The 112,241-nt window shown below is 63.3% G+C and carries 108 protein-coding genes and 1 pseudogene (2 of these 109 cut by a window edge); 52 read left to right on the plus strand and 57 right to left on the minus strand.

The window, feature by feature from the left end:
• The 4 genes from ppx to ASD01_RS29205 all read right to left on the minus strand — a co-directional run.
• Positions 1-1,293, minus strand: the 5' portion of a protein-coding gene (gene ppx / locus ASD01_RS29190; protein ID WP_034803818.1) for an exopolyphosphatase. 231 nt of this gene lie to the left of the window's left edge; 1,293 of the gene's 1,524 nt are visible here — the first part of the coding sequence; its start codon is at positions 1,291-1,293; its stop codon lies beyond the left edge, outside the window.
• Between the two features lie 11 nt (positions 1,294-1,304).
• Positions 1,305-3,491, minus strand: coding sequence for an RNA degradosome polyphosphate kinase (locus tag ASD01_RS29195; RefSeq protein ID WP_060644856.1), 2,187 nt, complete (start codon positions 3,489-3,491; stop codon positions 1,305-1,307).
• Positions 3,492-3,555: 64 nt separating this feature from the next.
• Complete coding sequence (gene hdaA, locus ASD01_RS29200; RefSeq protein ID WP_034803824.1) at positions 3,556-4,245, minus strand: DnaA regulatory inactivator HdaA; 690 nt, start codon at positions 4,243-4,245, stop codon at positions 3,556-3,558.
• A gap of 26 nt (positions 4,246-4,271) precedes the next feature.
• Positions 4,272-5,393, minus strand: coding sequence for an AI-2E family transporter (locus tag ASD01_RS29205; protein WP_034803826.1), 1,122 nt, complete (start codon positions 5,391-5,393; stop codon positions 4,272-4,274).
• Between the two features lie 259 nt (positions 5,394-5,652).
• Between ASD01_RS29205 and purM the strand changes: the two genes are divergently transcribed.
• Complete coding sequence (gene purM, locus ASD01_RS29210) at positions 5,653-6,723, plus strand: phosphoribosylformylglycinamidine cyclo-ligase (protein ID WP_034803829.1); 1,071 nt, start codon at positions 5,653-5,655, stop codon at positions 6,721-6,723.
• The gene (gene purN, locus ASD01_RS29215; RefSeq protein ID WP_034803831.1) at positions 6,720-7,388 is read left to right on the plus strand and encodes a phosphoribosylglycinamide formyltransferase; all 669 of its coding nucleotides are present in this window, start codon (positions 6,720-6,722) and stop codon (positions 7,386-7,388) included. Before purM ends, purN begins: the two co-directional genes overlap by 4 nt.
• A 311-nt stretch (positions 7,389-7,699) precedes the next feature.
• Here purN and ASD01_RS29220 read toward each other — a convergent pair whose 3' ends face one another.
• From ASD01_RS29220 to ASD01_RS29240, 5 genes are all read right to left on the minus strand, one after another.
• Positions 7,700-9,022, minus strand: a complete 1,323-nt coding sequence (locus ASD01_RS29220) for a virulence factor family protein (RefSeq protein ID WP_234798751.1) — start codon at positions 9,020-9,022, stop codon at positions 7,700-7,702.
• Between the two features lie 59 nt (positions 9,023-9,081).
• Complete coding sequence (mprF, locus tag ASD01_RS29225; RefSeq protein ID WP_034803834.1) at positions 9,082-11,691, minus strand: bifunctional lysylphosphatidylglycerol flippase/synthetase MprF; 2,610 nt, start codon at positions 11,689-11,691, stop codon at positions 9,082-9,084.
• 103 nt (positions 11,692-11,794) lie between these two features.
• Positions 11,795-12,391 (minus strand): NUDIX domain-containing protein, encoded by a 597-nt coding sequence (locus tag ASD01_RS29230; RefSeq protein ID WP_034803837.1) that lies wholly within the window; start codon positions 12,389-12,391, stop codon positions 11,795-11,797.
• 43 nt (positions 12,392-12,434) lie between these two features.
• Positions 12,435-13,328, minus strand: a complete 894-nt coding sequence (locus ASD01_RS29235) for a cation diffusion facilitator family transporter (protein WP_034803839.1) — start codon at positions 13,326-13,328, stop codon at positions 12,435-12,437.
• Positions 13,329-13,360: 32 nt separating this feature from the next.
• Entirely contained in the window at positions 13,361-15,496 is a 2,136-nt protein-coding gene (locus tag ASD01_RS29240; RefSeq protein ID WP_060644857.1) for a molybdopterin-containing oxidoreductase family protein, read from the minus strand.
• Positions 15,497-15,565: 69 nt separating this feature from the next.
• Between ASD01_RS29240 and ASD01_RS29245 the strand changes: the two genes are divergently transcribed.
• The 4 genes from ASD01_RS29245 (at position 15,566) to ASD01_RS29260 (ending at position 18,298) form a co-directional block, all read left to right on the plus strand.
• Positions 15,566-16,435, plus strand: a complete 870-nt coding sequence (locus ASD01_RS29245; RefSeq protein WP_034803845.1) for a 23S rRNA (adenine(2030)-N(6))-methyltransferase RlmJ — start codon at positions 15,566-15,568, stop codon at positions 16,433-16,435.
• A gap of 51 nt (positions 16,436-16,486) precedes the next feature.
• The gene (locus tag ASD01_RS29250) at positions 16,487-16,927 is read left to right on the plus strand and encodes a hypothetical protein (protein WP_034803848.1); all 441 of its coding nucleotides are present in this window, start codon (positions 16,487-16,489) and stop codon (positions 16,925-16,927) included.
• Positions 16,928-16,929: 2 nt separating this feature from the next.
• The gene (locus ASD01_RS29255; RefSeq protein WP_082572950.1) at positions 16,930-17,646 is read left to right on the plus strand and encodes a ribonuclease T2 family protein; all 717 of its coding nucleotides are present in this window, start codon (positions 16,930-16,932) and stop codon (positions 17,644-17,646) included.
• A 61-nt stretch (positions 17,647-17,707) separates the two neighbouring features.
• Positions 17,708-18,298 carry a glutathione S-transferase gene (locus ASD01_RS29260; protein ID WP_034803852.1) on the plus strand — a complete coding sequence of 197 codons (591 nt, stop codon included), beginning with the start codon at positions 17,708-17,710 and terminating at the stop codon, positions 18,296-18,298.
• Between the two features lie 60 nt (positions 18,299-18,358).
• Here ASD01_RS29260 and ASD01_RS29265 read toward each other — a convergent pair whose 3' ends face one another.
• Positions 18,359-18,997, minus strand: a complete 639-nt coding sequence (locus ASD01_RS29265) for an outer membrane protein (RefSeq protein ID WP_034803854.1) — start codon at positions 18,995-18,997, stop codon at positions 18,359-18,361.
• 368 nt (positions 18,998-19,365) lie between these two features.
• On the opposite strand from ASD01_RS29265, the gene ASD01_RS29270 reads away from it, so the two are divergent.
• From ASD01_RS29270 to ASD01_RS29290, 5 genes are all read left to right on the plus strand, one after another.
• Entirely contained in the window at positions 19,366-20,130 is a 765-nt protein-coding gene (locus tag ASD01_RS29270) for an SDR family oxidoreductase (RefSeq protein WP_034803857.1), read from the plus strand.
• Entirely contained in the window at positions 20,127-22,151 is a 2,025-nt protein-coding gene (gene uvrC, locus ASD01_RS29275) for an excinuclease ABC subunit UvrC (RefSeq protein WP_034803860.1), read from the plus strand. Before ASD01_RS29270 ends, uvrC begins: the two co-directional genes overlap by 4 nt.
• 129 nt (positions 22,152-22,280) lie before the next feature.
• Complete coding sequence (gene pgsA, locus ASD01_RS29280) at positions 22,281-22,868, plus strand: CDP-diacylglycerol--glycerol-3-phosphate 3-phosphatidyltransferase (RefSeq protein ID WP_034803862.1); 588 nt, start codon at positions 22,281-22,283, stop codon at positions 22,866-22,868.
• On the plus strand, positions 22,865-23,125 hold the full coding sequence (moaD, locus tag ASD01_RS29285) for a molybdopterin converting factor subunit 1 (protein WP_034803865.1): 261 nt from the start codon (positions 22,865-22,867) through the stop codon (positions 23,123-23,125). The genes pgsA and moaD overlap by 4 nt, the downstream gene beginning before the upstream one ends.
• 4 nt (positions 23,126-23,129) lie before the next feature.
• The gene (locus tag ASD01_RS29290; protein ID WP_034804281.1) at positions 23,130-23,594 is read left to right on the plus strand and encodes a molybdenum cofactor biosynthesis protein MoaE; all 465 of its coding nucleotides are present in this window, start codon (positions 23,130-23,132) and stop codon (positions 23,592-23,594) included.
• Between the two features lie 16 nt (positions 23,595-23,610).
• On the opposite strand, the gene ASD01_RS29295 is transcribed toward ASD01_RS29290, so the two are convergent.
• Complete coding sequence (locus ASD01_RS29295) at positions 23,611-24,507, minus strand: branched-chain amino acid ABC transporter permease (protein WP_034803868.1); 897 nt, start codon at positions 24,505-24,507, stop codon at positions 23,611-23,613.
• A gap of 67 nt (positions 24,508-24,574) precedes the next feature.
• On the opposite strand from ASD01_RS29295, the gene ASD01_RS29300 reads away from it, so the two are divergent.
• Both ASD01_RS29300 and ASD01_RS29305 read left to right on the plus strand, forming a co-directional pair.
• On the plus strand, positions 24,575-25,135 hold the full coding sequence (locus tag ASD01_RS29300) for a CGNR zinc finger domain-containing protein (protein WP_034803871.1): 561 nt from the start codon (positions 24,575-24,577) through the stop codon (positions 25,133-25,135).
• Positions 25,132-25,641: a hypothetical protein gene (locus tag ASD01_RS29305; RefSeq protein ID WP_034803874.1), complete on the plus strand. Its 510-nt coding sequence runs from the start codon at positions 25,132-25,134 to the stop codon at positions 25,639-25,641. The genes ASD01_RS29300 and ASD01_RS29305 overlap by 4 nt, the downstream gene beginning before the upstream one ends.
• A 91-nt stretch (positions 25,642-25,732) precedes the next feature.
• Here the strand turns inward: ASD01_RS29305 and ndk are convergent, their stop codons facing one another.
• Together ndk and ASD01_RS29315 are read right to left on the minus strand one after the other, a co-directional pair.
• The gene (gene ndk / locus ASD01_RS29310) at positions 25,733-26,155 is read right to left on the minus strand and encodes a nucleoside-diphosphate kinase (RefSeq protein ID WP_034803877.1); all 423 of its coding nucleotides are present in this window, start codon (positions 26,153-26,155) and stop codon (positions 25,733-25,735) included.
• A gap of 102 nt (positions 26,156-26,257) precedes the next feature.
• Complete coding sequence (locus ASD01_RS29315) at positions 26,258-26,947, minus strand: glutathione S-transferase family protein (RefSeq protein WP_060529817.1); 690 nt, start codon at positions 26,945-26,947, stop codon at positions 26,258-26,260.
• Positions 26,948-27,095: 148 nt separating this feature from the next.
• On the opposite strand from ASD01_RS29315, the pseudogene ASD01_RS29320 reads away from it, so the two are divergent.
• Positions 27,096-27,592, plus strand: a pseudogene (locus ASD01_RS29320) (DinB family protein).
• Here ASD01_RS29320 and ASD01_RS29325 read toward each other — a convergent pair.
• The gene (locus ASD01_RS29325) at positions 27,578-30,178 is read right to left on the minus strand and encodes an AMP-binding protein (protein WP_060644836.1); all 2,601 of its coding nucleotides are present in this window, start codon (positions 30,176-30,178) and stop codon (positions 27,578-27,580) included. The pseudogene ASD01_RS29320 and the gene ASD01_RS29325 sit on opposite strands and share 15 nt — an antisense overlap.
• A gap of 277 nt (positions 30,179-30,455) precedes the next feature.
• Between ASD01_RS29325 and ASD01_RS29330 the strand changes: the two genes are divergently transcribed.
• Positions 30,456-31,529 (plus strand): GGDEF domain-containing protein, encoded by a 1,074-nt coding sequence (locus ASD01_RS29330; RefSeq protein ID WP_034803886.1) that lies wholly within the window; start codon positions 30,456-30,458, stop codon positions 31,527-31,529.
• A gap of 10 nt (positions 31,530-31,539) precedes the next feature.
• Here the strand turns inward: ASD01_RS29330 and ASD01_RS29335 are convergent, their stop codons facing one another.
• The 3 genes from ASD01_RS29335 to ASD01_RS29345 form a co-directional block, all read right to left on the minus strand.
• The gene (locus tag ASD01_RS29335; protein WP_034803889.1) at positions 31,540-31,992 is read right to left on the minus strand and encodes a MarR family winged helix-turn-helix transcriptional regulator; all 453 of its coding nucleotides are present in this window, start codon (positions 31,990-31,992) and stop codon (positions 31,540-31,542) included.
• A gap of 90 nt (positions 31,993-32,082) precedes the next feature.
• A complete protein-coding gene (locus tag ASD01_RS29340) occupies positions 32,083-32,358 on the minus strand; it encodes a hypothetical protein (RefSeq protein ID WP_060522129.1) in 276 nt (91 codons plus the stop codon).
• A gap of 144 nt (positions 32,359-32,502) precedes the next feature.
• Complete coding sequence (locus tag ASD01_RS29345; RefSeq protein WP_034803904.1) at positions 32,503-32,790, minus strand: hypothetical protein; 288 nt, start codon at positions 32,788-32,790, stop codon at positions 32,503-32,505.
• Between the two features lie 312 nt (positions 32,791-33,102).
• On the opposite strand from ASD01_RS29345, the gene ASD01_RS29350 reads away from it, so the two are divergent.
• A complete protein-coding gene (locus ASD01_RS29350; protein ID WP_034803907.1) occupies positions 33,103-34,992 on the plus strand; it encodes an ABC-F family ATP-binding cassette domain-containing protein in 1,890 nt (629 codons plus the stop codon).
• A gap of 32 nt (positions 34,993-35,024) precedes the next feature.
• On the opposite strand, the gene ASD01_RS29355 is transcribed toward ASD01_RS29350, so the two are convergent.
• Positions 35,025-35,867, minus strand: a complete 843-nt coding sequence (locus ASD01_RS29355; protein WP_060529818.1) for a GNAT family N-acetyltransferase — start codon at positions 35,865-35,867, stop codon at positions 35,025-35,027.
• Between the two features lie 224 nt (positions 35,868-36,091).
• Between ASD01_RS29355 and ASD01_RS29360 the strand changes: the two genes are divergently transcribed.
• The gene (locus tag ASD01_RS29360) at positions 36,092-37,018 is read left to right on the plus strand and encodes a Gfo/Idh/MocA family protein (protein ID WP_034803912.1); all 927 of its coding nucleotides are present in this window, start codon (positions 36,092-36,094) and stop codon (positions 37,016-37,018) included.
• A 73-nt stretch (positions 37,019-37,091) separates the two neighbouring features.
• Here ASD01_RS29360 and ASD01_RS29365 read toward each other — a convergent pair whose 3' ends face one another.
• On the minus strand, positions 37,092-37,541 hold the full coding sequence (locus ASD01_RS29365; protein WP_034803915.1) for a DNA polymerase III subunit chi: 450 nt from the start codon (positions 37,539-37,541) through the stop codon (positions 37,092-37,094).
• 41 nt (positions 37,542-37,582) lie between these two features.
• Complete coding sequence (locus ASD01_RS29370) at positions 37,583-39,076, minus strand: leucyl aminopeptidase (protein WP_034803917.1); 1,494 nt, start codon at positions 39,074-39,076, stop codon at positions 37,583-37,585.
• 421 nt (positions 39,077-39,497) lie between these two features.
• On the opposite strand from ASD01_RS29370, the gene lptF reads away from it, so the two are divergent.
• The 6 genes from lptF to rsmA all read left to right on the plus strand — a co-directional run bounded on the left by lptF (position 39,498) and on the right by rsmA (position 47,086).
• Positions 39,498-40,667 carry an LPS export ABC transporter permease LptF gene (gene lptF / locus ASD01_RS29375; protein WP_034803922.1) on the plus strand — a complete coding sequence of 390 codons (1,170 nt, stop codon included), beginning with the start codon at positions 39,498-39,500 and terminating at the stop codon, positions 40,665-40,667.
• Positions 40,664-41,743, plus strand: a complete 1,080-nt coding sequence (gene lptG, locus ASD01_RS29380; protein ID WP_034803924.1) for an LPS export ABC transporter permease LptG — start codon at positions 40,664-40,666, stop codon at positions 41,741-41,743. The genes lptF and lptG overlap by 4 nt, the downstream gene beginning before the upstream one ends.
• Entirely contained in the window at positions 41,743-44,091 is a 2,349-nt protein-coding gene (locus ASD01_RS29385; RefSeq protein ID WP_034803926.1) for an LPS-assembly protein LptD, read from the plus strand. Before lptG ends, ASD01_RS29385 begins: the two co-directional genes overlap by 1 nt.
• A 184-nt stretch (positions 44,092-44,275) precedes the next feature.
• The gene (locus ASD01_RS29390; RefSeq protein WP_034803927.1) at positions 44,276-45,217 is read left to right on the plus strand and encodes a SurA N-terminal domain-containing protein; all 942 of its coding nucleotides are present in this window, start codon (positions 44,276-44,278) and stop codon (positions 45,215-45,217) included.
• A 13-nt stretch (positions 45,218-45,230) separates the two neighbouring features.
• Complete coding sequence (gene pdxA / locus ASD01_RS29395) at positions 45,231-46,259, plus strand: 4-hydroxythreonine-4-phosphate dehydrogenase PdxA (protein ID WP_034803929.1); 1,029 nt, start codon at positions 45,231-45,233, stop codon at positions 46,257-46,259.
• Positions 46,259-47,086, plus strand: coding sequence for a 16S rRNA (adenine(1518)-N(6)/adenine(1519)-N(6))-dimethyltransferase RsmA (gene rsmA / locus ASD01_RS29400; protein ID WP_060529819.1), 828 nt, complete (start codon positions 46,259-46,261; stop codon positions 47,084-47,086). The genes pdxA and rsmA overlap by 1 nt, the downstream gene beginning before the upstream one ends.
• Positions 47,087-47,168: 82 nt before the next feature.
• Here the strand turns inward: rsmA and gmk are convergent, their stop codons facing one another.
• From gmk to fabD, 7 genes are all read right to left on the minus strand, one after another.
• On the minus strand, positions 47,169-47,828 hold the full coding sequence (gmk, locus tag ASD01_RS29405; protein ID WP_034803935.1) for a guanylate kinase: 660 nt from the start codon (positions 47,826-47,828) through the stop codon (positions 47,169-47,171).
• 3 nt (positions 47,829-47,831) lie between these two features.
• Positions 47,832-48,719: a YicC/YloC family endoribonuclease gene (locus ASD01_RS29410; RefSeq protein ID WP_034804285.1), complete on the minus strand. Its 888-nt coding sequence runs from the start codon at positions 48,717-48,719 to the stop codon at positions 47,832-47,834.
• Between the two features lie 133 nt (positions 48,720-48,852).
• Complete coding sequence (gene mltG, locus ASD01_RS29415; RefSeq protein WP_034803938.1) at positions 48,853-50,052, minus strand: endolytic transglycosylase MltG; 1,200 nt, start codon at positions 50,050-50,052, stop codon at positions 48,853-48,855.
• Positions 50,053-50,515: 463 nt separating this feature from the next.
• Positions 50,516-51,781 (minus strand): beta-ketoacyl-ACP synthase II, encoded by a 1,266-nt coding sequence (gene fabF, locus ASD01_RS29420; protein WP_034803942.1) that lies wholly within the window; start codon positions 51,779-51,781, stop codon positions 50,516-50,518.
• A 221-nt stretch (positions 51,782-52,002) separates the two neighbouring features.
• Positions 52,003-52,239 (minus strand): acyl carrier protein, encoded by a 237-nt coding sequence (locus ASD01_RS29425; protein ID WP_003531676.1) that lies wholly within the window; start codon positions 52,237-52,239, stop codon positions 52,003-52,005.
• A 333-nt stretch (positions 52,240-52,572) separates the two neighbouring features.
• Positions 52,573-53,310: a 3-oxoacyl-[acyl-carrier-protein] reductase gene (fabG, locus tag ASD01_RS29430; RefSeq protein ID WP_034803959.1), complete on the minus strand. Its 738-nt coding sequence runs from the start codon at positions 53,308-53,310 to the stop codon at positions 52,573-52,575.
• 39 nt (positions 53,311-53,349) lie between these two features.
• The gene (gene fabD / locus ASD01_RS29435) at positions 53,350-54,294 is read right to left on the minus strand and encodes an ACP S-malonyltransferase (protein ID WP_034803962.1); all 945 of its coding nucleotides are present in this window, start codon (positions 54,292-54,294) and stop codon (positions 53,350-53,352) included.
• Positions 54,295-54,633: 339 nt separating this feature from the next.
• On the opposite strand from fabD, the gene ASD01_RS29440 reads away from it, so the two are divergent.
• The 6 genes from ASD01_RS29440 (at position 54,634) to rplI (ending at position 58,959) form a co-directional block, all read left to right on the plus strand.
• Positions 54,634-55,677, plus strand: coding sequence for an aldo/keto reductase (locus ASD01_RS29440; protein ID WP_034803965.1), 1,044 nt, complete (start codon positions 54,634-54,636; stop codon positions 55,675-55,677).
• A gap of 19 nt (positions 55,678-55,696) precedes the next feature.
• Positions 55,697-56,209 carry a ClbS/DfsB family four-helix bundle protein gene (locus ASD01_RS29445; RefSeq protein ID WP_034803970.1) on the plus strand — a complete coding sequence of 171 codons (513 nt, stop codon included), beginning with the start codon at positions 55,697-55,699 and terminating at the stop codon, positions 56,207-56,209.
• Positions 56,210-56,483: 274 nt separating this feature from the next.
• Positions 56,484-56,930, plus strand: coding sequence for a 30S ribosomal protein S6 (rpsF, locus tag ASD01_RS29450; RefSeq protein WP_034803973.1), 447 nt, complete (start codon positions 56,484-56,486; stop codon positions 56,928-56,930).
• A gap of 26 nt (positions 56,931-56,956) precedes the next feature.
• Positions 56,957-57,205 (plus strand): 30S ribosomal protein S18, encoded by a 249-nt coding sequence (gene rpsR, locus ASD01_RS29455; protein ID WP_025426448.1) that lies wholly within the window; start codon positions 56,957-56,959, stop codon positions 57,203-57,205.
• Positions 57,206-57,397: 192 nt separating this feature from the next.
• Entirely contained in the window at positions 57,398-58,351 is a 954-nt protein-coding gene (locus tag ASD01_RS29460; RefSeq protein ID WP_034803975.1) for a membrane protein, read from the plus strand.
• 32 nt (positions 58,352-58,383) lie between these two features.
• Positions 58,384-58,959 (plus strand): 50S ribosomal protein L9, encoded by a 576-nt coding sequence (gene rplI, locus ASD01_RS29465; protein WP_034803982.1) that lies wholly within the window; start codon positions 58,384-58,386, stop codon positions 58,957-58,959.
• Between the two features lie 103 nt (positions 58,960-59,062).
• On the opposite strand, the gene ASD01_RS29470 is transcribed toward rplI, so the two are convergent.
• The 3 genes from ASD01_RS29470 to ASD01_RS29480 are packed head-to-tail and all read right to left on the minus strand — an operon-like array spanning position 59,063 to position 62,340.
• Complete coding sequence (locus ASD01_RS29470; RefSeq protein ID WP_051659664.1) at positions 59,063-60,160, minus strand: HlyD family secretion protein; 1,098 nt, start codon at positions 60,158-60,160, stop codon at positions 59,063-59,065.
• Positions 60,161-60,178: 18 nt separating this feature from the next.
• Complete coding sequence (locus ASD01_RS29475) at positions 60,179-61,891, minus strand: MFS transporter (protein WP_082572951.1); 1,713 nt, start codon at positions 61,889-61,891, stop codon at positions 60,179-60,181.
• Positions 61,892-61,896: 5 nt separating this feature from the next.
• A complete protein-coding gene (locus ASD01_RS29480; protein ID WP_034803983.1) occupies positions 61,897-62,340 on the minus strand; it encodes a MarR family winged helix-turn-helix transcriptional regulator in 444 nt (147 codons plus the stop codon).
• A gap of 332 nt (positions 62,341-62,672) precedes the next feature.
• On the opposite strand from ASD01_RS29480, the gene ASD01_RS29485 reads away from it, so the two are divergent.
• Positions 62,673-64,175, plus strand: a complete 1,503-nt coding sequence (locus ASD01_RS29485) for a replicative DNA helicase (protein WP_043611355.1) — start codon at positions 62,673-62,675, stop codon at positions 64,173-64,175.
• Between the two features lie 117 nt (positions 64,176-64,292).
• Here ASD01_RS29485 and ASD01_RS29490 read toward each other — a convergent pair whose 3' ends face one another.
• The 3 genes from ASD01_RS29490 to ASD01_RS29500 all read right to left on the minus strand — a co-directional run bounded on the left by ASD01_RS29490 (position 64,293) and on the right by ASD01_RS29500 (position 66,256).
• Positions 64,293-64,592 carry an AzlD family protein gene (locus tag ASD01_RS29490; protein ID WP_034803985.1) on the minus strand — a complete coding sequence of 100 codons (300 nt, stop codon included), beginning with the start codon at positions 64,590-64,592 and terminating at the stop codon, positions 64,293-64,295.
• The gene (locus ASD01_RS29495; RefSeq protein ID WP_051659671.1) at positions 64,589-65,242 is read right to left on the minus strand and encodes an AzlC family ABC transporter permease; all 654 of its coding nucleotides are present in this window, start codon (positions 65,240-65,242) and stop codon (positions 64,589-64,591) included. The genes ASD01_RS29490 and ASD01_RS29495 overlap by 4 nt, the downstream gene beginning before the upstream one ends.
• A 156-nt stretch (positions 65,243-65,398) precedes the next feature.
• Positions 65,399-66,256, minus strand: coding sequence for an AraC family transcriptional regulator (locus ASD01_RS29500; RefSeq protein WP_034804294.1), 858 nt, complete (start codon positions 66,254-66,256; stop codon positions 65,399-65,401).
• A gap of 150 nt (positions 66,257-66,406) precedes the next feature.
• Between ASD01_RS29500 and alr the strand changes: the two genes are divergently transcribed.
• From alr to ASD01_RS29525, 5 genes are all read left to right on the plus strand, one after another.
• Complete coding sequence (alr, locus tag ASD01_RS29505) at positions 66,407-67,546, plus strand: alanine racemase (RefSeq protein WP_034803986.1); 1,140 nt, start codon at positions 66,407-66,409, stop codon at positions 67,544-67,546.
• Positions 67,547-67,695: 149 nt separating this feature from the next.
• Positions 67,696-69,099, plus strand: a complete 1,404-nt coding sequence (gene radA / locus ASD01_RS29510) for a DNA repair protein RadA (protein WP_034804296.1) — start codon at positions 67,696-67,698, stop codon at positions 69,097-69,099.
• A gap of 124 nt (positions 69,100-69,223) precedes the next feature.
• Positions 69,224-69,847 carry a CvpA family protein gene (locus ASD01_RS29515; protein WP_034803987.1) on the plus strand — a complete coding sequence of 208 codons (624 nt, stop codon included), beginning with the start codon at positions 69,224-69,226 and terminating at the stop codon, positions 69,845-69,847.
• A 145-nt stretch (positions 69,848-69,992) separates the two neighbouring features.
• Positions 69,993-71,480 carry an amidophosphoribosyltransferase gene (gene purF / locus ASD01_RS29520; RefSeq protein WP_034803990.1) on the plus strand — a complete coding sequence of 496 codons (1,488 nt, stop codon included), beginning with the start codon at positions 69,993-69,995 and terminating at the stop codon, positions 71,478-71,480.
• A gap of 12 nt (positions 71,481-71,492) precedes the next feature.
• On the plus strand, positions 71,493-72,233 hold the full coding sequence (locus tag ASD01_RS29525) for an SDR family NAD(P)-dependent oxidoreductase (protein WP_034803992.1): 741 nt from the start codon (positions 71,493-71,495) through the stop codon (positions 72,231-72,233).
• A 107-nt stretch (positions 72,234-72,340) separates the two neighbouring features.
• On the opposite strand, the gene pssA is transcribed toward ASD01_RS29525, so the two are convergent.
• The 4 genes from pssA to ASD01_RS29545 form a co-directional block, all read right to left on the minus strand.
• A complete protein-coding gene (pssA, locus tag ASD01_RS29530) occupies positions 72,341-73,216 on the minus strand; it encodes a CDP-diacylglycerol--serine O-phosphatidyltransferase (RefSeq protein WP_051659665.1) in 876 nt (291 codons plus the stop codon).
• 9 nt (positions 73,217-73,225) lie between these two features.
• Positions 73,226-73,924 (minus strand): phosphatidylserine decarboxylase, encoded by a 699-nt coding sequence (locus ASD01_RS29535; protein WP_034803995.1) that lies wholly within the window; start codon positions 73,922-73,924, stop codon positions 73,226-73,228.
• 179 nt (positions 73,925-74,103) lie between these two features.
• Positions 74,104-75,990 carry an ABCB family ABC transporter ATP-binding protein/permease gene (locus tag ASD01_RS29540; RefSeq protein WP_034804301.1) on the minus strand — a complete coding sequence of 629 codons (1,887 nt, stop codon included), beginning with the start codon at positions 75,988-75,990 and terminating at the stop codon, positions 74,104-74,106.
• 205 nt (positions 75,991-76,195) lie between these two features.
• Positions 76,196-77,959 carry a LysM peptidoglycan-binding domain-containing protein gene (locus ASD01_RS29545; protein ID WP_034804004.1) on the minus strand — a complete coding sequence of 588 codons (1,764 nt, stop codon included), beginning with the start codon at positions 77,957-77,959 and terminating at the stop codon, positions 76,196-76,198.
• 244 nt (positions 77,960-78,203) lie between these two features.
• Between ASD01_RS29545 and ASD01_RS29550 the strand changes: the two genes are divergently transcribed.
• Positions 78,204-78,824, plus strand: a complete 621-nt coding sequence (locus tag ASD01_RS29550; protein ID WP_034804006.1) for an LOG family protein — start codon at positions 78,204-78,206, stop codon at positions 78,822-78,824.
• Between the two features lie 68 nt (positions 78,825-78,892).
• On the opposite strand, the gene rarD is transcribed toward ASD01_RS29550, so the two are convergent.
• The 8 genes from rarD to cysS all read right to left on the minus strand — a co-directional run bounded on the left by rarD (position 78,893) and on the right by cysS (position 86,001).
• Positions 78,893-79,825 (minus strand): EamA family transporter RarD, encoded by a 933-nt coding sequence (gene rarD, locus ASD01_RS29555; protein WP_034804008.1) that lies wholly within the window; start codon positions 79,823-79,825, stop codon positions 78,893-78,895.
• Between the two features lie 215 nt (positions 79,826-80,040).
• Positions 80,041-81,657, minus strand: coding sequence for a citramalate synthase (cimA, locus tag ASD01_RS29560; protein WP_060644837.1), 1,617 nt, complete (start codon positions 81,655-81,657; stop codon positions 80,041-80,043).
• A gap of 24 nt (positions 81,658-81,681) precedes the next feature.
• Complete coding sequence (gene pip, locus ASD01_RS29565; protein WP_034804012.1) at positions 81,682-82,650, minus strand: prolyl aminopeptidase; 969 nt, start codon at positions 82,648-82,650, stop codon at positions 81,682-81,684.
• A 2-nt stretch (positions 82,651-82,652) separates the two neighbouring features.
• Complete coding sequence (locus ASD01_RS29570) at positions 82,653-83,174, minus strand: GFA family protein (RefSeq protein WP_034804013.1); 522 nt, start codon at positions 83,172-83,174, stop codon at positions 82,653-82,655.
• On the minus strand, positions 83,147-83,623 hold the full coding sequence (locus ASD01_RS29575) for a GFA family protein (protein WP_034804014.1): 477 nt from the start codon (positions 83,621-83,623) through the stop codon (positions 83,147-83,149). Before ASD01_RS29575 ends, ASD01_RS29570 begins: the two co-directional genes overlap by 28 nt.
• Positions 83,620-84,111 carry a GFA family protein gene (locus ASD01_RS29580; protein ID WP_034804016.1) on the minus strand — a complete coding sequence of 164 codons (492 nt, stop codon included), beginning with the start codon at positions 84,109-84,111 and terminating at the stop codon, positions 83,620-83,622. Before ASD01_RS29580 ends, ASD01_RS29575 begins: the two co-directional genes overlap by 4 nt.
• Positions 84,112-84,123: 12 nt before the next feature.
• Positions 84,124-84,507 (minus strand): VOC family protein, encoded by a 384-nt coding sequence (locus tag ASD01_RS29585; RefSeq protein WP_034804024.1) that lies wholly within the window; start codon positions 84,505-84,507, stop codon positions 84,124-84,126.
• Positions 84,508-84,609: 102 nt separating this feature from the next.
• The gene (gene cysS / locus ASD01_RS29590) at positions 84,610-86,001 is read right to left on the minus strand and encodes a cysteine--tRNA ligase (RefSeq protein ID WP_034804027.1); all 1,392 of its coding nucleotides are present in this window, start codon (positions 85,999-86,001) and stop codon (positions 84,610-84,612) included.
• A 414-nt stretch (positions 86,002-86,415) separates the two neighbouring features.
• Here cysS and ASD01_RS36290 point away from each other — a divergent pair, with 414 nt between their 5' ends.
• Complete coding sequence (locus ASD01_RS36290) at positions 86,416-86,559, plus strand: hypothetical protein (protein WP_164475065.1); 144 nt, start codon at positions 86,416-86,418, stop codon at positions 86,557-86,559.
• A 20-nt stretch (positions 86,560-86,579) separates the two neighbouring features.
• On the opposite strand, the gene ASD01_RS29595 is transcribed toward ASD01_RS36290, so the two are convergent.
• Positions 86,580-87,359: an SOS response-associated peptidase gene (locus tag ASD01_RS29595; protein WP_034804304.1), complete on the minus strand. Its 780-nt coding sequence runs from the start codon at positions 87,357-87,359 to the stop codon at positions 86,580-86,582.
• A 58-nt stretch (positions 87,360-87,417) separates the two neighbouring features.
• Here ASD01_RS29595 and ASD01_RS29600 point away from each other — a divergent pair, with 58 nt between their 5' ends.
• The 9 genes from ASD01_RS29600 to ASD01_RS29640 all read left to right on the plus strand — a co-directional run bounded on the left by ASD01_RS29600 (position 87,418) and on the right by ASD01_RS29640 (position 93,099).
• A complete protein-coding gene (locus ASD01_RS29600; RefSeq protein ID WP_051659666.1) occupies positions 87,418-87,891 on the plus strand; it encodes an NUDIX hydrolase in 474 nt (157 codons plus the stop codon).
• Entirely contained in the window at positions 87,888-88,340 is a 453-nt protein-coding gene (locus ASD01_RS29605; protein ID WP_034804029.1) for a TIGR02301 family protein, read from the plus strand. Before ASD01_RS29600 ends, ASD01_RS29605 begins: the two co-directional genes overlap by 4 nt.
• A 158-nt stretch (positions 88,341-88,498) precedes the next feature.
• The gene (locus tag ASD01_RS29610; protein WP_089043914.1) at positions 88,499-88,768 is read left to right on the plus strand and encodes a hypothetical protein; all 270 of its coding nucleotides are present in this window, start codon (positions 88,499-88,501) and stop codon (positions 88,766-88,768) included.
• 15 nt (positions 88,769-88,783) lie between these two features.
• Positions 88,784-89,578 carry a hypothetical protein gene (locus ASD01_RS29615; protein ID WP_034804030.1) on the plus strand — a complete coding sequence of 265 codons (795 nt, stop codon included), beginning with the start codon at positions 88,784-88,786 and terminating at the stop codon, positions 89,576-89,578.
• A gap of 155 nt (positions 89,579-89,733) precedes the next feature.
• On the plus strand, positions 89,734-90,582 hold the full coding sequence (gene ygfZ / locus ASD01_RS29620; RefSeq protein WP_034804031.1) for a CAF17-like 4Fe-4S cluster assembly/insertion protein YgfZ: 849 nt from the start codon (positions 89,734-89,736) through the stop codon (positions 90,580-90,582).
• Complete coding sequence (locus ASD01_RS29625) at positions 90,579-91,187, plus strand: YfbR-like 5'-deoxynucleotidase (RefSeq protein WP_034804032.1); 609 nt, start codon at positions 90,579-90,581, stop codon at positions 91,185-91,187. Before ygfZ ends, ASD01_RS29625 begins: the two co-directional genes overlap by 4 nt.
• Before the next feature lies 1 nt (position 91,188).
• Positions 91,189-91,728, plus strand: a complete 540-nt coding sequence (locus ASD01_RS29630) for a tyrosine phosphatase family protein (protein WP_034804033.1) — start codon at positions 91,189-91,191, stop codon at positions 91,726-91,728.
• The gene (locus ASD01_RS29635; protein WP_034804035.1) at positions 91,676-92,698 is read left to right on the plus strand and encodes an NUDIX hydrolase; all 1,023 of its coding nucleotides are present in this window, start codon (positions 91,676-91,678) and stop codon (positions 92,696-92,698) included. The genes ASD01_RS29630 and ASD01_RS29635 overlap by 53 nt, the downstream gene beginning before the upstream one ends.
• A 155-nt stretch (positions 92,699-92,853) precedes the next feature.
• Complete coding sequence (locus ASD01_RS29640) at positions 92,854-93,099, plus strand: hypothetical protein (protein ID WP_077961811.1); 246 nt, start codon at positions 92,854-92,856, stop codon at positions 93,097-93,099.
• Positions 93,100-93,175: 76 nt separating this feature from the next.
• On the opposite strand, the gene nadC is transcribed toward ASD01_RS29640, so the two are convergent.
• The 5 genes from nadC to ASD01_RS29665 all read right to left on the minus strand — a co-directional run bounded on the left by nadC (position 93,176) and on the right by ASD01_RS29665 (position 99,244).
• Positions 93,176-94,084, minus strand: a complete 909-nt coding sequence (gene nadC / locus ASD01_RS29645) for a carboxylating nicotinate-nucleotide diphosphorylase (RefSeq protein WP_034804039.1) — start codon at positions 94,082-94,084, stop codon at positions 93,176-93,178.
• A 49-nt stretch (positions 94,085-94,133) separates the two neighbouring features.
• A complete protein-coding gene (locus ASD01_RS29650) occupies positions 94,134-95,732 on the minus strand; it encodes an L-aspartate oxidase (protein WP_034804041.1) in 1,599 nt (532 codons plus the stop codon).
• A 55-nt stretch (positions 95,733-95,787) separates the two neighbouring features.
• Complete coding sequence (gene nadA / locus ASD01_RS29655; protein WP_034804309.1) at positions 95,788-96,867, minus strand: quinolinate synthase NadA; 1,080 nt, start codon at positions 96,865-96,867, stop codon at positions 95,788-95,790.
• Between the two features lie 173 nt (positions 96,868-97,040).
• Positions 97,041-98,279 carry an MFS transporter gene (locus ASD01_RS29660; protein ID WP_034804045.1) on the minus strand — a complete coding sequence of 413 codons (1,239 nt, stop codon included), beginning with the start codon at positions 98,277-98,279 and terminating at the stop codon, positions 97,041-97,043.
• Positions 98,280-98,377: 98 nt separating this feature from the next.
• Positions 98,378-99,244: a helix-turn-helix domain-containing protein gene (locus tag ASD01_RS29665; RefSeq protein WP_034804048.1), complete on the minus strand. Its 867-nt coding sequence runs from the start codon at positions 99,242-99,244 to the stop codon at positions 98,378-98,380.
• A gap of 127 nt (positions 99,245-99,371) precedes the next feature.
• On the opposite strand from ASD01_RS29665, the gene ASD01_RS29670 reads away from it, so the two are divergent.
• Positions 99,372-100,304 carry a phytanoyl-CoA dioxygenase family protein gene (locus tag ASD01_RS29670; protein WP_034804051.1) on the plus strand — a complete coding sequence of 311 codons (933 nt, stop codon included), beginning with the start codon at positions 99,372-99,374 and terminating at the stop codon, positions 100,302-100,304.
• 46 nt (positions 100,305-100,350) lie between these two features.
• Here ASD01_RS29670 and ASD01_RS29675 read toward each other — a convergent pair whose 3' ends face one another.
• From ASD01_RS29675 to ASD01_RS29685, 3 genes are all read right to left on the minus strand, one after another.
• Positions 100,351-101,202 (minus strand): MOSC domain-containing protein, encoded by an 852-nt coding sequence (locus ASD01_RS29675; RefSeq protein ID WP_034804054.1) that lies wholly within the window; start codon positions 101,200-101,202, stop codon positions 100,351-100,353.
• 180 nt (positions 101,203-101,382) lie between these two features.
• A complete protein-coding gene (locus ASD01_RS29680; RefSeq protein WP_034804057.1) occupies positions 101,383-102,039 on the minus strand; it encodes an HD domain-containing protein in 657 nt (218 codons plus the stop codon).
• A 6-nt stretch (positions 102,040-102,045) separates the two neighbouring features.
• Complete coding sequence (locus ASD01_RS29685; protein ID WP_051659667.1) at positions 102,046-104,925, minus strand: DUF2339 domain-containing protein; 2,880 nt, start codon at positions 104,923-104,925, stop codon at positions 102,046-102,048.
• 195 nt (positions 104,926-105,120) lie between these two features.
• Between ASD01_RS29685 and ASD01_RS29690 the strand changes: the two genes are divergently transcribed.
• Positions 105,121-107,133: a PhoX family protein gene (locus tag ASD01_RS29690; protein ID WP_034804061.1), complete on the plus strand. Its 2,013-nt coding sequence runs from the start codon at positions 105,121-105,123 to the stop codon at positions 107,131-107,133.
• A 180-nt stretch (positions 107,134-107,313) separates the two neighbouring features.
• Here the strand turns inward: ASD01_RS29690 and ASD01_RS29695 are convergent, their stop codons facing one another.
• Positions 107,314-107,823, minus strand: a complete 510-nt coding sequence (locus tag ASD01_RS29695; RefSeq protein WP_034804064.1) for a PaaI family thioesterase — start codon at positions 107,821-107,823, stop codon at positions 107,314-107,316.
• A 16-nt stretch (positions 107,824-107,839) separates the two neighbouring features.
• On the minus strand, positions 107,840-108,586 hold the full coding sequence (gene recO, locus ASD01_RS29700; RefSeq protein WP_034804316.1) for a DNA repair protein RecO: 747 nt from the start codon (positions 108,584-108,586) through the stop codon (positions 107,840-107,842).
• Positions 108,587-108,800: 214 nt separating this feature from the next.
• On the opposite strand from recO, the gene ASD01_RS29705 reads away from it, so the two are divergent.
• Positions 108,801-109,544 (plus strand): L,D-transpeptidase, encoded by a 744-nt coding sequence (locus ASD01_RS29705; protein WP_034804083.1) that lies wholly within the window; start codon positions 108,801-108,803, stop codon positions 109,542-109,544.
• A gap of 103 nt (positions 109,545-109,647) precedes the next feature.
• Here ASD01_RS29705 and ASD01_RS29710 read toward each other — a convergent pair whose 3' ends face one another.
• Positions 109,648-110,130, minus strand: a complete 483-nt coding sequence (locus ASD01_RS29710) for an SRPBCC domain-containing protein (RefSeq protein WP_034804086.1) — start codon at positions 110,128-110,130, stop codon at positions 109,648-109,650.
• 50 nt (positions 110,131-110,180) lie between these two features.
• Between ASD01_RS29710 and ASD01_RS29715 the strand changes: the two genes are divergently transcribed.
• From ASD01_RS29715 to rkpK, 3 genes are all read left to right on the plus strand, one after another.
• Entirely contained in the window at positions 110,181-110,504 is a 324-nt protein-coding gene (locus ASD01_RS29715) for an ArsR/SmtB family transcription factor (protein WP_034804089.1), read from the plus strand.
• 77 nt (positions 110,505-110,581) lie between these two features.
• The gene (locus ASD01_RS29720) at positions 110,582-111,598 is read left to right on the plus strand and encodes an NAD-dependent epimerase (protein ID WP_034804092.1); all 1,017 of its coding nucleotides are present in this window, start codon (positions 110,582-110,584) and stop codon (positions 111,596-111,598) included.
• A gap of 169 nt (positions 111,599-111,767) precedes the next feature.
• A protein-coding gene (rkpK, locus tag ASD01_RS29725) for a UDP-glucose 6-dehydrogenase (protein ID WP_034804094.1) crosses the window boundary here: on the plus strand, positions 111,768-112,241 show its 5' end (the start). It continues 840 nt past the right edge of the window; 474 of the gene's 1,314 nt are visible here — the first part of the coding sequence; it begins with the start codon at positions 111,768-111,770; its stop codon lies beyond the right edge, outside the window.

Genomic DNA, 112,241 nt, shown 5'->3' on the forward strand with positions numbered 1-112,241 from the left:
CAGCAGGCGCGGCGTGGTGATGCCGGCAAGTGCGTTCGTGGCGCCGTCGTCGTTGAGCCCCTCGAAGCGGTAATAATTGGAAAGCGCAATATAGGCGCGGCCGGCATGGGTAATGCCGGAGAAGGTCGAGTGGGCGATGATGTTGAGCGCCTGGAGACCGCGATAGTCGGGGTGCGCCCGCCAGCTGATATCCGCAAGCAGGCAGGCCGCCTGGCGATACCGGCCTTCCTCTTCCGTCTCCTCGATCCCGAAGAACGGCACCATGCGACCGGTCCAGTCAGCCAGTTCGCGGGCGTGCTCGGGCGAGCGGGCACGCAGGATGGCGATCTCGTTGGCCGCCGTCAGCAGCGGATCCTGAGCACGTTCCTCGTCCCTCAAGAGCGAGAAAAGATAACCTTCGCGAACGCCGAGCGCCGAGAAGGAAATCCGCTCCGGCTTCATGATCTCCAGCGCTTCCTGCATGGCGATCGCGCCGAAGGGCAGAAGGCTGCGGCGGCTCTTCGAGATCGTCGAATAGGCGGACGGCTTGATGTTCTTCGGCTCGATCACTTCCGGCAAAAGCGCCATCGCCTCGTCAAAGGAAATCTCGTAGCCCTGCATCATGTGCAGCGGATAGTCGCGGATCTCCATGTGCAGCTTGGCGATCGAACGCCAAGTGCCGCCGACCGCATAGAACGTCCGTCCCGTGCCGGTCTTCAGCACCGCCGAGTTCTTCATGAACTTGCGCACCCAGGTGCGCGCCTTGGTGAGTGAGCCGTTGCTGTGCTCGAACAAACGAATACCGCCGAGCGGGAGGGTGATGCCCTTGCCGATCTTCGTGCCGGAGACCTCGACGAGTTCCAGCGAGCCACCGCCAAGGTCGCCGACGACACCGTCGGGATCGTGATAGCCGCTGACGATGCCCATCGCGGAATAATAGGCCTCTTCCTCGCCAGTAAGGATGCGGACCTTGTGACCGAGGATCGCCTCCGCCTTCTCGATGAAGGCGGGGCCGTTGCTCGCTTCGCGTGCGGCGGCCGTCGCCAGCACATACATCGAGGTCGCACGCGCCTGCTTGGAGAGCGCGTGAAAGCGGTGCAGCGCTTTCAGCGCGCGCTCGACGCTGTCTTCATCCATGCGTCCGGTCGCATCGATGCCCTTGCCGAGACCGCACATCACCTTTTCGTTGAACAGCATGGCCGGTGAGCGGCTCAGGCCTTCATAGACGACAAGGCGGATGGAGTTCGAACCGATATCGATAACGGAAACCGGGCGGATGCCGGGCAGACGCCCCTGCGCTTCAGATTCGACCATGCAATTCCAGTTTATTTGTGCCAGCCGCTCTTCCAGCCGGCTATGAGCTTCGGTGCGCTGGACTTCAGGGCCTCGCCCCGGCCGGAGAGGCTGGGATTGGTCATGAAATAGTGCTGTGCGTTGAAAGGCTCGGCATCCTTGCCGACTTCCATCCGGCGAGAGGTGCCATCGGGAAGAATTTCGTAGCTCTGCTGGTTGTCGATGAGATTACCCAGCATGATCTGCGACAGAACCTGTTCGTGCACAGTCCGGTTGATGAGAGGCACGAGCGTCTCGACCCGCCGATCCAGATTGCGCGGCATCATATCCGCCGAGCCGATATAGACAAGGGCATTCTCCGATGGAAGCCCGTGACCGTTGCCGAAGCAGAATATGCGGGAATGTTCGAGGAATCGGCCGACGATGGACTTGACACGGATATTGTCCGAGAGCCCCGGGACCTGCGGGCGCAGGCAGCAGATGCCGCGCACCACCAGGTCGATTTCGACGCCGGCACGGCTCGCCTTATAGAGCGCGTCGATGATCTCCGGATCGACGAGCGAGTTCATCTTCATCCAGATCGCCGCCGGGCGCCCGGCCTTGGCATGCTCGATTTCTTCGTCGACGTGCCTGAGAATGCGCGGGCGCAGCGTGTGCGGCGAGACGGCCAGCTTCATGCCCGCCTCCGGCTCGCCGTAGCCGGTAATGAAGTTGAAGATGTTCGCCATGTCGTGGGCGATGACCGGGTTGCAGGTGAAGAACGACAGGTCGGTGTAGATCTTCGCGGTGACCGGGTGATAGTTGCCGGTGCCGAGATGGCAATAGGTCCGAAGCTTGCCCTCTTCGCGCCGCACCACCATCGACATTTTGGCGTGGGTCTTCAGTTCGATGAAGCCGAAGACGACCTGGACGCCGGCGCGTTCGAGGTCGCGCGCCCAGCGGATATTGGCCTCCTCGTCGAAGCGGGCCTTGAGCTCGACCAGCGCCGTCACCGACTTGCCGGCGTCGGCGGCGTCGATCAGGGCGCGCACGATCGGGCTGTCGTTCGACGTGCGGTAAAGCGTCTGCTTGATGGCGACGACTTCAGGATCGCGCGCTGCCTGCAACAGGAACTGCACGACCACGTCAAAGGACTCGTAGGGGTGATGCACCACCATGTCCTTCTCGCGGATCGCCGCCAGGCAGTCGCCGGCATGCTCGCGCACGCGCTCGGGGAAACGCGGATTGTACGGCTCGAAGCGCAGATCGTCGCGTGGAGCCTTGGTGATTTCGGACAAAGTGTTGAGTGCCAGCAGTCCCGGCAGGACGGCGATCCGGTTTTCCGGGACGCCCAGTTCCTGCACGACGAACTGGCGCAGCGACGCCGGCATTTCCGAATCGGTCTCGATGCGGATCACCGAACCGCGGCGACGGCGCTTCAGCGCGGTCTCGAAAAAGCGAACGAGGTCTTCCGCCTCTTCTTCCACCTCGATATCGCTGTCGCGAATGATGCGGAAGGTACCGGAGCCTTTGACCTCATAGCCCGGAAACAGTCGGTCGATGAACTGGCTGACCATGTCTTCGAGGGTGATGTAGCGGATGACGTTCTTGACGTCGGGCAGCCGGATGAAGCGGTCGAGTGCCACCGGCAGACGCAGGAGCGCCGTCATTGGCTCGCGGCCGGTCTTGCTGACGAGCTGCAGGCCCATCGAAAAGCCGAGGTTCGGAATGAAGGGGAACGGATGCGCCGGGTCGATGGAGAGCGGTGTCAGCACTGGGAAGATCGACTGATCGAACTCGTTGGCAAGCCAGCTCCTGTCCTGCACCGAAAGCGAGGCCGGGCGAACGATCAGGATGTCTTCCTTGGCGAGATACTGCTGAAGCACGGCGAGCGAGGCCTGCTGCTCCATCTGCAGATTGTCGATTTCCTTCAGGATGTCTTCGAGCTGCTCGACCGGGGTCTTGCCGTCGGGCGAACGCATCGAGAGGCCCTGGCGCACCTGGCCTTCGAGGCCGGCGACGCGCACCATGAAGAACTCGTCGAGGTTGGCGGCCGAGATCGACAGAAAGCGAACACGCTCCAGCAGAGGATGCGCCGTGTTCAGCGTTTCCTCGAGCACGCGGCGATTGAACTGCAGCCAGGAAAATTCGCGGTTGATGAAGCGCTGCGGGCTCGTCAGCAGGTCGACGTCCTCCGCCGATGCCTGGTTTTCGTTCACCGCAGATAGCGCGTTATCCATGCTTTTCAGATCCCATTGCTCCGGCTGCACCGGCTATCTCAGTTTGACGACGGTTCTGTGACAGTCAATCGGACCGACGCTGATTTCCCAGTTCTTCGAGAACTTCGGAAGCGAGCGCGCGTGAAAGCTTCGTGCCGCGGGCCAGCGCCAGATGGTCGATGCGCTCGACGATCGTCTGCGCTGCCTCCAGCGAGCGCTCCATGCGCTGGACGATGTAGCCCACCAGCCGCTCGTCGACGAAAAGCTGGCGATCGGCAAAGAGCTTGATCAGCACCTGCGTCAGCAATTCGTCGTCCGGCTCACCGATCTCGACCACGGTCGCCGCCTTCAGGCGCGAGCGCAGATCCGGCAGCGTCACCGGCCAGGACATCGGCCAGAGCCGCGTCGTCATCAGCAGGCTGGTGCCGTGCTGGCGCACATTGTTGATGACGTGGAAAAGCGTCGTGTCGTCGAAGCCGCTGCGGTCGGCATCCTCGAAGAGAACAGGTCTTTCGGCCGCGATCAACGCGGCATCGGAGCCGGCGAGCGGGTGGATCACTTCCGCTCCTGCCCGCTCCTTCCAGATGCTGGCGAGATGCGATTTTCCCGAGCCGACCGGGCCGGCGATGATGACCACGGGCGCCGGCCAGTCCGGCCAGTGGTCGACGATGGCGATGGCCGCGCTCAGCCTGTCGGAGACGAGCAGGTCCTCACGACCCGTCGCCGGGTCGTGGCCGAAAGCCAGGGGGATTTGTTCGAATGGGCGTTTTGTCATGCTGTACTCGGGACAATCGTCGGAAATCAGGCGGCCTTGTCGCTCTTCGCCTTCTTTTCCACGGCCTTGCCGTGCCCGTGATAGAGGTCGCTATCAAGGTAGCGCTGGATGCCGAAGCGGACAAGCACGCCGATGGCGGCTGCTGCGGGCACCGCGACCAGAAGACCGACGAAACCGAACAGTGCACCGAAGGCAAGCAGCGCAAACATCAGCCAGACCGGATGCAGGCCGACGCTTTTGCCCACCAGCTTCGGCTGGAGGATATTGCCCTCCATGAACTGCCCGCTGAAGAAGACGGCAAGCACGAGGCCGATCCACAGATAGTCCGGCCAGAACTGGACCAGCGCGACGCCAACGGCGAGCACCAGGCCGACCATGGATCCGACATAGGGAATGAAACTGATCATGCCGGCGAAGAGACCGATCAGCAGACCGAAATTGAGACCGACCAGCGACAGGCCGATCCCGTAATAAAGACCAAGAATGAGGCAGAGCGAGCCCTGCCCGCGCACAAATCCGGCGATCGTCGCGTTCATGTCGCGGGCGATCTGGCGCACATCCGAGACGTAGTCGCGCGGAACCCAGCTATCGACCTTCTCGACCATCCGGTCCCAGTCGAGCAGGATATAGAAGGCGACGACAGGGGTGACGACCAGCAGCGAGATGACGTCGAGCAACGCCACGCCGGAGTTCCAGATCTGCTGGAAGAGCGTGCCGAGGAAGGCAGCACCCTGTTCGAGCAGTTTGCCGGAGCTTTGCTTCAGCGACGGCATCTGGCTCGCGAGCCAATCGGGAATCAGCCGCGTCTGCGCTTCGTTGACGAGCACCTGCAGCTTGGCGGCATAGCCGGGGATGTTCGCAATGAAATCGGCCGCCTGGCTGACGACGACAGGAATGATGACCATGAGGGCCAGCACGAAGACGACGACGAAGCCGATCAGGATCACGACCGTCGCCATCAACCGGCTCAAGCCGAACCGCTCCAGGCGGTCGGCGACCGGGTCGAGGAAATAGGCAAGCGCCATGCCGGCCAGGAACGGCAGCAGGATCGAGCTGAAAACCATGAGGAAGGCAATGAAGGCGGCAAGCACCAGTAGCCAGAAAATGACCTGGCGCTGCAATCCGGAACCGCTGACCTTGATATCCATGACACTCCTCGTGAGGCGCCGCTCGCCACTGTTGCGTATCACAACCCTGTCAAGGAGATAGGGGGCGGTGCGCGTAACGGTCAAGTCCGACCGGTGCAGTCATCCAGTTTATAGCCAAGCTGACTGGCTTGCGCCGTGGGATATGGGCAAAATGGTGAAAAAACGCCGCCAAGGCGTGCTCTCGGCTTGCACTCCCTTGCCTGCCGTGCCAATCGCATCCGCAAAATACCTGTCGCACGACGAGCCTTGGAGAACGAGCATGAGCCAGTCGGGAAAGAACGGTCTCACCTATAGCGACGCGGGCGTTGATATCGACGCCGGGAACCTGATGGTCGAGAAGATCAAGCCGCATGTGCGCTCGACCCGGCGGCCCGGCGCCGACGGCGAAATCGGCGGCTTCGGCGGTCTCTTCGATCTCAAGGCCGCGGGCTTCACCGACCCGGTTCTGGTGGCCGCCAACGACGGCGTCGGCACCAAGCTGAAGATCGCCATCGACGCCAACAAGCACGACACCGTCGGCATCGACCTCGTCGCCATGTGCGTCAACGACCTCGTCGTCCAGGGCGCCGAACCGCTCTTCTTCCTCGACTATTTCGCGACCGGAAAGCTTGACCCGGACCAGGGTGCCGCGATCGTCGCCGGCATCGCTGCAGGCTGCCGCGAATCCGGTTGCGCGCTGATCGGCGGCGAGACCGCCGAAATGCCCGGCATGTATTCGGGCGGCGACTACGATCTCGCGGGCTTTGCCGTCGGCGCTGCCGAACGCGGTCAGTTGCTGCCGGCCGGTGACATCTCCGAAGGCGACGTCATCCTCGGCCTCGCCTCCTCCGGCGTGCATTCCAACGGCTATTCGCTGGTGCGCAAGATCGTCACGCTCTCGGGCCTTGCCTGGGATGCTCCTGCTCCGTTCGGCGAAGGTACGCTTGCCGATCTCCTGATGACGCCGACGCGCATCTATGTGAAGCCGCTCCTGAAGGCGATCCGCGAGACCGGTTCGATCAAGGCGCTCGCCCACATCACCGGCGGCGGTTTCCCTGAGAACATTCCGCGCGTGCTGCCAAAGCACCTCGCTGCCGAGATCGACCTCGACGCGATCAAGGCGCCGAAGGTGTTCTCGTGGCTCGCCCAGACCGGCGGCGTTGCCGCCAATGAAATGTTGCGCACCTTCAACTGCGGCGTCGGCATGATCGCCGTCGTTCCGGCCGACAAGGCCGCAGAGGTTTCCGCCGTGCTCACCGGCGAAGGCGAAACCGTCTTTACGCTGGGCCGCATGGTCGCCCGCGACGAAGGTGCAGCCGGCACGATCTACAAGGGCAACCTGGCCCTATGACGACGGAAGTCTCGACGGGCAAGAAGCGGGTCGTCGTCTTCATCTCTGGTGGCGGCTCCAACATGCTGGCGCTCGCAAAGGCAACGGCCGAGCCGGATTTCCCGGCCGAGATCGTCGCCGTCATCGCCGACAAGGCGGATGCCGGCGGCCTCGCCAAAGCCGAGGCGCTTGGCATCCCCACGCGCGCTTTCCTGCGCAAGGACTACGACAGCAAGGACGCCCACGAAGCGGCAATCCTTGCCGAGCTCGACCGGCTGTCGCCGGACATCATCTGCCTCGCCGGCTATATGCGTCTGCTGTCGGCGACGTTCATCCAGCGCCACGAGGGACGTATCCTCAACATCCATCCGTCCTTGCTGCCGCTTTTCCCCGGCCTGCACACCCATCAGCGGGCTATCGACGCCGGCATGAAGGTCGCCGGTTGCACCGTGCACTTCGTCACCGAAGGCATGGACGAAGGCCCGATCCTGGCGCAGGCGGTGGTTCCAGTCGTGCCCGGCGACACGTCCGACAGCCTTGCTGCCCGAGTGCTGACCGTCGAGCACCGCACCTATCCGATGGCGCTTCGGCTGATGGCCGAGGGCAAGATACGCATGGAAGGCGGTCGCGCTGTGAGCAAGAGCCTTGGCGAGGCGACGGGTACGCTGATTTCGCCGGCTGCGTAATCACGCCGGGTTGCTTTGTCCCGACCACAGCGCATCACACGCGGTTAACGCCAGAATACCCCCTCTGCCCTGCCCGGCATCTCCCCCGCAAGGGGGGAGATCAGCAGATGGCGACCGCTCGGCGGTCATTGCCCGTTCGCCGGTGGCAACTCTATCTGGCGCAGAAGGATACCCCCATCGTCAACATCGAGCCGGCGGGCAATCTCGTTCAGTTGTAGCGGGTGGGCGCGTCTAGCCGATCTCCCCTTTGTGGGGGGAGATCCCCGGCGGGGCAGAGGGGGGTAAGCCTCACGCCCCCACACACCGACCGTTCACTTCGCCGAAGCCAGCCGGCGATCGAGGGCGTCGAGCACGCGCCGTGTCAGCGCCGGATAATCCTCGTCGAAGTGGTGGCCGCCGTCGATGCCGATGACGTCGACGCCGGTGCCCTTCAGTTGCGGGCAGGCATCATCCTCTTCGTCGGTGCCGTAGATGCATTGCACCAACGCCGGGTCGATGCGCTTGATATCGTCGAGCGGATCACCACCCTTGCCGTCGCCAGAAGCCCCTAGCCAACCCAGCACAGAGACCTTGTAATCGACCATGTGCGAGAGGGCCATCAAGGTCACCTGGCGAACATGGGCCTTTTCGCCGGCCGGCAGCAGGTTGAAGGTTCGCGGCAGGACGTCTGCACCGAAGGAATAGCCGATGAGGAGCACATTTCGCACGTTCCAGTGCTTGCGGTAGTAGCTCATCACCTTGGCAAGGTCGTCCGCCGTCACCTGCGGATCGCGCTCGGACCAGAAGTAGTGCAGGGAATCGAAGCCGACGACCGGTACGCCCTGCTGCTGCAGCACGTCGCCGACTTCCTTGTCGATGTCGCGCCAGCCACCGTCGCCTGAATAGATCACCGCCATCGTGTCACGGGTCGGCTTTGCGTCAAGGATGGTCAGGGGCAAGCCGAACGGATTGCCGGCGTCGCGCTCGCTGTCGATGATATCGGTGAGGTGATCGGACAGCGTCGTATAGGCGTCGTCGTCACTGTCCTCTTGCTCGACGTCCGGATGCTTGGCGATCAATGCCGCCACATGGGAGCGCCCGTCGGCCGATGCCGCGGGTGAAAAGACGACGGAAACCGGATCCGGCAATGCCCCGTCGGTCAGGCCATAGACCATGCGGTCGCCCTTCTTCACCTTTTCGGCCGGGGTGCAGAGTTGCTTTTCAAGCGCGATCCCCTCTTCCGGATCAATCGCAAGTGTTTGGCCGATGGTGGCAGGCGGTGTCTGGGCAGCGATGGCGAGTGCCAGCGCACCACCGGCACCGACGCCTGCGACGACGGGCAATTGGTAAGCGTCGGTGCCGACGGCACGCTGCACCTGCTGGCTCAGCGATTCGATGTCGGAGACCATGTAGATGCAGTCGCCATCATCCTTGGCGAGCGAAGCGAGATAGGCCTTGAGGTCGATGCCGACAACGACTGTCTTGTCATCGGTGAGCGTGTCGGCGATCGCCTGCTCCTTGTCCGTCCAGCCGGCGGCGTCCGACAGCAGCACAACAAGTGCGGCCGCCTTTTCCTTCGGCAGCATGATGCGCGGCGACGGGATCATCCCGGTATCGTAGCTCTTCGGCGCGTCTTCCGCGAGAGCGGGGAACATCGATGCGGAGAGCAGCAGCGCCGCCAAAGTCAGGCATTTCCAGGCGTTCGCGACAGGGATCATTTCTTTACCACTCCCTTGAGACCGCCGCCGATCAGGAATGTCGCATCCATCAGGGCGAGGATCGGATTGATGCCGCCACTGGCGACAAGATAGCGCGGTTGCCACTGCGGATGAAACTTCGACTTGAAGGCGCGCAAGCCCTTGAAGTTGTAGAAACGTTCGCCGTGTTCGAAGAAGGTGCGCCCGGCCCGGTCCCAGACCGGCGCGATCTGGCGCGTGGACATGCCCGACAGGGGCGCCATGCCAAGGTTGAAGGTACGGTACCCCTCGGCCTTCAGATACTCCATCACCTGGGCGAAGAGAAAATCCATCGCGCCCTTCGGCGCATCCGGCGAAAAGCGCATGAGGTCAACGGTCCCCTCCTCCTTGGTCGCCGTCACCAGAATATTGGCAAATGCGACCGTACGCCCACCACAGGTGAGGATCGCCACCGGCTGCTCGCGAAGATACTCGGGATCGAAGGCACCGAGCGAGAAGCCTTTCTCCTTGGCATTGTGATGCGCGAGCCAGGCATCGGAGACCGCGGTCAGGTCAGGCATGACGTCCGGAACGTTTTCGGGCGCTACGACACGGAACTCGAGCCCGTCGCGCTGGGCGCGGCTCACCTGCTGGCGCAGGTTCGCCCATTTGCCCCCCTTCAGCTCGAAGCGGGCGAGGTCGACGCGCGCGAGTTCGCCGAGCCGGAAGGCGCGCAGCCCGGCATCGGCATAGTATGCAAGCCCCAGGGGCGAGACCTGGTAGAAAACCGCCCGGCAGCCGGCCGCGCGCGCCTTTTCGATGAAGTGCCAGATCAGCTCCGGCCAGGCATCGATCGGGCCGACGGGATCGAAAAGCGCGATCCAGGAACGAGCACGCTGGCCATACATGATGAAGGCTCGGCCGTCGGCGGAAAACAACAGGCTCTTGTCGCCCATGCGCACCAGATTGGCATCGGACATGTCCTGCGCCTCGACGATCGAGAGCGCCCGCTCCATCGCGTCGTCGGAGGCAGGCTCGGCGGCTCCGGTTGCCGGGCGCATCAGGCTCCAGATCGCAAGCATGCTCGCGCCGATCGTTACGCCGAGAAGCGCGCGCAGGCCGCGGGGGGCTTCGGCGGAGAATTCGAACTGCCACCAGAGCTCATGGCTGTATTCGACATCGCGATAGACGAAGAGCAGCACGACCAGCGCGCCCAGGCAGATGACCCCGAGCGCCGTCAGCCACGGCACCGTCAGCGCCTGCCCGAACAGCGAGGCCGGCCGCACGAACAGGCGGCGGCTGACGATGAGCCCCACCAGGAAGAAGGCCAGCATGCCCGCTTCCACCACGGCGATCGCCTTGATCAGCGACAGCAGCAGCGCGGCGATCCCGATCACGATCGAGGCCCACCAGGCGCCGTCAAGCCTCAGCGCCAGTCCGCGCGAGACGACCACGAGGGCAAGGCCGAGCAGGCTGGCGAGGAAGTGTGCGCCCTCAACGATCGGCAAGGGCAGCAGTCCTTCGAGGAATGCCAGGTTCTCGTCGGGCGTCGGGGTCACGCTGGAAAGAACCAGCATGATCGCCAGCACGATGCCGAGCGTTGCCAAAAGCAGCGGCGTCATGCGGCCGCCGATGCGCCGCACGCTGGAGGCAACCGGATGACCGGACAGCTGGCGGAGTTCGATGCCGATGACGACGGCGATCGCGATCACGAGCGGCAGAACGTGATAGATCACGCGGTAGAGCACCAGCGCGCCAAGAATGGTGTCGACATCGGCATTGTGGCCGAGCGTCGCGATGATGATCGTCTCGAAGACGCCAAGACCGGCCGGCACATGGCTCAAGACGCCAACGCCGACGGCCAGCGAATAGACCGCAAGGAAGGCCGGCCAGCCGATCGTGCCGGCGGGTAGAAGAACATAGAGAACGGTCGCCGAGGCGGCGAGATCGAGCGCCGTCACCAGGAACTGGCGCGAAACGGTGCGCGAATCCGGGAGCCGAAGCGTCAGACGCCCGATGCTGACCTCGCGCCCGTCACGGGCAAGAAAGAACACTGTGAACAGACCGCCGAGGATCACGGCCGCGATTACGCGCAATACCAGAGGATCCATCCCGGTCATCGGCGCCACATACTCGCCGACGGCAAGCAGGCTGAGGCAAGTCACCGCCAGCAGCCCGAGCCCGAAGGCGAGCGTCACGAAGGCGATGATGCGGGCGATGTTCTCAGGCTCGATGCCGAGGCGCGAATAGGAGCGGTAGCGGATGGCGCCGCCACTGAGCGCCCCGAACCCCGCAGTATTGCCGACCGCGTAGGCCGAGGCCGCCGTCAGCGCCACGTCGGCATAGGGCAGCTTTCGCTTGACGTAATCAAGAGCGCTGACGTCATAGAAGGTGAGCGCGAGGAAACTCAATGCGGTGAAGAACACCGCCGCCGCGACGGAGATCCAACTGGTATCCGCCAATGCCTGGACGACCTCGTCGTACTGGACTTCGGACGTCAGGTGAAAGATCGCAAAGCCGAAAAGTGCGATTACGAAGAGCGTACCGGCAGCCGATAGATAACGGCGATTGCGACGCAGGAAGGAGAACCAGCCTCCCTCCGCCTGCTGCTCGTCGTCGGTTGCACGTTCCGGTAGGGAGGATGTCATGAAGCGCCCATGTCGATAATGAGGACATCAGCGCTTTAGCTTACCCGATACGGATCAAAAAGTGAAATATCGGTAATAAATTATACTCTTATAAAACAATCCCTTAGGCAAACAGTTGCTGCCGGTTGAGTTGGGCCCACTGCAGCAGCATGATCGTCTTGGCATCGCAGATCTCTCCGGTCGCGATCATTGCGACGGCTTCGTCGAAGGGGATTTCCAGCACTTCGATGTCCTCGCCCTCATGCGCAAGCCCGCCGCCGTCGCCGCGTTTTTCGGTGGCGTCGATGTGGCCGACAAAGAAGCTCGTGCGCTCGGTCAGCGCCCCCGGGCTCATATAGACATCGAAGAGGTGGATAACGTCCTGGACGTGGTAGCCGGTCTCCTCCAGCGCCTCGCGGCAGATCGCCTCTTCCGGAGTGTCGCCGTCGAGGAGCCCGGCGGCCGCCTCGATCAGATAAGCCGGGTCGCCCTGGAGCAGAACGGGAACGCGAAGCTGCCGCACCAGGATGACGCTCTGGCGCCTGGCATCGACGAGCAGGATGGTCGCCGCATTGCCATGGTCGTGGATCTCCCGCTTCAGCGTCACGGTCGCGCCATCGGACATCTGCTGTTCGAACGTCACCTCTTCCAGGTGCGCAAAGCCCTTCCACAGCGTGCGGCGGCCGACGATCCTGACGCGTGGGTCATGCTGGGTGCTCATGCAACTTCCTTCTCCGGCGAGTGCAATCCCGCCCTTTCAGCCATCAGTGGATATGTTCCGCTGCCGCGCGATCTTCCCGCTCCATCTGCAGCGTCGTGTGGTGCAGGTCGAACGTCGCGCGCAACTGCTCCTCGATTGCGCGGCGCACGGTCTCGGCATCGGCACCGTCGGCAAGTACCGCATGGGCGGTCAGCGACGGCTGGCTCTGGGTGATCGCCCAGAGGTGCAGGTCATGCACGGAGGCAACACCGGGAACGGCGGCAATCGTCGCGTGGACATCGGCGAGGCGCATGCCCGGCGGCACGCCTTCGAGCAGGATGTTGACGCACTCCTTCAGCAGCACCCAGGTGCGCGGAAAGACCATGAAGCCGATGCCGACAGCGAGCAGCGAATCCACCCACTGCCAGCCGGTCAGCCAGATGACCACCGCGCCGACGATGACGGCGAGCGAGCCCAGCATGTCCGACCAGACTTCGAGATAGGCGCCCTTGACGTTGAGGCTTTCGTCCTTGTGGCTGGTGAGCAGCCGCATCGAGGCGAGATTGACGAGAAGGCCGACGACGGCAATCACCAGCATGCTGCCGGACTGGATCTCCTGCGGCTCGGACAGCCGCTTCCAGGCCTCATAGAGGATGTAGAAGGCGACACCGAGCAGGAGCAGCGCGTTGAAGGCGGCAGCCAGGATCTCGAAGCGGGCGTAGCCATAGGTGCGCAAGAGGTCTGACGGGCGACGGCCGACATGGATCGCGACGAGCGCGATCGCAAGGGCCGCTGTGTCGGTCAGCATGTGCATGGCGTCGGATATCAGCGCCAGGCTGCCGGTCAGGATGCCGCCGACGACTTCGGCCAGCATGAAGCCGCCGGTCAGGCCAAGCGAGGCCCAGAGCCTTGAAACCGGCGTGCTCGTGACATCTGCATGGTGGTGGTCGCCGCTCATGGGAGGTTCCGTCTGCCGTTCTACAACCTGACTTAGCGCGCCAACCTTACCCAGACCCTGTTGTCGTGAAAGGCGGCACCACCATACGGCGCCACCGCATCGGCGCCGGTGAGCACATTGATGCCCTCCCCGTCGAGATGCGCGCCATTCGGCCACAGGCCCTCGGCGATGACGACGCCGCGACGGGCGCCGCCACCGATCTTCGCATGCAGACGCACCTCGCCGCGGACGTTGCCGAGTTGGACGACATCGCCATCGGCAATGCCGAGTTCTGCGGCATCTTCCGCATGAACCATCACTTCCGGGCGCACTTCCTTCTGGGTCGAGGACGGTGTCTCAGCAAAGGTCGAATTCAGGAAGGATCGAGCCGGAGAGGTCGCCAGCCGGAACGGGTGCTCGGCGTCGGCAACCTCGATGAGGTCGACATGATCAGGAAACTCCGGCAGCGCCTGGTGCGGCCCCTGAATGCCCATCGACTTCGGCGGCCGGTTCGGCGCCGGCGTCCCCGTCCAATCCGCCTTGAAGCGGAACTTGCCGTCCGGGTGGCCAAAGCCGTTGAGATAGTGCGCCTCCTCGAAGGCGGGCTGACAGTCGAGCCACTTCTCCCGTTTCATCTCTTCGTAGCCGATTCCGTAGTTGGCGAGCAGCCGATCAATGTGCTCAGGCTCGGTCAGGCCGAAGCCGGCATGATCGGCAACGCCAAGGCGCTTGGCCAGTTCCTCGATGACGAACAGATTGGTGCGCACGGTCGAGGGTGGTTCTACCACCTTAGGGCCTATCAGGATGTGCTGATGGCCGCCGCCGCGATAGAGATCGTCATGCTCCAGGAACATGGTGGCCGGAAGCACGATATCGGCAACAGCAGCCGTATCGGTCATGAACTGCTCGTGCACGGCAACAAAGAGGTCGTCGCGCAGGAAGCCGCGCTTCACCAGCCGCTGCTCCGGCGCGACGTTCACGGGATTGGTGTTCTGGATCAGCATCGCCGTCACCGGCCCGCGGTGGCGCAGCGCCTCGGCGTCGCCGGTCAGCACCCGGCCGATCTGCGACTGGTCGAGCATGCGCACATCCGGATCGTGAAAGGCCGAGCCGATCAACTCGCGCTTGTCGAGCTTGAAGATATCGTTGTTGGAGTGGAAGGCACCGCCGCCTTCGTGTTTCCAGGAACCGAGCACGGTCGCCACGGATGCCGCCGCGTGGATGGCGACGGCACCGTTGCGCTGGCGCGTGAAACCGTAGCCGAGCCGGAAATAGGTCCGCGGCGTCGTGCCGACCAATTTTGCAAAGGCCTCGATTTCCTCGGCCGAAAGGCCGGTGATCGCCGACGCCCACTCCGGCCCGCGCGACTTCAGATGCGCTTCAAGGCCGGCCGGATCGTCGGAGAACTTCGCCATGTAGGCCCGGTCGGCGTAGCCGTCGCGAAACGCGATGTGCATCACGGCGCAGGCAAGTGCTGCGTCGGTGCCCGGCTTCAGCACCAGGCCCATGTCCGCTTGCTTGACCGTCGGGTTGTCGTAGATGTCGATGACGACGATCTTCGCGCCGCGATCCTTGCGGGCTTTCACCGCATGGGTCATCACGTTGACCTGGGTCGCAACCGCATTCGTGCCCCAGATCACCACGCAATCGGCCTTGGCCATTTCGCGCGGGTCGGGGCCGCGCAAGGCGCCGGTCGCCATGCTCAAGCCGGTCCAGGCCATGTTCGTGCAGATCGAGCCGAAGAAGCCGGAATAGCGCTTGGCGTGACGCAGCCGGTCGATCGAGTCGCGCTGCACCTGGCCCATGGTGCCCGCGTAGAAGTATGGCCACACGGTCTCGGCGCCATATTTCTGCTCGGCGCGAATGAACAGATCGGCGATCTCGTCGAGCGCGGCCTCCCAGCTCACCTCCTGCCAGCCGCCCTCGCCCTTGGCGCCCTTGCGGCGCTTCGGCACCATCAGACGGTCGGGATGATAGATGCGCTCGGAATACCGCGCCACCTTGGCGCAGATCACGCCGGCGGTGTAGGTATTGGCGGCTGCACCGCGCACACGGCCGATCCGCCCTTCGGCGGTCAGGTCGACTTCCAGGGCGCAGGCCGAGGGACAGTCGTGCGGACAGACCGAGTGGCCGATGGTTTTTTCTGCTTTGATGGGGGTCGCAACGTTCATGGCTTTTCTATATGGCATCGGCATTTCGGCTCAAAGAGCCAATCGCCCACCCATCGCAACTATTGATCACAGCCATCGGCGGCGCTCATGAACTATCGGCACATCTATCACGCAGGCAATTTTGCCGACGTCCTGAAGCACGCAGTGCTGGCACGGCTCGTCACCTACCTCCAGCAGAAGGAGAAGGCGTTCCGTGTTCTCGATACCCATGCGGGCATCGGGCTCTACGACCTCTCCAGCGAGGAAGCGCAGAAGACCGGCGAATGGCGCGACGGCGTCGGCCGGCTGCTCGAGGGCGAACTGCCGCCGGAGATCGCGGTGATCCTCGCCCCGTACCTGTCCTCCATCCGCGCGCTGAACCCCGGCTCCGAGCTGACGCTCTACCCTGGCTCGCCGAAGCTCGCGCGCATGCTCTTCCGACCCCAGGACCGGCTTTCGGCGATGGAGCTGCATCCGGACGACTACGAAACGCTGCACCGGCTGTTCGACGCCGATTTCCAGAGCCGCGTCACCGAGCTCGACGGCTGGCTGGCGCTGGGCGCGCACCTGCCGCCGAAGGAAAAGCGCGGATTGATTCTCGTCGACCCACCCTTCGAAAAGGAGGGCGAATACGAACGGCTGGTGGATGGCCTTGCGCGCGGCTACCGCCGCTTTACCGGCGGCGTCTATTGCCTGTGGTATCCCCTGAAGCAGGGCGCGCCGATCAAAGCGTTTCATGAGGCGCTGAAGGCGCTGGACATCCCGAAGATGCTCTGCGCCGAACTGTCCGTCAGAAGCGACCGGGAAACCACAGGGCTTTCCGGTTCCGGCCTCATCATCGTAAACCCGCCCTTCACGCTGAAGAGCGAGCTCGACCTGCTGCTGCCGTTCCTGAAAAGCCGGTTGGGGCAGGATCGTTTCGCGTCCAGTCGCTGCTTCTGGCTGCGCGGGGAAGAACAGACAACCCGAGGGGCTTGACGGACGGGCGCGACGCACCGCAATCTCATGCGACGACATAGGGAGACGCCCATGACTCGCACGCTCGCCGCCACGCTTCTCATTTCGCTTTCCCTCGCCGGCGCTACGGCGCCGGGCGCCATTGCCGCCGACTACATCGGCAGCAGCCAGGCGCAATCCTACAACGCCGGGGTCTGCAGTGAATCCTCGGTTCTCGGCTTCATCACATCCCGTTTCGAGTATCGGGATGCAAACTACCTGCACGCCAATCTCTCGATCGCCGAGATCCGCGACATGGGGCAGAATCGGCAGGAGTTCCGCGACGAGACGCATCTCGTCGAGCGTGAATATTGCTACGGGACCGCTGTGATGACCAACGGCGAACAGCGTGCGCTCTATTACCTCATCGAACGCCCGTGGGGCTTTGCCGGCGTCGGCAGAAGCATCGAGTTCTGCGTCGGCGGCCTCGATCCCTGGTATGTCTACGGCGCCTATTGCGCCTCGCTCCGTTAATCATGAGATCATTCCGGAAAACGCGCCGGCTTCTGCCGGCGCTTTTCGTTGCAGCAGCCCTCGTTGGCTGCAGCGATCAGAACACTGAAAAGGCGCCGACGGCGACGGGAACGCAAGCCACGAAGGCGGCCGTTACGGTGCCGGTCGGCAGCGGCTTCGATTTCTATGTGCTCTCGCTTTCCTGGTCGCCGACCTGGTGCGGCGACAATGACCCCAAGGGAAAATCCAGCCAGTGCGAAGTCGGCGGCAATCGCGGCCTGATCGTGCATGGCCTGTGGCCGCAGAACGAACGGGGTTATCCGGACTTCTGCCCGACACGACAGTCCGATCGCGTGCCGTCGTCGCTCGGCAAGCAATATCTCGACCTCATTCCATCGATGGGCCTGATCGGCCACCAATGGCGCAAGCACGGGACCTGCTCCGGCCTCAGTCAGGAGGAATACTTCGCCGTCACGCGCGCGGCCTGGGACCGGCTGACGCTGCCATTGGAGCTCGCACCTCCCCCGCAAGAAAAGGGCCTGCGCGTCGCCGCCATCGAAGATGCGCTCGTTGCCAAGAATCCCGGCATGACGAAGGACGCGGTCGCCGTGACCTGCGAGGGTAGTCGGCTCGAGGAAATCCGGATCTGCTTCGACAAGTCGCTCAATTTCCGCGCCTGCCCGGCGGTCGATCGCCAGGCCTGCCGAAAGGAAAGCGTGTCGCTGCCCCCGGCGCTTTGACCAGCCGCAGAAGGCACCTGTCAGAAACCCATCTCGCAATCCCTGGAAGGAAAGACGCCCGATGAAGATCTTGTACTCGCCCGCCTCGCCCTATTCGAACAAGGTGCGCATGGCGGCGCATTATGCGGGCTATGCGGCCGAAAGTGTCTTGACCGACACCAATGCCAACCCGCCGGAGCTGATCGACAACAATCCGCTCGGCAAGATCCCGACGCTGATTCTCGACGACGGACGGGCGCTCTACGACAGCCGTACCATCATGCATTTCATCGACCGGGAGACCAAGGGCAAGCTCTATCCCAGGAACGCCGAAAAGCGCACCGACGTCGAGTTGCTGGAAGCGCTATGCGACGGCGTCTGTGACAGCCTGCTGTCGATCGTCTACGAGAAACGCTCCCATCCGCCGGAAAAGGTGCACCAGCCCTGGATCGACCGGCAATGGGAAAAGGTCGAGCGCAGCCTCGACCATCTGAATGCCAACCTGCCGAAGACCGGGGCCAAGCTCAATGCAGGCCATTTCGCACTCGCGGCGATGCTGCGCTACATCGAGCTGCGGTTTGCCGGCGAATGGCAGAAGGGGCGCGCCAAGCTGAAGAACTGGCCGGCGAAGTTCGAAAAACACTTCCCGGATTACCCCAAGTTCAAGGCCTAACGTGCAGACACAAAAAAGGCCGGGTCTCCCCGGCCTTTTCTTTGATCCGGCAGAAGCCGATCAGAACTTCACGCCCATACCGACTTTAACAGCGTGCTCGTCGTAGCCGGACGAGACCTTGGTGCTGCCCATGCGGAAGTCCTTCGAACCGTAGTCCGTGTAACGGTACTCGACGCGTGCGGTGATGTTGTCGGTGACGAAGGTTTCAGCACCGACGCCTGCGGTCCAGCCGACCATGGTGTTCTTGTCGGAAGCGCCGCCGACGGTGCCCTTGGTCTGGCCGACGGCAAGACCTGCGGTACCGTAGACGAGGACCGGGTTCAGATCGACACCGACGCGGCCGCGGAGCGAGCCGTTGACGCCCTGCTTCATGCGCAGGTTGCCCTTAGTCGAATCCTGGCCGGAGTAACCGATATCGGCTTCGCCGCCGTATACCATCTGGCCGTCCTGAACGTTGTAGCCACCATAGAGGCCGCCGCCGAAGCCGGCTGCGGTGTTGCTGCCGGTCGCATCGTGCTGGCCATGCTTCCAATCGGCGGTGCCACCGACATAGGCGCCGGACCAGTTCTTGACTGCCGGCTCGCTGTATTCGGCCTGCGGAGCTGCCGGAACTTCGTCGATCGCGTCTGCAGCCTGGGCGGCCTGGAAGGCGATGAGGGACATAGCCGAAGCCATGAGGGTGGTGGTGAGCGTACGCATAAACATTCTCCTTTTCGTCCCGATGCGCCGAGGGCTTGGGGTCCCACAGTGAAACATCAGGCAACTCTTAATTTAACCCGCCCGGTTGAGCTGAAATTGGCCAGCAAATGCGGATTCACAAGAGCCAAAATGTGAAATTTTGGTGGCACAAACGCGCCCGAAGTTTGATGTTGCTTTGGCGCCACAGGATATTTGTTAACCATAAATCAAGATTAACGAAAGCTATACTATAAGTACGCAAAATAATACAATTTACGCCAATTCCATTAATTTTTGGGCAAGGAATCGTCAGGGAGTGTTTCAGCCCCGCGTTTCTTCCCTATATCTTCGTCCGCTGACGCGAAGATTCGAAAAAGCGGGATGAAACGTTGAAGAAAGCACTGAAGGCGGCTCTCGTAACCGGGGGCGCCAAGAGGATCGGTAAAGCTATAGTGGAGGACCTGGCCGCCCACGGCTTTGCGGTCGCCATTCATGCCGATGCCTCGTTTGACGAAGCGCGGGCCCTGGCCGAAACCCTGAAGAAGACGGGAACGAATGCCGTCGCGATTCGAGCCGACCTTACGGATACGGGCGCGACATCGACACTGATCGAGCGCGCGACAGCAGCGCTCGGGCCGATCGATCTGCTCGTCAACAATGCGTCGCTGTTCAAGAAGGATAGCCTCGATGCCTTCGACGAAGAGGTCTGGGACCAGCATTTCGCGCTGCATGTGAAAGCCCCTTCCCTGTTGGCGCGCGATTTCGCCGCGCAACTGCCGGCCAAGGCCAGCGGGCTCATCATCAATGTGATCGACCAGCGCGTCTGGGCTCCCAATCCGCGCTTTTATTCCTATATGTTGTCCAAGTCGGCGCTTTGGACGGCCACCCGGACGATGGCGCAGGCACTCGCCCCGCGCATCCGCGTCAACGGCATCGGCCCCGGACCGACGCTGCCGAACGAACGGCAGGACCCGAAGGATTTTGAGGCGCAGGTCGATGCGCTGATCTTGAAGCGCGGGCCGACGCTCGACGAATTCGGACGGACGATCCGCTTCCTGTTCGACACGCCGTCGATTACCGGACAGATGATTGCGCTGGACGGGGGCCAGCACCTCGCCTGGGAAACGCCCGACATCAGGGAGATAGTGGAATGAATGGACGCGTGCCGGCCGACGGCGGCATCCTTTATGATGGCAGCGAAGCGGAAGACGACGACGACCTGATCGAAGTGTCTGACGGGAGCGGCATTGCGGCCGTCGTCGAGTGGCACGAGAATCACTCGGAGACCGAGGGACTGAAGGGCGCAGAGTTGATCCAGGCCTTCGTCAAGCTGCTGCCGAATGGCCCCGGCGTCTATCGCATGTTCAACGAGGCCGGCGACGTTCTCTATGTCGGCAAGGCGCGCAGCCTGAAGAAGCGCGTCAGCAACTATGCCCAGGGGCGCGGCCATTCCAACCGCATCGCCCGCATGGTGCGCGAGACCGCGAACATGGAGTTCGTGACGACGCGCACCGAGATCGAGGCGCTGCTGCTCGAAGCCAACCTGATCAAGCGCCTGAGGCCCCGCTTCAACGTGCTTTTGCGCGACGACAAGTCGTTTCCCTATATCCTGGTGACCGGCGACAGCCGTGCACCGGCACTCTACAAGCATCGCGGCGCACGCAGCCGCAAGGGCGACTTCTTCGGTCCCTTCGCGTCCGCCGGCGCGGTCGGCCGCACGATCAATTCGTTGCAGCGCGCCTTTTTGCTTCGGACCTGCACCGACAGCGTCTTCGAGACGCGCACGCGCCCCTGCCTGCTCTACCAGATCAAGCGCTGTTCGGCGCCCTGCACCGGCGAAATCAGCGATCAAGGCTATGCGGAACTCGTTCAGGAGGCTAAGGACTTCCTCTCGGGCAAGAGCCAAGCGGTGAAGGCGACGATCGCCGCCGCCATGGGCGAGGCAGCCGAGAACCTCGACTTCGAAAGGGCAGCGCTTTACCGCGACCGCCTCGCCGCACTCAGCCACGTCCAGAGCCACCAGGGCATCAACCCCTCTGGTGTCGAGGAAGCCGACGTCTTTGCGATCCACCACGAGGGTGGCATCTCCTGCATCCAGGTGTTCTTCTTCCGCACCGGGCAGAACTGGGGCAACCGCGCCTATTTCCCGAAGGCCGACCCGTCGCTGCCGACGGCCGAGGTGCTCTCGCAATTCCTCGCACAGTTCTACGACGACAAGCCCTGTCCGCGGCAGATCCTGCTTTGCGAAGCGGTGGAAGAGCAGGAACTGCTCGGCCAGGCGCTGAGCGAAAAATCCGGATACAAGGTCGCGATCCAGGTGCCGCAGCGCGGCGAAAAGAAGGATCTCGTCGATCACGCGCTCGCCAATGCGCGCGAGGCGCACGGCCGCAAGTTGGCAGAAACGGCCTCGCAGTCGCGCCTGCTCGAAGGCTTCTCGGAAACCTTCAAGCTGGAGCGCACGCCGCGCCGCATCGAGATCTACGACAACTCGCACATCATGGGCACCAATGCCGTCGGCGGCATGGTGGTGGCGGGGCCGGAAGGCTTCGTCAAAGGCCAGTACCGCAAGTTCAACATCAAATCGACCGACATCACCCCGGGCGACGACTTCGGTATGATGCGCGAAGTGATGACGCGGCGGTTCTCGCGGCTGCTGAAGGAAGAGGGCAAACCGGACCGGAGCGCGGAGGTCGGTGACGATGCCGCTTTCCCCGCCTGGCCCGACGTCATTCTCATCGACGGCGGTCAGGGACAGATGACCGCGGTGCGCGCCATCCTCAAGGAGCTCGATGTCGAGGACTGCGTGACGGCGATCGGCGTCGCCAAGGGCGTCGATCGCGACGCCGGCCGCGAACGCTTCTTCGCGCTCGGTCGCGACAGCTTCACGCTGCCGCCGCGCGATCCGGTGCTCTATTTCATCCAGCGGCTGCGCGACGAGGCGCACCGTTTCGCGATCGGCTCGCATCGGGCTCGCCGCAAAAAGGAGATGGTCAAGAACCCGCTCGACGAGATCGCCGGCATCGGGCCGACGCGCAAGCGCGCGCTGCTCACGCATTTCGGCACCGCCAAAGCCGTCTCGCGCGCCGGCATCAACGACCTGATGGCCGTCGCCGGGATTTCCGAAACGGTGGCGCGGCTGGTCTACGAACATTTCCACGACGATGCCGGGAAATGAAAACCTGATGTCACAATTCACCCGGCGTTCACATGCGATAGGGCAAATATGACAGTTGACGACGATGACCTGTTGACCTCCGGCCAGCAAAGTCATTTCTGTACCTGACGAACCAGAGAACACGAATCCATGCCCACGCCCGTCGCCTACAGCATCCCGAACCTGCTCACCTACTTCCGCATCCTGATCGTGCCGCTGATCGTCCTTTGCTTCTTCGTCGAAGGACGGCTGCACAGTTCGGACTTCGCGCGCTGGACGGCAGTGGCGCTTTTTGCCGTTGCCTCGATCACCGATTTCTTCGACGGCTATCTAGCGCGCATCTGGAAGCAGACATCGAACATCGGCAAGATGCTCGATCCGATCGCCGACAAGCTGCTGGTCGCCTCCATCCTGCTGCTCGTCGCCGCCGACGGCACGATCGCCGGCTGGTCGATCTGGGCTGCGATCATCATTCTGTGCCGTGAAATCCTGGTCTCGGGCCTGCGCGAATATCTGGCGGCGCTGAAGGTCAGCGTTCCCGTTACCCGCATCGCCAAGTGGAAGACGACGATCCAGATGGTCGCCATCGCCTTCCTGCTTGCCGGCCCGGCCGGCGACAAGATTTTGCCCTATACGACGGAAGCCGGTATCGTGCTCCTGTGGATTGCCGCCGCGATCACGCTCTATTCGGGCTACGATTACTTCCGCGCCGGCCTCAAGCACGTGGTCAACGAATGAGCACCGTCAACCTGGTCTATTTCTCATGGGTGCGCGAGCGTATCGGCAAGGGCGAGGAAACCCTCGACCTTCCCGCCGGTGTCGTCACCATTGCCGATCTGCTTCAGCACCTGAAGACGCTCGGCGAGGAATACGAGGCGGCGCTCGAACATGAAAACGTCATCCGCGCGGCCATCAACCAGGAACATGTCGACCACAAGGAGCCGATCGCCGGCGCCCGGGAGATCGCCCTGTTTCCGCCGATGACGGGTGGCTGAGGCCATGCGCGCGCCGGTGACCGTGCGCGTCCAGCGCGAGGATTTCGACCTCAATAGCGAGGTCGCCAAGCTTTCGGCCGGGCGTGCCGACATCGGCGCCATCACCACCTTTTCCGGGCTTTGCCGCGACGAGGCAGGCACGCTTGCCGCCCTCGAACTGGAACACTACCCCGGCATGGCCGAGGCGGAGATCGAACGCATATGCCAGGAGGCGGTCGAGCGCTTCTCGCTCCAGGCGGCCACCGCCATCCACCGCTACGGCAAGATCCTTCCCGGCGAGAACATCGTGCTTGTCGTTGCCGCCTCGCGGCACCGGCAGGCCGCCTTCGACGGCGCCAACTTCATCATGGATTTCCTGAAGACATCGGCTCCCTTCTGGAAGAAGGAACATTTGGGCGACGGCACGACCGGCGGCTGGGTCAGCGCCAAGGATGCCGACGACACCGCACGGGACCGCTGGTCGAAGTAGCCGCCGTTCCTTGAGGTCAGGGAATGACCTTCTCCTTGCGCGTCACCGCCAGCACGATCACCAGAAATCCGAAGATCGCAAAGTCGCGCCAGAGGATCGGCCCATAGGCGCTCCATAGCGTTTCGAGCAGGCCGACCGCGGCAGCGCCGAGGGCTGCATAGAGCGGCGAGGCCTGGCCGCCGATGGCGGCGATGAACAGTACCTTGACGCCGAAAGTAAGCCCCGTGCCGAAATCCATGTTGCCGTAGTAGGACGCGGCGAGGATGCCGCAAAGGGCAGCAATCAGGGACGCCGCGCCATAGGCGGCGATGTAGACAGTGGCCGCGTCAACCCCGCAAAGCGCTGCAGCCCCCCGGTCTTCGGAGACGGCCCGCCAGAACCGCCCTGCCCGCGAATGGGTCAGGAACCAGTGCCCGGCCGCCACCAACGCCGCCATCAGCGCGGTATCGCCGAGTTGGATGACGGTCAACGTGACCGGGAAACGCGGATCATCCCAGAAGACGATGTTGGCATTGAGGAACGGCGGCAGCCACAGGCTGCGGGTCTCCGAGGCAAGCCGTGCCGTCTCCATCAGCACCAGCAGGCAGCCGAGCGAGGCGACGACGACGGTGTTGGCCGACGAGAAGGCCAACGGCCGCATGACATACCGCCCGGCGACGAGCCCGGCACCAACACTGAAAGTCAGGGCAGCCGCCGTACCGAGACCAAGGGCGGCCGGAAGCACCAGCCACAGCCGGTCCCAGCCGAAAGCAGCAAACAGCACAAAGATCTGGCCCGAGAAGGCAAAGAGCGCACCATAGGTGAGATCGGCCCGGCGGGTCACGGCAAAGGCGATCGCGTAGCCAAAGGCCAGCGCCGCGTAGAGCGCTGCGACGGGAACGGCATTGGCGAGCTGCTGCAGAAAATAGAGCATGGCGCATCCGGAGCGTGACAAGATCAATATAACTGGTAAAATCCATTTTGCCAGTTAGGATTTTTGCATGACCTTCACCTGGACAGCCCATCGATTTGCCGGCGGCGCCCTGGCACTGGATGTCGCCAATTCCATCGTCCTGCGTTTCGATCCCGAACGCCGGATCGACCGCTTCGCCGATGTCGTCGCACTCCATTCCTTTGCAGAAGCCGCCAACCGCTACAGCGCGGAGAGTGTACGCTTCGGCGCGCTTGCGCCTGTCGCCGCGGAGAACCGTGACCGGCTCTTGCAGTTGCGCGAAGCGACCGACCGGCATTTTCGCGCAGAGATCTCGGACACAGGCCGGCCGGAACTGTTGGCGGATCTGCTGGAAGCCATCGCCGGCGTCTTGCGCGGCTCGACGCACCAGGGCGGCCTGCTTTCGCTCGACACCGCAACGGCGCAATCGGCGCTCACGCTTGCCGCCAACCCCGAGCCCGATCGGCTGAAGATCTGCCCGAATTGCGGCTGGCTGTTTCTCGACCGCAGCCGCAACCGCAGCCGCACCTGGTGCGACATGGCCGTCTGCGGCAACCGCACCAAAGCCAAGCGCCACTATCACCGCAACAGGGAAGAAGCAGGCCCATGACAAGGACATTCGGGATCTTGGCCACACTTGCCATCGCACTTGCCGCTGCGGCATGTCAGCGCGAGAGCGGCCCGGATCCGCTGAAGCTGACGGGCAAGATGTTCGTCTTCAACTACCGCCTCGCCTATGCGACCTACATGGTCACGCTGACCAAGGCCGAGGCGGTGCCCGACGGCAGCATCGTGGTGGCGCGCTTCGAAAATCCGGCCGGCGGCGACGCGCTGACACTGGAGCGCAAGCTCTTTCCGAAGTTGGAGAAGGTGGTGCTGGAAAGCCCCGATGTCACCTGCGTGAAGAAGGATCGCCCCTATACGGTGTCGATCGAGGTCAAAGGCCCCGAAGGCCAGTCACTGCAGAAGCTTGAGACCACCGTCGTCTCCGATGTCGATCAGGACATCATGCCGGCCAAACCGCTGGTCGAGGGCCCGGCCTACGACAAGAACCCGGCGGTCTTCAGCGGCGGCAAGGCACCAGCCCATTTCGAGACCGCGAAGTGCCCCGTCTGAGAGACCGGGCAACAAAAAACCGGAGCGTTTCCGCTCCGGCTCAAATCCTGAGTCAATTCAAGCCGCTATGGCTCGAACCGAAGATTTTGAATCAGCCAACGATCTCGGTGCCCGAGAACCAGTAGGCGATTTCTTCAGCAGCGGTTTCCGGAGCATCCGAACCGTGAACCGAGTTTTCGCCGATCGAGAGAGCGTGAACCTTGCGGATCGTGCCTTCGTCAGCGTTTGCCGGGTTGGTGGCGCCCATGACTTCGCGGTTCTTGGCGATTGCGTTTTCGCCTTCGAGAACCTGAACGATGGTCGGGCCGGAGGACATGAACTCGACCAGTTCGCCGAAGAACGGACGCTCCTTGTGAACGGCGTAGAAGCCTTCGGCTTCGCGACGGCTCATCCAGACGCGCTTGGAAGCGACGACGCGCAGGCCGGCATCTTCGAGCATCTTGGTGATGGCGCCGGTCAGGTTGCGCTTGGTCGCGTCCGGCTTGATCATCGAGAAGGTACGTTCAATAGCCATTGGCTCAAATCCCTTGTTTCTTGAGAAGTGGCGGTTCATTAGCCGCCAATTCCGCGCAAAACAAGGGGGTTCACCGATGATTCGGCTTAGGCCAGGCGGGTTTCACGCAGCCGTCACACTGCGCCCGAGCCCGCCATGCAGATCGAGGCAGCGCTCAAACCAGGCGGTGACGGGATCACCCGGCTGAAGCAGGCGCTGCGGCGAGACGATGCGCGCCCATTGAAACGCGCCGAAGACGATGTAGTCGGCGAAAAGCGGCGTTGCACCACCCAGAAAATCCTGAATCTTCAGCAGATGGCGCAAAGGCTCGAGCTTTTCCGAGAAGGTTGCGAGAGAGGATCCGCCACTTTCGGCCACGGCCTCGAGCGACGTGCCGAAGCGCTTTTCCCGGCTCTCGCGGAAATAGGCCTGATCGACGGGGTCCAGCCGGTCGTGAATGTCCCGGATAATGATGCGGGTGACGGCCGGGTGCAGCGTCGTCTGCGACCAACCCTCGACGAAGCGGGAGATCGCCATCGCCCCCTCGCCGGCAAAGAGCGCCGGACGGTCCGGATAGGTCCGTTCGAGATAAAGGGCGATCTCGAAGCTGTCCTTCACGAGCTTTTCTCCATCCCGCAGCAACGGCACCAGGTTCGTCGCCCCGTCCTCGATCGCTCGGATTTCGGTGAAACCGATCGGCACGGTGTCAAAGTCGAGCCCCTTGTGGGCCAGCGACATCGCGGTCTTCCACACATGCGGCGAGAAGGGACGCGCCCTGTCGGATCCACACAGCGAATAGAGCTTTCTAGTCATGCAAACTCTCCGGGACGATTGGCGTCCTCTTGAACGACATATCCGCCGCGTCATCAAATCAGTAAATTTCATGAATGATATCAGACACAGGAATGCGGTTCCGGGTTAGCGTCGCCATCCGCAACCGCAGCCATCAGGAAGGTAGCCGATGCTCGATCATTTTCGCATGTTCGCCGATTATAACCGCTGGGCGAACCGCCTCGTCTATGCTGCTGCTGCGGAGCTGACCGATGCCGAATTGCGGGAAAACCGCGGCGCCTTTTTCGGCTCACTGCTTTCAACCCTCAATCATATCCTCGTTGCCGACCGCATCTGGATGAAGCGCTTCACAGGCGAGGGCAATACCCCTGCTTCACTCGACACGACCCTGCACGAGGACCTCGCCGGGCTTACCGCCGCGCGGGCGGCCGAGGACGAACGCATCATCGCCTGGATCGACAACCTCAGCGACGAGCGCCTTGGCGCTTTGCTTAGCTACAGAACGCTCACCAATCCGGCGGCCGTCGCGCAGAGGCTGGCGCCGACGCTCGGCCACTTCTTCAACCACCAGACCCACCATCGCGGTCAGGCGCACGCGACGGGCGCCCGTCCCTGATACTGGACCTGGCCCAGTTTCTGAGGACCCAAGGATCACAGTGGGCGTAACGGCGAGCGTAACGCCTCGAAGCCGAACAGCCGCAGTGGCCGGATCTCACGCCCGCGCCATGCGGTAAGCTTCTTCAAGAGCTGACGCTGGCCGAGCCATGCGACGAGGCCGAGCGCCACGCCGCCGACGATCGACAGCAGCGAAAAAGCCGCCGGCGGCAAGGCCGGCTGCATCGGCACCATCAGCAATTCCGGCACGAAGCGGTGCAGGATGTAGATGTGGAAACCCGCCGCCGACAGGGGCAGGATGAGCTGAGCCGACCAGCGCGGCAGACTGACGCGTGGAAGGTAAAGCAGCGCTGCCAGGACGGCGATCTGCAGCAGATATTTGATCTTCGTGCCGATCCAGACTCCTTCGTAGAGGCCGAAGAACAGGAGGGCCCCCGTGCCGGCCAGCATCAACAGCAGCCGCCGCCTGGCCGTTTCCGCAACGGCGGCGCACCAGCCAATGACGGCGAGATAGAAGATCCATGGCAGCGTAAAGATCTGGCGATTGCCGATCGGCCAGACGAGTGGCAGCGCCAGACGGGTAACAAGCGCGGCCAGAAGCAAGGCCATCCCGGCGGCGAAGGGTTTTGCCGACACGAAACGGCGAAACTGCGGGACGGCAAAGAGCCCGACGAAGACCACCATCATCTGGCAATAGGCCTCGATGAACCAGTAGAGATAGGGCACCATGCCGTGCGTTTCCGGCAGGGCCACGCCGAAGTTGCCGACGAGAAAGACCGAGGCCCAGGGCACCTCACCCCAGGCGACCGCATAGGCCGCAACGATCAGATAATAGGGGATCAGCACCTGCGCGAGCGGCCGCAGGATCGCCCAGCCGTCGCCTGCAAGCAGCGCTCCCATCTGAAAGCGCGCAAGGCTGAAGCCGGCGAGAACGACCATTGCCGCCGACCCGCCGGGGATCGGCCACAGGACCTCGTGGTGCAGGACGACCAGAAGAATGGCAAGCGCACGGATCAAGAGGTCCGTGCCGATCCGTCGCGTGGCAGTCTCGCGCCGTTCCTGGAGCGATAGCTCGGCGATCGGCAAGGTCTCCCAGGTATCCGGAACTTGCCCCAGCGCCTTTTCCAGCCCGATCGACAGCTGAACGAAGCGCAAGGAATCGCCACCGAGCGAGACAAAGCTGTCGGACCGCTTCACCCGCTTCGGATAGAAGACCTGGGCAAAGAGCCCTTCGATACCGCCGTTATCATCACCGCCACTGGCCGCCGCCTGGCGGGCCGCCATGTTCAGCCCGTTGTAATCGATCTTGCCGCTGGCAAGCCGCGGCATCTCGGCAAGGGGCGTCGCCTTCAGGTGGGCCAATGTCAGCCCGCTTGCCTGCGCCAAGAGCCGCCTGATCTCTTCGGCATCGCGGCTGCCGGCGTAAAAGGCGTGAAGGCCGGCATCGTCGCCGACGACGGCAGCGGTGATGCCGCGCGCCTCGAGCCCCGCTTCCAGCACATCGTGCGCGATCCTGAACCCGGCGATCTTGGAGATCCGCTTCATGCGGCCGACGATCTGGAACAGGCCGTCGGCATGGCGCATGGCGAGGTCGCCGGTCCGCAATTCGGCAAGGTCGGCGCCGCGGCAGAGGTCATGCCGTGAAATGGCATAGCCCATCATGACGTTCGGGCCGCGATAGACGAGTTCGCCAGCCACGCCGTCGCTTTCGATCGGCACGCCGCTCTCGCTCACGATCAGAAGGCGTCCACCTGGAATGGCGACGCCGATCCTGTCCTCGTTGCCGGAAAGCTGAGCCGGCGGCACATAGGCGATGCGGGCGGTGGCCTCGGTCTGGCCGTACATGGCGAAGAAAGCCACACCCTGGGTGCCGAGATGGTCGTTGTAGAGTCGGATAACATCAGCGCTCAAGCGGCCACCGGCGACAGTCATGAAACGCAGCTTGGCGAAGCGACGGTCGCGGAAGCCCACTTTTTCCAGCAGCTCGTAGGAGTAGGGCACGCCCGAGAGGTTCGTGCTTCCGCTTTCCGCGAGACCATCGAGAAAACCGGCATCGAGGATGGAGCCGCCGGGAATATAGAGGCTGGCGCCGACGGCCAGGTGAGAATTCAGCACCGACAGGCCGTAGGAATAATGGAGCGGCAGGATCAGGCAGCCGCGATCTTCCGCCGTCAGGCCGAGATAGTCCGCGATCGCCACAGCGTTGGCGGAAATGTTTTCCCGCGGGAGACGCACGGCCTTGCCGCAACCGGTGCTGCCCGATGTCGAGAGCATGACGGCCAGTTCGTCATGGGGCGTCCGATCGCCTTGTCGCAGATGCTCCGTGCGCCAGCGGCCATCGATGCGACGGAAGCCGAAGTCTGGCTCGAAGGCATCGACCCAGGAGCCGGCAGCGCCGTTCTTCGGGGCTTGCATGGCGACGGCATGCCCGGCGGCGAGCGCTGCCAGATAGGCGACAATCGCATGCTCGCAAAGCTCGGCCTCGATCGTTACCAGCCCGCGCGGACCGCGAAAGGCAAGTGCCTGGCGGGTGACCCGCTCATGGAGTTCGCGATAGGTGACGATCCGTTGCCCGGAAAAGACCAGCGCCGGCCGGTCGCCCCATTTCGCCAGATCCGCAATGAACGAGAGGGACATGCTTGACCGTCGCTGTTTGCCCGGGCTCGATGCCCGATTTAGCAGCGCCGAATATAATTGGTGACTAAAGGCGTCAAGTATAAAGATGGCGACAGTTGACGACCGTCCATTCCCCGCGACATGCGGTTGCAGTGGACGGAGGACCGATGGAATTTAGCAACCATACCGGGCGGGAATCGCCCAGAGCCCGAAATCTTCAGACTCCCTTAAATGCAGCCTTCTCATAGTGGCGGCTTATCAAGCCAGAGATCGAGAAGCGACCGGGGGCCACGACAGAATGAACAGGCAAGTTCCAGCGGATGCCAGCCGATCGCAGGCAAGGCAGGCGGCGATCATTCTGAAGGTGGCGCATGCGATGTCGGCGCACGGGATCGCGGCCCTGCCCCGCAATTACGAGCTTGTCTACGAGGCGCTATCCGGTCGCCTGCCGGAGCTTTCCCGCGAACTCGCCGCACTCGGGCACAACCCGCAGCAGGATGCGCTGGATGCCCTGGGTCTCAGGCATCACCTCATCTCCCATGCAGCACTTGCCGCGGACCGCGCGAGAGCCGCGGGCCAGGAAGCGCTTGCCGAGATTGCCGGAAAGCTCAGGCTCGCCTTGCTGCAGAAACAGAGCTTCAAGGATGAACTGGACCATTTCGCCGGCCGCCTGGCCACGGACCCCGTTGCAGGCATGTCCGAATTCGCCGACGACGCCGCGCGACTGCGGGAAGCGGCTGGCCGTTTGACGAATGAAGAAGGCGCTCTCCAGCAGGCGCTGGAAACCAGCATGACACGTCTCGCCGAACTCGAAGGCGAGCTTGCCGAAAGCCGGCGATCCCTGACCCGCGACCCGGCCACGGGCCTGCCGAACCGCCTGGCGCTGACGGCAAAACTCGACTCGATCCTCGAAGCGGAACGGGCAGACCAGCCGGTTGCCCTGCTTCTTGCCTCGGTGGAAGGGCTGCGTGAAATGGCGGAGCACCACGGCGGCACGGTCGCCGCGAAGGCGCTTTCCAAGCTCTCGACGCTGTTTCGCAAGTCGATCAAGAAGGACGATTTCGTCGCCCGCGTGGGCCAGCAGGAGTTTGCCTTCGTGTGCCGGGATGTCAGCACCGAAAATGCCGAGGCCATTGCCCGGCGTCTGCGGCAGTCGGTGAAGGAACTGACGGTCACCCTCCCCGGACGGGCGCACACGGCCGAGACGCTTTCGCTTGCGGCCGGCATCACCCTTGCGCAACCGGCATCGACGAGCGCCGATCTGCTGACCCAGGCGGAGCAGGCCCTCGCCGGCGCACGCGATGGCGCCGGCATCCTGTGCTATTCGGCGGCCCTCGGCCGCGGCAGGGGCTACGGCCAGAGCGCCGCTTGACGCTTGCAAATCAGGCGGCGTCCGGGTGACGGCTTTCGTCGATTTCCGACGCCCTTTCACGCAGACAGCCGAGCAGCCGGAAGAATTCGGTGCGTTCACAATCGTCGAGCGCTGAGAACAGCTCATCGATCGTGCGATGGCGCGGCTGCAGTGCCGCCTCCAGCGCCAGCCGACCGCGGTCGGTGATCGAGATGATCTTCGCGCGGCGGTCTTCCGGATCCGGTTCGCGCAGGACCATGCCGCCCCGCTCCAGGCCATCGATCGCTTCGGTGACGGTTCTGGCCGCAAAGCCGAGCGCCGAGGCGATATCCGCGCAGCGACAGGGGCCGAGCGTGTTCAGATAAAACAGGAATTTGCTGCGCGCGAGCGAAACGCCTTCCTCCGACATCGATGCGTTCACCAGGCGATGAACGCAGTGGTAGAGCTCGAAGAGCCGCTCGGCGACTTCGACTTTTTCTGTCATGGCAATGTACCTCATTTGGCAACGCCAAAACGAAACAACCCGGCCCCGCGTGGGCGGGACCGGGTTGTTCGGTCAACCGTCTGGCGTGACTTACTGCTTGTTTTGGTCGGCCTCGCCGAAAGCCCTGGCGCCGCCATTGGCGATCGCGCCGGTTGCCGTCTTGTCGACGGATCTGTCTTCGATGCCCGCATAGTAGTCGCCGCGGCTTGCGGTCGCGGACACGCCGGTGCCGGCGGAGGCTTCGGCGCGGCCGGTAAAGAGCGGCGTGGAGCTAACGCCCTCGTAGTAGCTTCCGCCTGCGACAGCGGCGGACGCGCCGCCGAGCATGGCCGCCGCAACGAGGATTGCGGCAAAGGACTTCTTCATCAATCTGTTCCTTGGTGGAGGTAGAAGGTCGGGGACTAGGCCCGCATAGGCGCTTGGGGTCGCCTCATAGGATCATCACGGTGATCCATCAAATCCCTTGAAATGGGGTGCGGGCCAAAACCCGCGCCCCCTCATTCATCGCCGTTAGCGCGAAATGCCCTGGTAGTATTCGCCTTCGCCGCCGATCACGCTCTTCGGCGCGACGCTGAAGTTTGCGACCGAGCCGGTGTTGGTGCGATCGACATAGCCGGCTTCGGAGCTGCCGATGGTGAAGGACGACTTGCCGGTGACGGCCGGCGTGCGCTCGGTATAGAGCGGCGTCGGGCTGACGCCTTCATAGTAGCTGCCGCCGGCAAAGGCAGCAGAAGCGCCACCGAGGATAGCGGTTGCAACGAGAGCGGCGGAAAGAGCGGTCTGGATTGCGGTTTTCATGGTCTTTGCTCCTGGGAGGCTCGTTCGGCTGAACGAGGTTTCATCAAAAATGTCCTTGGCCGGATCGGTCGTCCCTCGGAACGCGGGGCCTCTGCCACTGGCGTTCGGTCGATCGAGGCGGTCAGAAGAGCGTTCCCCGCCCTTCCGTTGTTGAGATGGTCCCTCACGATGAGGATGTGTAGTATCGATTGTCGGAACGCCTTGTTCAAAAATCGATAACAATGACCTCTTGAATTCCCGACCCGCCACAGCGGTGGCAACAGCACGCCGACGCCTCTTGCCTTCCCGGCCAAGTCCGGGCAAAAGGCCGCAATGATCCAGATTTCCGGCCTTTCCGCCCGCATCGCGGGACGTCTCCTCATCGAAAACGCATCCGTGACGCTTCCGGCGGGCACGAAGGCGGGGCTCGTGGGCCGAAACGGCGCTGGCAAGTCCACGCTGTTTCGCATCATAACCGGCGAATTCGCGTCGGAAGCCGGCACGATCGCGCTACCCAAAAACGCGCGCATCGGCCAGGTCGCGCAGGAAGCGCCCGGCACAGAAGAACCGCTGATCGAGATCGTGCTCAAGGCGGACAAGGAGCGCACGGCGCTGGTCGCCGAAGCCGAAACCGCGACCGATCCGCACCGGATTGCCGAGATCCAGACGCGGCTTGCCGACATCGGCGCCCATTCGGCCGAAGCGCGTGCTGCAAGCATTCTCGCCGGCCTCGGCTTCGACCATGAAGCACAGCTGCGTCCCGCCTCGTCGTTTTCCGGTGGCTGGCGGATGCGGGTGGCGCTTGCGGGCGTACTCTTTTCCGAGCCGGATTTGCTGCTGCTCGACGAGCCGACCAACTATCTCGACCTTGAAGGCACGCTGTGGCTCGAGGACTACATCCGCCGTTATCCGCACACGGTCATCATCATCAGCCACGACCGCGACCTCTTGAACACGGCGGTCAACGCCATTGTGCATCTCGACCAGAAGAAGCTCACCTTCTATCGCGGGCCCTACGACCAGTTCGAGCGGCAGAAGGCGGAAGCCGACGAGTTGCAGATGAAGGCGAAGGCCAAGAACGATGCGGCGCGTAAGCACCTGCAAAGCTTCATCGACCGCTTCAAGGCCAAGGCCACCAAGGCGCGCCAGGCGCAAAGCCGCGTCAAGGCGCTGGAGCGCATGGGAACGATTGCGGCCGTGATCGAAGATCATGTCCAGGGCTTCTCCTTCCCGGATCCGGAGAAGGAAGCGGCTTCGCCGATCATCGCCGTCACCGGCGGTACCGTCGGCTACGAGCCCGGCAAGCCTATCCTCAAGCGCTTGAACCTGCGGATCGACACGGACGACCGGATCGCGCTGCTCGGCTCGAACGGCAACGGCAAGTCCACTTTCGCCAAGTTCATCTCGGGTCGCCTCGCGCCTGAGGCGGGCGAACTGAAGATCGCTCCCAATCTCAAGGTCGGCTTCTTTGCCCAGCATCAGCTCGACGACCTGATCCCGACGCAAAGTGCGGTCGAGCATGTGCGCCGGCGCATGCCGGAAGCGCCTGAAGCCAAGGTGCGCTCACGCGTGGCGCAGATGGGGCTTGCGACGGAAAAGATGGAAACGCCCGCCAAGGATCTTTCCGGCGGCGAAAAGGCGCGGTTGCTGATGGGCCTTGCCGCCTTCGACGCGCCGAACCTTCTGATCCTCGACGAGCCGACCAACCACCTCGACATCGACAGCCGCAACGCGCTGATCACCGCACTCAACGACTATTCCGGCGCCGTGATCCTGATTTCACACGACCGGCACCTGATCGAAGCGACGGCCGACCGGCTGTGGCTGGTGCGCGACGGTACCGTGACGAGCTATGACGGCGACCTCGAAGATTACCGCAGCCTGATTGTCGGTGGCCCCAAGGCGAAGGACGAGAAGCCGAGGCCGACCGGTGTCGACGACAGCCTTTCGAAGGCGGACCAGCGCAAGGTCAATGCCGACAAGCGCGCCTCGCTGGCGCCGCTCCGCAAGAAGATCAACGAAATCGAATCCTTGACCGGAAAGCTGGAGAAACTGATTCAGGCACTTGATGTGGAACTTGCCGATCCGGCGCTCTACGAAAAGTCGCCGGCCAAGGCTGCACAAAAGGCCAAGGAACGCTCCGACGCGGCAGCGAAACTCACGCATGCCGAAGAGCAATGGCTCGAACTTTCCGCCGAATATGAAGACGCGATGGCCGGCTGACAGAAGCCGGCCCCGCCGTCGCCTCCCCTCCGTCAGCCCAGCTCGAAAGTGGTAATTCCGTAGATTCGCGCCAGCGGCAGCCCCGGATCCGGCCCACGATACATGCGCGCGGTCTCAAACACGGGCTTGAGATTGTAGCGATCGCAAAGTGCCTTGGCCGAGGCGTTCGGTTCAGGGATATCGAGGTATACTTCGCTGCCGTTGACGCCGGCGGCAAGCTTGCGAAAGACCAGATCGGCGCCGGTCTCGGTGTCGGAAAAGAGCGGCCCGATTTTGAAGCCGTTGCGGCAGGCCCGGATCGTCCCATAGGCCGCCACCGCGCCATCGCGCAGCAGCAAGACGCTGCGCCGCCCGTCGCTCGCCTTCAGCCACTCGCGCAGAAACACCTCGCGACGCGCCGGGACGAAGCGGCGATCATAGTCGATGAGGAGCGGCATGTGCACCGGCGCGACCTCCAGCAGATCCGCGCCCGGCGGCTCGACCACGTCGATGATGCCGCCGTAGCGGATGTTCGCGTGGGCGTAGACGAAGCCGGACCGGCTATAGTTCTCCTGCTGCGCGACCACACCGTCCAGACCGACGATGCGCCGATCGGCAACCGACATCGCCTGTTGCCACAGCTGTCGGCCGATGCCCCTGCCACGATGATCCGGCCGGGTGATGAAGAAGCCGAGAAAGCCGAAGCTTTCGTTGTACCGCGCCAGTGAGATCGCGGCGACCGGCGCCCCCTCTCCATCCGCCACCCAATAGCCCTCGGGGTCGGCTGCCCAGAAAGGCCCCGCGTCGCCGAGGCCGGGGTTCCACCCCTCTTCCGCGGCCCACTCGATCATGATGTCGAGGTCGGCTCGGCTTGCCCGACGGATCTGCTGCTGCATCGTTCACTCCTCGTTCGGGTGGTCAGACCACCCATGTCAGTCCAGTTGACGGCACGGCATCGCACGTCCATCGGTAGAGTTAGTGCGGCGACGTTGAGAGGGAATGACAATCTGTCGATTCCATCGACATCGATGTCATAGCCGTGGGCGGAGCGGCGGCTTGCTCCCGGTGTGCAATCTGCTACAAGAGCCGACAATAAGTCATACAAATCGAGCGGAACACCATGGCCCCCATCAAAATTGCGCTTGTCGGCATCGGCAAGATCGTTCGCGACCAGCACCTTCCGGCGATCGCCAAGAACAGCGACTATCAGCTGATTGCCGCCGCGAGCCGACATGGGACGGTCGACGGCATCGACAATTTCAAATCGATCGAGGCGATGCTCGACGCGGTTCCTGCGATTGAAGCCGTGTCGCTCTGCATGCCGCCGCAGTATCGCTACGAGGCAGCTCGCGTCGCGCTCGACGCCGGTAAGCACGTGTTTCTGGAAAAGCCGCCGGGCGCGACGCTCAGCGAGGTCGCGGACCTCGAGGCGCTGGCAGCATCGAAGGGGCTGTCGCTGTTTGCAAGCTGGCACTCCCGCTACGCGCCGGCCGTGGAAGCTGCAAAGTCCTTCCTGGCAACGACGACGATCAAGGATGTCCAGGTCATCTGGAAGGAAGACGTGCGCCACTGGCACCCGAACCAGGAATGGATCTGGGCGGCCGGGGGCCTCGGGATCTTCGATCCGGGCATCAACGCGTTGTCGATCGTCACCCACATCCTGCCACGCCCGCTGTTCGTAACGTCGGCCGTGCTCGAATTCCCCGAAAATCGTGACGCGCCGATCGCCGCCAACATCACCTTCACCGACGGCCAAAAATTGCCGGTCGCGGCGGAATTCGACTGGCGCCAGACCGGCAAGCAGAGCTGGGACATCGTTGCCCGCACGGCGGCGGGCGAGATGGTGCTGTCGGAAGGCGGCGCCAAGCTCTCCATCGACGGCAAGCTCGTGCACGAGGAGCCCGAGCAGGAATATCCGATGCTCTACCGGCGCTTCGCCGAAATCGTCAAAGCCGGGAAGTCGGACGTCGATCTGGCGCCGTTGCGCCACGTCGCAGATGCCTTCATGCTCGGCAAGCGCAAGTTCGTCGAGGCCTTCCACGACTGATCTTCCGGACATGCCGGAAACAAAGAGCCCGCGGTCTCGGCCGCGGGCTTTTTTTGTCGTAACGCTTGTAAACTCAGGCCTTCTTTTCCCAACGGCCGTCGCGGTTCTGCTGCCAGTAGGTCAAGGTGTGCCCCTCGCCCTTCAGCCGCTTCCAATGGCCGCGCGCGCCTTCGAGCTGTTCCTGGTCGTAGCCGTCGAACATGAAGACGATGCGCTCATAGGCCGAAACGTCAGGTGGGCTCGCGCCATCGATGACGAAACGCACCGTCGCCGCATTGGCATTGCCATCGTCGGCGACGAGCAACACCGGTTGGTCCGCAGCAAAGTCGCCGGCGTCAGTGCCATGCGGCAGGAAACTCTCGTCGCGATAGACCCAGAGATGCGTATCGAGCGCATCGCGGCGGTCTGCATCGACCGTCTGTACGACCACGCGCCAGCCGCGCTCGACACTCTTGTCGAGCAGCGGCGGCAGCGCGTCTTCCAGCTTCGATTCCGTCAGGTGGTAGAACAGGATCTCGGTCATGCCGATTGCCTCCCGCCTTTCATCACGTCCGGCATTGCCGATCAGGCCTCGTAGCTCGCCCGCACCAGCTCATCGAGCAGCCGCACGCCGAAGCCCGAACCCCAGGACTGGTTGACCTCGTCGGTCGGCGCACCCATCGCGGTGCCAGCGATGTCGAGATGCGCCCAGGGGGTATCCTTGACGAAGCGCTTGAGGAACTGCGCCGCGGTAACCGCGCCACCGTGGCGGCCGCCGGTGTTCTTCATGTCGGCGAACTTGCTGTCGATCATCTTGTCGTATTCCCGGCCGAGCGGCATGCGCCACAGGGGCTCGTGCGTCGCGATGCCGGCGGCAAGAAGCTGCCCCGCCAGACGGTCGTCGTTGGAGAACAGGCCGGCATGATGCGTTGCAAGTGCAACCATGATCGCGCCGGTCAGGGTCGCGAGATCGATGATCGCCTGCGGCTTGAAGCGATCGTTGCAGTACCAGAGCGCATCACACAGCACGAGACGGCCTTCGGCGTCGGTGTTGATCACCTCGATCGTCTGGCCGGACATGGAGGTCACGATATCACCCGGGCGCTGCGCACTGCCGTCGGGCATGTTTTCCACAAGGCCGATGATTCCGATGGCGTTGACCTTGGCTTCGCGGGCGGCGAGCACGTGCATGAGGCCGGTGACGGCGGCCGCACCACCCATGTCGCCCTTCATTTCCTCCATGCCGGCAGCCGGCTTGATCGAGATGCCGCCGCTGTCGAAGACGACGCCCTTGCCGACGAAGGCAAGCGGACGGTCCTTGGACTTGCCGCCCTTCCACTGCATGATGACGAGGCGCGGTGGGCGGCTCGACCCTTGCGCGACGCCGAGCAGCGCGCCCATGCCGAGCTTCTTCATTTCCTTTTCGGTGAGGATCTCTACCTCGACGCCGAGCTTTTCCAGCTCCTTCGCCTTGGCGGCAAACTCGACCGGGCCCAGCACGTTGGCCGGTTCGTTCACCAGATCGCGGGCGAGAAACACGCCTTCGGCAACGGCCTGCGCCGCCGTGAACGCCTTTTTCGCCGCGATGACCGTGCCGGTGACGATCGTCACCTTGGTCGGCTTGCCGGATGGCTTCGCGTCGTCGTCGGCCTTCTTGGTCTTGTAGCTGTCGAAGGCGTAGGCATTCATCTCCATGCCGAGTGCGAAGTCCGCTGCCGCCTTTCCGGTCACGTTGGCGTCGGGCGCGTCGATGAAGACCGTCACCTTGTCGACCGAACCAAGCTTCGCAGCGACGGCTCCACCGGCCTTCAGCCAGTCATGGTCCGTCAGCGCATCCGCGTCTCCAAGACCGAGCACGACGATTCGATCGGCGGGCGAGCCGTGCGGCGCGACGATGTCGAGGGAGGAGAATGCCTTGCCGGTAAACTTCTTGATCTTCGCCGCCCTTGCGATGACGTTCTCGGGGTCGGCGACATCGGCGCCGGCAGCCGCCGACGCGCCCGCGCTCTTCAGCAGAACGGCGACGCCACCGCTCGGCTTATGGGACTTGGCAAAGGTGAACTCAAACTTCATCGACATTGAAAACTCCGGGTATTTCCTGTCTGGACGCAACCCTTTGGATCGAATGGATCTTTCCGGGAGATCGAGCGCCAGCCCAAGGGGATCTAGGCCGCACAACGCAACCGGACGACACGGCAAGGCTTATGGCAAGCCGGCCTGTTACCGGGCGGTTACAGTGGCAAATATTCGCATCATTCGCCACCGTCAAAGCTGTTGCCGGCACCCTTCTCGCTTTTCAACCGCTTGGCAAGATGCCCGCAGATGTTTACATGCGGTTAACCGAGGTTCTTCGCCTTAAATTATCCCTGTTGCTGCACAATTCGAGCAGCACGGGTGGCTGGCAAAGAACCGGGCTTCGGTTTACGGACATGGGCGAAATCCGGTTCGATAACCGCCGCCGGAACAGAAACATGAGCAGGATTTTGGACCGGACACGGGCATGAAGCTGATCGAACGCTACATATTCCGGCGTGCCGTGATCATGTTCCTCGCGACGCTCCTGCCGTTGCTTGGCATCACCTGGACGACTCAGGCGCTGACCAACGTCAACCTCGTCACCGACAACGGCCAATCCGTGCTCGCCTTCGCCAAAGTGGCGACCCTCATCCTGCCTTCCGTCATCACGATCATCCTGCCGTTTGCGCTGGTGATCGGCGTCACACAAACGCTGACGACGATGAACACCGATTCGGAGCTGACGGTGCTCAACGCCGCCGGCAGCTCGCGCATGGCGATCATCCGGCCGGTGGTCTACCTGGCATTGGGCCTCAGCGTGCTTTCCTTCGTGGTCGACAATTTCGTCGAGCCCTATTCGCGTATGGCCTTGCGCAAGATGCTGGCAACCGCCAACGCCGATCTGCTGTCGTCCGTCGTGCAGGAGAACACCTTCCGCAAGGTCGCAGACAATCTTTATGTCCAGGTTGGCGCGCGGCGGGGCGGCGGCGTGCTGCAGGGCATCTTCGTCGCCGATTCGCGCAATCCGAGCTTCGAGCTCGTCTACTATGCCCGCGAAGGCGCCATCGACGACAAGAGCTCGGCGCTGGTGATGAAAGACGGGGAAGTGCAGCGCAAGCTCCCCGACGGCAGCGTGTCGATCATCAAGTTCGACTCCTATGCCTTCGATCTCGCCGACATGACCAAGACGACGCGCGAGGCGACCATTCGAGCGAAGGACCGCGACCTTCCCGGCCTGATCAATCCGGACCCGGAAGATCACGTCTACAAGAACAATCCGCTCGCCTTTACCGCCGAGCTCAACCGTCGCTTCACGGAATGGACCTTCCCCCTTCTCTTCGGCCTGATTGCGCTGGTCTTCAGCAGTGACGCACGCTCCCACCGCGAAGCTCGGCTTCATCCGATGGTCAGCGCGCTCGGCACGGCCCTGCTCATCCGCTGGATGACGTTCTATGCCGGCAACAGCGCCGAGGACTCCGTGTGGTTCGTGCCGTTGATGTATGCCGTGCCGCTGATGGCGGGCGCCCTCTGCATTCACCAGCTCGTCAGCAACAGGCGACTGGACATTCCGATGACCGGGCAGGAAAAGCTGCAGGAACTCCTGGTTCGCCTGCGCCTGATGCGGCCTGACGCCGAGAAAGGGCAGCCGTCATGATGGGCACGCTCGGCCGCTACTTCTTCATGCGCTACGTGATCACGACGTTCTGGTTCCTCGTCGGGATCTTCTCGCTGGTCTTCATCATCGACTTCAGCGAGCAGGCAAGCCGGCTGGCAAACCTGCCGCGCTACAGCATCTCCGGCGCCCTGTTGATGACCGCGCTCCGGATCCCGCTGATCCTGCAGCAGACGATACCCTTCGTCGCGCTGTTTTCGGCCATGGCGGCGCTGATTTCGCTCAACCGCCGCTACGAGCTGGTCGTGACCCGCGCAGCCGGCATCTCCGTCTGGCAGTTCCTGCGGCCCTTCATCCTCGGCTCCTTCCTCTTCGGCGTGCTGGCGGTCGTGGCGCTCAACCCGCTTGCTGCCTGGGGAACGAAGCGCGGCGAGGCGCTTTTGGCCGAATGGGGCTCCACGCGGAACGCCGATGCTGGCTCGATCCCGTGGCTGCGGCAGATCTATAACGGCACGGACACGATCATCGGCGCGCGCTCGGTTCAGGACAACGGCACCACGCTTCTCAACGTCACCGTCATCCACTTTGATCCACAGGGCACGATCATTCTGAGACAGGATGCGGCGTCGGCGAAACTCGAAGATGGTTACTGGCTTCTTAACGACGTCACGGAAACGCGCAATGGGCAGCTTCCGCAACGTTTGAAAACAGCACAGCTGGCCACCAATCTTAAGCCGGAGTTTGTTCAGGAACGTCTTGCAAAGGCTGATTCCATTCAGTTTTTCGACCTGCCGCGCAAGATCGAAGTGGCCCGCTCCTTCGGTTTTTCGACCAACGGCATGGAAACTCAATTCCACTCAATGTTGTCGTTGCCGCTGCTGCTCGTCGCCATGACGCTGATCGCCGCTTGCGTGTCGCTGAAATTTAGCCGGTTTAACCAATCGCGCTCCGTAATTCTCGGTGGCATCCTTTCAGGCTTCGTGCTTTATGTCGTCACCGTGCTTGTCAAAGCATTCGGGAGCAGCGGCATTGTGCCTCCTTTCGTTGCAGCCTGGTTGCCAGTTGTTGTAGCGATGGCGCTGGGCTCGACGATTCTTTTAAATCAGGAGGATGGCTAGTGGCGGTAGTGAACCGCAAACGTATAAGGCTGATCAACGCTGCCCTGCTTGCAGGCGTGGCGCTGCAGACACTTGCCATGGGAATGAGTGCGCCTGCAATGGCGCAGCAGGCTTCGGACCGCCTCGATTCGTTGCGCCCGAACATGCCGGAAGACGCCAAGCTGCTTCTGTCCGCCAATGAGCTCGTCTACAACAAGGACGCCGAAAAAGTGATCGTGCGCGGCAACGTGCAGATCGATTACGGCGGCTACAAGATGGTGGCCCGTCAGGTCGAGTACGACCAGAAGAATGGCCGCATCTATGCATCCGGGGAAATCCAGTTCATCGAGCCCGGCGGCAATGTCGTCTATGCCGACAAGATGGATGTCACCGACGATTTCGGGGACGGTTTCCTCGAGCAGATGCGCATCGAAACCACCGATCTGACGCGGCTTGCTGCCACGAGCGGCGAGCGCCGGAACGGCGAAGAATTCATCCTGAACGAGGCCGTCTATACGGCTTGCACGCCGTGCTCGACCAAGCCGGAACATCGCTCGCTGTGGCACATCAAGGCCCAGCGCGTCATCCAGAACGGCCGCACGCGGACCATCCGTCTGGAGAACGCGCGCTTTGAGCTGTTCGGCAAGCCGATCGCCTATATTCCGGTCATGGAGCTGCCGGACCATACGGTCAAGCGCAAGAGCGGCTTCCTGTTTCCGACGTTCCGCTCGGCCCAGAAACTCGGAGTTGGCGTCGGCGTCCCCTACTACTGGGCGATCTCGCCCTATATGGACGCGACGGCCACGCTTACCGGCCTGACGCGACAGGGCTTCCTGCTGGAGGGAGAATTCCGCCAGCGGTTCCACAACGGCTTCCATACGCTGAACTTCGCCGGCATCAGCCAGCTCGATAAGGGCAAGTTCACGCCCGGCACCGTCGACGCGATGCATACCAATCGCGGCATGATCGCGTCGAAGGCTGAGTTCGAGATCAATCCGCGCTGGACCTTCGGCTGGAACGTACTCGTCCAGTCCGACGCCAACTTCGCCAAGACCTACGAGCTGTCGACGTTCGACGGCACCACCTATACCAACCAGGCCTACCTGACGGGGCTCGGCAAGCGGAACTACTTCGATCTGCGCGCCTTCTACTTCGACATTCAGGACGCCGACGCCAACAGCATCGAGGAAAACCAGCAGCCGGCGGCGCAGGTCCTCGACTATTCCTACAAGGCGCCTGATCCCGTGCTGGGCGGCGAGCTTTCCGCGACGTTCAACTTCACGAACGTGAAGCGCAACCGGCTCGACGCGTTTACCCAACCGGGCGTGGTCCGCTTCCGCGGCCTAGAAGGCACCTCGCACCGCCTGACCGGCGAACTCGAGTGGAAGCGCACCTTCATCGCCCCGGGCGGCCTGGTCCTCACGCCGCTGATGGCAGCGCGCGGCGATGCCATCGGGCTGAACATGGACAATCCGGGTCCGGCCTACACCGGCGACTTCAACACGAGCGATGCGGCAACGCGGCGCATGTTGACCGCAGGCCTCGAAGCCCGCTACCCGATCCTGTTCGTCGGCGAGGACAGCAGTCACGTCGTCGAGCCGATCGCACAGCTCTACGCGCGCCCGAACGAGCAGTACGCCGGCGGCCTGCCGAACGAAGACGCGCAGAGCTTCGTGTTCGACGCAACGAACCTCTTTGACCGCGACAAGTTCTCCGGTTTCGACCGGATCGAGGGCGGCACCCGCGCCAATGTCGGCTTCCGCTACACGGGGACCTTCGATAGCGGCTACGGCCTGCGTGGCATCGTCGGCCAATCCTTCCATCTGGGTGGCCTGAACTCGTTTGCGACGGACGACCTGGTCAAGGCCGGGGCGAATTCCGGTCTTGAGACCAAGAGCTCTGACTACGTTGCCATGTTCGGCATCGACGCACCGTCCGGCCTGATGGCGAGCGTTTCCGGCCGCCTCGACGAAAAGGACCTGTCGCTGCGCCGCGCCGATACCACCGTCGGCTATCTCGGCACGACCTGGCAGGCCGCGATGACCTATACGCGCATCGAAGCGCAGCCGCTCTACGGATCTCTGTCCAACCAGGACGAAATCCAGACCGCCGCCGCCTACCGGTTCCACGACTATTGGTCGGTGTTCGGCGCGATCACCTATGACATCAACAAGGATGTCATCTCACGCAACGGTTTCGGCATAACCTATGACGATCAGGACACGCTGTTCTCGATCGTCTACAAGCAGGAACGCGATACCGATGCCAATGTCGCGAACGACTGGTCGATCGGCGCGAGAATCAGCTTCCGTACACTCGGCGACGTGAACGTCGGCGACACCAAGTTCGAAGAGCTCGACTATTATTGATATCGTCAAGCGAGTGGGCGAGCCAAAAGTTCGCCCATTCGTCGATATCGGCACCGTCAAACGGTCTTGTCATCGTTTGGCCGCATGTATTATGCATTCCCTCCGACAAGATAAGGCAACGGCGCAAGGCCGGCAGGCGGACAAAGCCTGTCGACGGTGATAGTCCGGGATATAGGAAAAGAGAATGGGCGGGAAAATGTCGATCTTGAGGACACTGTCGGTACTGGCTTTGGCCGGCACCTTGAGCGTTGCAATATGCTCCGGAGCTCAGGCAGCAGCGAGCACGGTCAAGGTAACGGTCAACAACACGGTGATTACCTCCGGCGACATCGCCAAGCGCGTGGCCTTCCTTCGCCTGCAGCGCCAGAAGGGCGGCAACGACGAAGCCAAGAAGCAACTCGTCGACGAAGTTCTCAAGCGTGCCGAGATCGCACGCATCGGCCAGTCCGTCAGCACGCAGGAAGTCGATGCCGCCTATGCGCGCTTCGCCTCGGGCAACAAGCTTTCGACCGAGCAGCTCGGCAAGATTCTCGATCAGGCCGGCGTCGGCTCCGAACATTTCAAGCAATTCATCGCCGTGCAGATGAGCTGGCCGCGTGCGGTCAACTTCCGTTACGGCAGCTCTAACCGCCTCCAGGGCGCCGACCTCGTCAAGCGCATGATGGAAGGCGGCGGACAGAAACCGGTGACCACCGAGTATTTCCTGCAGCAGGTGATCTTCGTCATTCCCGAGAAGAAGCGCGGCGCGATCACCGCGAAGCGGCAGGCGGAAGCCAACGCCTCGCGCGCTCAGTTCCCGGGCTGCGAAACCTCGAAGGTGTTTGCCGCCAACTATCGCGACGTGTCGATCCGCAGCCTCGGCCGCATGCTTGCCCAGCAGCTGCCTGACGAATGGAAGCCGCTGATCGAGAAGGCCGGCGAGAACGGCACCACCGGAACCCGCGTGACAGAAAAGGGCGTGGAGTACCTGGCGATCTGCAAGAAGCGTGAGGTCAACGACGACACCGCCGCCGAAATCGTCTTCCGCGCCGAGGATATCGGCAAGAAGAAGGCCGGTGGCGAAGACCCGAACAGCGAGAAGTACCTCGAGGAGCTGCGCAAGAAGGCGCAAATCGTCAACAAGTAATCACGACGGAAACATGCGCGAAACTACCGGCGGGCCCCTCGCCCTGACCATGGGCGACCCGGCCGGTATCGGGCCGGACATCAGCCTCTCGACCTGGCTCGGCCGCCGCGACCATGCGACGGCCCCCTTCCTTTTCATCGGCGATCCCGCGGTCCTTGCCGCGCGCGCCTCGATGCTCGGCTACACGGTGTCCATCCGCGAGACGGATTGCGCCGGCGCCCTCTCCCTCTTCGACACGGCGCTGCCGGTGCTGCCGCTTGCCTGCCCTGCCCCGGTCAAGGAGGGCGAGCCGGACACCGTCAATGCCAGCGCCGTGATCGGGGCGATCGACACGGCCGTGCGACTGGTGACCGCCGGACAGGCCTCGGCCGTGGTCACGAACCCGATCGCCAAGGCGGTTCTCTATGACGCCGGCTTCCGCTTCCCGGGCCATACCGAATATCTCGCCGATCTTGCCGAAAAGGCGACGGGACAGCCGGTGCTGCCGGTGATGATGCTGGCCGGACCGAAGCTGCGCGCCGTTCCCGTCACCATCCATATCCCCTTGAAGGACGTGCCGGAGCAACTGACGCCGGACCTCATCTACCGCACCTGCGCGATTACTGCGGCCGACCTTCGCAATCGTTTCGGACTTCGACAGCCACGGCTCGCGATCGCCGGGCTGAACCCGCATGCGGGCGAAAACGGTGCGCTCGGTCTCGAGGACGACGCCGTCATCCGGCCCGTCATCGACAGGCTGCGTGCCGAGGGCATCGATGCCGTCGGCCCGCTGCCGGCAGATACGATGTTCCATGATCGCGCACGCGCCACCTACGACGTGGCCATCTGCATGTATCACGACCAGGCGCTGATCCCGGCCAAGGCGCTCGGCTTCGACGATAGCGTCAACGTCACGCTCGGTCTTCCCTTCATCCGCACGTCGCCCGACCACGGCACGGCCTTCAGCCTTGCCGGCAAGGGCGTCGCCCGCGACGACAGCCTTCGGGCCGCGCTCGACCTTGCCGCATCGCTTGCGGCCAATATGCCAGGAGATACCCGCTGATGGCCGCCCTTGACGGTCTTCCTCCGCTACGCGACGTCATCCAGCGTCACGGCCTCGATGCCAAGAAGGCGCTCGGCCAGAACTTTCTGCTCGATCTCAACCTGACGCAGAAGATCGCGCGGACCGCCGGTTCGCTCGAAGGGGTAACGGTCATCGAGGTCGGCCCCGGACCGGGAGGCCTCACCCGCGCCATCCTCGCGCTCGGTGCCAAGAAGGTCATTGCGATTGAGCGGGACGCGCGCTGCCTGCCGGCACTTGCCGAAATCGGCGCGCATTATCCCGATCGGCTACAGGTCATCGAAGGCGATGCTTTGAAGACGTCGTTCGAGACGCTTGCCGACGATGGGCCGGTCAAGATCATCGCCAACCTGCCCTACAATGTCGGCACTCAGTTGCTCGTTAACTGGCTGCTGCCCGAGCGCTGGCCGCCCTTCTGGCAGTCGCTGACGCTGATGTTCCAGCGCGAAGTGGGCCTGAGGATCGTCGCCGACGCGGATGACGACCACTATGGCCGCCTCGGCGTGCTCTGTGGTTGGCGCACAAAGGCGCGGATGGCATTCGACGTGCCGCCGCAGGCCTTTACGCCACCACCGAAGGTGACGTCGTCCGTGGTCCATCTGGAGCCGGTGGAAAACCCGATCCCCTGCTCGGTCTCGGCGCTCGAGAAAGTGACGCATGCAGCCTTCGGCCAGCGCCGCAAGATGCTGCGGCAGAGCGTGAAGCCACTCGGTGGCGAGGCGCTGCTTGCCAAGGCCGATATCGACCCGCAGCGACGCGCCGAAACACTTTCAGTGGAAGAGTTCTGTCGCCTGGCCAACTGCCTCTGAGCGGGCATATGGATCGCAAGGCGCGCGCTACAAATAACGTGAGTCAAAAATGGCTCCTCACGGAGCCATTTCTTTTGAAGCCTTAGAACGGGTTTTCGGTCAGCAGCCCGTTGACGAAATCGAACAGGCCGGGGCGCCGGTCGCGGCGCAGGCGTTCGGCCTCGACGATCGCACGCACGGACGCAAAGGCGCGGTCGAGGTCGTCGTTGAGCACGATGTAATCATACTCCCGCCAGTGCTCGATCTCGGCGCGCGAATTGGCAAGGCGCGTGGCGATCACCTCTTCGCTGTCTTCGGCGCGACGATGCAGGCGCGACTGCAGTTCAGCCATTGACGGCGGCAGGATGAAGATCGAGACGACGTCGCCCGCCATCTTCTCCTGGAGCTGCTGCGCGCCCTGCCAGTCGATATCGAACAGCATGTCGCGGCCCGCGGCCATGGCCGCCTCGACCGCGTCGCGCGGTGTACCGTAGAAATTGCCGTGCACTTCCGCCCATTCGAGCAGCGAGTCGGTGGACCTCAGCGCCTCGAACTCGCGGATCGACTTGAAGTGATAGTGCCGTCCATCGATCTCGCTTGGGCGCCGCTGACGTGTCGTCACGCTGACCGAAATGCTCATCTCCGGATCGGCTTCCAGGAGATTGCGCGCTATGGTCGACTTGCCTGCGCCCGACGGCGAGGAAATGACGAGCATCAGCCCACGACGGGCGATCTTGATGGGCGAAGGGGTCGCCGGGTTCATACCTTACTCCAGATTCTGGACCTGTTCGCGGAACTGGTCGATGACGACCTTCAGCTCGATGCCGGCGGCAGACACAGCGGCCGCGTTGGACTTGGAACAGATCGTATTCGATTCTCGGTTAAATTCCTGTGCGAGGAAATCGAGCTTGCGCCCGACGGGACCGCCCTTCGACAGAAGCTCCCGGGCGGCAACGATGTGGGAACCAAGCCGGTCGATCTCCTCGCGAAGATCCGCCTTGGTGGCGAGCAAAGCGACTTCGGCATGGAGCCGGTCCCGGTCGAGCGACGAGCCGTTGTCCATCACCAGAGCTACCTGCTGCGCCAGCCGATCGGCAATCGCAGCGGCGCTACGTGACGGGTCGGACTCAACCGTCGCCGTCAGCCGCTCGATCGTCTCGACCTGTCCCAGCAGGATCTGACAGAGTGCCGCGCCCTCATCTTCTCGCATCGCGCGCAAATCGGCGAGCGCACCCGCCAGACCTGCCAGGATACCGGCATCGAGCGCCGCACGCTCTTCTTCGCTTTCTTCCGGCTCGCGGAAGTCGACGATGCCGCGGATAGTGAGAAGCGTGTCGAACCGGAGTGGCGCGGGATCGACGAGATCACCGAGTTGGCCGCGCAGGTTCAGCACCGCCGTCAAAGCTGCCTGGTTGACCACGGCCTCGACGGCCGCCTCGCCGCCGCTGACGGAGAGGCCGACCTGAAGATTGCCGCGGGAAAAATACTCCGCTGCGAGCTTGCGCACCTCGGGCTCGAAGCGCTCGAGCCCCTGCGGCAGGCGCAGCCTGAGGTCCAGGCCCTTGCCGTTGACGGAGCGCAGCTCCCAGGCCCAACGACGGCGGCCGCTGCTGCCTTCTCTCCGGGCAAAGCCGGTCATCGATTGGAGCGGCATCATCACCTCCGTTGCGGTTTCAGCAGAAGCAATAAGGCGACGGCGCGGCATCCCGCAAGGGATATCCGCGCCGTGATTCGTCCGTCCACAATGCAAGCACCGCTGCGCGGCTATGCGCCGCCAGCAGCCGGCGTTATTGCGGCTGCGTGGCTGCCGGCTCGGCGGTGCCCGCGTCAGCCGCAGCCTTCGCCGCTTCTGCCGCCCGCTCTGCCTCGACCTTGCGCCAGCGGCGGACATTCGCATTGTGCTCGTCGAGCGTCTCGGCAAAGACGTGGCCGCCCGTGCCATCGGCAACGAAGTAAAGCTCAGGCGTGCGCGACGGATTGGCGACCGCTTCCAGCGCTGCACGACCAGGATTGGCGATCGGCGTCGGCGGCAGCCCCTTGATGATATAGGTGTTGTAAGGCGTCTGCTTGTCGATGTCCGACTTCAGGATCGGCCGGTCGGCCGGCTTACCGTCACCGCCGAAGATGCCATAGATGATCGTCGGGTCGGATTGCAGCCGCATGCCCTTGTCGAGCCGGTTGATGAAGACGGAGGCGACGCGCGGACGCTCGTCGGCGCGACCGGTTTCCTTCTCCACGATCGAGGCAAGCGTCACGAGCTCCTCAACCGTCGACACCGGCAGGTTGGGATCGCGCTTTTCCCAGATCTGGCCGACCAGCACCTTCTGGGCTGCGGCCATCTGCTGGACGATCTCGCCGCGCTTGGTGCCGCGCGTGAACTTGTAGGTGTCCGGCATCAGGGTGCCTTCCGGCGGCAGCTCCGTCGGCAGGTCGCCGACGAGCACCGGATCGTCGGCCAGCCTGTGGAACATCTGCTTGACGGTCAGGCCTTCCGGCAGGGAGACGGAGTAGAGGATCGACTTGCCCGACTTCAGGAGCTGCATGACCTCCTGCATCGACGAGCCGGCCTTGATCTCATATTCGCCGGCCTTCAGCGTCTCATTGTCGAGGTAGGCTTCGGAAACGAAACGGAAAACGCGCGCATCGGTGATGATGTTGCCGCGCTCGAGCCCGCTGGCGATCTCGCTCATGCCGGCGCCGCCCCGGACGATGAAGTTCTGGTTCGCCTGCAGCGGACCCGGCTTTTCGTACTGGTGCATCGCATAATAGACCGTGCCGGCAGCGGCGAGCGCTGCAAAGACAATGACGGTCATGACAAAGTTCAGGAAGATCACGACCTGGCTGCGGGCCTTGCGCGATCGTTTCGGCGGTTGCGGCACTTTTTCCGGACGCAGGGCCTCGTTTGCCGATTTCGGAATGATCGGTCCGTTGCTCGCGTTTTCACTGCGGCCAAATTGCGCCGCGCCGTTATCGTTTGAGTCGCTCACGATTATCCCGAACCCGAAATTCGCGGCCTCATTCTCTTCCTGCTTCCGGTGCGAATTTCGGACTGGACCGTGGCAGGCATAGGTCAAATTTATAAAACGGTGCCGCCCAGAAGGCCGACGTCCGCAGTTACTCAAAAATCCGCAGTCGGTGCAATCTCACCGAAGAACCACAGAAATGTGTCGAATCACCGTCCGTTCAAGAGAACGCGGCGGACGACCGACACTTTAATCCGGAACCACGGCCCGCGGCAAAAACCCGGCAAACCGCAATTCCAGGCAATGACTGAAGGGCAATCTGACAGATATGCCTTGCGCGAACATCGCGGTCGGCGAGCGCCGTCTTCCGTGACGACGCCTCCTCCCACCACATGCTTGTAGCGAGCAATACGGCAAAAGCTGGATCATCGCGCCGCCTTTGACGGTCGGCGCGACAATTGGCTCAAGCGACGCTCCGGGCGCGCGATCAGGCGCCGGTGTAGCGGCGCAGGACCAACGAGGCGTTGGTGCCGCCGAAGCCGAAGGAATTCGAGAGCGCCACGTTGATTTCGCGCTTGCGCGCGACATGCGGCACGAGGTCGATCTTCGTCTCGATCGACGGATTGTCGAGGTTCAGCGTCGGCGGCGCAATGTTGTCGCGGATCGCCAGCGCCGAGAAGATCGCTTCCACCGCGCCGGCAGCGCCGAGCAGGTGGCCGATGGCCGACTTGGTCGAGGACATCGAGATCTTCGACGCGTGTTCGCCGACCAGGCGCTCGACGGCGCCAAGCTCGATCGTGTCGGCCATGGTGGAGGTGCCGTGGGCGTTGATGTAGTCGATATCGGCAGCCGTCAGGCCGGCTCGCTTCAGCGCCATCTGCATGCAGCGATAGGCACCGTCGCCATCTTCCGACGGAGCGGTGATGTGAAACGCATCGCCCGAAAGGCCGTAGCCGACGACTTCCGCATAGATCTTGGCGCCACGGGCCTTGGCATGCTCGAGCTCTTCGAGGATGACGACGCCGGCGCCCTCGCCCATGACGAAACCGTCACGGTCGATATCGTAGGGGCGCGAGGCCTTCTGCGGATCGTCATTGTGCTGGGTCGATAGCGCCTTGCAGGCGGCAAAGCCGGCGAGCGAGATCCGGCAGATCGGCGATTCCGCACCACCGGCCACCATGACGTCGGCATCGCCGAGCGCGATCAGGCGGCTCGCGTCGCCGATCGCATGCGCGCCGGTCGAACAGGCGGTGACGACAGAGTGGTTCGGACCGCGCAACTTGTGGCGGATCGACACCTGGCCCGAGGCAAGATTGATGAGCCGGCCGGGAATGAAGAACGGCGAGATGCGGCGGGGACCCTTGTCGCGCAGCGTGTAGCCGCCTTCGACGATGCCTTCGAGACCGCCGATGCCCGAACCGATCAGCACGCCGGTCGCGATCTGGTCTTCATCGTTCTCCGGCTTCCAGCCGGCATCGGCCAGCGCCATGTCGGCCGCAGCCATCGCGTAGACGATGAACGGATCGACCTTGCGCTGCTCCTTCGGCTCCATCCAGTCGTCGGCATTGAAGGTAGCATCGGTGCCGTCGCCGAAGGGAATGCGGCAGGCAATCTTGGCAGGAAGGTCCTCGACCTCGAATTCGGTCACCTTGCGCGCGGCATTGTGCCCGGCAAGCAGGCGCGCCCACGTCGCCTCAGTTCCGCAACCCAAGGGAGATACCATGCCGGTACCGGTGATAACGACACGTCTCATAGTCCGCGACCCACCCTGACTTTTCCATTTCAGAGCCGGATCGGACCACGTGTAACGAACCCGATCCGGGCATCCATTTTAAGGTTCTTATTCACGATCAGAGGGATATGCGGGAAACGCTTGCTGATCGAAATCCCCGCTCAGCGCGGGATAGCCCACTTCCCTGGGCTGAAACGGGCCGCTTTAGGCGGCCCGTCCACGGCCGAAGCCGCTTTAAGGTATTAGGCCTGAGCCTTTTCGATGAACTTGACGGCGTCGCCGACAGTCAGGATCGAGTCAGCAGCGTCGTCCGGGATTTCAACGCCGAATTCTTCTTCGAAAGCCATGACCAGTTCGACGGTGTCGAGCGAGTCCGCGCCGAGGTCGTCGATGAAGCTTGCGCCTTCGCTGACCTTTTCGGCGTCGACGCCAAGATGATCAATAACAATTTTCTTTACGCGTTCTGCGATATCGCTCATGTCGGAGTTCCTCGACCTTCGTTTCTGTAGGCGCCTATTCCGGCACCGGTACTCTTCTGTAAGCCTGATAGACCAAGACGGCCCACCCGGCAATCCATCCAACCGGAACTGCGGCAAACCCAAGGCAGCCAAGGCTGCCGGGCACCTGGCGGGACCGGTCGACTGCTAACAGTCATGGCCCGATTAACACGGTTTAACGCTGTCGCAAAGTCCGAAAATGCCTGTCATTCGCTTGCTCAACATTGAATTTCAGGCATTTGGCAGGCGGCGTCCCGGGACGTTGAAGATCGCCCACCGCACAATCTCGGCGGGCGGCCCATCCCGGAAAGCGGATCAGATCATGGCCATGCCGCCATTGACGTGAATCGTCTGGCCGGTGACGTAGCCCGCTTCGTTGGAAGCGAGGTAAACGACCGCCGAAGCGATTTCAGCGCCGGTGCCCATCCGCTTCATCGGGATCGCGCCCATGATCGCGTCCTTCTGCTTGTCGTTGAGCTTGCCGGTCATCGCGCTTTCGATGAAGCCCGGAGCCACGCAGTTGACCGTGACGTTGCGCGTCGCGATTTCCTGGGCCAGTGACTTGGAGAAGCCGATCATGCCGGCCTTGGAGGCGCAGTAGTTCGCCTGGCCGGGGTTGCCGGTGACGCCGACGATGGAGGTGATGTTGACGATGCGGCCGAAACGGCGACGCATCATCGGATGGGTGAGTTCGCGCGTCAGGCGGAACACGGCCGTCAGGTTCACTTCGAGAACGGCATCCCAGTCCTCGTCGCTCATGCGCACGAAGAGACCGTCCTTGGTGATGCCGGCATTGTTGACGAGGATGTCGACGCCGCCAAGCTCGGCTTCGGCCTTCTCGCCGAGCGCCTTGACTTCGGCGCGGTCGGAAAGGTTTGCCGGGAAGAGCTGCACGCGATCGCCAAGTTCGTTGGCAAGCGCTTCCAGCTTTTCGACGCGGGTGCCGTGCAGACCGACGGTCGCTCCCTGGGCGTGCAGCATGCGGGCGATTTCTTCGCCGATACCACCGGATGCACCGGTAACGAGAGCCTTGCGGCCGGAAAGATCAAACATCTCTTTGATTCCTTATAACTGGAGCGCCTAGGCGTTCGCTCAGGCGAGCAAGGCGGCGAGTGCTGCGTCGATATCGGCGGGCGTATTGACGGCGATACCGTTGACGGTCTTGTCGATGCGGCGGGCAAGCCCGGTCAGGACCTTGCCGGAGCCGAGTTCATAAAGCGTCGTGACATTGTTGGCGGCAAACCATTCGACCGTCTCGCGCCAGCGGACCTGGCCGGTGACCTGCTCGACCAGCAGCCGGGCGATCTCGTCGGCATCGCTGACCGGGGCGGCGAGCACGTTGGCGATGACAGGCACCACCGGATTACGCTTCTCGACCTTGGCCAGCGCCTCGCGCATCGCGTCGGCAGCCGGCGCCATCAGCGCGGAATGGAAGGGGGCAGAGACCGGCAGCATCAGAGCGCGCTTGGCGCCCTTTTCGGAAGCGAGTGCTGCGGCCTTCTCGACGGCAGCCTTCTCGCCGGAGATCACCAGCTGGCCGCCACCATTGTCGTTGGCGATCTGGCAGGAACCGAGCGCGGAGGCTTCGCGGCAGACGGCTTCGACATCCGCATGTTCGAGGCCGATGATCGCCGCCATTGCGCCCTTGCCGACGGGAACCGCCGCCTGCATGGCGTTGCCGCGGATGCGCAGGAGACGCGCCGTGTCGGCAATGGAGAAGGTACCGGCAGCACAGAGCGCCGAGTATTCGCCGAGCGAATGGCCGGCGACGAAGGAAACCTTGGACTTGAGGTCGAGGCCCTTGGCTTCGAGCACGCGAATGACGGCCATCGATACGGCCATCAGCGCCGGCTGGGCGTTCGCCGTCAGCGTCAGCGTTTCCTCGGGGCCGTTCCACATGATCTCGGACAGCTTCTGGCCGAGTGCTTCATCGACTTCGGCAAAGACGGCTGCCGCTTCCGGAAAAGCGTCGGCCAGATCCTTGCCCATGCCGACAGCCTGGCTGCCCTGGCCTGGAAACGTGAATGCAATGCTCATGGGATCGTCCCTTCCCTAGATCACTAGGATTTCGGGTCGGCGCGACACGAAATCCTAGTGATCGGTTCTTATGAGTTAGAGCGGGATGCAGGCAGAAACCATACATCTCCGGCTTCCTCTCCATTCACATTCCTTACCGACGAGTCAAGCTTGGAGGCCGGCACGGACACGGCCGACGGGGCCTTTTGCCCTTGATCTTCAACAATCAAGGCGTAAGTTTGCCGCCCGATGTCGCTCTGCCCTACCCGATCACCAGGGTCGAGGCGACCGCTCCATTCCCGGTGCCAGCGCCCCTTCCCTCCCAGGTCGGCGCCGCCCTTCACAAGGATACTTATCTAGATGCGCTACAACACGCTTGGCCGCACCGGCATCAAGGTCTCGGAAATCTGCCTGGGCACCATGACCTGGGGTTCACAGAACTCCATCGCCGAGGCGCACGAGCAACTGGATTACGCCTTCGACAAGGGCGTCAACTTCATCGATACGGCCGAACTCTACCCCACGACCCCGCTTTCGCCAGAGACCTATGGCGACACGGAACGCTTCATCGGCGAATGGCTGGTCAGGCGCGGCCGGCGCGATGAGGTCGTCGTTGCGACCAAGGTCGCCGGCCCCGGCCGCCCCTATATCCGCAACGGCAACCCGACGACGCCCGAGGGCATCGACCAGGCGATCGACGCCAGCCTCAGGCGGCTGAAGACCGATTATGTGGACCTTTATCAGCTTCATTGGCCGAACCGCGGCCACTACCATTTCCGCAACGCCTGGTCCTATGACCCGTCCAGGCAGGACAAGGATCATGTCGCGAGTGACCTCCGGGCAATCCTCGACAAGCTCGGCGACCTCGTGAAAGCCGGCAAGGTCCGCGCCATCGGCCTCTCCAACGAAACGGCCTGGGGCACGATGAAGTTCATCGACATGGCGGAGCGTCATAGCCTGCCGCGCGTCGCCTCGATCCAGAACGAATACAACCTGCTTTACCGCGCCTACGACCTCGACCTGTCGGAGCTGTCGCACCACGAAGACGTGGGCCTGCTCGCCTATTCGCCGCTCGCCGCCGGCCTCTTAAGCGGCAAGTACCTCGATGGCGCGAAGCCGAAGGGCTCGCGACTTTCGATCAACGGCGATCTCGGCGGCCGCTTCACGCCGCACCAGGAACCGGCCGTCGAAGGCTATGTCAAACTGGCACGCGAGCACGGCCTCGATCCGGCGCAGATGGCCATCGCCTTCTGCCTGGCGCGGCCGTTCATGGCTTCCGTCATCATCGGCGCGACCTCGATGGAGCAGTTGAAGACCAACCTCGGCGCCATCGACCTGACGCTGTCGCAGGACATCGTGAACGGGATCCGGCGGCTGCACCGGATCTACCCGATGCCGATCTGAGCGTGAGACCAGATCGCCGATGCCGGTACCCCAGACGAAAGCGGAACTGCTTGCGGCGATCGACGTCCAGTTCGCCAGGCTGATGCGCGAGCTGGAACGGGTTCCTGACGAGCGCTACCGCGAACCGTCGCTCGAAGGCCACGCCAAGGGCACGATGATGAGCGTCGGCGACCTCGTCGCCTACCTCATCGGCTGGGGCGAACTGGTGATCAAATGGATCGATCGCGATCAGCGCGGCGAGCTGGTCGACTTCCCCGAGACGGGCTATCAATGGAACGAACTCGGACGGCTTGCGCAGAAATTCTATGCGGACTTCCACGCTCTTTCGCCGGGCGAGCTTGTCGCCAGACTGAAGCGCAGCAAGGAGACGCTCGAGGTACTCATCAGGGATCGCGACGAGCGGACGCTTTACGGGCGGCCATGGTACGGAAAATTCACGCTCGGACGCATGATCCAGTTCAATACTTCCTCTCCCTATGCCAACGCCCACGGCCGCCTGCGCAAATGGAAAAAGGTGAACGGGCTGGCGTAGAAAGCGGAAAAGACGCGGCAAGCCTTGCCTTCCGCGGAAAAATGCGTATAAGCGCGCTGTTCGAAATGCCCGGTCTTCTGGCTGGTGGCTGAACGGAGGGCCGGCTTCCTCGAGGGGAGCCGTTAGGATTGCACGTCTTTCCGGCCTCCCGTGTCTCCGCTCTCGACCGTCTCGATACAACACTTTCTTGCCGGCTGCCTGCAGCCACTAAGAACAGTCGTTGAGGCTTAGCCGCCGAGGTCCGGGCTGATTAACGCAAGAAAGGCAAGCCACAATGGCTCTTTATGAACACGTATTCCTGGCCCGCCAGGACATCACGCCGCAGCAGGTCGACGGTCTCGTCGAGCAGTACAAGGGCGTGCTCGAAGCAAACGGCGGTAAGGTCGGTCGCGTCGAGAACTGGGGCCTGAAGTCCCTCACCTACCGCATCAAGAAGAACCGCAAGGCTCACTACGTTCTCATGGACATCGATGCTCCGGCAGCGGCTGTTCACGAAATCGAGCGCCAGATGCGCATCAACGAAGACATCCTGCGCTACATGACGATCGCCGTCGAGAAGCACGAGGAAGGCGCGTCTGCCATGATGCAGAAGCGCGACCGCGACGACCGTCCGCGCCGCGATGGCGACCGTCCGGAGCGTGGCTTCGGCGACCGTGGTCCGCGTCCGGACCGTGGCGACCGCGAAGACCGCCCGCGCCGTCCGCGCGAAGACCGCGCGTAATCAAGAAGCTTTAGGAGATTAAGACAATGGCTGAAGTTTCTTCCGCTCCGGTTCGTCGCCCGTTCCACCGCCGCCGCAAGACCTGCCCCTTCTCGGGCGCAAACGCTCCGCGGATCGACTACAAGGACATCCGTCTTCTGCAGCGCTACATTTCCGAGCGCGGCAAGATCGTTCCTTCCCGCATCACGGCCGTTTCCCAGAAGAAGCAGCGCGAACTCGCCCAGGCGATCAAGCGTGCACGCTTCCTCGGCCTGCTGCCCTACGTCGTTTCCTAAGAACGGCTGACTCTCCGTCAGTCTTCTGACTCGACGGAACCCGACTTGTTGGGAGAGGCGCTCCCCTAACGTGAGCGCCTCTTTCTCTCCCTTCCGCGATGGGCGCGGATCGGAACCGGCGCGATGCGCCAAAATCCCATGCTGGGGCTGCGCTTTGGCCATCCCCTAACTGCACGAAGCAGGACAGCGAACGTGACGAATGTGAACAGGACATCGCTGCTGACCGGCGTTCTCGCCGGCTTTACCGCCGCCCTCTTGTCGATGGGCGCGAATACGCAGTCGTCTCTTGCGATCGTCCTTTATGCCGCTTCGGCACTTCCAATCCTGATTGCCGGCCTCGGCTGGGGCAATGCCGCAGCGATCACCGCGATCGTCACGGCCGGCGCCACCGGTGCCGTTCTCGTTTCGCCCTACTTCGCGCTGCTGATCCTCGTTGTCACGCTGATCCCGGCCGGTTGGCTGAGCCATCTCGCCAATCTCGCCCGCCCGGCGTCCGAACTCGGCGGCCCGGATGAGGCGCTTGCCTGGTATCCGCTCTCCGATATCCTCAGCCATCTCGCCGGTCTGGTGACCGTCGGCATGATCATCGTCGGCGTGATCGTCGGTTATGGAGCCGATATCTCCGATCGCATGGTCGATATCGTCATTCAGGCCGTGAAGGCGCAGGACAGCGCCTACAACCCGGATGCGGCTGCCATCGCCCAGATCAAGTCGCTTTTCACCCTCGCTTTGCCGCTCGTCCAGGGCGCGATCTGGGTGCTGATGCTGTTTACCGCCTACTACCTCGCCACCCGCATCGTGCAGATGTCCGGCCGGTCGTTGCGCCCGCGCGAGGACATTCCGTCGACGCTGCGCATGCACCGCAACGCGATCTTCATCTTTCTCGGCGGCCTGGTCCTCACCTTCCTCGGCGGCGCACCCGCAACGATCGGCGCGCTGATCTGCGGAACCTTCGGCGCGGGCTTCCTGCTTGCCGGTTTCGCCTCCTTCCATTTCCGCACACGCGGCAAGTCCTGGCGGCTTCCCGTGCTGTGGATTGCATACCTGTCGGTGCTCGTGTTCACGATCCCGGCATTCTTCTTCCTCCTGTCCGGCCTGATCGATACGCGACGCACCATCGCGGTCACGCCGGTTGGAAAAAACTGACCAACGAACTGGAACTCTGAAAGGAAACCAACATGGAAGTCATTCTTCTCGAACGTATCGCCAAGCTCGGCCAGATGGGCGAAACCGTAAAGGTTCGCGACGGCTTTGCCCGTAACTACCTCCTGCCGCTCGGCAAGGCGCTGCGCGCCAACGCTGCCAACAAGGCCCGTTTCGAAGCTGAGCGTTCGACGCTCGAAGCCCGCAACCTCGAGCGCAAGTCGGAAGCCCAGGCTGTTGCCGAGAAGCTCGACGGCAAGTCGTTCATCATCGTCCGCTCGGCTGGCGAAACCGGCCAGCTCTACGGTTCGGTTGCTGCCCGCGACATCATCGAAGTGCTCGCTGCCGAAGGCTTCAACGTCGGCCGCAACCAGGTCGACCTCAACCAGCCGATCAAGTCGATCGGCCTGCACAAGGTCACGCTGCACCTGCACTCGGAAGTCGAGATCTCGGTTGAAGTCAACGTTGCCCGTTCGGCCGAAGAAGCCGGTCGCCAGGCAAAGGGCGAAAGCCTGACCTCGGCCGACGCCATCTACGGCGTTGACGAAGACGCCCTGAAGCCGGAAGACTTCTTCAACCCGGAAGCCGAATTCGAAGGCGAAGAAGAATAAGCCTTAAAGGCCATTCAACACGCGAAAGCCCGGATCATCGATCCGGGCTTTTTTCTTGGTTGCGCGGCCGTTTCTGGCAATGGCTCTGTGGGCCTCGGCCGTCTTATCCGTGGGCAGCAACAGGCGCGACACCGATGTTCGCCTGGTCCGGTGCAACGCGCACCGGCGCGTCCTTGTCGACGCGCACGACGACCGAAAGGCCGGGCGACAGCATTTCCGCCAGCGGCTGGCCGGGATCGACGACGATGCGCACGCCGACGCGCTGGGCCACCTTGGTGAAGTTGCCGGTGGCGTTGTCCGGACGGATGATGCTGAACTCCGAACCGGCGGCGGGCGAGAACCGCTCGATATGCCCCGTCAGCTCGTTCCGCTGCAGCGCGTCGACCGCGATGGCGACGGGTTGGCCCGCCTTCATGCCGTCGAGCTGCGTTTCCTTGAAATTGGCGACGACCCAGACGTCGTTCGGCACCAGCGCCAGGAGTTGCGAGCCGGCCGTCACATATTGACCGATCCGCGCGCCGATCTCACCGAGACGGCCGTCCCGCGGCGCGACGATGCGGGTGTTGTCGAGATCGATTCGCGCGAGTTCGACGGCCGCTTCCGCCCCGCTCACCGCGGCTTGCAATCCGGCACGCGCGCCAAGCGTCGTCGCCAGCGCCTGCTTCGACACTTCCAGCCCGGCCTCTGCCTGGCTCACGGCAGCGTCGGCCTGCTCAAAGCCTGCACGCGCCTGGTCGGCATCACTGCGGGTCGAAACACCCTTTTCCGCGAGCGGGCGGATGCGGTCCCAGGTCGCCCGGGCCCGATTGAAGGCAGCCTTGGCACCATCGAGCTGCGCCTGGCTGGCGGCGATGCCCGCCTTGGCGGAAAGCTCCTGCTGAAAGGAATTGGCAAGTGCGGCTTTCTGCCCGGCAAGCGTGGCTTCCGCCTGCGCCACCTTCTGCGCATAGATGCGGTCGTCGATCTTGACCAGCAGTTGCCCGGCCTTGACCGTCTCGTAGTCGTGCACCGGAACGTCGGCGACATAGCCCGCAAGCTGCGGGCTCATGATCGTTACAAAGCCGCGCACATAGGCATTCTCCGTCGATTCCACCGAACTGTGGAACGGCGGCAGCCGCCAGGCGTAGAGCACAAGGGCGATACCGGCGATGCCGGCGAGAAGAACGATGATGCTCGTGGGAGAGCGCAGGGATTTCAACATGGTCGTCAACTCTGTCAATCAGGTGGCCGGCATCGGCGCAGGAGCGGACAATCTCTGCCTGAGCCAGTTGTGGGAGATGTGCAGCAGCAGCCCGGCGAGCGCGAAAAGCGCGACCGCCGAGGCAAGCAGGAAGGCGTCGTTGTAGGCGAGGATGTAAGCTTCGCGGGTCACCTGTTGTGACAACAACACGGTGCCCTCGCCGCCGAGCAGGGTCTTGTCGCCCATCACCTTGGCGTAGGCGGCGGAAAGCTGGTTGACGCGCTGGGCAACCAGAGGGTTCGAGAGCACGATCTGTTCCGCGAGAAGGTTGGAATGAAACTTTTCACGGATCGTGACGAAGGTACCGAAGGCGGCGGAGCCGATCAGGCTGCCGATGCTCTGGGTAAAGAGGAAGATCACGATGAAGCTGAGGATATAGCTCGGCCCCTTGGCGAGCGCCGCCTTGAAGCCGCGCGCCATGGCCGGCGGCAGGAAGAGCGCCGTTCCGGACGCGATCATCGCCTGGCTCAGATACATCTGCTCCGGCCGTGTCAGGCTGGTCGCCTGGCTGTCCATGTAGGCGCCGGCCGCCAGGAGGCCGAGTGCCAGAATATGCACGCGCTCCGCATGTCCAGGATTCATCAGCGCGGCGCAAAGCAGACCGCCGCCGATGGCCGCAGCAAGGATGATCCAATAGAGGGTTGCGACCTGCTCGAACTGGAGACCGAGCTGCTGGTAGAAGTTCGCAGCAACAGTCGATTGTTCGGAGGCGACCAGCCGGAAAATCAAGAGAACGGCGGCAAAGTGCACGATCTCCTTTGAAGCGATCCAGCGCACGTCGATCAACGGCACCGGGCGATAAAGCTCGATCAGCACCGCGGTCGTCAGCGTCGCTATCGAGACGACCAGCAGGACGCCGAGCCAAGGAGCCTCGAACCACCAGTAGAGGCGCCCCATGGTCAGGACCACGGCGAGGCAGCCGAAGGCGACGGCGACGAGGAGGTAACTCAGGATATCCATGCGCTGGATAACCTTGGCATGCGGGACCGGCGTCAGCGGCAGCAGGTAGATGATCGGCAGCGCGATCAGCGCCAGCGCCATTTCCAGCGTGTAGAGCGCATGCCACTGGCCATATTCGATCAAGGTCGGCGAGATCAGGCGGGTGACCGGCGCGGAAATCGTCGTGCAGGTGAGCGCCAGCGCCAGCCCGACGGTCAGTTTGCGCGCCGGCGGAAAGGCTTCGAGCATGTAGAGGAAGCCGAGCGTCGACATCGGTGCGGCGGCAATGCCGCTGATGAAGCGCACGACGATCGCCGAATGCAGATCGGAAACGAAGACGTTCATCAACGAGACGACGACGAAACCGGCGATGCTGATTTCGGCAAAACGGCGCAGCCCGTATTGGGCGCGGATCTTCACCAGCGCGATCGACAGGCTGACATTCGGCGCCATGTAGGCCGCCGAGAGCCAGCCGGCTTCGATGGAGGTCGCCGAAAGCGAGCCCTGGACCTGCGTAAGGTTGGCGAGCGCCAGGTTCATGCCGAGCCCCTGCGTCAGGAACAGGAGCACGGAGCCCAGGACATAGACCGCCGAAAGCAACAGACCTTTCTCGACGGGGGCCGGCACGGGGGTTGGCGCCGGTTCCGGCGCAATAACGGTTTCTCCGTGTTGGTCCTCGTCGACGGCCTCCGCGGCCTCAAGCTCGGAGGCAAGGCGATTGTCGTTTGCGGCGGCCGTCGCGACTGCGCCCATCGCCGTCACTCCCGCGCCAGCGACTGAACATTGTCGGCGATCGCACGAACCACCCGCTTTGTCACGGCAAGCTCGGCTGCGTCGATGCCTTGCAGCACTTCGGCCCGGATTTCGTCGGCAAGCCTGAGGATCTCGTCGGCAACGGTGCGGCCGAGTTCGGTCATATGGATCTGCTTGGCGCGTCGGTCGGAGACCTCGACCCGCCGCTCGATGAAGCCCTGCTTCTCCATGCCGTCGAGCAGGCGCACCAGTGTCGGGGTCTCGATGTCGAGTTCGTCGGCGAGCTCCCGCTGGTTCAGGCCATCCTTCTTCGTCAAGGCGAAGAGCGCGCGGGCACGCGACAGCGTCAGCCCCTTCTCCTTCACCCGCGCATCGAACACGGCGCGCAGCTTGCGATTGAGCAGCGACAGGGCATCGAACAGTTCGCGGTTCACGGTGGGTTGATACATTGGTATCTTTTCCATATTACTAGCATGCTAATTATTCTGCCTCTATCTAATCCAAATGCGGTGGATTTTCAAGATGCGGATTTGAGGCAGAGGAGGACGGCGCTACACTTCGTTTCGTCGGGAAGGTTCGGGTGATTCGCGGCGTCAACGACCAAATTTGTGACGACGGCATAATCCGCACATTTGCGAGCCCCCGCCTGTGGATCAGTCGAACAACGGGAACAGCGCCGGGCGCGGTGACGTCGCTTCGCGACTGTGTCCCTCGTGCACTTGACCCGGCCCGCGCTAAAACGCAAACCGGTGCCACACCAGACAGAGGCAGAGATAAACGAATGAACGAAGCGTCGCGAAAGCTATCCCCTATCGGCAAGGATCAGGCGGACCAGCACTACCGCGAGGCCCCGAACAACCTCGAGGCCGAGCAGGCGCTGCTTGGCGCGATCCTCGTCAACAACGACGCGTACTACCGCGTGTCGGACTTCCTGAAGCCGGTGCATCTGCACGAGCCGCTGCACCGCAAGATCTACGAAGTCGCCGGCGACATCATCCGCATGGGCAAGATGGCGAACCCGGTCACCATCAAGACCTTCCTCAAGGCCGACGAGAAGGTCGGCGACGTGACCGTCGCGACCTATCTTGCGCGCCTTGCCGGCGCTGCCGTCTCGATCATCAACGCCGAAGACTATGGCCGGGCGATCTATGACCTGGCGCTGCGCCGTTCGCTGATCACCATCGGCGAGGACATGGTCAACATCGCCTATGACGCGCCGCTCGACATGCCTCCGCAGGGCCAGATCGAAGACGCCGAGCGCCGTCTGTTCGAACTTGCCGAGACCGGTCGATACGACGGCGGTTTCCAGTCGTTTAACGACGCCGTGGCGCTCGCCATCGACATGGCCGGCCAGGCCTTCGAGCGCGACGGCAGCCTTTCGGGCATTTCAACCGGCATCCTGTCGCTTGATGGCCGGATGGGCGGCCTGCAGCGTTCCGACTTGATCGTGCTTGCCGGACGCCCCGGCATGGGCAAGACCTCGCTTGCCACCAACATCGCCTACAACATTGCTGCGGCCTACGAGCCGGAAGTCCAGGCTGACGGCTCGTTCAAGGCCAAGAACGGCGGCGTCGTCGGCTTCTACTCGCTCGAAATGTCGTCCGAACAGCTCGCCACCCGTATCATCTCCGAGCAGACCGAAGTCTCCTCCTCGAAGATCCGCCGCGGTGACATCTCCGAGGCCGACTTCGAAAAGCTCGTCGCCTGCTCGCAGATGATGCAGAAGGTGCCGCTCTATATCGACCAGACCGGTGGTATCTCGATCGCCCAGCTTTCCGCCCGCGCGCGGCGCCTGAAGCGCCAGCGCGGCCTCGACTGCCTCGTGGTGGACTACATCCAGCTCATGACCGGCTCGGGCAAATCCAGCGACAACCGCGTGCAGGAAATCACCCAGATCACCACCGGCCTCAAGGCGCTCGGCAAGGAACTGAACGTTCCGATCATCGCGCTCTCGCAGCTCTCCCGTGGCGTCGAAAGCCGCGAAGACAAGCGGCCGCAGCTGTCCGACCTTCGTGAATCGGGCTCGATCGAGCAGGACGCCGACGTCGTGCTCTTCGTGTTCCGTGAGGAATACTACGTGAAGAACCTGGAGCCGCGCGACGAGTTCGACCCGAAGTACGAAGAATGGAAGATGAAGATGGAGCAGGTGAAGGGCACGGCCGACGTGATCATCGCCAAGCAGCGTCACGGACCGACCGGTACCGTGAAACTCGCCTTCCAGTCGGAATTCACGCGCTTCACCGATCTCGCCGATCCATCCTTCACCCAGTACGAAGAACACTAGGGTTCCGTGGGGGCGGCCGGAGCGGGCTGGGAAAAATGTTTGCGGTTTCCCAGCCCGCTCTCAATCTCAAATGGCACGTGCCTTTTGGCTGAAGCGCGCCGCGCCAGCACAAACCTCTCAGAACACGAGGCGCAGCAGCGCTACCGAGACGACACCGACGGCGACCGATACCAGGAGCGGCAGCCGCATGGCGGCCACGGCCGTCGCGGCAGCGGCGATCGTTTCCGCCGGGCCGGTCACGAAGGCCGTCGGCGCGATAACCGCCATCAGCACGGCCGGCGGTATCGCCTCCAGTGCGCGCTTCTGGCTTTCCCCGATCGTCACATACCGGATCAGCACGAGACCGCCGATGCGGGTCGCGATCGTCGCAACCGCCATGGCGACGATGGCAAGCAGTGTATTTGGATCGACGGTCATGCATGGGCCTCCTTGCGTGCACCGGAGAGAAGCGCGACCACGACCCCGGCCGCAGCCCCGGCAGCGATGTACCAGACACCTGGCAGCAACTGATGCGTGAGCACGGCAGCACAAGCGCTAGCCGCCAGAACGGCACCCGTCTCCCGTCCTTTCCAGAACCCCATGACCAGCACGATGAAGACGGCGGGGAACGCAAAGTCGAGGCCGGTAACCTTCGGATCGCCCAGGAAGGCCCCAAGCAACGCGCCCGCAAGACTCGTCAGCACCCAAAGGCAGTAGAAAGGCACCGCAAGGCCCGCATACCAGGCAGGCGTCAGCTTGCCGTTGCTCGCCCGCATCTCGGCCATGGCCCAGATCTCGTCGGCCAGAAGCAGCATCGAGGCATAGCGCGCCGGGCCGGAGAAACTATCGAGCTTGCCGCCGATCGAAGCGCTCATCAGCACATGGCGGATGTTGACGAGCAGCGCCGAAAAGCCAAGCGCCGCCCAGGACGCCGGATGCGTCCAGATATCCATCGCGACGAACTGGGACCCGCCGGCAAAGACCAGCGCGCTCATCAGCGTCACCTCGGCCGGCGCAAGTCCCTTGCTCGCCGCCACCGCACCGAACACGAGGCCGACCGGCATGACCGCGACGATCAGCGGCGTCATGGCGACCGCCGCGGCCCGAAATTCCTGGAACGCACTTCTTTCCTGCAACGTCCACGTCTCCATTCGCGCGATGCGCCGCCCTTCCACACAGGCGCGCGATCGCAATTGCCCGAGTGTTCTAGGACTCGGGCTGCGGATCGTCTTGAACGAAAGTGATCAGCCGGCGCGGAAGGCCCCAGGGGTGACGCCGGTGCGCGCCTTGAAATGACGGCTGAAATGCGCCTGGTCGGCAAAACCGCATTGATAGGCTGCGTCCACCGCCGACCAGCCGTGCCGCAGCAACGTCTTTGCCGCCCGCACGCGCTTGTCGGTCAGGAACGCATGCGGGGTGATGTGGAACTCCTTGCGGAACGCGCGGATGAGGTGGGCGCGGCTGAGGCCGGCGACCTTCGCCAGTTCCTCGAGCCCGATGTCCTCGGCATAGTTTTCCGCCAGGAAGTCGCGCGCCCGGTGCACGGCCGATTGCTCGCGCGTTTCGATCGGCGTGATGATCGTGCTGCCGTGGCGCTCGAACATCGCGGCAAGCACCGCGAACATTTTTTCCTCCGCCTCGAGCGTCGCCCCCGACACTTCGAGCGTGCGGTGGGCCTGATGGAAGGAAAGAGCCAGGTCCGGCGCCTGCAAAACACGCTTGGAGAAGGATGGCGTGCCCTTGAAAGCGCGTCCGGTGACATCCTCGATGATGCTCACCAGCAGTTCGGCGCTCGGATAGACCATGCGATAGCGATAGCCGCTGCCGCCCGGATGACCGTCGTGAATTTCGTCGGGATTGATCAGATAAAAGTATCCGGGGCCGGCCTCCGAACGCTCGCCCTTGATCTTGCTGATCTGCGAGCCGGCCTCGATGGCGCCGATGCTGAAGGTTTCGTGCGCGTGCGGCGCAAATTCATGGGTGATGAAGGTCGCCGTCAGACATTCCATGCCCATGAAGCGGGAATCCCGCCAGAAGCGCGTGCGCTCGGCGCCCTCTATCGGCATGACATCGATGGCTTCTTCCTGCGAAATTGTCTGCATGGCAAAACCATAGTGCGCCTGCGCGGCTGCGTCTTGCACAAAAGTGCTCGTTTGCCTGGTCCATCCGCGAGGGCGCCGCGACAGGGGAATATTTGCGACGCTCTGCGCTTGGCTGTATTGATCCTGGATCATCCACGCAGAGTGCCCGGCATGCTTCCTCCAGACTTCCTTTCCGCTTCCAACCGGCTCACGATCGATCTTGGCGCGCTTGTCGACAACTGGCGGGCCATGAACAAGCGCTCCGGCAAGGCGCGTGCCGCAGCCGTGCTCAAGGCGGATGCCTATGGCATCGGCATCGCGCAGGCGGCCCCTGCCCTCTATGCGGCCGGCGCCCGCGATTTCTTTGTCGCCAATGCCGAGGAAGGCGCAGCACTCCGTCCGCTTGCACCGGACGGCCGGATCTACATTCTCGCCGGGATGTGGCCGGGCAACGAGGCGCTGTTCTTCGACAACGATCTGGTGCCGGTCATCAACTCGGACGAGCAGCTGGCCGTGTTCATGGCCGCCCTTTCCGAGCGTGGCGACCACCCTTGCGTGCTGCATGTGGATACCGGCATGAACCGGCTCGGCCTTACGGTCGAGCAGGCCGTTGCGCTTGCGACAGACCCGGCGCGGCCGGCAAGCTTTTCGCCGGTGCTGATCATGAGCCATCTCGTCAGCGCCGACGATCCGGACCATCGGCTGAATGGCCTTCAACTCCGTCGCTTCCATGAGGTGTCGACTGCCTATGAAGGGGTCGATGCGAGCCTTGCCAACTCCGGCGGCGTCTTCCTCGGGCCCGACTATCATTTCGACCTGACCCGGCCGGGCATCGCCGTCTATGGCGGCGAGGCGGTGAACGACATCCCCAACCCGATGAAGCCGGTGGTGACCGCCGAAGCACGGATCATCCAGGTGCGCGACGTGGCCGCCGGCGGCACCGCGAGCTATGGCGCCTCTGCCCGCTTCGACCGCGACAGTCGCATCGCCACGGTGGCTGTGGGATATGCCGATGGCTATCACCGTTCCGTGTCCGGCGGCGGCGTCACGCTCAGGCAGGCAACGCCATCAGGGGCCTTCGGTTTCCTGCACGGCCAGAAGGTCCCGCATGTCGGGCGCGTCACCATGGACCTCAGTCTCTTCGACGTCACGGACCTTCCTGAAAGCGCGGTACGACCGGGTGATTACATCGAGCTCTTCGGCCGGCACATCGCCATCGACGATGTCGCGCGCGCCGGAGGGACGATCGGCTACGAGATGCTGACCAGTCTCGGCCGCCGCTATATCAGGCACTATATCGACAGCGTCTGACGCGCTCCTTCAGCTCATTTTTCGGTTATTCTTGCAGAAATTCACCTTTTGTTCCGCACTTTGCGGCATTATGTGACGATACAGATGATTCTTTGCCGCCGACGTCCCCTCGCGACGTCGGCGGTCTCACATTCCGAAAGTCGATGCCGATGGCGAAAGCGCGTACCCAATTCATCTGCCAGAACTGCGGCACGATCCACACTCGCTGGGTGGGAAAATGCGAAGGCTGCGGCGAGTGGAACACGATCATCGAGGACGACCCGACGGCGGGCATCGGCGGCGGTCCGTCGCGCGCGCCGAAGAAGGGACGCCCGGTGGCGCTCACCACCCTCTCGGGCGAGATCGAAGACGCGCCACGCATCCAGACAGGCATCTCGGAACTCGACCGGGTGACCGGAGGCGGCTTCGTGCGCGGATCGGCGCTGCTCGTCGGCGGCGATCCCGGTATCGGCAAGTCGACGGTGCTGATGCAGGCAGCGGCAGCGCTCTCGCGCCGCAAGCATCGCGTCATCTATGTCTCGGGCGAAGAGGCTGTGGCGCAGGTGCGTCTTCGCGCCCAGCGGCTGGGGGCTGCCGACAGCGATGTGCTGCTCGCTGCTGAGACCAACGTCGAGGACATTCTGGCGACGCTGTCGGAAGGCAAGCGCCCGGATCTCGTGATCATCGATTCGATCCAGACGCTCTGGAGCGACATCGTCGATTCCGCGCCGGGCACAGTGACCCAGGTTCGCACCGGCGTGCAGGCGATGATCCGCTTTGCCAAGCAGACGGGAACCGCCGTCGTGCTCGTCGGCCATGTGACCAAGGAGGGCCAGATCGCCGGTCCGCGCGTCGTCGAGCATATGGTCGACGCCGTGCTCTATTTCGAAGGCGACCGCGGCCATCACTATCGTATCCTGCGCACCGTCAAGAACCGCTTCGGCCCGACCGACGAGATCGGCGTGTTCGAAATGTCGGACAAGGGCCTGCGCGAGGTCGCCAACCCGTCGGAACTGTTTCTCGGCGAACGCAACGAGAAATCGCCGGGCGCCGCCGTCTTTGCCGGCATGGAAGGCACCCGCCCGGTTCTCGTCGAAGTGCAGGCGCTGGTCGCCCCGACCTCGCTCGGCACGCCGAGACGCGCCATCGTCGGCTGGGATTCCGCACGGCTCTCGATGATCCTTGCCGTGCTGGAAGCCCATTGCGGCGTGCGGCTCGGCCAGCACGACGTCTATCTCAACATCGCCGGTGGCTACCGCATTTCCGAGCCGGCGGCCGATCTAGCTGTGGCTTCCGCACTGGTTTCATCGCTTGCCGGGCTTGCCCTTCCGGCGGATTGCGTCTATTTCGGCGAAGTCAGCTTGTCGGGTGCCATCCGGCCGGTTGCGCATACCGCACAACGCCTTAAGGAAGCCGAGAAGCTCGGGTTCTCCCAGGCGGTCCTGCCGTCCGCTTCGACCGAACTGCCGAAAAACGGCAATGGCCGCTGGAGCGAGATGGAAAGCCTGCCCGATCTGGTGGCGCGCATCGCGGGGTCGCGAAACGCGCTGAGACCGGTGGAGGACGAAGACTGAAAGATGCGGATGCCGCAGGCCGCCCTTTAAGGGCCGCAAACAGGCTGCAAATGCCCTGAACTCAGGGCCGATGGCGGATAGGCTTGAGGAGACCCGGACGAACCGGGTCCGGAGTAAGGACAAAATGCCCATTACAATTCTCGACGGTATCGTTCTCGGCGTCGCCCTGTTTTCCGCAATCCTGGCCATGGTTCGAGGCTTCTCGCGCGAGGTGCTTTCGGTCGCGAGCTGGGTGGGTGCGGCGGCTGCCGCCTACTTCCTCTACCCGCATCTCCTGCCCTATGCGAAGCAGTATACCAACAGCGACACGGTCGCGATGATCGGATCGGCGGCGGTGATCTTCCTGATCGCGCTGATCATCATCTCCTTCATCACCATGCGGATCGCCGATTTCATCATCGACAGCCGCATCGGCGCGCTCGACCGCACGCTCGGCTTCCTGTTCGGCGCTGCCCGCGGCATCCTTTTGGTCGTCGTCGCCATGCTGTTCTTCAACTGGCTCGTCGCTCCGCAGCAGCAGCCGACCTGGGTCACCCAGGCCAAGTCGAAGCCGCTGCTCGACAATCTCGGCAACAAGCTGATCGCGCTTTTGCCCGAAGAAGCTGACGCCACCATTCTCGATCGCCTGCGCGGCAAGGACACGACCGGCGAAGGCGAAGGCGAAGCGCCGGCAACGACGCCCGGCCAGGCACCTGCGACGACGCCGGACCAGGCGCCCGCCGACGACGCCCCGGCCACCAACGGCTGAGACAGGAACGATTTGCCGACAAAGCCCGCCCCGCGGGCTTTGTCCTTTTGGGGAATAACGCTTGCAGCCGTTTTCAGCTAAGATTGCTTGAAGACGGCGGGCCTGATCACGATATGCGCACCGGTACGGAGCAAAGGCGACTGTGATGACCGATAGATCCATCGAAATCCACGATGAACTCGAAGGCGACGAGCTGCACGAAGAGTGCGGCGTCTTCGGCATACTGGGGCACTCCGACGCCGCGGCGCTGACGGCGCTGGGCCTGCATGCGCTCCAGCATCGCGGCCAGGAAGCAGCCGGCATCGTCACCTTCGACGGCAAGCAGTTCTGCACTGAGAAGCGCATGGGCCTCGTCGGCGACCACTACACGGATCCGGCGACGCTGGCGAAACTGCCGGGCTTCATGTCGATCGGCCACACCCGCTACTCGACGACGGGCGAAGTGGCGCTGCGCAACGTGCAGCCGCTCTTTGCCGAACTCGAAGTCGGCGGCATTGCGGTCGCCCATAACGGCAATTTCACCAACGGCCTCACGCTTCGCCGGCAGCTGATCGCCGACGGCGCCATCTGTCAGTCGACGTCCGACACCGAAGTCGTGCTGCACCTGATCGCCCGTTCCAAGCAGGCGTCCTCTTCCGACCGCTTCATCGATGCCATCCGCCAGATGGAAGGCGGCTATTCGATGCTGGCGATGACGCGCACGAAGCTGATCGCCGCACGTGATCCGATCGGCATCCGTCCGCTCGTGATGGGCGAACTCGACGGCAAGCCGATCTTCTGCTCCGAGACCTGCGCACTCGACATCATCGGCGCGACCTATGTCCGCGACGTCGAGAACGGCGAAGTCATCATCTGCGAGATCCAGCCCGACGGTTCGATCACCATCGACGCGCGCAAGCCGGAGGTTTCGCAGCCCGAGCGTCTTTGCCTGTTCGAATATGTCTACTTCGCCCGGCCGGACTCGGTCGTCGGCGGCCGCAGCATCTATGTGTCGCGCAAGAACATGGGCATCAACCTCGCCAAGGAAGCGCCGGTCGAGGCCGACGTCGTGGTTCCGGTGCCGGACGGCGGCACGCCGGCCGCCCTCGGCTATGCCCAGCAGAGTGGCATCCCCTTCGAATACGGTATCATCCGCAACCATTATGTCGGCCGCACCTTCATCGAGCCGACGCAGCAGATCCGCGCCTTCGGCGTCAAGCTCAAGCATTCCGCCAATCGCGCGATGATCGAGGGCAAACGCATCATCCTCGTCGACGATTCGATCGTGCGCGGCACGACGTCGGTAAAGATCGTTCAGATGATGCGCGAGGCCGGTGCGCGCGAGGTGCATGTGCGCGTCGCGAGCCCGATGATCTTCCATCCGGACTTCTACGGCATCGACACGCCGGACCGCGACAAGCTGCTCGCCAACCAGCATGCGGACCTCGCCTCTATGTGCCGCTACATCGGCGCGGACTCGCTCGAGTTCCTGTCGATCGACGGTCTTTATGAGGCGGTCGGCGGCGAAAAGCGCGATCCGAAGTCGCCGCAGTTCACCGACCACTATTTCACCGGGGACTATCCGACCCGCCTTCTCGACCAGGAAGGCGCCAGCAATGTCCGCAAACTCTCGGTTCTCGCCAGCAACGGATAATCAGACAGAAAAATGACGATCGATCTCAAAGGCCGGGTGGCCGTGGTCACCGGCGCATCGCGCGGTATCGGCTATTTCACCGCTCTCGAACTGGCCAAGGCCGGTGCCCATGTGGTTGCCTGCGCCCGCACCGTCGGCGGTCTCGAAGAACTCGACGACGCGATCAAGGCTGCGGGCGGCTCGGCGACGCTGGTGCCCTTCGACCTTGCCGACATGCCGGCGATCGACAAGCTCGGTGGCGCGATCAACGAACGCTGGGGTAAGCTCGACATCCTCGTTGCCAATGCCGGCGTGCTTGGCACGATCTCGCCGATCGGGCATGTCGAGGCGAAGGTGTTCGACAAGGTGATGAACATCAACGTCAACGCCACCTGGCGGCTGATCCGTTCGCTCGAGCCGCTGCTGATCAAGTCGGATGCCGGCCGTGCGCTGATCCTGTCGTCGAGCGCTGCACACAAGTGCAAGCCCTTCTGGGGGCCCTACTCCGCTTCGAAGGCTGCCGTCGAGGCTCTGGCCCGTACCTGGGCCGGCGAGACGCAGCGCCTGCCGCTGCGCATCCTCTCGGTCGACCCCGGCGCCACCCGTACGGCGATGCGCGCTCAGGCGATGCCGGGCGAGGATCCGGAAACCGTGCCGCATCCTTCGGAAGTCGCAGCCAAGCTGCTGCCGCTGGTTGGCCCCAACCAGACCGAGACCGGCAAGCTCTACATCGTGCGCGAAGACAAGATTGTCGACTACCGGCTGCCGGAATAAGCTTCGTCACACCGCTCAAATGAGAAAGGCCACCGTGTCGTCACGGTGGCCTTTTCATTTTGGGCATTGCCGGTCGGAAAGCCATTCACGCCTCTCGCGGACTTGCGTTAGTCCTTGTCGCCCGGCAGGCCGTCGCCGCCGGTCGAAGGATGGGCAGGCCAATCGCCGCCATATTTGCGCTGCCAGGATCGCGCGCCGAAGGGCAGCGTGATCAGGTAGCCAAGCGCCGTCACCGCCATCGTTTCCCATGTGTAGGTCATCAGCGTCGCGACGTAAAAGACGACGCCGAGGATGGCCGGCAGAACGAGGTCGCGGCGCACGCGGCTGTTTTCCGACTTGCCGGACCAGACCGGCAGACGGCTGACGAGCAGGAAGGCGATCAGCACCGTGTAGGCGGATGCGATGAGCGCGAAGGTGCGTTCTGGCGCCAGGCCCAGGAGGCCGAGATAGACCGGCAACAGCACCAGCATGGCGCCCGCGGGCGCCGGCACGCCGACGAAATATTCCGACTGCCAGGACGCCTTGACCTGGCGCTCCGCCATCACGTTGAAGCGGGCGAGCCTCAGGCCCATCGCGATCGCGTAGATCAGTGCCGCGATCCAGCCGATCGAACGCGCCTGGTCGAGGATGAAGACATAGAGCACGAGGGCCGGCGCGACACCGAAGTTGATGATATCGGCGAGCGAATCCATCTGGCCGCCAAAGTTCGACGTCGCCTTCAGGGCGCGCGCGACACGGCCGTCGATGCCGTCGAGAAAGGCGGCGAGCAACACCATGGCAACGGCAAGCTCGATGCGGTTTTCAAAGGCGAGCCGGATACCCGAGAGGCCGGCGCAGATCGCGAGCACGGTGATCAGATTGGGGATCATCAACCGTAGCGGGATTTCGCGCAGCCGTGGGCCGCGTGCGGTATCGCTCGAGCCGCTGGCGTCCTCGGACGCCTGCCGCGTGTCGATCGGTTTTTCCTGTTCAGAGCCTTCCATAGACACTCCTTATGCGCGGCGGCTGATGACCGGGCCCTTGGCCGAGCCAAACTCGGCGAGCACGGTTTCGCCCGCAACGGCAGTCTGCCCGACGCTGACGCGCGGCTCGGAGCCGGCCGGCAGGAACACGTCGAGACGCGAGCCGAAGCGGATCAGGCCGAAGCGTTCACCGGCCTCCAGCGAGCCGTTCTCGTACTTCCAGCACAGGATGCGGCGGGCAACGAGACCGGCGATCTGAACGACGCCGATGGCGCCGTGTTTTGTATCGATCACCAGACCGTTGCGCTCGTTCTCCTGGCTCGCCTTGTCGAGCTCGGCATTGACGAACTTGCCGGCGCGATAGGCGACGCGGGTGATGGTGCCGGCCATCGGCGCGCGGTTCACGTGGCAGTTGAACACATTCATGAAAACGGAGATGCGCAGCATCGGTTCCGAACCAAGGTTCAGTTCTTCCGGTGGCAGGACCGTCGCGATCGACGAGACGCGGCCGTCGGCCGGGCTGATCACCAGATCGTCGTCGAGCGGCGTCATGCGCTCGGGGTCGCGGAAGAAGTAAGCGCACCACGCGGTCAGCACGAAGCCGATCCACATCAACGGCTCCCACAGGAAGCCAAGCACCAGCGACACGACGAAGAAGATCGCAACAAAGCGGTAGCCTTCCTTGTGCACCGGGACAAGCGTGTTGCGGATCGTATTGACCAGGCTCATGAACTCTACTCCAGATTTTCCGTGGAACGTGATCGTTTTCTATAAGTTAGCGCGGGATGCGGACGGAAAACCGCAAACGCTTTTCCTGCCCCCCGCTCTAGCGCGAAATGTCCCGGCGGGCAACGTTGCCCGCCCGGTAGCGACAAAACGCGTCGCGCTCAGCAAAGAAAAAGACGCCATCAAACCGCCGGCTCGCCGCGGGTGACGATGCCGAGATCGTCGCTCTCGCGCACGCGCTTCAGTTGCTCTTCGGCCTGCGTCGCTTCGCGCTGGCGGCTCCACATCGAGGCATAGAGGCCGTCGCGATCGATCAGCTCGCCATGGGTGCCGCGCTCGGCGATGACGCCGTCCTTCAGCACGATGATCTCGTCGGCGTTGATGACGGTCGAGAGCCGGTGCGCGATGACAAGCGTCGTGCGGTTGCGCGAAACGACGTCGAGTGCCGACTGAATCTCCTGCTCCGTGCGCGTATCTAGTGCCGAGGTCGCCTCGTCGAGGATCAGGATCGGCGGCGCCTTGAGAATGGTGCGGGCGATCGCAACGCGCTGCTTCTCGCCGCCCGAAAGCTTCAGGCCCCGTTCGCCGACCATGGCCTGGAAGCCCTCCGGCAGCGTGCGGATGAACTCGGCGATCTGCGCGGCTTCGGCCGCCGCCTCGACTTCGGCTTCGCTCGCCGAAACGCGGCCATAGCGGATGTTGTAGGCGATGGTGTCGTTGAAGAGCACCGTGTCCTGCGGCACCATGCCTATCACCGAGCGCAGGCTCTTCTGCGTCACTGTGCGCACGTCCTGGCCATCGATGGTGATCGCCCCTTCCTGCACGTCGTAGAAGCGATAGAGCAGCCGCGAGAGCGTAGACTTGCCGGCACCGGAGGGGCCAACGACGGCGACCGTCTTGCCGGCGGGCACTTCGAAAGTGATGCCCTTCAGGATCGGACGCGCCGCGTCATAGGCGAAATGCACATCCTTGAAGGCGATGGCGCCCTTGCCGATGACAAGTTCGCTCGCATTCGGGCGATCCACCACTTCGGCGCGCACGTCGAGCAGGTCGAACATATGCTCGATGTCGGTGAGCCCCTGACGGATTTCGCGGTAGACGAAGCCGATGAAGTTGAGCGGGATCGCAAGCTGGATCAGCATGGCGTTGATGAAGACGAAGTCACCCAACGTCTGCTCGCCACGCTGCACGGCAAGCGCCGACATGATCATCATCACGGCCGTACCGGCGCCGAAGATCAACGCCTGGCCGAAGTTGAGCCAGCCGAGCGACGTCCAGACCTGGGTCGCCGCCGCCTCGTAGCGTTCCATCGACTTGTCGAAGCGACGGGCTTCCATCTCCTCGTTGCCGAAATACTTGACCGTCTCGAAGTTCAGCAGCGAGTCGATCGCCTTGGTGTTGGCGTCGGTGTCGCTGTCGTTCATCGAACGGCGGATGGCGATGCGCCAGTCGCTCGCGCGCACGGTGAACCAGATGTAGAGCCAGACGGTGACGGCGGTGACGAGGAGATAGCTGAAGCCGTAGCCCCACCAGAAGATCACTGCCGTCAGCAGGAATTCGATCAGGGTCGGAACGCTGTTGAGGATGGTGAATCGGACGATCGTTTCGATGCCCTTGGTGCCGCGCTCGATGACGCGAGAAAGCCCACCGGTGCGCCGCTCCAGATGGAAGCGCAGCGACAGCTGGTGCATGTGCACAAAGGTCTTGTAGGCCAGTTGCCGGACCGCGTGCTGACCGACGCTTGCAAACAGCGCATCGCGCAGCTGGTTCAAGCCGGCCTGCAAAAGACGCGCGAGGTTGTAGGCAAGCACCAGCATGACCGCGCCGGTCATGAACACGGGCAGAAAGCCCAGGACATCCGGCTTGCCGTTCAGCGCATCGGTTGCCCATTTGAAGGAATAGGGAACGAGGATCAGGACGACCTTGGCGATGATCAGAATGACCGTCGCCCAGATCACCCGAAGCTTGAGATCGGCCCTGTCCGATGGCCACATGTAGGGCCAGAGATTGGCGATCGTATGCAAGGGATTGCTGGTATCGGCCGAAACGGTTTTCTTCTGGGGTGCCACGTTCTGATCCGCTCTTACGTTTGCGCGCTTGGAGGCAGATTGTTGCGCATCCAAGCTCTGCGCCGAGCCTTCCCTGTAAACGAAGACCTGCGGCGCCGTCATCACCGTTCAATGAAAAGCGGCGCCCTGTCGAAGGCGCCGCCCTTGGTCTGGAGATAAGCATCCGTCGCAGCCGCCGCAATGTCGGCGGCCGCCGATCGGCTGCTTATTGCTCTTGTTTCATGTGCTTCTTGTGAATTTCCCGCGATTCGTCGTCCGGCAGCGCCTTGTCCGGCACGCCGAAGACCTGACCCGGGCGAATGCGGTCCGGATCCTCGATCTGGTCCTGGTTGGCGAGATAGATCGTGGTGTAGCGCAGGCCGGCGCCGTAGACGCGACGCGAGATCTGCCACAGCGTATCGCCGCGGCGGATGATCACCGAACTCTTGCTCTCCTTGAGCGGAGCCTGCTCGAGCGTCTGGGGCTGGTCGGGCGAGGCTGCAACGGCCGCGGTTTCGGTCGCCGACTGCGCCGGTGCAGCGTCGTTTACAACTGCGCTTCCAGCACCCATTGCCTTTGCCAGTTCGCCCGGAGCCGGGGCATTGTCCTTCGGCTGGGCCTTCTCGGGCGACGCCGGCGTGGCGCTGCCCTGCTCGGCAAGGACCGCACCAACCGTTTCATCAACCTTGGCAAGTGCCGTCGCCACGCTCGATGCGTCCTGAGGTGCAGCCTTCAGCGCCGCGAGCGCACTTGCGGAGGCCTTTGCGGCCCGCGTCGCGGAAGCGACGAGCGTCTGGTCGGAACTGTCGGCGAGGCGGAAATCGGCAAGCGACTTCAACGCGATCTCGGTCGCCGAACGGGCGGCGGCCAGTTGCTCGCCGTTCGGCACCTTGCCATTGGCATAGAGACCCTTCAGCAGCGCGAGCGCCTTTCCAGCTTCCGCACGCAGGCCATCGAGACCCGCGGTTGCGGACGGCGTGCCCGAAGGTGCCACGGCCGCGACCTGCGATCCGGCGGGCCGGTCGAAGGGAACCGAAGCGCGCATCACGACCTTGGTGCCATCCTCGTTCAGCATGTCGGCCCGAATGATGTGGCTGCCCACCGTCAACTCGATCTGGCCGTCGACGACGAAGTGGCCCTTGTCGTCGGCTTTCATTTCGCCGACGAGCCTGTCGTCGGCATAGACGCGAACCAAGGCGCCTGCCTTGGCGCTGCCGGCAACGAACATCTTGCTGCCTTCGATCTCGACGGCGCTCACCTGCAGGCCCGGCACGCCAGAAAGCTTGGCCGGCGCAGTAGCGGTATCGACCGCCTGCGGCGTTGCGGAAGCAACCTCGGCCGGCTTGGCGTCCACAGCCGCTGTCCCCTCCACCGTATCCGGCGTCGTGATCAGCCGGCTCGCCATGCCGGGCTTCGAGACCATGGCAAGCAGTTGACCGGACGGATCCTTGGGAACAGAAACGGTCGCGACCTCCTCGGAGCTCTTCACCGCACCGTTTTCGCCGGTGCTGCGCAGCGTGAGCTGATGGTCACCCGCCGGAAGCGGATCGTCGAAGACCGCGGCAAAGTCGCCGGTCGCGCCGACATCAGCGGTGCCGACCACCGTATCGCCGCTCAGGATCTCAAGCTTCGAATTCGGCTGGGCATGGCCGGCGATCACCGTCGAGCCATCGGGCTCCACGCGCAACACATCGAAACCGGGAATGGCGGGATCGGTTGCAGGCGCATTGGCGGCAGTCGCCGCGTCGGCCTTCGACTGTTCCTGCTGCGGCGCAGCATCCGTCTTTGCTGTCTCGGCAGAGGCGCCAGCCGCCTGCGGGCCACTGGTCGCAGGCGTCGCCTCGGTCGACTGTGTCGCGGTGCCTGCCGCCTGCTCCGCCGTTGGCTTCTGGCCGTCGTCGCGCAAGTTCGGTTGAATTACGAATACCATCAACGCTGTTGCTGCCACGAGGACAGAAATGGCCACCCAGCCGGCCTTATTTTTGATCATGCCACTCTCCACACGGAGCGGAGCAACGCTCCGCGCATGCCCTCTCATCGGCCTGCGGTGCGGGCTTGCGCCGTCATTATAGCGCAACAGCAAGCAACTCGTCCGATTTCTTCAATCAATCACTGAAATTGCTAGCGATTCGCGATTCGGCATACAAGCAGCCGAAGGCACGGCAACCCACAGAAAGCCGGGTTTCCCCTCATTTTTCTTGACCCATGCTGCGCTGCAATGTTTTTTGGGGGGCATGAGCACCGAGAACAGCACGATTCGATCCATCTGCGTCTATTGCGGGTCACAGCCGGGACGCGACAATGCCTACATGGAGGCCGGCCGCGCGCTCGGCCGCTCCATCGCCGATCACGGGCTTCGCCTGGTCTATGGCGGCGGCACACGCGGCATCATGGGAGCGGTCGCCAGCGGCGTGCTTTCCAACGGCGGCGAAGTCACCGGGATCATCCCTGAATTCCTGATGGACAAGGAAGCGACCCGCCATTCGCTCGGCCAACTGAACGAACTGATCGTCACGGCCGACATGCACGAGCGCAAGCACACGATGTTCGAACGCGCCGACGCCTTCGTGGCTCTGCCGGGCGGCATCGGCACGCTTGAAGAGATCGTCGAGATCATGACCTGGGCGCAGCTCGGCCGTCACCGCAAGCCGATGGTCTTCGGCAACATCAACAATTTCTGGAGGCCGATGATGGACCTCCTGCAGCACATGCGCGAAGAGGGCTTCGTCCACACGGCGCATCTGGTGCAGCCGCTCGTCGTCAACGATGCCGCCGACATCGTGCCGACCATCCTGGCGGCCGCCAACGGCGGCAACGGCCGCGACGGCGAAGCCGAGATCATCTCCAAGCTTTGAGAAACCTGTTCAGCCAACAAAAAAGGCGCGCCCCCGGCGCGCCTTTTTTGTTTCTATCGCAACCGACCTTATTCGGCCGGGCTTGCCTGCAGGGCGCGGCGCGCCCTGCTTTCAGCCAGCATCGCGCCGGTATAGATCACCAGCGCCGCCCAGATCAGGCCGAAGGCGATGAGCTTTGCCGTACCGAAGGGCTCATGGAAGACGAAGACGGCGATCACGAAAATCATCGTCGGCGCGATGTACTGCATGATGCCGATGGTCGAGAGGCGCAGGAGCTTGGCGCCATTGGCATAGATCATCAGCGGCACGGCCGTGACGATGCCGCAGGACAACAGCCACAGGACGTCGGCCATGCCGGTGTCACCGAAATGGCCCTGCCCCGTCGTCTCCAGCCAGATGATGTAGCCGATGGCCGGAACGCTCAGCAGCAGGACTTCCAGGAAGAAGCCCTGGTTGGGGCCAACCGGCAGGGTCTTGCGGAAGAAGGCGTAGAAACCCCAGGACAGGCAGAGGCCGATCGACACCCACGGCAGACCGCCGGCATCAAAGGCGAGCACGGCGACGGCGGAAGCAGCGAGCGCGATTGCGACCATCTGCGCCGGGTTCGGCCTCTCCTTCAAAAGCACGGCGCCGAGGAAGATCGAGAAGAGCGGATTGATGTAGTAGCCGAGCGCGGTTTCGATGGCGCGGCCCGCCCCGATTGCCCAGACATAGATGCCCCAGTTGATGGTGATGAGCACGGCAGTCAGTGCGGCCATGCACAGCATGCGCGGCGAGCGCAGTGCCGTCTTGATATCGTCGGTGCGCCCGAGCCAGAGCAGCACGAGACCTGCGAGCGGCACCGACCACACGATCCGGTGCGCCACCACTTCCGGCGCCGGGATATGGGCGACAGCCTTCATGAAGAACGGCAGGAAGCCCCAAAGCAGATAGGCGGTCAGCGCGAAGGCAAAGCCTTGTGCGGAATCGGTATTTTCGGCGGGTGCTTTCGGCTCGGCCATATCATCTTTTCCTGGTGTTTTGCCGGAGAGCCCTGGCGGCAACGGCCGCTCACCGGTCAGAAGGGAGGGCACAGCCAGTCGGCCGGCACGATCTCCCATTGGTGCGTCCTACCCCAATGGCCGGTGATGCACCAATTCATTTCCGTGAAGGGAGAATGAGTTTTGCTCACCCTCCCCCGGCCAGTTCATCAGCGTTACCGGGCCGATCGCCGAAATTACTCGGCGGCGATCAGCCCGACGTGGTCGCGGTTCTTGAGCAGCTTGAAGACGATGCTGTCCATCAGCGCCTGGAAAGACGCATCGATGATGTTGTCGGAGACCCCCACGGTCCACCAGCGTGCGCCCGTGCCATCGGTCGATTCGATCAGAACGCGGGTGATCGCCTCGGTCCCGCCATTGAGGATACGGACCTTGTAGTCCGCGAGCTCCAGGTCTTCGATTTCCGACTGGTACTTGCCGAGATCCTTGCGCAGCGCCAGGTCGAGCGCGTTGACCGGGCCGTGGCCTTCGGCGACCGACATCATCGTCTCGCCGTCGACGACCACCTTCACCACCGCTTCCGACACCGTCTTCAGATGGCCGTTGGCGTCGAAGCGGCGCTCGACCATCACCCGGAAGCTTTCCACGTGGAAGAAATCCGGCACCGTGCCGAGAATGCGGCTGGCGAGCAGCGCGAAGCTCGCATCCGCCCCTTCATAGGCATAGCCGGTCGCTTCGCGTTCCTTGACGATGGCGATCAGCTTGTCGAGCTTCGGGTCGTCCTTGCTGACGACGATGCCGCGGCGCTTCAGCGCGTTGATGAAATTGGCCTTGCCGCCCTGGTCGGACACCATGACCTTGCGCAGGTTGCCGATGCTTTCCGGCGCCACGTGCTCATAGGTGCGCGGATCCTTGAGCAATGCCGAAGCGTGGATGCCGGCCTTGGTTGCAAAGGCCGACGCGCCCACGTAAGGCGCCTGCTGGTCTGGCGAGCGGTTCAACAGCTCGTCGAAGGAATGGGCGAGCTTCGTCAGCTCCAGCAAGCGGTCGGCATCGATCGCCGTTTCGAAGCGGCTGGAATAGGCCTCTTTCAAAGCAAGCGTCGGGATCAGCGTGACGAGATTGGCGTTTCCGCAGCGTTCGCCAATGCCGTTCAGCGTGCCCTGGATCTGGCGTACGCCGGCCTCGACCGCCGCAAGCGAATTGGCGACCGCCTGGCCGGTATCGTTATGGGCGTGGATGCCGAGATTGGCGCCGGGCACGCCGGCAGCGATCACGGCCGCAACGATCTCGCGCACCTCCGGAGGCTGCGTGCCGCCATTGGTGTCGCAGAGGACCACCCAGCGCGCGCCGGCGTCAAAGGCCGTCTTCGCGCAGGCGAGCGCATAGGCGGGGTTGGCCTTGTAGCCATCGAAGAAATGCTCGCAATCGACCATCGCCTCGCGACCGGAGGCGACCACCGCCTCGACCGAGGCCCGGATGTTGTCGAGGTTTTCCTCGTTGGTGCAGCCGAGCGCCACTTCGACGTGATAGTCCCAGCTCTTGGCGACAAGACAGATGGCGTCGCTCTTGGCCGCGAGCAGCGCCGCGAGGCCCGGATCGTTCGACGTGGAAACCCCGGCGCGCTTGGTCATGCCGAAGGCGACGAAGGTGGCCTTCTGGGTACGCTTGCGCCCGAAGAATTCCGTGTCGGTCGGGTTCGCGCCGGGATAGCCGCCTTCGATATAGTCCATGCCGAACTGATCGAGCAGGCCGGCAATCGCAATCTTGTCCTCGACGGAAAAGTCGATGCCGGGCGTCTGTTGCCCGTCTCTCAGCGTCGTGTCGAAGAGGTAGATGCGTTCCCTGGTCATGGCTCTCGTCCAAATATGCTCGGTTTACTTTTGCTCGGTCTTGCCTGCGAACTGGTCCGTGGCGCGGATCAGCCGGTCGAGGATGCCCGGCTCGGAATAGGCATGGCCTGCTCCCTCGACCAGATGCAGCTCTGATCCCGGCCAGGCCTTGTGCAGCTGCCAGGCGTACTTCGCCGGGCACGGCATGTCGTACCGCCCGTGGATGATGACGCCGGGAATGCCGTGCAGCCGGTGGGCGTCGCGCAGCAATTGGCCCTCTTCCATCCAGCCGGCATTGACGAAGAAGTGGTTCTCGATCCGCGCGAAGGCGTCAGCATAATCGTCGTCGGCGAAGGGCTCGCTGGTTGCGAGCTCCGGCAACAGCGTGATCGTCTCACCTTCCCAGATGCTCCAGGCCTTGGCGGCCGCAAGGCGTGTCGCCTTGTCCTCGCTCATCAGGCGGCGATGATAGGCGTGCATCATCTCGTGGCGCTCGTTCTCGGGAATGGGCGCGATGAAACGCTCCCACTTGTCCGGGAACATCTCCGAGACGCCGAACTGGTAGTACCAGTCGAGCTCGGCCTTGGTCAGCGTGTAGATGCCACGCAGCACCAGTTCGGAAACCCGTTCCGGGTGCTTCTCGGCATAGGCAAGCCCCAGCGTCGATCCCCAGGAACCGCCGAAGACCAGCCACTTGTCGGCGCCGGCCATCTCGCGCAGCCGCTCGATATCGGCGACGAGATGCCAGGTGGTGTTGGCTTCGATCCTGGCATTCGGCGTCGACTTACCGCAGCCGCGCTGGTCGAACAGCGTTACGTCGTAGAGCGTCGGATCGAACAGGCGGCGGTGGTTCGGCGAGATCGTGCCGCCTGGCCCGCCATGCAGGAAGACGGCAGGCTTAGCGCCCGGCGTGCCGGCCTTTTCCCAATAGATGGTGTGACCGTCGCCGACCTCGAGGTGGCCCGACGCATAGGGTTCGATTTCCGGATAAAGCGTACGCAGAACAGTCGTCATTTTCAGTCTTTCGTGAGCGGCCAGTGCACGGTGTCGTAGTCGGGATGCTGGCGGTTGGTTTCGAGAACGATCAGATGGCGGGTCGCCGAGACCTCGCTACCGTCATCCGTCTCCCTTGGTGGCAAGCCCGCGAGCCGTGAGAACCATATGACGCGGGATTCGACGCCGGACTGGTAAACGGGCTGTACGTCATCGGGGTCGTCGAGCGAGCCGAGCGCGATGTTGATGAAGTTCTCGTCGGGCATATCGTAGAACAGCGGCGTGCCGCAATCGCTGCAAAAACCGCGGCGCACCAGATGCGACGAGCGGAACCAGGACGGCTGGCCCCGGGTAATATCGAACGTGTCTCGGGACGCATTGGCGAGTGGCATGAAATAGTTCCCGGTCGCCTTCTGGCACATGCGGCAATGACAGATATGCGGGTCCGCAAGCACGCCCTCGGCGCGGTAGCGCACGGCGCCGCATTGGCATCCGCCCGTATAGATGCGCGCGATGGTCACCGGAATGCTCCCGAGGGATGCCATTGATCGGTCTCGTGGTCGGGATGCTGGAACGAGATGATGCTTTCCTGCCTGGCGTAAAAATCCTGATCCTCAAGCACCGGCTGCTCGAAGATCGTATCGACCCAGGGCAGCCGCGAGGCGTGATTGACCTGGATTTTCGGCGCCAGATCGGTGCGATCGTCAAAGGTGCCGATGGCGATCTCAAGGCCACCCGGATGCCGATAGGTCATCGGCGTTCCGCATTTCGGGCAAAAGCCACGGTCGATGTTGACCGAGGACTGGAAATAGCTCGGTTCGTCCCGCACCCATTCGACGCCATCCTTCGGCGCCGTCACCAGCGCCGAGAAGAACGAGCCGAACTGTTTCTGGCACATGCGGCAATGACAGATCGACGCGCGTCCGAGTTCACCCTTGATCCGGAAGCGGACCGCGCCGCATTGGCATCCACCTGTTCGAACGTTTTCGGTCATCGCTTCTCCTCCGGGGGCCAGGTCTCGGTGTCGTGGTCGGGATGCTGATAGGAAACGAGATTGGTCAGGAACTCGATTGCGTCCGGATCTTCCAGCGTATGAACGCCAGGCAGATCGGCAACGTGATCGACATAGGGCAGCTTACCCTCGACTCCCCATTGGATGGTCGGCACGATGCCTTGCGGCTCGTCGAAGGCAGCGATCGCCAGCGCCATGCCATCCGGTGCCTCGTAGGTCAGCGGCGTGCCGCAATCGGCGCAGAAGCCGCGTCGCGCGGCGTTTGACGACTGGAAGCGCTTGGGCTCTCCGCGGGTCCAGGTCACATGCGCGCCGCGAACCGAAACCAAGGGCATGTAGAAATTGCCGCTCGCCTTCTGGCACATGCGGCAATGACAGACGGATGCGTCACCGAGCTTGCCCTCGACGCGGAAACGGACCGCGCCGCATTGGCAGCCGCCGGCATAATGGGGCCTGTTGTCGAGACTCATCGCAACTCCTCCTTAGCCCGGCGCGTGGCAGACGGCTTCGATATTGTTGCCGTCGGGATCGAATACGAAGGCCCCGTAATAGTCCGGGTGGTAGTGCGGTCTCAGCCCCGGCTTGCCGTTGTCACGTCCGCCGGCGGCAATCGCCGCTTCATAGAAGGCATCGACCTCGGCGCGGCTGCGCGCCGAAAAGGCGTAGTGGCGGCCCGGGCCTGCCTCGGCCGTTTCATGCAGCCAGAAAACCGGCCGCTCGCGGCCATAACCGCCAACCTTCACGCCGCCGGTGTGCTCCAACGGCACCATCATCAGCAAGGAGGCGCCAAGCGGAGCAAAGGCCTTGTCATAGAACGACTGCGCCCGGTCGAAATCCGCGACGGGAATGCCCGTATGGTCGATCATCGCACGAACTCCTCTTTCATGCATGCGCTTCGCTTTTCGCTGCCCTTTCAGATGCCCTGTCCGATCGCTCTGATCGGACAGGGCTCTGGGGGCGGCCCACCGTCACCGTTTGATATCCCAGGTCGTCACCCGCTCGCCGGTTGCCGGATCCTTGCCGTCCTTCAGCTGAACACCGCGCGCCAGCAGATCATCGCGGATCTTGTCGGCTTCCGCGAAGTTCTTCGCCTTCAGCAGTTCCAGACGGGCCCGCACGCGGCTGTCGATGTCGCGGACCAGCCCCTCGTCGAGTTCGACCGCCTGCGGCACCACGCCGATCAGCGCAGCACTTGCGGCGAAGGTGCCGAGCAGTTTCGAATCGGTCGCCGCCTTCTGGGCAAGCGCATGGACCGCCTGGACGGCTGCGACCGTGTTGAGGTCGTCGGCAAGTGCGGCGACCACGGCCGGGTCGGCCTCACCCGTGGCGTCACCCGGCACCGGCCACTTGGAGAGCAGATGCTCTGCCTCTTCCAGCCGCTTCACCGAAAAATCGATCGGCTCGCGATAGTGCGTCATCAGCATCGCGAGCCTCAGCACGTCGCCCGGCCACTGGCGGCCGGCGAACTTTTCCGTGTGCAGCAGTTCGTAGATGGTGACGAAGTTGCCTTCGGACTTCGACATCTTGCGGCCTTCGACCTGCAGGAAGCCGTTGTGCATCCAGACATTCGCCATCACCTCGGTGCCATGGGCGCAACGGGATTGGGCAATCTCGTTTTCGTGGTGCGGGAAGATGAGATCCAGCCCGCCGCCGTGGATGTCGAAGACCTCGCCGAGATAGCGGCTGCTCATGGCCGAGCACTCGATGTGCCAGCCGGGACGGCCCCTGCCCCACGGGCTTTCCCAGCCCGGTTCGTTGTCGCCGGAGAGCTTCCACAGCACGAAATCGCCGGGGCTTTTCTTATGCGCCTCGACGGCGACGCGGGCGCCGGCCTGCTGTTCGTCGAGGTTGCGCTTCGAGAGCTGACCGTAATCGGCCATCGACTTGGTATCGAACAGCACCTCGCCGCCCGCCTGGTAGGCGTGGCCCTTGGCGATGAGCTTTTCGATGATGTCGATCATCTGGGCGATGTTGTCGGTCGCCCGCGGCTGGACATCAGGATCGAGGCAGCCGAGCGCCCTGGCATCGTCGAGAAACTGCGTTTCGGTCTTCTCCGTCACCCGGCGGATCGCGTCGTTGAGCGGCAGGGTCGGATAGTCCCGCAGCGCCCGCGCGTTGATCTTGTCGTCGACGTCGGTGATGTTGCGCGCATAGGTGACGTGATCCGCGCCATAGACATGGCGCAGCAGCCGGAACAGGACATCGAAGACGATGACCGGCCGGGCATTGCCGATATGGGCATAGTCATAGACCGTCGGGCCGCAGACATACATGCGAACGTTGTCGGGATCGATCGGCTTGAACTCGATCTTCTCCCGCGTCAGCGTGTTGTACAGCTTCAGTGTCGGCGTTCCGCCCATTGCCATTCTCCAAGATGCATACGACCGTAAAATACCGCGCCCGGGAGGCCCGCGCGTTTGTCATCTTGGATTTTAGGAGACGAAAACGGCCAGGCCAGCGGAGCGCTAGCGAATAATGTTCCGGCAGATAATGCAGATAACCGTTTTCATGGCCTCACTTATCGCGCGTCACCCGATTTCGGTCAAGAGGTCAGCCGCGTGCAAGCACAGCCGACTATCGAAAGGATTCCGCGGTCATGGATTTGTCATGATTAGGCTTATCTGAGATCGCCATGCGGAAAACAGATTCGCGGTGTAGTTGGTAGCACACCACGAAATCCTGTCTCCGGAGAGCGAGGAGGAGCGTCGCTTTCGTGAAGACGTGCGAAAGCGGCAGTGTATCCGGTTCGGGAAAGCATCAAGGAGTGAGTGCAAGTGAAAGCCGCAAAGACCAAAGACATCACCAAATCCGCCAACCTCGTCGAACAGTATCGCCCGCTCGGCCTGAAGGCCGTACTTGCCGCAGCGTTGCAGGTGAAGGCGAAGCCGGCTGGCAAGCTGACCAAGCGGCCAGCCTGACGGTTCCGACGCTCTTTTCCTTAAAAGAGAGACATCTGCCCGCCATCGGGCTCGGTCGGCTCGTCCTTGCCCTTTAGCTGGGCATTCGCAACCGACCTGGGCGTGACGGCATCCTGGATTTCGGGACCGGTGTTGACGACCTTGTTGACCTTGTCCGAGACAGGGATCGCCTCGAAGTAGTCCTCCGCGACGGGGCCGAAGAGATCGGCAACCTCGCGCGGCTCCTGCGTCTTGCAATCCAGCCAGCGGGCAAAATCCTCGGGCTGGATAACGACCGGCATACGGTCATGGATCTGCCGGATCGAGGCGTTGGCGGCCGTCGTCAGGATGGCCGCTGTGTCGACCTCGGAGCCGTCGGCCGAGGACCAGGTTTCCATCAGCCCGGCGAAAGCGACGATGCCGCCCTTCCGCGGGCGCACCCAATAGGCCTGCGACGGCTCGCGGCTGCCTTTCGGCGGCCGGCGCCATTCGTAAAAACCGGAGGCCGGCACGAGAACACGCCGGTGGCGCATGGCGGCGCGAAACGAGGCCTTGTCGATTGCCGATTCGGCCCGCGCATTGATCAGCAGCGGAAAGTCACGCGGGTCTTTCACCCAGCCCGGCATAAAGCCCCAACGCACGAGCACCGCCTTGCGCTCCGGCAGGTTGCTGCCGGGTGCCGCGCACTCGCCGGCCACGACAACCATGATCGGCTGGGTTGGCGCGATATTGAAGCGCGCCGGAAAGTCGTCGCTTTCCAGCAGGCTGAACAATTCCATCATTTCGTCGGGGGTCGCCGTCAGCGCAAAACGTCCGCACATGACATCGATGTGGCACTTCACGTAGGATGGGTCAACGCTACCGAGACGATTTGATTCCCTGATGCCGACCAAGCCCGAACTTGCTTCCTCCGTCATTCTAGAACGCGACGGCCGCTATCTGCTCGTTCGCCGGGCCAACCCACCGTCGGCCGACATGTACGCCTTTCCGGGCGGCCGTGCCGAGCCCGGCGAGACGCCGGCGGAGACAGCGCTTCGCGAATTGTTCGAAGAAACCGGCATCAAGGCGCGCGATCCGGTGCTGTTTGAAATCTACGATCTGCCAGGCAAGGAGTCCGAAGGGCGGCACTTCCTGCTTTCGGTGTTCCGGGCCGAGGCGGATGCCGACGCGGTTGCCATCGCCAGCGACGACGCGGCAGGGCTCGGCTGGTTCACGCCTGAAGAGATCTTCACCCTGCCGATCCCCGACAGCGTGCGCGAATGTGTGGAAAGACTCTCCGGCACCGGCGCGAACGCCGCGACATCCGGCGACGGCCTTGAAACCGCCGCCAATTCGGGCTTGATGAAATCATGATCCCTGTCCCGATCCTCGCAAGGCTTACGCTCGCCGGCATCGCCTTGACGGTCGCCACTGGCGCGGCGGCGCAAAAAACACCGACGAAAGAGGCGGCCAAGACCGAGACCGCAGCCCCTGCCCCGGCCGCCGTGGAAGAAAAGCCGACGCCCTATGACCAGCGGCTGATTCGGCTCTCCGAGATCCTCGGCTCCGTGCACTACCTCAGGAATCTCTGCGTCAAGGAACCGGAAGACGTCTGGCGCCGCTCGATGCAGGATCTGATCGACAAGGAAACCGCCACTGAAGTCAAACGACGCGAGCGGATGACTGCCGCCTTCAACCGCGGGTACCGCACCTTCGCATCGGTCTATACGAACTGCACAGGCCCTGCGATCGTCGCCGAACAGCGATATCGTGCCGAAGGGGCAACACTTGCGTCAGAAATCGTCGCCCGCTTTGGAAATTAGCAATAAATTAACCTCTTTTCTCACGACCCCGTGTCGTTTCGGGAAAAGGCTGCTAAGTTCGTTAAGAGAGTGGTAAGAAGTGGCGAGTCCGTCACGGTCGTTCAGTCGGAGTTCAGCCGAACGGCCATAATATGAACCGCTTGCACAATGGAAGTCGCATGGAACGAATGATGGAACCAAGCCTGACCGACATCGATGACATGATCGTCCACGAGAAGATGCAGGCTGCGCTGGAACACCAGAGCGAGGCCTGGGCGGACGGAATGGCCGACGGTATCGAGCCGGAAATCATCGCCGATGCGGCCATTGCTCTTGCCATGCGGGAAACCGTTCGGCTTCATGGCGAAGACGGCGCCGAGGCAATGCTCAATTCGCTTCGCGAGCGCGTGCTCGCCGGCGAATTCTCGCCCCAGCGCACGATTCAGTAATATCAGGACTGCCCGATGCATCGGAATCTTGCAAACCGGACCCTTCCGGTTCGCCTCGCCACACTGCTGTTGGCCGGTGTCGCCTTGACCACCCCGGCAGCGGTTTCCCCCGCCTTCGCTCTCAGCGAATTGCAGGGCGCGCCGCAACCCGTTCCGGCCGAGCAACAGCCTGCCGCCGGCGACCAGAAGGCGACGCCGCCTGCCGCCGAACCCGTTGCCGAAGAGCCGGATGAGGAAGAGACGCTTCCGCTCGAAATCCCGATGCCCGACCCGCTGATCAACAAGTCGGCGACAGCCACCAAGGAAGATGCTCCCGAAGCTGAAGAGCCGGAGCCGACCGGGCCTGTCGAAGTCCTGACCGACGTTTCCAAGATTCCGGCGCCGGTCGCCCGCATGCGCGAGCTGATCGTCGAGGCGGCGGCTTCCGGCGACATCGAGCGGTTGCGCCCATTGCTCGGCAAGGGCCCGAACCAGACCCAGGTCACCGGCGTCACCGGCGACGAAGACCCGGTGTCGATCCTGAAGAGCCTTTCGGGCGACCAGGAAGGCGTCGAAATTCTCGCGATCCTGCTCGACGTGCTGTCGACCGGCTTCGTGCTGGTAGACAAGGGCACGCCGCAGGAGGCCTATGTCTGGCCTTATTTTGCGGAAAAGAAGCTTTCGACGCTGACGGCACCGGAAAAGGTCGACCTGTTCCGCCTGGTCACCGCCGGCGATTTTGCCGACATGGAAGAATTCGGCAGTTACAACTTCTATCGCGTCGGCATCATGCCGGACGGCAAGTGGAAATTCTTCATCGCCGGCGACTGAGCGCCGGCGACCTGCTTGCCGATGACAGCCGAACATCCTACCTCTTCGCCAAGAGATCGCCGGTGAGACCGGGGCCTGAGTCGGCCACGGCTACCAGGTGATCGTTTGCTAGGTTAGCGCGGGAGCCTCCCCTCCCGTCGAACAGGATTCGAACGATGCCCAGAGTTCGCCTCGACGATCGTGCGATCGTCTCCATTTCCGGCAAGGACGCCGAAGATCTTCTTCAGGGACTGATCACCACCGACCTCGACGCGCTTGCACCCGACGAGGCGCGTCCTGGCGCGCTTCTGACGCCACAGGGCAAGATCCTGTTCGAGTTCCTGATCTCCCGCGACGGCGATGGCCTGCGGCTGGAAACGGCAAGCGACCAGGCCGAAGCGCTGCTGAAGCGCATGACGATGTACAAGCTTCGCTCGGCAGTCGAGCTTTCGATCAGGACTTCCGACGCCGTCACCGTGATATTCGACGAAGCAGAACCGACGGGTGCCTATCGGGACCACCGTTTCGAGAAGGCGGGCGTTGCGCTCTTTCGCGCCTATGGGGAAGCCACCGGCGACACGGCCGGCGCAGAAGACCTCGAACGGCTGCGGATCGCGGCGGGCATTGCGAATGCCGGTGCCGATTATGCGGTGCAGGACGCATTCCCCCATGACGTGCTCCTGGACAAAAACGGCGGCCTCTCCTTCAAGAAGGGCTGCTACGTCGGTCAGGAAGTGGTGTCGCGCATGCAGCACCGCAGCACGCCGCGCCGCCGGGTCGTGATCGTTTCGGCGGACGCCGCCCTTCCTCCCACGGGAACGACGATTACGGCGAACGACAAGGCGATCGGCGCGCTGGGCACGGTGCAGGGCAAGTCGGCGCTCGCGATCGTGCGCATCGACAAGGCCGGTGAAGCCATGGCGAATGGGATCCCGCTGCTCGCCGGCGACGTGCCGGTGACAATGGTTCTGCCCGAATGGACCGGCCTCACCTTCCCGACCAGCACGGACGAGGCAAGCGCGTGACGGCGGCCCGCGCCTGGCAGCGCATGCTTTCCGGCCGAAGGCTGGACCTGCTCGATCCCTCGCCGCTCGATGTCGAGATCGGCGACATCGCCCATGGCCTCGCCCGTGTTGCCCGGTGGAACGGCCAGACCGCCGGCGATCATGCCTTCTCTGTCGCCCAGCACAGCCTGATGGTCGAAGATATTTTTCGCCGCAGCAACAAGTGCAGCACCGACGATTGCCTGCTGGCGCTTTTGCACGACGCGCCGGAATATGTGATCGGCGACATGATCTCGCCGTTCAAGGCGGTGGTCGGCGGCGGCTACAAATCGGTCGAGAAGCGGCTGGAAAGCGCCATCCACCTTCGTTTCGGCCTGCCGCCGCATTGCTCCAAGGAATTGAAGGACCGCATCAAGAAGGCCGATCATGTCGCGGCCTATTTCGAAGCAACGGTGCTTGCCGGCTTCTCCGTCGAAGAGGCGCGCAAGTTCTTCGGCCAGCCGCGCGGCATCACCCGCGAGACGCTGCTGATCGATCCCTTGCCGGCGGTCGAGGCGCAGCGCCTGTTCACCGAACGGTTCCTCACGCTGGAAGCGCAGCGCGTGCCCGCGCGCGCGGAAATCTGACATGCCCGGCATCATCGTTTCTCCGCTTTCCCGCATTGCCGAAATGGCCGTCCGCCATGGCTGCACCGAGATGATCAGCCTCGTCGCCAAGGGCCAGGATTTCCATCGCCCCGGCGTCATCGCCAAGGCGCGACATCTGACGCTCGGCATGAACGACATCACCTTTGCCGGCACCGGCGACCTCATTGCGCCGCAGGAAGACCATGTCCGGCAGATCGTCGCCTTTGCGCGCGAATGGGACCGTGCACGGCCGCTCCTCGTTCATTGCTGGATGGGCGTCTCCCGTTCGCCGGCAGCCGCCCTCATCGCCGCGCTCGCGGCCGAGCCGGACCAGGACGACGCGGAGCTGGTGCAGCGGCTGCGCCGCGCCTCGCCCTATGCGACCCCCAACAGCCGGCTCGTCGAGATTGGCGACGGCGTGCTTGCGCGCAATGGAAGGCTGATCGCCGCCGTTCGCGCGATCGGTCGCGGCGCGGATGCCGACGGCAATGCGCCGTTCCTTCTGCCGCTTGCTTCCGAAGGAGCAGCCGTTGCCGATTGAGACGCAGCCGACAACGGTCGAGATCGGCCTCAATGCGGCGATCGTCGCCGTCGTCAACCGCAGCCCGCGCATCCTCGCCGTCAGCGAAAGTGACGGCGATGCGCGTGACAGCCTGCCCTTCGGCCCCTTCGATCCGGCGCTCCACCGGACCTTTGAGACGAGCCTGCGCGATCGCGTCGAAAAGCGTACGGCGCTGAAGCTCGGCTATATCGAACAGCTTTACACCTTCGGCGATCGCGGCCGTCAGCGGCTGCCGGGCGAAGAAGGCAAGCACATGGTCTCGGTCGGCTATCTGGCCCTGACGAGAACCGATGCCGAAAACACCGAGCGGCTGGCCGAAGCCGGCGCGCATTGGCGCGACTGGTACGGCTACCTGCCCTGGGAGGACTGGCGGCAGGGTCGCCCGGCGGTGCTGGACCAGGCGCTCCTGCCGGCACTTGCCCGCTGGGAAACAGGTGTGTCCGGTGACGACCGAGCCGCCCGGATTGCCGGGCGCCGGGCGCGCATTCGCCTGGCCTTCGGCCTCGGCGATTTTCCCTGGGACGAGGAACGCGTGCTGGAGCGCTATGAGCTCCTTTACGAGGCAGGGCTCGTGCCCGAGGCGGCCATCGACGGCCACGGTAATGGCAACGACGTTCTGACCGCCGGGCTGGCGATGCGCCATGACCATCGCCGCATCGTCGCCACGGCAATGGCGAGGCTGCGCGGCAAGATCAAGTACCGGCCGGTCGTCTTCGAACTGATGCCGCCCGAGTTCACGCTGACCGATCTGCAGGCAACCGTCGAAGCGATCTCCGGGCGCCACCTGCACAAGCAGAACTTCCGCCGCCTGGTCGAAGGGGCCGAACTGGTGGAGCCGACGGGGATGACGCTGTCTTCCACCGGTGGGCGGCCGGCCGCCCTCTTCCGCTTCCGCCGCCAGATCCTCGACGAGCGCCCTGCCCCGGGGCTCAAGGTCGGTGGGCGATGAGGGCAGTACCGCCCACCAAACGGTGGATCGGCACCTAAAAACATCCGACAGAACGCCCTACATGTGCGGGGATGATGCTATAATCGGTGCAGTGGGACGCGACCGAACTTTCGCTGCCCGCAAACCATGCGGCGTTTACGACCGAGGTGACAACCATGCTGCTCGTCCTGACCCTGCTTACGTCGCTGCTCGGCACCTCGCCCCAATCGGGAACCGACGAAAAGCCGAAGATGCCCGACTACTTCAAGAACCAACAGGGCGGCGGCATGCAGCCGCAGACAACCATTTGCAATCTCAACAGCCAGGACCTGAACGGGCAGTTCCGGACCTGCCGCTACGACTGCGGCACGCAGATCACCGTCGGCGAACGTTTCTCCTGCCCGTTCATCATGCAGCGTTGACGTTCAAAACCTCGGTTAGCTTCTGAAAAGACGCAACTCCGGACGGAAAACCGCTTCGCACTTTTCCTGGAGTTGCTTACCTTTCGATCACCACATCAAGGCCGATGTCGAGCGTCGGGGCGGCCATGGTGATCTTCGAGGTCGAGATGTAATCGACGCCGCTCTCGGCGATTGCCCGCACCGTATCGATCTTGACGTTGCCTGAAGCCTCCAACCGCGTCCGACGGGCATCGACCGCATAGGCGTCGGCGGAGAGCTGCCAAAACGCGCGGTTGACCGCAACGGCCTCGCGGAGCAAGTCCGGCCCCATGTTGTCGAGCAGGATGACGTCGGGTTGGGCCGTCAGCGCCTCGCGCATCTGATCGAGGCCATCGACCTCGATCTCGATCTTGACGAGATGGCCGCAATAGGCACGCGCCGCATGGACGGCGCTGGCGACGCCGCCGGATACGGCAATGTGGTTGTCCTTGATCAGCACGGCATCGTCCAGGCCGTAGCGATGATTGGAGCCACCGCCCAGACGCACCGCGTATTTTTCCAGCGCCCGCAGCCCAGGAATGGTCTTGCGGGTGCAGCAGACCTTCGCACGCGTGTGGGCGATCTCGTCGGCGAATTTCGCCGTATAGCTTGCGATGCCCGAAAGGTGCATCAGGAAGTTCAGGCCGACACGTTCGGCCGACAGCAGCCCGCGGGCGCGACCGGAGATCCGGGCGATCGCCGTGCCCGGCGCGACCCGGTCACCATCCGCCACCAATGCCTCGAAGTGGATCGACGGATCGACCAGACGGAAGGCGGCACGCGCAAGCTCCAGCCCGGCAACAACACCCGCATCGCGCACGTTCATGCCGGCCTTTGCGGTCAGCTCCGGCCCGATGGTCGAGAGCGTGGTAATGTCGCCGGCGCGGCCGAGATCCTCGTTAAGTGCGGCACGCACCTGGTCCTCGATCATCAGTGCGGGAAGTTCGGGGCGGAGGGCTGCGGTCATCTGCTTTTTCGTCCTTGAGTGTCGGTCCATGCAAGCGGCGCGCGTGAAATCACGCCGCTTCCGTCTCCGCCAGTTCGCTCGCCAGGCGGTTGGCGTCGGCGAGCGTCAGATAGGTGCGGCGGCGCCATTCCGGCTGTTCCTGTGGGCAATCGGCGCGGAAGTGACCGCCGCGGCTTTCCGTGCGCCGCAGCGCGCCGACGGCGATCAACTTGGCCGTGGTAATAATGTTGGTGAAGCGCATGCGGGTGTTGTCGCGCTCGAGCTGTGCGATCTCGCGGATCGCCTTTACCAGGCTCTCGCGGGTTCGGATCACGCCGACGCAATCGCTCATCACCTGGCGCAGGATCTTCAGTTGCGGGCTGTCCTCGACCGTCACCGGATCGTCGTTCTCGCCGGCATTGTCGCCCCATTCGGTAAGCTGCGGCGTCGGCAGCGTGCCCTTGATGTTTTCGGCGATGCGGGCGGCAAAGACGACGGCTTCGAGCAGCGAGTTGGAGGCGAGCCGGTTGGCGCCGTGCACGCCGGTGGAGGTCACTTCTCCAGCAGCCCAGAGACCATCGATCGAGGTGCGACCTTCGGCATCGGTGAGCACGCCACCCATGTGATAGTGAACCGCCGGCACGACCGGGATGGCTTGCGTCACCGGATCGATGCCGGCCGCCATGCAAGAGGCATAGACCGTCGGGAACATCTCGGGGAAATGCTTGCCCACAGCCTTGGTGCAATCGAGGAACGCGCCGCGGCCGGCCTGGACCTCGGCAAAGACACCACGCGAAACGATGTCGCGCGGCGCAAGCTCGCCGTCCGGGTGGATATCGAGCATGAAGCGATGGCCGGCGGCGTTCAGAAGCTGGGCGCCATCACCGCGCAGCGCCTCGGTCGCGAGCGGCGCCGGATCCTTGCCGATGTTGATCGCCGTCGGGTGGAACTGCACGAATTCCGGATCGGCGATGATCGCGCCGGCGCGGGCGGCCATGCCGAGCCCCTGCCCGCACGCTTCCCACGGGTTGGTCGTGACAGCATAGAGATGACCGATTCCACCGGAGCAGAGCACGACGGCACGGGCCGGGAAGGCCACACGCTTCTTCGACTGGCCGGCATCGGGCCGGGCGATGACGCCGGAGATGAATCGGCCTTCGCGCACGAGTTCCTCGACTACATAGCCTTCGATCACGCGGATCGACGGCGTCCGGCGGACGGCGGCTATCAGCGCTTCCATGATCGCCTTGCCGGCCATGTCGCCCTTGACGCGGACGATGCGTCGCTCGGAATGGGCCGCCTCACGCGAGAGCAGCAGCTTGCCTTCGAGATCGCGGTCGAAGGGCACGCCATATTCGAGCAGATCGTGAATGCGCGCCGGGCCTTCGGCCACCATCATGCGCGTCATCTTCTCGTCGACGATGCCGGCACCGGCGGCCAACGTGTCGGCGACATGTTTCTCGAAGGTGTCGCCGGGGCTCATCGCAGCGGCGATGCCGCCTTGAGCCCAGGCCGACGAGGCGCCGTGGCCGATCGGGGCTGCGGCAAGGATCGTCACCGGTCTCGGGCTCAGCTTCAGCGCGCAGAAGAGGCCGGCCAAGCCACCACCGACGATGACGATATCGTCAATCCCGTTGAAGGATTGCGGGCGGAAATGGTCGGTCAGCATGATTCATTCTCCTCCAATGCGCATGCCTGCATCCGGTATGACCCGGCGGAAATTGTTACTGCTTGAGGTTTACCATGCGCTCGACCGCAAGGCGGGCGCGATCGGCGATATCAGGATCGACGAGAACCTCCTCCGTCATGGTCAGCAGGCTGTCGAGGATCTTCGGCAGCGTGATGCGCTTCATGTGCGGACAGAGGTTGCACGGCTTGACGAACTCGACGCCTTCGATCTCGGCCTGGATGTTCGACGCCATCGAGCACTCGGTGACGAGCAGCACCTTCGACGGGCGGTTGTCCTTGACGTAGTTGATCATGCCGGAGGTCGATCCGGCGAAGTCGCAGACGGCGATCACGTCCGGGTGGCATTCCGGATGACCGATGATCTCGATGCCCGGATTGGCTTCCTTGTAGGCGAGCAACTCGGCGGCCGTGAAGCGCTCGTGCACCTCGCAGTGGCCCTTCCAGGTCAGGATCTTCTTGTTGGTCTGGCGCGCGACGTTCATCGCCAGGTATTCGTCGGGAATGCAGAGAACCGTGTCGGATTCCAGGCTCTCGACGACATCGAGCACGTTCGACGAGGTGCAGCAGATGTCGGTCTCGGCTTTCACGTCGGCAGACGTGTTGACGTAGGTGACGACGGGAACGCCGGGGTAGCGCTGCTTCAGCAGGCGGACATCGGCGCCGGTGATCGATTCCGACAGCGAGCAGCCTGCCTTGGCGTCGGGGATCAGTACGGTCTTTTCCGGACTCAGCAACTTCGACGTTTCGGCCATGAAGTGCACGCCGCACTGGATGATGATTTCCGCATCGACTTTGGCAGCATCGCGCGCGAGCTGCAGCGAGTCGCCGACGATGTCGGCGACACAGTGGAAGATGTCCGGCGTCTGATAGTTATGCGCGAGGATGACCGCGTTACGCTCCTTCTTCAGCCGGTTGATGGCGTGCACATAGGGCGCGTAGACCGGCCACTCGATCGCCGGGATGAAATCCTTGACCTTCTCGTAGAGATGCTCGGTTTCGCGCGCGATCGCCGGCGTAAAGGCAAGCTCGGGCCTTTCGATGATGCCGAAGCGCTCAGCGGCGCTGACAAAAACCGGTTTCGCCACGGCCGCGGTGCGGGGTGCAAGGCGCGTCATCGACATCTCCTCTCCGCCCCTCTTCCTGGGCGGGTTTTCAATTATGCTCAATCTGAGCATAATTGAACCAAAACAAAAGCGGCAAAGCCGCATGGGTTGATTTAGAAAGTTTTGTGACAGAATTCAAGAATAGAAGCGCCGCTTTTCGCGGCGCTTCTGATTTTGGTTCGCGATCAGGCCATCGCCGGCCGTGCCACGCCCTTCTCCTCGATCGGCCAGTGGACGATTGCGGCGAAGACGCCGAGGGCTACACCGAGCCACCACACCGGATCGTAGGAACCGAAGTGGTCGTAGAGGTAGCCGCCCATCCACACACCCAGGAATGAGCCGACCTGGTGCGACAGGAAGACGATGCCGCCGAGCAGGCCGAGGTGGCGCGTACCGAACATGATCGCGACCAGCGCATTGGTCGGCGGCACGGTCGAAAGCCAGAGCAGGCCCATAACGATGGCAAAGACGATGACCGAGGTCGGCGTCTGCGGCAGCAGCAGGAAGGCCGTCACCGCCACCGAGCGCGCGATATAGATCAGCGCCAGGAAATAGGGTTTCGAGTAGCGCTGGGCGATGAAGCCCGCCGACAGAGAGCCGATAATGTTGAAGAAGCCGATGAGTGCCAGCGCGATCACCGCATAGCGCGCGTCGATGCCGATATCGCCGATGTAAGCCGGGAAGTGCGCGGTGATGAAGGCAACCTGGTAGCCGCAAACGAAGAAGCCGGAAACCAGGAGCAGGTAGCTCTTGTGGCCAAGTGCCTCCTTCAGCGCCTCGCCGATCGACTGCTTGAATTGCGCCTCGCTCTGGCGGCCGGAGGACGCGTTGCCGCGCAGCGGGATCGCGAAGAACGGCACGACCAGCATGAGGACGCCGAGATAGACCAGGCTGTCCGACCAGCCATAGGCCGAGATCAGCCCCTGGCTCAGGGGCGCGAACAGGAACATGCCGGCCGAGCCCGCCGCCGTGCAGATGCCGAAGGCGAGCGACCGCTGATGCGGCGTGACGTTGCGGGCAAAGGCGGAGAGCAGGATGCCGAAGGAGCCGGAGCCCACCGCCATGCCGACGAGCACGCCGCCGCCGATGTGCAGCCAGATCGGCGCGTTGGCGAAGGCCATGATGAAGAGACCAGCAGCGTAGAGAAGGCCCGACATGGCGAGCACGCGCCACGTTCCGAACTTGTCCGCAATCGCGCCGAAGAAGGGCTGGCTCAGGCCCCAACAGAGGTTCTGCAATGCCATGGCAAGGCCGAAGGTCGTCCTGTCCCAGCCCGTATCGGCGAGCATCGGCAGCTGGAAGAAGCCCATCGCCGAGCGCGGGCCGAAGGTGAGCATCGCGACGACCGAGCCGGCCGCAATGATCAGCCAGGGCATCTCCTGACGGGCACTGGACGGCGCGGATGCTCCGGAAACAGCGGACATGGAATCTCTCCGATTGATGGAGCGCGATCCTAGGCGGCTGCTAAAACAGATAAAAGCCAATTAAATTGACGCCGCAATCACCGGAATTGATGCCTTGATCAAGCGGCGCTGCGGAACCGGTCGCGAAACGCTCTCGGCGTCATGCCCTTGGCCGCCTTGAACTGGCGATTGAAGTTGGCAAGCGAACGATAGCCGACGGCATCGGCGACATGAGCGATCGAACGCGCCGAACCACTGAGCAGCGCGCAGGCCTCGCCGATCCGCAGGCGCATCAGATATTCCGAGACCGGCATGTTGAGGTGGCGCAGGAACAGGCGATGCAGGCCGGAAAGGCTGAGCGCGGCCAGATCCGCGAGTTCGTCCATCGACGGGTTTTCGGCGTAATGCAGGTGGATATGGTCGAGCACCCGGTCGAGGCGGCCGCGGTCGACCGATCGGCCTGATGGCGTGACGACCCGGCTCGACAGTGGTGTTACCGCCTGCTCGCGCGCCAGGATCGTCAGCATCGACAGGACGTCCGGCAGGCGCTCCTCCGGCGCCAACCGGCGCAACCCTTCGAACAGCGGCCGCACGCGGGTGGCCACTTCCGGCGTGAACTGCAACCCTGGAGCCGAACGCTCGAACATCGCCTTGACGCCGGCGAGTTCGACGAAGCCCTCCTCCAGGCGCTCCACCCATTCCGGATGGAACCAGAGCACCAGCGCCACGTGCGGTTCGGCCTCGTCGACCTTGCCGGCGGAGTGCCAGGTGTGCGGCAGGTTGGAGCCGACCAGCACGAGATCGCCGTCCTCATAGGCACCGATATGGTCTCCGATGAAGCGCTGGCCGCGCGAGTTGAGCGTCAGCGTCAGTTCGAACTCGGGATGATGGTGCCATTGGAACGGGATGGCATCGTCGAGCCGGCGGTCTAGCAAGATTGATGAGGCATTGGTCGGCCTCGAGATCTTCTGCAAAACAGCCTTCATGTTGCACCATTCTCTCCTCAGAAGCCAGAATAGTATCAATGTAAGCAGGCTGCGTGCAACAGCGGCACCGTTGAAAGGGCTAGGTTTTCTCCATCACCAATCAAACCTGCCAGGCGAGGAGATCCACATGCAGCCACTCAGAGACAGTCACCCGACGGCGGCCCATCTCGATATTCAACTGAAGGACATCCGGAAGCGGCTGCCTCTGCGCGTGCTTTCGGAAGCGGACTGGCAGCACTGGATCACCAAGGGCTACGTCATCGTCCGTCAGGCGGTACCGGCGACCAATGTCGAGCGGCTCGTCGAGTTGCTCTGGCGCTTCGACGAAAAGGATCCGGCCGACCCTTCGACCTGGTATGCGCCGCAGCGACGCGAGCACAAGATGAAGGAACTCAACAACACCGGCATGCTGGAGATCTACAATCACCAGTATCTCTGGGACAACCGCCAGGAGCCGCGCATCTACGGCGCCTTCGTCGACATCTGGGACCGCGAAGACCTGTGGGTGACGATCGACCGCGCCAACCTCAACCCACCGAAGAAGGTCAAGGGCAATCCCAACGGCTTCATACATTGGGACGTCGACACCTCAATCCGGCCGCTGCCGATCGGCGTTCAGGGCGTGCTCAGCCTCAAGAAGCAGGACGGCGACGTCGGCGGCTTCCAATGCGTGCCGGAACTGTTCGAAAACTTCGAAAGCTGGGAGAAGACTCAAAGCGCCGACCGCGACCCGATGCACCCCGACATGACCGGTCTTTCGACCGTCAACATCGAGATGGAGGCCGGCGACCTGATGATCTTCAACAGCCTGCTGGCCCACGGCGTGCGGCCCAATCATTCCGATGGCCGCGTGCGCATGGCGCAGTACATTTCGATGCATCCGGCAGAATGGGGCAATGTCGCCGAGCGCGAGGAACGGGTGCACCTGTGGCGCGAGCTCGACCATCCGAAGCGCGACGCCTTTCCCGGCGACCCGCGCGAATGGGAAAAGCACAACGCCTCCCCCGCCAGCCTTTCGGATCTGGGCGCCAAGCTTCTCGGTATCACGCCCTGGGCTTGATACCGAGAAACGCGTGAGATCGTTTCCGTCCGGAATTGCTTCTGAACTAAGCCGAAGCACGCACCTTCATCGGCCAGCGCTCGCCGCGTCGGCCGATGATCTTGACCTCATCGCCGAGCTTCACGGTGCCTTCGCTGCGCGGCACCGCATTCCAGCCGAAGAGCACGCCGGTCACGCGGCGGTCGGCCGACATGCGCTTCTCCGCCAACCCCTGGATCGGATTGCCGCCGATGCGCTCGCCGGTGATCTGGTCCTGGGTCGTCATGATGCAGCGCGAGCAGGGTTTGACGAGATCGAAGCGGATGCCGCCGATCTCGACGCTCTCCCAGAAATCCTCCTCCCAGGCTTCATCGCAGTCGACGAGGATGTTGGTGCGGAACCGTTCCATGCCGACCGGTTCCTGGCCCTTTTCGGCGAGCGTCCGGTTGAGATCGGCAAGCGAACCCGTGGTCGTGATCAGGATCGGAAAGCCATCGGCAAAGCCGACGGGTGCGGCCGCTCCTGCCCATTCGGCGCCGACGAGCCGTTCGGCCGAGGCGTCCATATGGGCGAGCCTGACCGGGCGGCCGAACCATGAAGAGAGAACCTCGTCCGTCGTTTCATCCGACACGGCGGCATCGACCTCGCTGCCCCAAACGACGACGTTCAGACGACGGTCCGGATCGAAGCGGACGGAGATCTCCCGCTCACCCATCCTCAGGTGCACGCCGCCATCGATGTGGCTCGCCTCAACCTGCGCCAATGTCTGCAGTTCGCGCTGGGTGATAAAGCGCCCATCCGGCTGGATCAGCATGAAACGCCGGTCACCCTCGACGCCGTCGAGATTGACCGAGACCGTCTCGCGGGCAATCGCGCGACCGCTCTTCAGCGGATGAATGTTGAGGCCGGTCACCTTCATGGACAGTTCCTTCCATCTTCAAAAACTGATTCAAGCGCCTGACGATCCGATTCACCGGGCGGCTGCAATCCGTTGAAAGGCCTAGATCATTTCTCGGCTTGATGGAAACGGAGAAATGTTCCGGTGCAATCGGCGCGGCACAATCGCTCGCAGAAAAGCGCCCCACGCCCTTCCCGGCAACTAGATTTCATCCAGCATCATGGCGAGTACGTCGCGTAGCCGCTGCTCACGCTCGTGAGCCAGACGGCGGCCGGCCTCGGTCTTGAACCCGTCAGCGAGCCGGAAGAGCTTGGTCTCGAAATGATCGATGGCGAAGGCCTTGTCATCGAGCGCCCGCGCCTCAGCCAACGGATCGAGCGGGTCGTAAAGGCCGCTGCCCATGCGCCCGGCGATGTAGAAGCAGCGGGCAGCGCCGACCATGCCGATCGCATCCAGCCGATCGGCATCCTGAAGGATCTTCGCCTCCAGGGTTTCCGGCGGGATGTTCGCCGAGAAGCTGTGCGTCAGGATGGCGTGCGCCACCGCGGCAATCTCATCCGTGCCCCAACCGAGATCTTTCAGAATGCCCGTCGCCTTTTCGGCCGCCAGTCGTGATGCCTGCGTGCGCAGGGGCGAGTTCTTCTCGACCGAGACGCAGTCATGCAGCAGCACCGCGGCGGCGAGCAAACGCGCCTCACTGCCCTCCTCCGCCTGGATGCGGGCGGCATTCTTCCAGACACGGATCAGATGTGCGGCATCGTGCGAGCCGTCATCGGCGGCGAAGGCATGCGGCAGCAACGCCGCCGCAAGTTCCTCATGCGGCGCGAAGGCGGCCGCGAGTTTCGAAATCTCTGTCATGATGTCCTATTGCTGTTCGGCAGGCTTTGCCGGCGCCGTCGGTGCAGCGCCAACGCCGGACAAGATCTTCTGGTAGAAGAGCCCTATCCCGATCAATACCCCGCCAAGGCCGATGAAGGACAGAGCCCGCAGGAAACCTTCGAGGTTGGACATGTCGATCAGGAACACCTTCAGCACGGCAACGAAGACCAGAACGGCCGACGCGATGCGGATGCTCTTGGCATGGAAGCGCGAGCCGAGCACCAGCAGCAGCACGCCGAGCAGCAGCCAGACGACCGAATAGGTGTAGGTCTCGCCCTGCAGAAAGCCCTTCCAGTCCGCAATGTTTTCCCCCTGCCAGACACGGCGCACCGTGAGGCTTGCCCAGGCGAAAGCAAGCACCGCGCCGCTGACCGCAAGTGCCATGACATAGGGCAAGGGCCGCTTGTCGCGTGCATACCAGGCGAGCCCCGCATAGCCGAGCCCCGGTAACAGATAACCGATCAACAGCAGGTCGAAGAACGGGATACGCCCCAGCAGTTCGCCGCTGAAATAGGGGTTGAGGCCGAGGAGATGCGCCGAAAGCACCGACAGCATCGAGAGCACGCCGAGGCCCATGCCGCCGTAGCGGAAGACCGGGCTCGGTGATTTCATGTCGAGGCTCATGAAGATCGCCGAGGCGCCGATTGCCAGCAGCGTGTAGATCGACTGCTCGCCGAGGGTCGGCACCGCGCTGTCGAGCACGCCGCCGTTCATCGCATGGCGCACCAGGATCGCGAGCGTCAACAGCACGAAAAGGCTGGCAAGCGCCTGCAGCAGGTTGCGCACCCGCGTGCCTGGCCAGGATCTCAGGAAATAGGCGGAGCCCGCAAGCAGCACGGCGGGAATGCCGTAGCCCGGCAGCAGCGCATTGAAGACGGGCGTGGTGCCGAGATTGCCGGCACCGACGATCGTCGGCTCCCAGGCGATGCGCCCGAGTACGACGACGGCAGCTGCACCAGTCATCCACGGCAGGATCGGCCAGGTGCGGATCCGCGTGGCGAGCGCATAGGCCGTTCCAAGCACGGCGATCGCAAGCGTCGTGACCAGCCCGTCCGTCCAGGCGTGGAGGGCAAACACGAGAAAGGTGAAGGAGCCGGCCACCAGCAAGCCGGCCGCCGTATCGCGCGCCATCGCCTCGCTTTCGCGGCGGTAGAGCCAGTCCGCAAGCGCCAACAGCGCCGCCCCGGCGACGAGTGAGAACAGGCCGTGCGGCAGGTCGAAGGAATAGTTGCCGGTCATCAGGAACGACATCGCGACGAGCGCGACCGGAACGACCGCGGCGATGCCCGCCCAGAGTGTCGAATATTGCGGATGGGCGACGAGCCGGCGCGACAGCACGAAACCGCCGAGTGCGACGAACAGCGTCGCAAGCAGCATTGCGGTGATCATCGCGGTGCGCCCGGGCAGGACGACTGCCGGAAGAGCGTCGGCCAGCGAGGGATCGAGATAGGCGAGCACGCCGCTCAGCGCCGTCAGGCTCCAGACGCCAGCAACAGCGCCGACCGCTGAAAGCACGGCGGGATAGACTGCCGTTGTCCGCCAGGCGCCCAACGCCGCCAGCGCCGCAACGACAACTGCAAACTCCGCCACCGGAAAGCGGACCGCATAGACTGCCGGGCTGATGAGGAGGAGCGCAAGCATGGTGACGACGATCGCGGCCGAAATGGAGATTGCCGCGTGCGGTGGAACGAACAGGCGTTCCCATGGCCCGACGACGGCCCGGGGTCGGGTTGTCGCTTCGGTCGGCTCCAGCATTTCGGACCCTTCAGTCGCATCACGCACTTCGCGCGCTTCTGCCACTGGCTCCCGTTCGATGGCGGCAGGCCAGATAAGTCCGATGCCGGCGATCATCACAAGTAGGACGAAAGCGACCGGCCGTGCTTCGAAGGGCGATGCCGCAGCGACATAGGCAAGGCCCCAGAGCCCTATGCCAACATTGGCAAGCGTCGGCACTACGGTCCATCGGCGCAGCCGCGATGCAAGCAGGGTCGCGAGCCAAACGATCGCGAGGAAGCCGAAAAGAACCCAGGGGCGCGGTTCGTTGCTCGAAACCAGCGCCGGCGTGATCAGCGAGGCAAGCAGGCCGAGGCCAGCGAGCGCCTGCCCATGCAGCAGCGACAGACCAACAGTGGCGAGCGAAATCGCCGCCAGGAGAACGAAGGCCGTGCCCGTGCCGATATAGTCGTAGATGCCATAGGCGGCATAGGCGACCCCGAAGAGGGTGACGGCACCGGCCGCCGTCAGGATGCCGGGGATCATGGCGTTCTGGAATTCGTTGGCGATCACGGGCACCGCGCGCCGACGGATGACCTCGCCCGCCGCCATCAGCAGGAGGCCGAACAAGGCAGCAAGCGTCAGGCGAACCGCCGGGCTCAACAGCCCGGCATCGATTGAATACTTGACCATGAAGACGCCGCCGAGCGCCAACGCGATGCCGCCAACCCAGACGGCCCAACGGGCGCCGAGGCGACTTTCCAGGCTTTCGGTCTGACGGGGTACGGTTGCGACCGGCTGCGGTGCTTCCGTGCTGGCAGCGATCGTCTCCTCGCCCTCGATTTTGGCCGCGGCTCCTTCCGCATCGCCGAAAATCCGCGCGCCCTCGCGCGCACTGGCCGAGAAGGCGGCAGCGGCATCGTCCAGCGTCTCTGGCTCCGGCGTCTCCGACATGGCCGGCAACTCGTCCGCAGCCGCAAACGCCTCGGTCGCCGTTTCAGCCGGGGCGCCTCCGCCCGGAGCGGCCCTCAGCGCCACGACCTCCGCCTTGAGGGCGGCGAGTTCGGCACCAAGACGCTCGGTCGTCCTTCGGTTGCCGAGATAGGCGGACAGGGCCAGAATAAAGGCAGCTAAAGCAATAAGTTCGAACATACTTTCCCCTGGCAGTCGCAATCGCCGGCGCGCGCAACCATACAGACTTTTATGCAAGCGCCAAATCTATAGACGGCCGAGCGCTGTAATCTCTTCACGGAAATGTCGCAGAACTGTCATGGGGCAGCTGGTACAGGCGGATGAACACCGCTGCCTTGCGCGGTGGTTTCCATCGTTCAACCAGGAGACCCGATCATGGACAAGCATCTCGGCCAGACGGAAGAGACCGAATTCAAGACGCTGACGGAACGCAGGGAAGAGCTGGAAGACGTCGGCCACAACTGTTCCGCCAATCCGACAATGGGCGACATCATCCACCGCCGCTTCTCGCGCCGGTCGTTCATCGGCGGCTCGCTGGCAGTTGCCGCGATCTCGACCACCGTCAGCCCGCTCGCTCTCCTGACCGCCGAAGAGGCACGCGCCGAGGACGGTTCGCGCTTCGACTTTACCGAGATCGAAGCCGGCGTCGACGAAAAGCACCAGGTCGCCGAAGGTTACGATGCCGACGTCCTGCTTCGCTGGGGCGACAAGATCTTCGCCGACAGCCCGGAGTTCGACCCGAAGAACCAGACGGCCGCTGCCCAGGAAAAGCTGTTCGGCTACAACAACGACTATGTTGGCTTCATCCCGCTCGACGGCAGCGCCGACCACGGCCTGCTCGTCGTCAACCACGAATACACCAATGCCGAACTGATGTTCCCGGCCTTCGCCAGCGTCGTGAAGGAAAAGGTGACGAAGGACGGCAAGGAAGTCGAGGAAGAGAAGGTCGTTCTCGGCGAATACAGCAAGGAGCTGGTCGACATCGAGATGGCCGCACATGGCGGCACGATCATCGAGATCCGCAAGGTCGACGGCAAGTGGCAGCCGGTTCTCGACGGCAAGAACAACCGTCGCATCACCGTCAACACCGAGATGCAGATCACCGGCCCGGCCGCCGGTCACGACCGCCTGAAGACGCCGTCCGACCCGACCGGCAAAAAGGTGTTCGGCACGCTCAACAACTGCGCCGGCGGCGTCACCGCCTGGGGCACCTACATGATGGCCGAAGAAAACTTCAACGGCTATTTCGGCGGCGAGATTGCCGAGAACCATCCGGAATACAAGCAGCTGAAGCGGCTGGGCGCACCGGGCGGCCAGTATGAATGGGCGTCCTTCTACGACCGTTTCGACGTCTCCAAAGAGCCGAACGAAGCCAATCGCTTCGGCTGGATCGTCGAGGTCGACGCGCTTGATCCGACGTCGGTGCCGAAGAAGCGCACAGCCCTCGGCCGTTTCAAGCACGAAGGCTGCGAATCGATCGTCAACAAGGACGGCCGCGTCGTGCTCTATTCCGGCGACGACGAGCGCTACGACTATGTCTACAAGTTCGTGACCAAGGGCACTTTCAACCCTGACGATCGCGCCGCCAACATGGACCTCTTCGACGAGGGCACGCTCTATGTCGCCAAGTTCGACGAAGACGGCTCCGTCACCTGGATGCCGCTGACGCACGGCGAAGGCCCGCTGACCGAAGCCAACGGCTTTGCCTCGCAGGCGGACGTGCTGATCAACACCCGTCTTGCCTCCGACGCGCTCGGTGCCACCAAGATGGACCGTCCGGAAGACGTTCAGCCGAACCCGAAGACGGGCAAGGTCTACGTGATGCTGACCAACAACACCAAGCGCAAGGCCGAAGAAGTCGACGCGGCCAACCCGCGCGCCAAGAACGCCTTCGGCCACATCGTCGAGATCACCGAGACCGACGGCGACTTCGCGTCGCTGAAGAGCCGCTGGGACGTTCTCTTGAAGTGCGGCGATCCGAGCGTTGCCGAGGTCGGCGCTTCGTTCTCGACCGCCACCACCAAGAACGGCTGGTTCGGCATGCCCGACAATTGCGCCATCGACACCGATGGCCGCCTCTGGGTATCGACCGACGGCAACAACGAGAAGGACACCGGCCGCACCGACGGTATCTGGGCGATCGACACGGACGGCGCCGCCCGCGGCACGTCGAAGCTCTTCTTCCGCGTGCCGGTCGGCGCCGAAATGTGCGGCCCCTGCTTCAACCCGACCTCGGACACATTTTTCCTCGCCGTCCAGCACCCCGGCGACGCCGGCCTTGCAACTTACGAGACGCCGGCCACCCGCTGGCCGGACTTCCAGGACGACATGCCGGTACGCCCGGCTGTCGTCGCCGTAACGAAGCAGGGCGGCGGCCGCATCGGCTGATCAGGACTGCGATTACAAAAAGGAACGCCGCGCCATTCTGCGCGGCGTTTCTTGCTTCCGACATTGCTTGACCGACGCAATTCCGGGCGGAAAACCGCTTCGCACTTTTCCTGGAATTGCTCAGCTTGAAGTGACGCAATTCCGGACGGAAAACCGCTTCGCACTTTTCCTGGAATTGCTTTAACGCCTGAGATTGTCGATCGGGAAGATGGCGCAGGTTTCGGTGCCGTGGGCGAGCAGCTTGCCGTTGCGGTCGCGCAGCCAGGCTTCGGAGGTCGCGATGGTGCGGCCACGATGCACGATGCGCCCCTCGCAGAAGACCTCGCCCATATCGGGCAGCAGCGGCCGCACGAGGTTCACCTTGAACTCGACCGTCGTATAGGCCTCCCCAGGTTTGACGGTGGTGAAGACAGCGCAGCCGAGGGCCGAATCCATGATCGTTGCCGTCCATCCGCCATGCACTGTGCCAAGCGGATTGAGGTGTTCCTCGGTCGGCAGCCCCTTGAAGACCACCCGACCCTCCTCGACTTCGCTCAACCCGAACTTCAGCGTCTTCGACATCGGCGGCGCCGGCAGCTCGCCGCTCAAAAGATCCTGCATTGCCTTGAGACCGCCATCGCGGGCGACGCGGTCGAGCGACAGCACGCCGACGCCGGATACGGACATGCCGGGATAAAGCTCTTGGTACATCGATAACTCCTGGGAATCAGGCGGCTGAGGATTGCGCTTTCAGCGCCTTCAGCGCCGCATGGACGAAACCGTCGCGGGCGGAAGAAACGTCGAGGCCGCGCGGCTCATAGACATGGCGGTGGAGGAAGAAGGCGGTCAGGCGGAAGGCGGCGGCGAGGCTGTCGTGATCCGCAGCCCTTCGCGCTTCGGCCGAAAGGAAGTCCGGCAACGCCAACATGCGGTCGGCATAACGCTCTCCGGCCTCCCGGCAGACCGCCCTGCCCGATTTCGGCGAGACGTAAACGAGCTCGGTGCGGGCGCCCGTCGCCACGCATTCCGTGAGATCGAGCCCGAAGCCGAGGTCGTTGAGGACTGCGAGTTCGAAACGGACGAACAATTCGCCGGCGTCGGCGGGATCGGCCAGATGGTCGACGATGACGGCCAGCGCCTCATAGAGATGCGGATGCGGGTCGCGCTCGGGAAGCAGCCTAAGGAGAGCGCCGAGCGCCTGGATACCATAGACCGAGGTTGCCGTTTCCATCAGCCGGGCGGCCCGCAGCTCCACCGGTTCGATCCGGAATTCGCCCATGTGCTCGTCGAGCCGGGCGCGCCAGGTGACCTCCACCGAGTTGCCCGGCTGCAGCACCGGCTGCATCGTGCGCGAACGCCCCGAGCGCACCATGCCGAGATGCCGGCCGTGGGTTTCGCTCATGACCTCGACGATGGCCGAGCTTTCGCCGTGCCGCCGGATCCCGAGAATGATGGCCTGATCGCTCCATTGCATGGCTATGGCATACACCCGTGGTCGAAAGCGGATCAAGCTGTCTTGCGGAAGCAAAACACCATTGCCGACTGTAGCCTTTCGGCCACACCTAATGGTTGCCTCATTTGCGACATGCTGTCGCCGCCCCGACGCCGTCTTTGACATTAGAACGGAAGGGCGGCAAAAGCCGTGTCTCCCGCCCGAAAATGACAATCAGCAGGATCAAAACTTTATTATGTGTGTGTCCCGGAACAGCGCCGGCCGCCTGGCGCAGCTCTTCGCCCTTCTTCTCGCCACCTCGACGCTCGCAAGCTGCGTCACCACGTCGGGGCCAGCCAAGCCGAAGGGACCGGATCCATACTACGTGGCGATGTACGGCCCGCTGCCGAACGAGAAATTCCCACTGGATGCCATCGACATCAGCAAGGTCGACAAGCGCTATCTGCGCCAGCAGGTCGCCTACCAGACGCATGAGCCGCCGGGCACGATCGTGATCGATACCCAGAACCGCTTCCTCTACCTCGTGCAGGATGGCGGCATGGCGATGCGCTACGGCATCGGCGTCGGCAAGGCCGGCCTTGAGTTCGAAGGTGAAGCGCGGATCGCGCGCAAGGCCGAATGGCCGCGCTGGACGCCTACGCAAGAGATGGTGGCGCGCGAGCCGGAACGTTACGGCCCGCTTGCCGGCGGCATGGAGCCGGGCGTGCGCAACCCGCTTGGCCCCCGCGCGCTCTATCTATTCCAGGGCAACCGCGACACGCTGTTTCGCATCCACGGCACGACCGAGGCCTGGTCGATCGGCAAGGCCGTGTCCAGCGGCTGCATCCGTCTCTTCAATCCCGATATCATCGACCTCTACAGCCGCGTACCGGTCGATTCGCGCGTCGTCGTGCTGCAGGCCGAACCGCCGATGACAGAGCCGGCCGGCGGCATTCCTATGGCGAGCGCCGCCAATGGCGGCCTTCCTCCGATGTATTGAGACGCCGAATGCTCAGCCGAGCGCACCTCAGTGACGCCCGGCGCATTCAGGCACATTAACGCCCGTCGCTCAAGTCGGCGCCGCACTGCAGACGACCGGCCGGCTAGGCCTGCGGCTCGAGCGCCGGCTTGCCTGAGAGTTCGCTGAGGTAATAGCCGTCGCGCAGGTTGATGCCGTATTCGAGCCAGGCCTTCATACAGGCGAGCATCTGCGACCAGCCCTCGCAGTTGACGTAGGAGCTCTTCTGCCCCTGCGCGTTCTCGCGCCAGCCGGTTTCGGCGATCGTCACCATCGTGGCGCCATCCTCCAGCGGCTGGAAGCGCATCTCCACACGGGTCTGGTAGGCATCTTCGCCCTCGGCGACCATGGCGCCCCAGCAAAAGACGATACGCTCGTTGGGCTCGACCACCTCCACCTGGATCGGCACCTCGCCCCACCAGGTCACGGTTGCGCCGGCCACCAGCGGCCCGCTGATGCCGCCGAGCGTCACGAAGTAGCGGCTGAGCTGGTCCGGATTGACGACCGCATCAAATACCTGGGCGACAGGGCGGCCGATCCGTCCGTTCACACGAAATTCAAAGGGCATGGCGTATTCCTCCTGTCGGGGCCAACAAGAGTATGTTATAGAAACATAACATGTCAACCGATTCGAAAGACGACCTGGTATTCAAGGCGCTCGCCAACGGGCTGCGCCGGCAGATGCTCGACGCCATGCGCCAGGAGCCGCAGACCACCGGCATGCTCTGCGAGCGCTTCAGCAATCTCGACCGCTGTACGGTCATGCAGCACCTGAAAGTCCTTGAGCAGGCCGAGCTCGTACTCGTCCGCCGCGAGGGGCGTGAACGCTGGAACCATCTGAACGCATTGCCGATCCAGGCGATCCATGATCGCTGGATCAGCCAGTATGCCGGCCATGCGATGTCGGTGCTGTCCGCCCTGCAACAGGACCTCGACCGGTAACCAGACCGATGGTTTCGGCTTTCAATCGATCGGCTTTCTTCGTATGAACGGCCGATACGTAAATTGGGGACATCGTCGTGCGCTACCTCATCACCGGCACCGCAGGCTTCATCGGCTTTCACCTCGCCAAGCGGCTGATCGACGAAGGGCATTTCGTTGTCGGCTTCGACGGGATGACCCCCTATTACGACGTTACGCTGAAAGAGAATCGGCACGCGATCCTCGCTCGCTCGAACGGCTTCAAGCCCGTCGTCGGCATGCTTGAGGACAGAGACGCGCTGCGCCGGGCGGCCGAGCTCGCCGAACCCGAAGTCATCATCCACCTCGCCGCCCAGGCGGGTGTGCGCTACAGCCTCGAGAACCCGAAGGCCTATGTGGATTCCAACCTGGTCGGCTCCTGGAACATGCTGGAACTGGCGCGGGAGCTTAACCCTAAGCACCTGATGCTGGCCTCGACCTCCTCGATCTACGGCGCCAACGAAAAAATCCCGTTTGCCGAAACCGACCGTGCCGACGAGCCGATGACGCTCTATGCCGCCACCAAGAAGTCGATGGAGCTGATGGCGCACAGCTATGCCCATCTCTACAAGGTGCCGACCACTGCCTTCCGCTTCTTCACGGTCTACGGCCCCTGGGGGCGGCCCGACATGGCGTTGTTCAAGTTCGTCGATGCCATCCACAAGGGACAGCCGATCGATATCTATGGCGAAGGCCGCATGAGCCGCGACTTCACCTATATCGACGACCTGGTCGAGGGCATTCTCCGGCTTTCCCATGTGGCGCCGGCGGAAGAAAACCGCGTGGCGGAGGAAAAGGCCGAGGACACGCTCTCGCGCCAGGGGCCTTTCCGCGTAGTCAACATCGGCGGCGGGCAGCCGGTCGAACTGATGACCTTCGTCGAAACGGTCGAGAAGGCGGTCGGCAAGCCGGCGGTGCGCAACATGCTGCCGATGCAGCAGGGCGATGTGCCCCGCACCTACGCCTCCCCCCACCTTCTCGAAGCGCTGACCAATTTCAAGCCCTCGCTTTCTGTCGAAGAGGGCGTGGCGCGCTTCGCTGCCTGGTACAAGGATTACTACAACGCGAACCGGTGAGCCGCTCACCAGCTACTCCCCACGGATTATTCTGCTGGCGGGACGGCTTGCTTTAAGCGCAATCGAGCATAAATGGGTGCGAACCTGAGCGCATAAGCAATTGCAAAAATACGCAATTGCACGTTCTATGAACTGAGCTCGCTGTGGAACACAACAAGGGAAAGAGCCTATGAAAATCACGATGATCGGCGCCGGCTATGTTGGCCTTGTTTCCGGCGTGTGTTTTGCGGACTTCGGTCACGACGTCGTTTGTCTCGACAAGGATGAGAGCAAGATCGACGCCTTGATGCAGGGGCGCATTCCGATCTTCGAACCCGGTCTCGACCAGTTGGTGGCCAGCAACGTCGCTTCGGGCCGCCTTACCTTCACGACTGATCTCGTTGCCGCCGTCGCCGACAGCGATGTCATCTTCATTGCGGTCGGCACGCCGTCACGGCGCGGTGACGGCCATGCCGACCTTTCGTATGTGCATGCGGCTGCGCGCGAGATTGCCGAGAACCTCAAGGGGTTCACCGTGATCGTGACGAAATCGACCGTTCCGGTCGGCACCGGCGACGAGGTCGAGCGCATCATCCGCGAAACCAATCCGGACGCCGATTTCGCCGTCGTTTCCAACCCGGAATTCCTGCGCGAGGGTGCCGCG

The sequence above is a fragment of the Ensifer sp. Root423 genome (assembly GCF_001426275.1).
GTDB classification, from domain to species: domain Bacteria; phylum Pseudomonadota; class Alphaproteobacteria; order Rhizobiales; family Rhizobiaceae; genus Ensifer; species Ensifer adhaerens.

What these genes read in the sequence shown, in the direction of transcription:
- ASD01_RS29195 (WP_060644856.1), bottom strand. Translation starts at nt 3,491, where the DNA reads ATGGATAACGCGCTATCTGCGGTGAACGAAAACCAGGCATCGGCGGAG.
- hdaA (WP_034803824.1), bottom strand. Translation starts at nt 4,245, where the DNA reads ATGACAAAACGCCCATTCGAACAAATCCCCCTGGCTTTCGGCCACGAC.
- ASD01_RS29205 (WP_034803826.1), bottom strand. Translation starts at nt 5,393, where the DNA reads ATGGATATCAAGGTCAGCGGTTCCGGATTGCAGCGCCAGGTCATTTTC.
- purM (WP_034803829.1), top strand. Translation starts at nt 5,653, where the DNA reads ATGAGCCAGTCGGGAAAGAACGGTCTCACCTATAGCGACGCGGGCGTT.
- purN (WP_034803831.1), top strand. Translation starts at nt 6,720, where the DNA reads ATGACGACGGAAGTCTCGACGGGCAAGAAGCGGGTCGTCGTCTTCATC.
- ASD01_RS29220 (WP_234798751.1), bottom strand. Translation starts at nt 9,022, where the DNA reads ATGTTCCCCGCTCTCGCGGAAGACGCGCCGAAGAGCTACGATACCGGG.
- mprF (WP_034803834.1), bottom strand. Translation starts at nt 11,691, where the DNA reads ATGACATCCTCCCTACCGGAACGTGCAACCGACGACGAGCAGCAGGCG.
- ASD01_RS29230 (WP_034803837.1), bottom strand. Translation starts at nt 12,391, where the DNA reads ATGAGCACCCAGCATGACCCACGCGTCAGGATCGTCGGCCGCCGCACG.
- ASD01_RS29235 (WP_034803839.1), bottom strand. Translation starts at nt 13,328, where the DNA reads ATGAGCGGCGACCACCACCATGCAGATGTCACGAGCACGCCGGTTTCA.
- ASD01_RS29240 (WP_060644857.1), bottom strand. Translation starts at nt 15,496, where the DNA reads ATGCCATATAGAAAAGCCATGAACGTTGCGACCCCCATCAAAGCAGAA.
- ASD01_RS29245 (WP_034803845.1), top strand. Translation starts at nt 15,566, where the DNA reads ATGAACTATCGGCACATCTATCACGCAGGCAATTTTGCCGACGTCCTG.
- ASD01_RS29250 (WP_034803848.1), top strand. Translation starts at nt 16,487, where the DNA reads ATGACTCGCACGCTCGCCGCCACGCTTCTCATTTCGCTTTCCCTCGCC.
- ASD01_RS29255 (WP_082572950.1), top strand. Translation starts at nt 16,930, where the DNA reads ATGAGATCATTCCGGAAAACGCGCCGGCTTCTGCCGGCGCTTTTCGTT.
- ASD01_RS29260 (WP_034803852.1), top strand. Translation starts at nt 17,708, where the DNA reads ATGAAGATCTTGTACTCGCCCGCCTCGCCCTATTCGAACAAGGTGCGC.
- ASD01_RS29265 (WP_034803854.1), bottom strand. Translation starts at nt 18,997, where the DNA reads ATGCGTACGCTCACCACCACCCTCATGGCTTCGGCTATGTCCCTCATC.
- uvrC (WP_034803860.1), top strand. Translation starts at nt 20,127, where the DNA reads ATGAATGGACGCGTGCCGGCCGACGGCGGCATCCTTTATGATGGCAGC.
- pgsA (WP_034803862.1), top strand. Translation starts at nt 22,281, where the DNA reads ATGCCCACGCCCGTCGCCTACAGCATCCCGAACCTGCTCACCTACTTC.
- moaD (WP_034803865.1), top strand. Translation starts at nt 22,865, where the DNA reads ATGAGCACCGTCAACCTGGTCTATTTCTCATGGGTGCGCGAGCGTATC.
- ASD01_RS29290 (WP_034804281.1), top strand. Translation starts at nt 23,130, where the DNA reads ATGCGCGCGCCGGTGACCGTGCGCGTCCAGCGCGAGGATTTCGACCTC.
- ASD01_RS29295 (WP_034803868.1), bottom strand. Translation starts at nt 24,507, where the DNA reads ATGCTCTATTTTCTGCAGCAGCTCGCCAATGCCGTTCCCGTCGCAGCG.
- ASD01_RS29300 (WP_034803871.1), top strand. Translation starts at nt 24,575, where the DNA reads ATGACCTTCACCTGGACAGCCCATCGATTTGCCGGCGGCGCCCTGGCA.
- ASD01_RS29305 (WP_034803874.1), top strand. Translation starts at nt 25,132, where the DNA reads ATGACAAGGACATTCGGGATCTTGGCCACACTTGCCATCGCACTTGCC.
- ndk (WP_034803877.1), bottom strand. Translation starts at nt 26,155, where the DNA reads ATGGCTATTGAACGTACCTTCTCGATGATCAAGCCGGACGCGACCAAG.
- ASD01_RS29315 (WP_060529817.1), bottom strand. Translation starts at nt 26,947, where the DNA reads ATGACTAGAAAGCTCTATTCGCTGTGTGGATCCGACAGGGCGCGTCCC.
- ASD01_RS29325 (WP_060644836.1), bottom strand. Translation starts at nt 30,178, where the DNA reads ATGTCCCTCTCGTTCATTGCGGATCTGGCGAAATGGGGCGACCGGCCG.
- ASD01_RS29330 (WP_034803886.1), top strand. Translation starts at nt 30,456, where the DNA reads ATGAACAGGCAAGTTCCAGCGGATGCCAGCCGATCGCAGGCAAGGCAG.
- ASD01_RS29335 (WP_034803889.1), bottom strand. Translation starts at nt 31,992, where the DNA reads ATGACAGAAAAAGTCGAAGTCGCCGAGCGGCTCTTCGAGCTCTACCAC.
- ASD01_RS29340 (WP_060522129.1), bottom strand. Translation starts at nt 32,358, where the DNA reads ATGAAGAAGTCCTTTGCCGCAATCCTCGTTGCGGCGGCCATGCTCGGC.
- ASD01_RS29345 (WP_034803904.1), bottom strand. Translation starts at nt 32,790, where the DNA reads ATGAAAACCGCAATCCAGACCGCTCTTTCCGCCGCTCTCGTTGCAACC.
- ASD01_RS29350 (WP_034803907.1), top strand. Translation starts at nt 33,103, where the DNA reads ATGATCCAGATTTCCGGCCTTTCCGCCCGCATCGCGGGACGTCTCCTC.
- ASD01_RS29355 (WP_060529818.1), bottom strand. Translation starts at nt 35,867, where the DNA reads ATGCAGCAGCAGATCCGTCGGGCAAGCCGAGCCGACCTCGACATCATG.
- ASD01_RS29360 (WP_034803912.1), top strand. Translation starts at nt 36,092, where the DNA reads ATGGCCCCCATCAAAATTGCGCTTGTCGGCATCGGCAAGATCGTTCGC.
- ASD01_RS29365 (WP_034803915.1), bottom strand. Translation starts at nt 37,541, where the DNA reads ATGACCGAGATCCTGTTCTACCACCTGACGGAATCGAAGCTGGAAGAC.
- ASD01_RS29370 (WP_034803917.1), bottom strand. Translation starts at nt 39,076, where the DNA reads ATGTCGATGAAGTTTGAGTTCACCTTTGCCAAGTCCCATAAGCCGAGC.
- lptF (WP_034803922.1), top strand. Translation starts at nt 39,498, where the DNA reads ATGAAGCTGATCGAACGCTACATATTCCGGCGTGCCGTGATCATGTTC.
- lptG (WP_034803924.1), top strand. Translation starts at nt 40,664, where the DNA reads ATGATGGGCACGCTCGGCCGCTACTTCTTCATGCGCTACGTGATCACG.
- ASD01_RS29390 (WP_034803927.1), top strand. Translation starts at nt 44,276, where the DNA reads ATGGGCGGGAAAATGTCGATCTTGAGGACACTGTCGGTACTGGCTTTG.
- pdxA (WP_034803929.1), top strand. Translation starts at nt 45,231, where the DNA reads ATGCGCGAAACTACCGGCGGGCCCCTCGCCCTGACCATGGGCGACCCG.
- rsmA (WP_060529819.1), top strand. Translation starts at nt 46,259, where the DNA reads ATGGCCGCCCTTGACGGTCTTCCTCCGCTACGCGACGTCATCCAGCGT.
- gmk (WP_034803935.1), bottom strand. Translation starts at nt 47,828, where the DNA reads ATGAACCCGGCGACCCCTTCGCCCATCAAGATCGCCCGTCGTGGGCTG.
- ASD01_RS29410 (WP_034804285.1), bottom strand. Translation starts at nt 48,719, where the DNA reads ATGCCGCTCCAATCGATGACCGGCTTTGCCCGGAGAGAAGGCAGCAGC.
- fabF (WP_034803942.1), bottom strand. Translation starts at nt 51,781, where the DNA reads ATGAGACGTGTCGTTATCACCGGTACCGGCATGGTATCTCCCTTGGGT.
- ASD01_RS29425 (WP_003531676.1), bottom strand. Translation starts at nt 52,239, where the DNA reads ATGAGCGATATCGCAGAACGCGTAAAGAAAATTGTTATTGATCATCTT.
- fabG (WP_034803959.1), bottom strand. Translation starts at nt 53,310, where the DNA reads ATGTTTGATCTTTCCGGCCGCAAGGCTCTCGTTACCGGTGCATCCGGT.
- fabD (WP_034803962.1), bottom strand. Translation starts at nt 54,294, where the DNA reads ATGAGCATTGCATTCACGTTTCCAGGCCAGGGCAGCCAGGCTGTCGGC.
- ASD01_RS29440 (WP_034803965.1), top strand. Translation starts at nt 54,634, where the DNA reads ATGCGCTACAACACGCTTGGCCGCACCGGCATCAAGGTCTCGGAAATC.
- ASD01_RS29445 (WP_034803970.1), top strand. Translation starts at nt 55,697, where the DNA reads ATGCCGGTACCCCAGACGAAAGCGGAACTGCTTGCGGCGATCGACGTC.
- rpsF (WP_034803973.1), top strand. Translation starts at nt 56,484, where the DNA reads ATGGCTCTTTATGAACACGTATTCCTGGCCCGCCAGGACATCACGCCG.
- rpsR (WP_025426448.1), top strand. Translation starts at nt 56,957, where the DNA reads ATGGCTGAAGTTTCTTCCGCTCCGGTTCGTCGCCCGTTCCACCGCCGC.
- rplI (WP_034803982.1), top strand. Translation starts at nt 58,384, where the DNA reads ATGGAAGTCATTCTTCTCGAACGTATCGCCAAGCTCGGCCAGATGGGC.
- ASD01_RS29470 (WP_051659664.1), bottom strand. Translation starts at nt 60,160, where the DNA reads ATGTTGAAATCCCTGCGCTCTCCCACGAGCATCATCGTTCTTCTCGCC.
- ASD01_RS29475 (WP_082572951.1), bottom strand. Translation starts at nt 61,891, where the DNA reads ATGGGCGCAGTCGCGACGGCCGCCGCAAACGACAATCGCCTTGCCTCC.
- ASD01_RS29480 (WP_034803983.1), bottom strand. Translation starts at nt 62,340, where the DNA reads ATGTATCAACCCACCGTGAACCGCGAACTGTTCGATGCCCTGTCGCTG.
- ASD01_RS29485 (WP_043611355.1), top strand. Translation starts at nt 62,673, where the DNA reads ATGAACGAAGCGTCGCGAAAGCTATCCCCTATCGGCAAGGATCAGGCG.
- ASD01_RS29490 (WP_034803985.1), bottom strand. Translation starts at nt 64,592, where the DNA reads ATGACCGTCGATCCAAATACACTGCTTGCCATCGTCGCCATGGCGGTT.
- ASD01_RS29495 (WP_051659671.1), bottom strand. Translation starts at nt 65,242, where the DNA reads ATGACGCCGCTGATCGTCGCGGTCATGCCGGTCGGCCTCGTGTTCGGT.
- ASD01_RS29500 (WP_034804294.1), bottom strand. Translation starts at nt 66,256, where the DNA reads ATGCAGACAATTTCGCAGGAAGAAGCCATCGATGTCATGCCGATAGAG.
- alr (WP_034803986.1), top strand. Translation starts at nt 66,407, where the DNA reads ATGCTTCCTCCAGACTTCCTTTCCGCTTCCAACCGGCTCACGATCGAT.
- radA (WP_034804296.1), top strand. Translation starts at nt 67,696, where the DNA reads ATGGCGAAAGCGCGTACCCAATTCATCTGCCAGAACTGCGGCACGATC.
- ASD01_RS29515 (WP_034803987.1), top strand. Translation starts at nt 69,224, where the DNA reads ATGCCCATTACAATTCTCGACGGTATCGTTCTCGGCGTCGCCCTGTTT.
- purF (WP_034803990.1), top strand. Translation starts at nt 69,993, where the DNA reads ATGACCGATAGATCCATCGAAATCCACGATGAACTCGAAGGCGACGAG.
- ASD01_RS29525 (WP_034803992.1), top strand. Translation starts at nt 71,493, where the DNA reads ATGACGATCGATCTCAAAGGCCGGGTGGCCGTGGTCACCGGCGCATCG.
- pssA (WP_051659665.1), bottom strand. Translation starts at nt 73,216, where the DNA reads ATGGAAGGCTCTGAACAGGAAAAACCGATCGACACGCGGCAGGCGTCC.
- ASD01_RS29535 (WP_034803995.1), bottom strand. Translation starts at nt 73,924, where the DNA reads ATGAGCCTGGTCAATACGATCCGCAACACGCTTGTCCCGGTGCACAAG.
- ASD01_RS29545 (WP_034804004.1), bottom strand. Translation starts at nt 77,959, where the DNA reads ATGATCAAAAATAAGGCCGGCTGGGTGGCCATTTCTGTCCTCGTGGCA.
- ASD01_RS29550 (WP_034804006.1), top strand. Translation starts at nt 78,204, where the DNA reads ATGAGCACCGAGAACAGCACGATTCGATCCATCTGCGTCTATTGCGGG.
- rarD (WP_034804008.1), bottom strand. Translation starts at nt 79,825, where the DNA reads ATGGCCGAGCCGAAAGCACCCGCCGAAAATACCGATTCCGCACAAGGC.
- cimA (WP_060644837.1), bottom strand. Translation starts at nt 81,657, where the DNA reads ATGACCAGGGAACGCATCTACCTCTTCGACACGACGCTGAGAGACGGG.
- pip (WP_034804012.1), bottom strand. Translation starts at nt 82,650, where the DNA reads ATGACGACTGTTCTGCGTACGCTTTATCCGGAAATCGAACCCTATGCG.
- ASD01_RS29570 (WP_034804013.1), bottom strand. Translation starts at nt 83,174, where the DNA reads ATGGCATCCCTCGGGAGCATTCCGGTGACCATCGCGCGCATCTATACG.
- ASD01_RS29575 (WP_034804014.1), bottom strand. Translation starts at nt 83,623, where the DNA reads ATGACCGAAAACGTTCGAACAGGTGGATGCCAATGCGGCGCGGTCCGC.
- ASD01_RS29580 (WP_034804016.1), bottom strand. Translation starts at nt 84,111, where the DNA reads ATGAGTCTCGACAACAGGCCCCATTATGCCGGCGGCTGCCAATGCGGC.
- ASD01_RS29585 (WP_034804024.1), bottom strand. Translation starts at nt 84,507, where the DNA reads ATGATCGACCATACGGGCATTCCCGTCGCGGATTTCGACCGGGCGCAG.
- cysS (WP_034804027.1), bottom strand. Translation starts at nt 86,001, where the DNA reads ATGGGCGGAACGCCGACACTGAAGCTGTACAACACGCTGACGCGGGAG.
- ASD01_RS29595 (WP_034804304.1), bottom strand. Translation starts at nt 87,359, where the DNA reads ATGTGCGGACGTTTTGCGCTGACGGCGACCCCCGACGAAATGATGGAA.
- ASD01_RS29605 (WP_034804029.1), top strand. Translation starts at nt 87,888, where the DNA reads ATGATCCCTGTCCCGATCCTCGCAAGGCTTACGCTCGCCGGCATCGCC.
- ASD01_RS29610 (WP_089043914.1), top strand. Translation starts at nt 88,499, where the DNA reads ATGGAACGAATGATGGAACCAAGCCTGACCGACATCGATGACATGATC.
- ASD01_RS29615 (WP_034804030.1), top strand. Translation starts at nt 88,784, where the DNA reads ATGCATCGGAATCTTGCAAACCGGACCCTTCCGGTTCGCCTCGCCACA.
- ygfZ (WP_034804031.1), top strand. Translation starts at nt 89,734, where the DNA reads ATGCCCAGAGTTCGCCTCGACGATCGTGCGATCGTCTCCATTTCCGGC.
- ASD01_RS29630 (WP_034804033.1), top strand. Translation starts at nt 91,189, where the DNA reads ATGCCCGGCATCATCGTTTCTCCGCTTTCCCGCATTGCCGAAATGGCC.
- ASD01_RS29635 (WP_034804035.1), top strand. Translation starts at nt 91,676, where the DNA reads ATGCGCCGTTCCTTCTGCCGCTTGCTTCCGAAGGAGCAGCCGTTGCCG.
- ASD01_RS29640 (WP_077961811.1), top strand. Translation starts at nt 92,854, where the DNA reads ATGCTGCTCGTCCTGACCCTGCTTACGTCGCTGCTCGGCACCTCGCCC.
- nadC (WP_034804039.1), bottom strand. Translation starts at nt 94,084, where the DNA reads ATGACCGCAGCCCTCCGCCCCGAACTTCCCGCACTGATGATCGAGGAC.
- ASD01_RS29650 (WP_034804041.1), bottom strand. Translation starts at nt 95,732, where the DNA reads ATGCTGACCGACCATTTCCGCCCGCAATCCTTCAACGGGATTGACGAT.
- nadA (WP_034804309.1), bottom strand. Translation starts at nt 96,867, where the DNA reads ATGACGCGCCTTGCACCCCGCACCGCGGCCGTGGCGAAACCGGTTTTT.
- ASD01_RS29660 (WP_034804045.1), bottom strand. Translation starts at nt 98,279, where the DNA reads ATGTCCGCTGTTTCCGGAGCATCCGCGCCGTCCAGTGCCCGTCAGGAG.
- ASD01_RS29665 (WP_034804048.1), bottom strand. Translation starts at nt 99,244, where the DNA reads ATGAAGGCTGTTTTGCAGAAGATCTCGAGGCCGACCAATGCCTCATCA.
- ASD01_RS29670 (WP_034804051.1), top strand. Translation starts at nt 99,372, where the DNA reads ATGCAGCCACTCAGAGACAGTCACCCGACGGCGGCCCATCTCGATATT.
- ASD01_RS29675 (WP_034804054.1), bottom strand. Translation starts at nt 101,202, where the DNA reads ATGAAGGTGACCGGCCTCAACATTCATCCGCTGAAGAGCGGTCGCGCG.
- ASD01_RS29680 (WP_034804057.1), bottom strand. Translation starts at nt 102,039, where the DNA reads ATGACAGAGATTTCGAAACTCGCGGCCGCCTTCGCGCCGCATGAGGAA.
- ASD01_RS29685 (WP_051659667.1), bottom strand. Translation starts at nt 104,925, where the DNA reads ATGTTCGAACTTATTGCTTTAGCTGCCTTTATTCTGGCCCTGTCCGCC.
- ASD01_RS29690 (WP_034804061.1), top strand. Translation starts at nt 105,121, where the DNA reads ATGGACAAGCATCTCGGCCAGACGGAAGAGACCGAATTCAAGACGCTG.
- ASD01_RS29695 (WP_034804064.1), bottom strand. Translation starts at nt 107,823, where the DNA reads ATGTACCAAGAGCTTTATCCCGGCATGTCCGTATCCGGCGTCGGCGTG.
- recO (WP_034804316.1), bottom strand. Translation starts at nt 108,586, where the DNA reads ATGCAATGGAGCGATCAGGCCATCATTCTCGGGATCCGGCGGCACGGC.
- ASD01_RS29705 (WP_034804083.1), top strand. Translation starts at nt 108,801, where the DNA reads ATGTGTGTGTCCCGGAACAGCGCCGGCCGCCTGGCGCAGCTCTTCGCC.
- ASD01_RS29710 (WP_034804086.1), bottom strand. Translation starts at nt 110,130, where the DNA reads ATGCCCTTTGAATTTCGTGTGAACGGACGGATCGGCCGCCCTGTCGCC.
- ASD01_RS29715 (WP_034804089.1), top strand. Translation starts at nt 110,181, where the DNA reads ATGTCAACCGATTCGAAAGACGACCTGGTATTCAAGGCGCTCGCCAAC.